This window comes from Micromonospora cabrerizensis, from assembly GCF_022230955.1.
In the GTDB taxonomy this organism is placed as follows: Bacteria; Actinomycetota; Actinomycetes; order Mycobacteriales; family Micromonosporaceae; genus Micromonospora; species Micromonospora cabrerizensis.
Genome location: NZ_JAKKFI010000098.1, coordinates 1 through 112,922, shown reverse-complemented (window position 1 = coordinate 112,922; position 112,922 = coordinate 1). Strand labels below are relative to the sequence as shown.

The following is a 112,922-nucleotide window of genomic DNA, read 5'->3' as shown; positions in this document are numbered from 1 at the left end:
CGGTACGCCTCGTCGATCACCACGAGCACGTCGTCCGGCACCGCGTCGAGGAACCGGTCCAGCTCGGCCCGGCGCACCGCCGTACCCGTGGGGTTGTTCGGGTTGCAGACGAAGATCACCCGGGTCCGGTCGGTCACGGCCGCGGCCAACGCCGTCAGGTCGTGCCCGTGCCCGGCGTCGTTGGGCACCCGCACGCTGGTCGCGCCGCTGGTCGCCACGATGATCGGGTACGCCTCGAACGACCGCCACGCGTAGAGCACCTCGTCGCCCGGCAGGCAGGTGGCCCGGACCAGGTGCTCGGCCAGCGCCACCGACCCGCAGCCGGTGGCGATCCGGTCGGCGGCCACGCCGTACCGCTCGGCCAGCGCGTCGCGCAGCGCGACCACGCCCATGTCCGGGTAACGGTGTGAGGCGGTGATCGCCTCGGTGACGGCCTCCACCACACCGGGCAGCGGCCCGTAGGGAACCTCGTTGCTGGCCAGCTTGATGGCCTCCGGCAGGCCCAATTCCCGAGCCAGGTCGGCAGGGCTGCGCCCCGGCACGTAGTTGGGCAACGCGTCCAGGTCGGCGCGGGTCAGCCGCAGCGCCGGCTGGTGACGTCCGGAGTCGGTCATGGGGTGTCTCCCGGGGGCTGGTCGCGGTCGTTCGAGGGGGCGGAAGCGGGGCGGTAGGGGACCTCCACGACCACCGTCTGCGCGCGCTTGTCGTGCAGCGCCTGCCGCAGGGGGTGGTCCCAGAGGGGGGAGAGAGCGTCGACGAATTGCAGCACCAGGCCGATCCCGGCGCAGTACCAGAGCAGCGTCGGCAGGCCCAGCGTGCTCCACCGGCTCAGCGCCCGGCCGAAGCCCAACGGCTGGTCAGCGGCCATCGGCACCGCCCGGATCCGCATCATCCGCTTGCCGATCGTCTGCCCACCGGCTGCCATCGCGGGCACCTCGAACGCCAGCCACAGCGCGGTGGCGATCAGCAGGATCACCACGAGGAGCGACCCTGCCTGCTCGCCAGGAACGGGCAGACCCTCGGCGGAGGTGTCGCCCCGCGCGGCGCGCCGGAACAACTCCTGCCAGTACGGTGCCCACTCCTGCGCCCAGCGCCAGACGAACCAGCCGTTGACCACCACGTTCAGTGCGAGGAGGAGACCGAGGTCGATCAGGCGCGCGGTGAGTCGGCGACCGTAACCGGCCAGCCTGAAGCCGTGCGGCCGTGGCTCGGGTGGTCGTACCGCCCAGCCGGGGTGACCAGCCGGAGGCGCCCAACCGGGAGGACCGCCCTGCGGACCCCAACCGGGCGGGCCGGCCTGCGGTCCCCAGCCCGGGCCGTTACCCGGCTGCGGGCCGTACCCCGGGCCGTACCCCGGTTGTGGTCCGGGCCCGGGTTGCGGGCCGTGCCCCGGGTGTGGGCCGGGCCCCGGCTGTGGGCCCTGGTGTGGCGGCCAGCCAGGTGCGACGGGCCCCGGGGTGGTCGGGCCGGAGGTTGGGGGCGTGGCCGGGCTGACCGGCGCGGGCGGCTCGGGCGGCGGCGGGCCGTCCGGCGGGGTGGCGTCGACGGGAATGGGCGCGCCGAGCCAACCCTCGCCGTCCCAGTAACGCCGGGTCTCGGTGTCGGCGGGATCGACGTACCAGCCGGGTTGCACACTCACGCCGTCGCTCCGCTTCGTCGCGCGACGGCGCGAGACGCCACACTGCTGGTCCGCTCCCTGTGCTCGCTCACGAGGACACCTTAACGACGACCGTTTCGGCGAACTTGTCGTGGAGGCACTGCTGCCACGGCTTGTCCCAGAGCTGCCACAGCCCGTCGAGATAGCTGGCTCCGGGGATCAGAGAACCCGCCAGGTACTGCACCACCCACCGTCGGCCGGCCATCTGGCGGTTGAGCGTGCGGGTCGGGTCGAGCGGCACCACCCGCAGCTTCAGCGCCTTCTTGCCGAGCGTCTGACCGCCGCGCTTGAGGTATTCCACGTGGTAGAGCCAGTAGAGCCCAAGCATCACCACGAGAAGCCCGAGCTGAAGCAACATGATCGGCAGGAAGAAGTCCACGAGGAAGATGCCCGGGTCGGGTTCCACGAAGGTCCCGTCCGGGTTGGTCCGGGTCATCTCGTTGAACATCCGCACCCACAGGATGACGAAGAAGGGGCTGAACAACGCCAGCGACACGACGGTCGCCAGCGCCGTGTCGACCAGCCAGGCCAGCAGCCGGTCGGCGAAGTTGGCCAGCGGCTGACCACCCGGGCTCAGCGGCGGGGGCGGCGGGCCGGGTGGTCCGGCGTGCCACTGCGGCGGGGCGTACCCGGATGGGGCGTACTGCGGCGGCGCGGCGTACACCTGCGGGTGTGGTCCGGGCGGCGGCGCGACGCCGCCGGCGGCGGGCTGAGGCCCACCGACCGGCGGTGTCGGGTACGACGGAGGCTGCGTCACGCTCGCAAGTGTTACAGGTTGCCGCGGGCTTCCTGCTCCCGCTCGATCGCCTGGAAGAGCGCCTTGAAGTTGCCCTTGCCGAAGCCCAGCGAGCCGTGCCGCTCGATCAGCTCGAAGAAGACCGTGGGGCGGTCCTGCACCGGCTTCGTGAAGATCTGGAGCAGGTAGCCGTCCTCGTCCCGGTCGACCAGGATCTTGCGGGCCTTCAGCTCCTCGATCGGCACCCGCACGTTGCCGATGCGCTCGCGCAGCTCCGGGTCGTCGTAGTACGAGTCCGGGGTCTCCAGGAACTCCAGGCCGGCCGCGCGCATGGCGTCGACGCTGGCCAGGATGTCGTTGGTGGCGACGGCGATGTGCTGGGCACCGGGGCCCTGGTAGAACTCCAGGTACTCGTCGATCTGGGACTTCTTGCGGGCGATCGCCGGCTCGTTGAGCGGGAACTTCACCTTGCGGGTGCCGTTCGCCACGACCTTGCTCATGAGCGCCGAGTAGTCGGTGGCGATGTCGTCGCCGACGAACTCCGCCATGTTCGAGAAGCCCATCACCCGCTTGTAGAACTCGACCCACTCGTCCATCCGGCCCAGCTCCACGTTGCCGACCACGTGGTCGACGGCCTGGAAGAAGCGCTTCGGCTGGATGCCGGCGTCGATCATCGGCTGCCGGTTGACGATCGGGCCGCGGGCCACGAAGCCGGGCAGGAACGGGCCGGTGTAGCGGGACCGGTCGACCAGGGTGTGCCGGGTGTCGCCGTACGCGGCGATGGCGGCCATCCGGACCGTGCCGTGCTCGTCGGTCACCTCGTGCGGCTCGACGACGCTGGCGGCACCCTGCGCGACGGCGTGCGCGTACGCGGCGTCGACGTCCGGGACCTCCAGCGCGATGTCGCTGATCCCGTCGCTGTGCCGGGCCACGTGGTCGGCGCCGTCGGCGTCCGGGCGCACCGCGCCGGTCAGCACGAACCGGGCCGAGCCGCTGGTCAGCACGTACTGGGCGTGGTCCCGGTAGCCCTGCTCGGGGCCGCGGTACGCCACGCAGGTCATGCCGAACGCGGTGGAGTAGTAGTGGGCGGCCTGCTTGGCGTTGCCGACCAGGAAGTGCACGTGGTCGAGGCCCCGGACCGGGAACGGGTCGTGGCTGATGTCGTGGTCGACAGCGCCGACGAGCCGGTCGACGTCGACGTCCTCGGTCGACTGGGGTCGGTCGATCGCCTGGGTCATGGTGGGCTCCCTCGCGTACCGGCCGGCCTTGTGGGCCGCCGTGGTCGGTTCTTGTGGCGAGGATCGCTGGCCCGGCACCAGGTGGGCAACTGTTGGCAGAAATGCTGGTCAGGTTGCGCATTCGGTATGGTTGGCACCCATGAATGGTGAGCAGAATGTACAGCTCGACGGGCTCGATGTGCGCTTGATCGAACTGCTCGCCGAGGAACCGCGGATCGGGGTGCTGGAGTGCTCCCGCCGGCTCGGGGTGGCCCGGGGCACGGTGCAGGCCCGGCTGGACAAGCTGGTCGAGCGGCGGGTCATCGAGGGCTTCGGGCCGGAGATCTCACCGGCCGCGATCGGGTTCGGGGTGACCAGCTTCGTCACCCTGGAGATCACTCAGCGGCACGGCCACGACCCGGTCACCGCCCACCTCGCCGCCATCCCCGAGGTGCTGGAGGCGCACACCATCACCGGCTCCAGCGACCTGCTCTGCCGGATCGTGGCCCGCTCCAACACCGACCTGCAACGGGTCATCGACCAGATCGTCTCGTCCGCCGGCATCACCCGCGCGTCGACGATCATCGCGTTGGCCGAGCAGATCCCGTACCGCACGCTTCCGTTGGTGCGGAGCGCCGTCCGGGCCGAGGGAAGGGTGCTCTAACACCTCCGGGCTCAGAAAGCGTGGCGACACGGCGGCGCGGGCGTACGGAAGATCCGTGATCGTGGCTACGGTGTGCGGTGTGGCGAAGGGGAGCGTGCGCGGTGGGCTGCTGCTCGGCCTCGCCGTGGTCGTCGCCCTCGCCGCCACCGGCGTGTGGAACCCCTTCCCCGGCCTGTGGGACTGGGTGGACCGCAGCGAACCCATCTCCGAGCCCGACGTGGTCTGGCAGCAACGGGTCGGCGGCACCCCGCGCAGCGTGACCATCGCCGGCGACGCCGTCGTGGTCGAGCAGCGCACCCGGGTGGAGGCCCGCAGCCTGGCCACCGGCACGCAGCTCTGGGAGCGCAAGGCGGACTGGTCGGCCGTCGCGGGCGGCGACCGTGACCCGGTCGTCGCCGTGGGCAAGCTCCTGGTCAAGGGGTACGAGCTGCTCGACCCTTCCACCGGGGTGACCCGGCGACGCGACGACGACGCGGTGGCCGTGTGGACGTACCGCAACCTGCTCCTCGACGCCCGCTGCACGGACGCCACCGACTGCACCCTGAGCGCCTGGGACCCGCGCGGCACCACACCGATCTGGACGGCGTTCCTGCCCGGGGTGCACAGCGGCCTGCTGGCCGACAACCCTGGCCTGCGCGGCACCCGCCGGCTCACCGCCACCCGGATCGACGACGGGGTGGCCGGGGCCGAGCCCGCGCCACCGCTGCTCGGCTTCCCGGTGGACGGCCGGGTGCACGTGGTCGACACCGCCACCGGTCGCGTGTTGCAGAACGTCGAGCCCGGCCGCGACGAGCGGCTGTCCGTGGTGGGCGGCCGGATGCTGCGGATCGCCGCCCGATCCCAGGACGGCGCCTGCTACTTCGCCATCTCCGCCCGGGACCCGGCGACCGGGCAGGAGGCCTGGCAGCGGGCCGGGATCAACCTGCGTACCGCCGACTCCGCCGGCTGCGTGCAGCGCGAAGACCCGCAGGGCGCGCGGAACGTGCTGATCGGCGTCGGCCCGGACGGCCGGGAGGCGGTCATCGACGGGTACGACGGGCGGCTGCTCTGGGTCGGCGACTCGGGCACCAAGCTGATCGCGGTCGACGACCGTCTGGCGGTGTTCCGGGCGGCCGACAAGCGGTCGGTGGTCGCCCGTGAGCTGGGCACCGAGAAGGTGGTGTGGACCCGACCGGCCAGTGGCAAGGCCGGTGCCGCGCTCACCCCGTACGCGGCGGTCGTCGCCGACGAGAAGCCGTCCCGGTTGGCCGCTCTGGACCCGCGCACCGGCCGCGAACTGGCCGTCCTGCGCACCTCGGCGAACGCCCTCGCGGTCGGGTCACAGGGCATGATCGTCGGCGAGGGTCGGGAGATCGGGTACGTCCGCTTCGGCGCGGCCGGGGGCTCGCCCGCCCGCCCACCCGGCGACGGCGGGAATCCCGCGCCGGGTGGCACCGGGCCGGGCGGGTCGAACAACGGCGACTGCGGGCCGAAGGGGGAACTCTGCCCCGAGCCGGACGGCGGCAAGGACGGCTGAGCGGGCGAGTCGCCAGCTGATCCGCACTGCGGGGAGGCGTGGCGGGCCCGAGGCGATGAGAGCGGCGTCCCAGGACCCGCCCGGCGGGTGGGAGTGATCGACCGGTCTGCCCTAGGCTTGCCGCTCATGAGCAGTGCCGCCGCATTCTCGTACGCCCCTCTGCTGCCAACCGGCCCCGACCAGACGGACTATCGCCTGGTCACCGACGAGGGCGTGGACGTCGTACACGGCCCGGGAGGCCGCCGGTTCCTCACCGTGGAGCCGGCCGCCCTCACCGCGCTGACCGCCGAGGCGATGCACGACATCGCGCACTTCCTGCGCCCCGCGCACCTGGCCCAGCTCCGGGCGATCATCGACGACCCGGCCGCCTCGCCGAACGACCGGTTCGTCGCACTGGACCTGCTGCGCAACGCCAACATCGCCGCTGGCGGGGTGTTGCCGATGTGCCAGGACACCGGCACCGCGATCGTCATGGGCAAACGCGGCCGGCACGTGCTGACCGACGGCGCCGACGCCGAGGCCATCTCCCGGGGCGTCTACCAGGCCTACACCAAGCTCAACCTGCGCTACTCCCAGCTCGCCCCGCTGACCATGTGGGACGAGCGGAACACCGGCAGCAACCTGCCGGCCCAGGTGGAGCTGTACGCCGAGGACCCGGACGGGCACCCCGACGCGTACAAGTTCCTGTTCATGGCCAAGGGCGGTGGCTCGGCCAACAAGTCGTACCTCTACCAGGAGACCAAGGCGCTGCTCAACCCGACGCGGATGATGCAGTTCCTGGAGGAGAAGCTGCGGCTCATCGGCACGGCCGCCTGCCCGCCGTACCACCTGGCCATCGTCATCGGCGGCACCTCCGCCGAGTACGCCCTGAAGACCGCGAAGTACGCCAGCGCCAAGTACCTCGACGCGCTGCCCACCTCGGGTTCGATGAGCGCGCACGGCTTCCGTGACCTGGAGCTGGAGGCGGAGGTGCTGGAGCTGACCCGCAACTTCGGCATCGGCGCGCAGTTCGGCGGCCGGTACTTCTGCCACGACGTGCGGGTGGTCCGGTTGCCCCGGCACGGTGCGTCCTGCCCGGTGGCGATCGCCGTCTCGTGTTCGGCCGACCGGCAGGCCGTCGCCAAGATCACCCCGTCGGGTGTGTGGCTGGAACGACTGGAGACCGACCCCGCCCGGTTCCTGCCCGACGTGACCGACGATTCGCTCGACGCCGAGCTGGTCGTACGGGTCGACCTGAACCGGCCGATGGACGAGATCCGCGCCGAGCTGTCCAAGTACCCGGTGAAGACGCGGCTGTCGCTGTCCGGCCCGCTCGTGGTGGCCCGGGACATCGCCCACGCCAAGATCGCGGAGCGGTTGGACGCGGGCGAGCCGATGCCGCAGTACCTGCGCGACCACGCGGTCTACTACGCCGGGCCGGCGAAGACCCCCGAGGGCTACGCCTCCGGCTCCTTCGGCCCGACCACCGCCGGCCGCATGGACGCGTACGTGGAGAAGTTCCAGGCCGCGGGCGGCTCACAGGTGATGCTGGCCAAGGGCAACCGCTCCGGTCAGGTGACCCGCTCCTGCCAGCAGCACGGTGGCTTCTACCTCGGCTCGATCGGTGGCCCCGCCGCCCGCCTCGCCCAGGACTGCATCAAGCACGTCGAGGTCCTCGAATACGCGGAGCTGGGCATGGAGGCGGTCTGGAAGATCGAGGTGGAGGACTTCCCGGCCTTCATCGTCGTCGACGACAAGGGCAACGACTTCTTCGCCGAGGTCACCAAACCGGTGCTCACCGTCGGCCGCCGCTGACCGACACGTACGCGAGGGGTGCCGGGCGAGTTCGCCCGGCACCCCTCTGTCGTCCGTGCTCTGCCGACATCGGTGCGCCCGCCCCGTTGGGGTGGGACGGGCGCACCGCCCCCGTCGGATGCCGTCACCGACAACCCGGTGTGAGTCTGGTGCGCACCGCACTCGATCCGCTCTCACATCGCTATCACCGGACTGCGGCATTGAGTGATCGCCGGGCTACGCTGCTGCGAGTTGCACGATCACAGCGGGGGAGCAGATGCGGTTCGGGATCCTGGGGCCTCTGCGTGTCGGCGGTGGCGAGTCCACTGTCACCGCCGGCCGGGACCGGATCGTGCTCGCCATGCTGCTGCTGCGCTCCGGCCGGCTGGTGCCTGTCGAGGAACTGGTGGACGCGGTCTGGGAGGAGCGCCCCCCGGCCACCGCCCGAGCCCAGTTGCAGACCTGCGTGTCGCGGCTGCGGCGACGGTTCGCCGACCTGGGGCTGGCACCGGAGATCATCGTCACCGACCCGGCCGGGTACGGCGTCCGTATCGCCCCGAGCGACCTGGACGCCGATGCCTTCGCCCGGGGCGTCGACGAGGCCCGGGCCGCCGTCGCGGCCGGCCGGCTCGCCGAGGCGGGTGAGCGGTTCCACGAGGCCCTGGCACTCTGGCGCGGGCCGGCGCTCAGCGGCATCCCCAGCCGCAGCGTCCGTCGTCGGGCACAGACGCTCGACGAACAACGCCTCACCGCGCTGGAGGAGCGCGTCGACGTCGAGCTGCGCCTCGGGCGGGCCGCCGAGCTGATCGAGGAACTCGCCGAGAGCGTAGACCAGCATCCGCTGCGGGAGCGTCTGCGTGGCCAGCTGATGCTCGCCCTGTCCTCGGTCGGCCGGCAGGCCGACGCGCTCGCGGTCTACCGGGAGGGCCGGCGGTTCTACGCCGACGAGCTGGGCATCGAACCGGGTGCCGAGTTGCAGGAGCTGCACCAGCGGGTGCTCGCCGGAGACCTGGCACTCACCGGTTCGGAGGAGCGGGCCTTCACCCCGGTCCGGGCGCTGCCCCGGGCGATCAACGATTTCACCGGACGGCAGGAGACGCTCGCCCGGCTGGTCAAGGAGATCGAGGAGGACGACGCCCGAATCCAGCTCGTCGACGGCATGGCGGGCAGCGGGAAGACCACACTGGCCGTGCACGTCGCCACGGCGCTCGCGGACCGTTACCCCGACGCGCACCTCTTCATCGACCTGCACGGGCACAGCGAACGGGAGCCACTGCCGCCCGCCGCCGCCCTTGCCGCGCTGCTCCGCCAGCTCGGTGTCCCGGGGGACCGGATCCCCGCCGACACCGACGAACGCGCCGCCCTGTGGCGCAGCAAACTGTCCGGACGGCGGGCGATCGTGGTGCTCGACAACGCCGCCAGCGCCGCTCAGGTCGCACCGCTGCTGCCCAGTGGCCGGGACAGCCTCACCCTGATCACGAGCCGTCGGAGGCTCGCCGGTCTGGACGGCGGAAAGCCGTCGTCGCTGGCCGTGCTGGACCCGGAGGAGGCGGTGGAGCTGCTCGGACGGGTGGTCGGCGCCGACCGGGTCGCCGCCGAGCCGGAGGCGGCCGTCGAGGTGACCACCCGTTGCGGGCACCTGCCGCTGGCGATCCGGCTGGCGGGGGCCCGGCTCGCCCACCGGCCCCGGTGGCGGGTCCGCGACCTGGCGGACCGGCTTGCCGCCGGACGGGACACGCTGACCGAGCTGTCGGCCGGCGAACGCTCCGTCGGGCAGGCCTTCGCTCTGTCGTACGCGCAGCTCGACCTCGACCAGCAGCGGATGTTCCGGCTGCTGGCGTTGCACCCCGGCGGCTTCTTCGACGATCGGGTGGCGGCGGCGGTCGCCGACCTGCCGTTGCCGGACGCCCAGGACCTGCTGGACAGCCTCGTCGACGCGCACCTCGTCGACGAGCCGGAAGCCGGCCGTTTCCGCTTTCACGATCTGATGCGCGAGTACGCCCGCCAGCTGCTGGAGACCGGCGAGACCGCTTCGGGGCGGAGCGCCGCCACGGTCCGGCTGCTCGATCATCACCTGCATACGGCCCACGCCATCGCCAGCCGGATGGAACCGGTGGCCAGTCGGTCCGTCCTGGTGCTGCCGGAACCTCCCCGAGCCGACCTGGTGCGCGCGTCCGTCTCGGATGGTGCTGCCTGGTTCGACGCCAACCGCGCGGCGCTTCCGGCGCTGGTGCGGCTGGCCGCCGCCGAGGGGCACCTGGAACGCTGCTGGCAACTGGCCCGCACATCCTGGTTCTATCTGTTCAGGTACGGCCACCTGGACGAGCTGGTGGACACCCACACCGTCGCGCTGCGCGCCGCCGAGCAGCTCGACGACGCGGGGGCCATCGCCACCGTCCGGAACTACCTCTCCTCGGCTTACTTCCGGCTCGGGCGGTTCCCGGAGGCCATCGAGCTGATGGAGGTCGCGCTCCGGCTGCGTCAACGGCTCGGCGACCGGCGTGGTGAGGCGACGGTCCGTCGGAACCTGACCGTGGCGTACGGGGCGAACTGGCAACTGGCTCCCGCCATGGCCCACTCCGCCGCGGCACTGGCGCTCGTCTCCGCCGGCGATCAGCCGGTGGAGGTCATCGCGATACTCAACAACCAGGCGTTGTTGCTGTTGGCGTGGGGCCGCTACCCGGAGGCGCGGCTGGCCTCGCGGCGGCAGATGCGCCTGGCCCGCGACATCGGCGACATGAACAGCCTGTACAACGCCCTCGGTCACCTCGGGGCGGTGCGGGCCCGGCTTGGCGACTACCCGGGAGCGCGCCGGATACTGCGGCTCGCCTTGAAGTTCAAGCGCCGGGAGGGCAACCGCTTCGGGGAGGGCGAGGTCCTCAACGAACTGGGCAGCATCGAGCGGATCCTGGGCCGGCCGGAGGCCGCCGCGACACTGCACCGTGAGGCGCTCGCCGCGGTGACGAAGGCCGGGGACCGCACCGCCGCCAGCATGTCGCGCAACCTGCTGGCCCGTGCGCTGCTCGACCAGGGCGACGTGGCCAGCGCGGTGGACCTGCACCGGCGGGTGCTCGCCGACGCCATCCGGATGAACGCCCCGCACGAACAGGCCGGGGCGCTGGACGGCATTGCCCGCTGCCTGCGGGACACCGACCCGGCTGCGGCCCGGTCGCACTGGTTCCGGGCGCTGTCCCTGTTCCGCCAGATCGACTCGCCGGAGCAGTACGAGGTGGAACGGCTGCTGGCCGAGTTGGGCTGACGGATCATCTGCGAGTCGGCCACGGGCGCGGCAGGATGGTACGCGTGACGACTCCAGAGGCGACCGGTTACCGGATCGAACGCGACTCGATGGGCGAGGTGGAGGTGCCCGCCGAGGCGTTGTGGCGGGCACAGACCCAACGCGCGGTGCAGAATTTCCCGATCTCCGGCCGGGGCATCGAACCGGCCCAGATCAAGGCGCTCGCGCAGATCAAGGGCGCGGCGGCCCAGGTCAACGGCGAGCTGGGCGTGATCGACGCCAACGTCGCCGCCGCGATCGCCGCCGCTGCCGCGCACGTGGCCGACGGCGGTTACGACGACCAGTTCCCGGTGGACGTGTTCCAGACCGGCTCCGGCACGTCGTCGAACATGAACACCAACGAGGTGATCGCCACCCTGGCCAGCCGGGAGCTGGGCTCGCCGGTGCACCCGAACGACCACGTCAACGCCTCCCAGTCGAGCAACGACGTCTTCCCGTCCTCGATCCACCTGGCTGCCACCCAGTTCATCGTCGAGGATCTGCTGCCGTCGCTGGCTCACCTCGCGTCGGCGTTGGAGGCCAAGGCCGCCGAGTTCGAGACGGTGGTCAAGGCCGGGCGTACGCACCTGATGGACGCCACCCCGGTCACGCTCGGCCAGGAGTTCGGCGGGTACGCCGCGCAGGTCCGCTACGGCATCGAGCGGTTGGAGGGCTCGCTGCCCCGACTGGCCGAGCTGCCGCTGGGTGGCACCGCCGTCGGTACCGGGATCAACACCCCGCTCGGCTTCGCCGCCGCGGTGATCGACAAGCTGCGCGAGGCGACCGGGTTGCCGTTGTCCGAGGCGCGCAACCACTTCGAGGCGCAGGGCGCCCGGGACGCGCTGGTCGAGACCTCGGGGCAACTGCGTACCGTGGCGGTCGGCCTCTACAAGATCGCCAATGACATCCGTTGGATGGGCTCCGGCCCTCGTGCCGGCCTCCGTGAGCTGCGCATCCCCGACCTCCAGCCCGGGTCGTCGATCATGCCGGGCAAGGTCAACCCGGTGGTGGCCGAGGCGATGCGGCAGGTCTGCGCACAGGTGATTGGCAATGACGCGACCGTCGGCTTCGCCGGCTCGCAGGGCGACTTCGAGCTGAACGTGATGCTCCCGGTGATGGGCCGCAACCTGCTGGAGTCGATCCGGCTGCTCTCCGCGGTGAGCCGGCTGTTCGCCGACCGGCTGGTGGTCGGCCTGGTCGCGGACGCCGAGGTCTGCCTGGCGTACGCCGAGGGTTCGCCGTCGATCGTCACCCCGCTCAACCGCTACCTCGGGTACGACGAGGCGGCGTCGATCGCCAAGGAGGCGTTGGCCAAGCAGACCTCCATCCGCGAGGTGGTGATCTCCCGGGGGCACGTCGACTCCGGCAAGCTCACCGAGACCCAGCTCGACGAGACCCTGGACCTGCTGCGGATGACCCACCCCTGATCCGGCTGCCTGCCCCGTCCGGCGCTGCTCAGGCCGGCTCAGCGCAGGTGCCGTGGTCTCGCCCAGCCGAGGAAGCGGGTGAAGAGCGCCGCCGGGTCCGGGCCGTCGTGCGGGTTGAGCCGGTACAGGTCGGCGGCTGCCTCGTGCAGCACCGCGCACAGGTAGACGCTCAACCCGACCCGGTCGTGGGCGTACTCCTGGCGGAGGGTGAGCCGCGCGACCGGGCAGGGCCAGGGTGCGGCGCAGACCCGGCACAGCCAGAGCGGGCGCAACGGCAGGTGTGGCCGACCGGGCGTCGTGGCGCGGTTGTCCGGGGCGGTCCGGGACATGCTGTGGCCTTTCGTGTCGCGCTGCGCCGGGCCGGGCTGGGTTGCGCCGGGCCGAGCTGCGCCAAGATCGTGCTCGATCCTGGATCTAGTGGCCTCCGCACCTCGGGACCCCACTGTTTCCGCGATCTTGCGCGATCTTGCGCGGTCGGAGTGGCCGGCGTGGACGGGGTCGAGGTGGCCGGCGTGAACGGGGTCTGGGTGGTGGGCTTCGGGGTCTGGGTGGTGGGCTTGGACGGGGTCTGGGAGGTGGGACCGCCCGGCCGGGGGAGCGGGCGGTCCCGTGTGCACCGACAGACCCGGGGGACGGGGAGCGGTGCCGCACTTCACAGTCTGGTGATCAGGCGACTACGGTCGGAAGGGTTTGGCCGCGTCGTCACAGTCGCCCTGTTTCGGGTGGCGCCGCCGCTGGCGGCCGGCTGGAGTTGATCGTCAGCGGGGTGGAGGGCGGTACGGCATGGCCGATGGACAGATGACGGCGGCGGCGTTCCTGGTCGCGGAGCTGCGCCGGGCCCGGGCTCGGCGGGGCTGGAGTCAGGACGAGCTGGCCAAGGCGGTCAACTACTCGGCGTCGATGGTCAGCGCCGTCGAGCTGGGCCAGCAAGCGCCCACCGCCAAGTACCTGGAACTCGTCGACCGCGCCCTGGACACCGGCGGCCTCTTCGGCCGGATGTCCACCGAGCTGGTCAGCCTGGACCGGGCCCAGCCGTGGTTGCGTGGCTGGCAGGCGATCTTCGAGCAGGCGCGCACGGTCCGGTGGTACGAGCCCCGCTACGTGCCCGGGCTCTTCCAGACGGAGGGATACGCGCGTGCGGTCTTCGAGGCTGGCGGCCTGCTCGCTCCCGAAGAGGTCGAGCGGCGGCTGACCGACCGGATGAACCGCCAGGACGTGTTGCAGAGCGAGCGTGCGCCGCAGATCGTGGCGGTGCTGGACGAGGCGGTGCTGCGACGACGGGTGGGTGGGCGAAAGGTGATGCGCGACCAGACGCTGCACCTGGCCAGCATCGCCACCGGGCACCCGCGGGTCCGGCTGCACGTGGTCCCGCAATCCGCCGAGGAGTATCCGGGGCTCGGTGGGCAGTTCGCGCTCGCCGTCCTGCCCGACAGCACCGAGCTGGCCTATCTGGAGTGCCAGGTTCGCGGCCAGGAGCTGGACCAGCCGCGAGATCTGGCGCGGTTGCAGAGGGTCTGGGAGGCTACCTTGGGCGAAGCCCTGCCACCGCAGGCATCCATCGACTTTCTGAACGAGGTGGCCGAGTCGTGGAGTTGACCGACGCTCGATGGCGCAAGAGCAGCCGCAGCAACCAGGACAACTGGTGTGTCGAGGTGGCGACGAATCTTGGGGACGTGGTCGGGGTGCGAGACAGCAAGGACTCGGACGGGCCCGTGCTGGTGGTCGACGCGTACTCCTGGCGGCTCTTCGTGGTCGCGCCCCCGCGCTGAAACGACCGGCTCGCCCGCGACGGTGGTCGCGGGGTCTCTTGCCCGCAACTTCACCGAAGTTGCTGCTTCGTCGCGGCCTGAAGCAGCAACTTCCCCGATGTTGCGCGGATCTTCCGCGCGGGCGGCGCGGGCGGCGCGGGTAAACGGGTCGACGGTGGTGTGGGGCGGCGGGATGATCCCGTTATGAGTGACCTGCCCTGCACCGAGCGGCTGCGGTTTCGGCGGTTGACCATGGCTGACGTGGACGCGCTGGTCGACCTGGACAGCGATCCCGAGGTGATGCGGTTCCTCAGCGGTGGTGTCGCCACGCCGCTGGCCACGGTTCGCGACGAGCAGTTGCCGAGGCTGCTGGCCCAGTACGAGCGGTATCCCGGGCTGGGTCGTTGGGCGGCGCTCGACCGGGAGGCCGGCGACTTCCTGGGTTGGTGCGCGCTCGACCCGTCGGCGGACGGCACCGAGGCCGAGTTGGGCTACCGGCTGCGGCGCTCGACGTGGGGGCGGGGGCTGGCCACGGAGGGGTCGCGGGCGTTGGTGCGGTACGCGTTCGACACCGTCGGGGTGCGTCGGGTCTGGGCGGAGACGATGACGGTCAACGAGCGGTCCCGGCGGGTGATGGCGAAGGCGGGGCTGCGCTATCTGCGGACGTTCCACCTGCAGTGGGACGACCCGATCCCGGGCACCGAGCACGGCGAGGTGGAGTACGAGTTGCGGGCCGAGGAGTGGGCCGCCACCGCTCAGGAGCGACCGGCCGCCCGGCGGGCGCGGTAGGCGGTCACCGCGGCGCGGTTGCCGCAGCCGGCCTCGCAGAATCGCCGCGACCGGTTGCGGGACAGGTCGACGACCACGTTGTCGCAGTCCGGGTACTCGCAGATCCGCAGCCGGCTCAGCTCGCCAGCGCGAACCAGGTCGGCCATCGCCATCGCCGCCTCCACCGCGATCCGGGTGGCCAGGGGCGCGTCCCGGGGTACGGCGTGCAGGTGGTAGGGCTCGTCGTCGTGCTCGATGAGCTGGGGCAGCGCCTTGTGTTCCAGCAGCAGGCCGTTGACCAGCGCGACGATCTCGGGTGGCTCGGCGTACCAGATGCGGCGTAGCTGGGGCCGCAACTCCCGGACGGCCCGCAACTCGGCGTCGGTGTGCTCGTGTCGCCCGCTGTAGGAGTAGCGGACGAAGAACGCGTCCAACGCGGCGACGTCGGGCAGCAGCTCGCCGTCGCGACCCGTGGTGTTGACCAGCGCGGCGGCGGCGATCAGGGAACATTCAGTGTCATGAGCAAATAGCATCTTGACTCCTGTCATGGCTTCCGCCTAACGTCATCAGCACAAGGATAGTTTGCTCATGACACGGTGCCGTCCCGAGGAGCGCGACATGCACTCACGACCTGCTGCCGGCGCCGCGTTGGCGTTGCTCTCCGCAGTCACCTTCGCCACCTCCGGCACCTTCGCGCGGTCGCTCATCGAGGCCGGCTGGTCAGCCGAGTCCGCAGTGATCGCCCGGGTCGGCATCGCCGCCCTGGTGCTGGCGATCCCCGCCCTGCTGTCGCTGCGGGGCAGGTGGAACGTGCTGCGGAGCAACGCCACGGCCGTCGGGCTGTTCGGCCTCCTCGGGGTGGCGCTGGCCCAGGTCTGCTTCTTCAACGCCGTGCGCTACCTGCCGGTCGGTGTCGCGCTGCTGCTGGAATACCTCGGCATCATCCTCGTCGTCGGCTGGATGTGGCTGCGGCACGGGCAGCGGCCCCGCCGACTCACCGTGGCCGGCTCGGTGGCCGCCCTGGCCGGACTGGCGTTCGTGCTCGACCTCGCCGGCACCGCCGACTTCCACCCGGTGGGTGTGCTCTGGGGACTCGGCGCGGCATTCGGCCTGGCCGGATACTTCGTGCTCGCCGGGCGGGTCGACCCCCGACTGCCCTCGGTCGCCATGGCCAGCGGCGGAATGGCAGTAGGCGCCGCCGTCCTGCTCCTCGTCGGGCTGACCGGTCTGCTGCCGTTGCACGCCACCTTCGGCGAGGTCACCTTCGCCGGGCAGCCCACCAGTTGGCTGCTGCCCATCGCCGGGCTCTCGCTGGTGGCCGCCGTCATCGCGTACCTCGCCGGTATCGCCGGCACCCGGATCCTCGGCCCCCGGCTGTCGTCGTTCGTTGGGCTGACCGAGGTGCTCTTCGCGGTGCTGATCGCCTGGCTGTTCCTGAACGAGCTGCCCACCGGCTGGCAGCTCTTCGGAGGCGCGATGATCGTCGCCGGGGTCGCGCTGGTGCGCCTCGACGAACTGCGCGGGACGCCGGCTGCGTCCGCGCCGGTCTCGCCCGAGCCGGAGCTGGTGCTCGACGCTCGGTGACCTTGCTGGCGTGCCGGTGCCCGTGCCGGTGCCGGTGGTCGGAGGTCGTGCGGGTGCCGGTGCCGGTGCCGGTGGTCGTGTTGGTGCTCGGCGGTCGATGAGACAGTGGGCAGCGTGCTGACCACTGTGGTGTTCGATGCCGACGAGACCCTGCTGGATCTGCGGCCGGCGGTGACCGGCGGGCTGGTGGCCGTCCTGGACGAGATGCGGCGGCTCGCTCCGGCGGCGGCGGCCAAGGTGTCGCTTGCCGAACTGGAGTCGGACTGGGGCGCGGTCTTCGGCGAGTTGAAGGCCGCACCGGTGGCGGAGATCCGCCGGGCCGCGCTCGCCCGGTCGCTGGCCCGCGCCGGACTGGACGACCACCTGGACGATGCCGCAGCCCTCTTCTTCGCCCGCCGGTTCGCCCTCACCCGACCGTTCTCGGACGTGCCGCCGGCACTGGCCGCGCTGCGCGGTCGGTACACCCTGGGCTTCGCCACCAACGGCAACAGCCGCACCGAACGGTGCGGGCTCGCCGGTGAGTTCGCCTTCGAGGTGTACGCGCACGAGAACGGACTGCCCAAGAAGCCGGCCCCGGAGTTCTTCGCAGCGGTGGTTGCGGCGGCCGGAGTGCCGGCCGAGCAGATCGTGTACGTCGGAGACTCGTGGGAACACGACGTGGTGGCACCCCAGCGGGCTGGTCTGCGGTCGGTGTGGTTGAACCGGCAGGGGCTGCCTCGCCCCGTCGGGTGCACACCCGATGCCGAAGTGTCCAGTTTGGCCGAACTGTCGATCGCGCTCGCTGATCTGCATGTCGGAGTGGGTGGTCTTCGCGTCGGTGCGGGTGGTGTCGGCACTGACGAGGCCGGTGCCAGCGGTGTCGGCGTCGGCGCTGGCGTGGGTGATGTCCGCAGCGTTGGCGTGGGCGGTGTTGGGGTGGGTGGCGTTGGCGTTGGCTTGGGCGGTGTTGGGGTGGGTGGCGCTGGCGTGGGCGGCGCTGCCGTCGAACTGGGTGGATGAAGGAGAGATTCAACGCCATAACGGGCGTTCACCTGGCGTAAACCCGAACGTTGTTGTGTGATGGCTGCCACGTCCCTCAACGAGAGGATCTGATGTGGTGAGCAAGCGCTTCACCGTCGGCACGGTCGCAACTGCGGCAGTGCTGGCACTTACGGCTTCGGGGCTGGGTGTACCGGCCAGTGCCGCGCCAAGCAACGCCCGCACCTTCACCGTCGTCGCCGAGGACGGCGTCGCCGCCGACACGGCGGTCGCCGCGATCCGGGCAGCCGGCGGCACTGTGGTCTCGCGGTCCGACGAGGTCGGAATGTTCCAGGTCACCAGCGACCGGGCCGACTTCGCGGCCAGGGCGAACGCCGCCCCGACGCTGCTCGGTGCCGCCGAGCAGAAGGCCATCGGCCGCAAGCCGAAGCTGGACCGCGTCGAGCAGGAGCACCTCACGGCCGCTACCGCTAACGGTGCTGCTCGTGCCGCAGCCAAGAAGGGCACCAAGCTCGACCCGCTCGACGACAAGCTCTGGGGCCTGAACATGATCCGGGCCGACCAGGCCCGCAAGATCGAGCCGGGCGACCGTCGCGTGACCGTCGGCGTGCTGGACACGGGCGTCGACGCCAGCAACCCGGACATCGCGCCGAACTTCAACTGGTCGCTGTCGCGCAACTTCGCGCCGGACCTGACCGACGTGGACGGCCCCTGTGAGGTGCCGAGCTGCCTCGACCCGGTCGGCACCGACGACGGCGGGCACGGCACCCACGTGGCCGGCACCATCGGCGCCGCGGCCAACGGCTTCGGCCTCTCCGGCGTTGCCCCGAACGTCTCGCTGGTCGAGCTCAAGGGTGGCCAGGACTCCGGCTACTTCTTCCTCGACCCGGTCGTCAACGCCCTCGTCTACGCCGGCCGCTCCGGGATCGACGTGGTCAACATGTCGTTCTACGTCGACCCGTGGCTCTACAACTGCACCGCCAACCCTGCCGACTCGCCCGAGGACCAGGCCGAACAGCGCGCCATCATCAAGGCGATGAAGCGGGCGCTGATCTTCGCCCACAACAAGGGCGTCACCCTCGTCGGTGCGCTCGGCAACAACAACGAGGACCTGGGCGCACCCCGGACGGACGTCACGAGCCCGGACTACGGTGCCGACCCGTACCCCCGACCAATCGACAACAACAGCTGCTGGGACATGCCCACCGAGGGCCCGCACGTGATCGGTGTGTCGTCGGTCGGCCCGTCCGGCAAGAAGTCGGACTTCTCCAACTACGGCACCGAGCAGATCTCGGTCGCCGCCCCGGGCGGATGGTTCCGGGACGGCTTCGGCACCGACACGTTCCGTACCGACGCCAACATGATCCTCTCCACGTACCCGAAGCACGTGCTTCAGGAAGAGGAGTCGGTCGACGCCGACGGCAACATCGTCGCCGGCTTCGAGGAGTCGGTCTTCAAGCAGTGCAAGGCCAACGGTGAGTGTGGCTACTACACCTACCTGCAGGGCACCTCGATGGCGTCCCCGCACGCCGCCGGCGTCGCCGCGCTGATCGTCAGCCGGTACGGCAAGCCGGAGCGCCGGGGCGGCTTCGGGATGTCGCCGGACCTGGTCGAGCAGCACCTGTACCGGACGGCAGCCGAGCACGCCTGCCCGGAGCCGCGCCTCCAGCAGTACCGCAACGAGGGCCGGGACGAGACCTACGACGCCTACTGCGCCGGTGGAGTCAACTTCAACGGCTTCTACGGCTACGGGATCGTCGACGCCTACGCGGCGGTGAAGACCCCGCTCAAGCCGAACGCCCGCCCGTAAAGCACCGCCTCGGGGCCCGGTCGACAATCGTCGGCCGGGCCCTGTCGGTGTGCCCGGCAGTGTCGGTGTGCCCGGCTCCGTCGGTGTGCCCGGCTCCGCTTCCCGCCTTGATCGACTCGGGTTTCTTGAAGGCGGGGTGTCGGGGGTCGGTGGATGCCACGGGTTTCCAGGAAGCCGAGTCGATCAAGGGCAGGTCCGGGGTCACCGTCGCCATCCGCGACTGACCAGCGCGGCGCGCACCTCGTTGAGCACCGCCGGAAACTCGGCGTGCAGCCGTCGACTCGTCACATGTAGGACCAGCCAACCCGCCCCGACCAGCAGGTTCAGCCGATGGCGGTCGCGGTGTAGCTGATCAGCGTCGGAGTGCCACTTGCCGTCGTACTCGACTGCGACCCGATACTCCGGCCACGCCAGGTCGGGGTGCAGGACAACGCCGCTGACCAGGCGTATCGGATGTTGAACGACCGGACGTGGCAACCCACCGAGCATCAGCCGTACGCGCAGGTGCGACTCCGGTGGGGACTGGGCTCCGCCGTCCGCCAGGTCGAAGACCCACCGTGCCCGCCGTCCACCAGGTCGGTCGGCGTTGCGGGCAGCCAGTGCGGCCAGTGTGTCGCGACTGGTCAGCCCCTGCCCAAGCAGCGAGTCGACGACGGCGACCGCACGGATCGGGTCGAGCCACACCGCCGTTTCCCAGGCGGCCCGTCCCGGGTCGGAACGGGGGATCGGGCCGTTCGGGTCCCAGTTGGGCTGGAGCGTGACACCCCCTTCACGCCCGTCGCTCGGTCTGGCGGCCGCGATGCTGCCCCTTGTGGTGATCGCCATGTGGCCCGTTCTGGCCGTCACCGCTGCCGGTCGAGCAAGTTGCCGATTGGGCCGTGGCGGTGCTCCCACGGTCGGCGGGCGCCCTGCCCCCACGGGGAGCCCTGTTGGTGATGGGCGCGCTACGTCACGTGATCGACCTCCATGCGGCGAGCGCGCTGCGTCTGGCGGTTGTTCTGCGTCCGGCGGACGCCGTGTTCCTGCTGAACGCTCCGTTCCTGGTGGGCGCTCCGTTCCTGGTGCGCGCTCCGTTTCTGGTGGAAGCCTCGTTCCTGCTGAACGTTCCGTTCCAGATGGATGCTCAACACCGGGTGGATGCCCCAGGCCTGGTGGGCGTCCTGCTTCCAGTGGATGCGCTGCGCTTGGTGGAGGCGCTGCGCTTGGTGGAGGCGCCGCGTTTGGTGGAGGCGCCGCGTTTGGTGGAGGCGCCGCGTTTGGTGGAGGCCCTGCACTCGGTGGATGCGCTGCGTTTGGTGGAGGCCCTGCACTCGGTGGAGGCCCCGCGCTTGGTGGACGCCTTGAGGCTGGCGGACGGCGCGAGCCCGGTGGCGGCGCGGCCAGAGCTGGCAGTTCGTCATCTAGGAGCGGGGAGATGGCGTTGACGTGCACGCGGAGGCCGCGCTGCGGGCCGATCCGCATCTGCCGGGGCGCGAGGATGTGCACGTCGTCGGTGAAGGCTGCGGCGTGTTCGACACCGAGCAGGTAGGCGGCTGACGGGCCTCCGATCACCACCCCGGACGGGAGTCGGAGGAGTGCGGCGCGACAGGCCAGGGTGTGGTCCCGGTCGAGCCGAGCGTCGGCATAGATGTCGTGGCGCAGCCGCACCCAGGCGGCACTGCGCAGCTGATGTTCGGTGAGCAGGCCGTCCCGGACAGCGTCGGAGCCGCGGAAGACCCGCCACGTCAGGGCGTCGGGGCGGTGCGGACGTGGTGGCATGCCGAGCAGCCTGCCGACCACCCGTGGACCGCCGAAACCCCTGTGGACAACCTGCCCCGGCGGGCCGCCCGGCCCTGTGGACAACCGAAAGCCCGCGCGACAATCGTGGTATGACGTGACCGCGCCGCCGACCGGTACTCCGCCCGTACTTCCGCCGGCCGCGCCTGCGGATCGCGGGTCCAGACGTGCAGGAAATGGCCCTGGAAATCGTGGGCTCCCCAGGTCGCGGCCATCCCGCCCGGCCGGCCCAGCCGGGCTCATACGAGCCGCCACCCGCGCCGGCCCAGCCGGGCTCAGACGACCCGCCACCCGCGAAGCTTGTGACGCAGTTGGTGATCGCGCTGCTGTCACTGGGACCTCGGGGCTCGTGATCCACTCGCGTTCTTGAAAGTCGGGGTGACGTCGGCACTGGGATACCGCGATTTTCAGAAACCCGAGTCGATCAAGACAGGCGCGCGCTGGTCTGCGCTGGTCCGCGCTGGTCCGCGTTGCTTCGTGCTGGTTCGCGCCAGGGGGCGAGTAGGTGGATGGCTCGTTCGTCAGCGGAGGGCGCTGGTGATGGCCGTGGCGGCGGCCAGTACCTGGGGACCGATCTTGTCGACGTCCAGCGGGGCGAGCGCGACTACGCCGACGCTGGCCTCCAAACCAGGGACGCCGAGCACCGGCGCAGCCACCCCGTACGCCCCGGCCTGCAACTCCCCGCTACTGCTCACCGGCGCTGCGTCCCCGGCTCGACCAGCCAGGATGGCCCGTCCGGCCGCCCCCCGGTCCAGGGGATGCCGTGCTCCGGCCCGGTATGCGACGTGGAACGACGTCCAGCTCGGCTCGACCACGGCCAGGGCCACACCCTCGCCACCCTCGACGACGGTCAGATGCGCGGTCGCGCCGGCCTGCTCGGCGAGGCGGCGTAGCGCGGGTAGCGCACCCTCGGCGAGCAGTGGCTGGGCGCGTCGGGCCAGGTGCAGCAACCCGGCCCCGAGACGCAGCCTGCCGTCGCCGTCGCGGCGCAGCATGCCGTGCCCGATCAACGGACTGACCAGCCGGTAGACAGCCGCCCGACCGATGTTGAGCTGGTTGGCGGCCTCGGTGACGGTCAGGCCGCCCGAGGCGTCGGCGACCAGGTGCAGCAGCCGCAGACCCCGGTCGAGAGTTTGCGACGTTTCAGCGGCCCGTCCCGCAACGGCGTCAGCCCGCCCGACAACCGCGCCGACCTGTCCGGCCGCGCCGACCTGTCCGGCCGCGCCGACCTGTCCGGCCGCGCCGACCTGTCCGGCCGCGCCGACCTGCCCGGCCGCGCCGACCTGGCCAGGGACGGCGTCAGCGGGCGCACCGGGGTTGGCCGGAGTCTCACCCGAGCGTGCGGTCGCATCCACGCCTGGCAGCGTACGACCCGGCACCGGCGGACCCGGACAGGCACGGACAGCTACCCTTGTGCGGTGACGCTACGCCTGTATGACACCGCCACCCGATCGGTGCGGGACTTCGTCCCGCGGGAAGCCGGCAAGGTGGGGGTCTACCTGTGTGGTCTCACTCTTCAGGCGCCGCCGCACATCGGTCACCTTCGTTCCGGCGTCAACTACGACGTGCTGCGCCGTTGGCTGTTGGCCGCCGGCTACGAGGTCACCTTCATCCGCAACCTGACCGACATCGACGACAAGCTTCTGGTCAAGGCGGGTGAGCAGGGCCGGCCGTTCTGGTCGATCGCGTACGCCAACGAGCTGCTTCTCGCCGAGTCGTACCGGGCGTTGAACGTGCTGCCGCCCACCTACGAGCCGCGCGCCACCGGGCACATCCCGGAGATGCACGAGCTGATCACGAAGCTGATCGCCGACGGGCACGCGTACCCGGCGACTGACGGCTCCGGCGACGTCTACTTCGATGTGGCGTCCTGGCCGGCGTACGGGTCGTTGTCGGGTCAGTCCCCGGACGCGATGCAGTCGGCCGGGGACGCCCCGGACCGGGGCAAGCGGGACCCGCGCGACTTCGCGCTCTGGAAGGGTGCCAAACCGGACGAGCCGGCGGACGCCTACTGGCCGTCGCCGTGGGGGCTCGGTCGTCCGGGCTGGCACATCGAGTGCTCGGCGATGTGCTGGCGGTATCTCGGCCCGGAGTTCGACATCCACGGCGGTGGACTGGACCTGACGTTCCCGCACCACGAGAACGAGATCGCCCAGTCCAAGGCCGCCGGGCTGCCGTTCGCGCGCTACTGGGTGCACCACGGGCTGCTGAGCATCGGCGGGGCCAAGATGGGCAAGTCCGCCGGCAACGCGCTTGACCTGGCGTACGTGGACTCGCTCGGGGTGCGGCCGGTGGAGCTGCGTTACTACTACGCCGCGGCGCACTACCGCTCGTTGATCGACTACTCGGAGGATTCGCTGCGCGACGCGGCCACCACGTACCGCCGGATCGAGGGGTTCGTGCAGCGGGCGGCCGAGCGGGTCGGTGCCGGGCAGCCCGGCGAGCTGCCGGCCGGTTTCGTCGCGGCGATGAACGACGACCTCAACACCTCCGCCGCGCTGGCCGTGCTGCAACAGCACCTCCGGGACGGCAACACCGCGCTGAGCGCCGGTGACGATGTGACCGTCCGCACCACGCTGGCCGTGGTACGGGCAATGCTGGATATCCTCGGGATCGACCCCCTCAACCCGGTGTGGACGGGTGGCGGCCGATCGAGTGATCTGCGTGCCGTGGTGGACTCCCTGATCGCGCTGGCCCTGGAGCAGCGCGCGCAGGCCCGGGGCCGCAAGGACTGGGCTGCCGCCGACGCGGTACGTGACCAGCTCAAGCTGGCCGGCGTGGTGGTCGAGGACACCCCCCAGGGCCCCCGTTGGACTATTGGAGAGCAGGACTGATGGCCGGCAACTCGCAGCGCCGTGGCCGGCGACTGACATCGAAGGCTAGCGCCCCCAAGGGCACCGGTGGCAAGAACAAGGACTCCCTGGCCGGGCGGGGTCGCACCCTGCCCGCGGACGAGCGTCCCTGGCACAAGGGCTACTCGGGCACCGAGAAGCTGCCCCAGCGCACCGCCTGGAAGCAGGACAAGGAGCGCCGGGCGGCTGCCGAGGAGGGGCGCGCCCCGAAGATCGGTCAGCCGGGTAGCAAGGACACCACCTGGGGCAGGGGCGGCGGTCGGGGCGTACCGGTCGGCCGGGGCGCCAGCGGCGGCGGCGGTCGGGGCGGCAAGCCCACCGGCCGGTCCGGCCCCCGGGTCGCGCCGGGGCGCAAGTCCAACCCGTCCAAGGACTCCCCGGAGCTGCTGGTCGGGCGCAACCCGGTGCTGGAGGCGCTGCGCGCCAACGTGCCGGCGACGGCGCTCTACACCGCCCAGGGCATCGACATGGACGACCGGATCAACGAGATCATCCGGACCGCCGCCGACCGGGGCATCGCCAACCTGGAGATCAGCCGGGCCGAGCTGGACCGGATGACCGGTGGGGTGCTGCACCAGGGCGTCGGGCTGCAGGTGCCGGCCTTCGCGTACCAGCCCTTCGAGGACATGGTCGCCGCCGCCCTGGAGCAGCAGGCGCCCCTGCTGGTCGCGCTGGACGGTGTCACCGACCCGCGCAACCTGGGTGCCGTGATCCGGTCGGCCGCCGCGTTCGGCGCGCAGGGTGTCTTCGTACCCGAGCGACGTGCCGCCGGGATCACCGCGACCGCCTGGCGGACCAGCGCCGGCGCGGCCGCGCGGGTGCCCGTGGCGCAGGTGACCAACCTGACCCGGTCGCTGAAGGCGTGCCGGGACGCCGGCTTCATGGTGGTCGGCCTCGACGCCGACGGTGACACCGACCTCTACGACCTGGAGGCCGCGGTCGGTCCGCTGGTGGTGGTCGTCGGCTCCGAGGGGCGCGGGCTGTCCCGCCTCGTCGGCGAGACCTGCGACCTGACCGTCAGCATCCCGATGATCTCCGAGGTGGAGTCGCTCAACGCCAGCGTGGCCGCCGCGGTCACCCTGGCCGAGGTCGCCCGCCGACGATCCGCCGAGCTGTAACCACGTCGACGAGGCCCCCTTCCGCCAGCGCGGAAGGGGGCCTCGTCGTCAGATCTGCCAGGACCACGGATGAAGAGGCCGGAATCAACGAGCCCTGAGCCGCTCATCCACCGCCGGCAACGACGAATGGGGCGGCCCGCCGAAGCGGACCGCCCCATTCGGTACGGCGTTACGTCAGATCCGGCCACCCGTGGCGGCGTGGAAGACGTGGCTGCGACCGGCGACCGGCTTGACGAACACGGTGTCACCCATGTTCGGCATGGTGCGCCGGTCGGTGCGGACGACGAAGCGCTCCGAGTTGCCACCCAGCGCGGCGTGACCGTAGACGTTGGCGTCCGAGCCGAGGTCCTCGACCAGCTCGACCACGACCGGCATGCCGCCCTCGGTCGGGCTGACCAGCTCGCAGTCCTCCGGGCGGAAGCCCACGGTGACCTTGCCGTCGCCACCCTCGGCGCGGGCCGCAGCGACCTGCTCGCGCGTCAGCGGGATCTGCAGCTCGGCGAACTCCGCGCCCTGCTCGTTCAGCGGAACGGTCTTGATGTTCATGGCGGGAGAGCCCATGAAGCCGGCGACGAACACGTTGGCCGGGGTGTCGTAGAGCGCCCGCGGGGTGTCCACCTGCTGGAGGACACCGTCGAGCAGCACGGCGACCCGGTGACCCATGGTCATGGCCTCGACCTGGTCGTGCGTGACGTAGACCGTGGTGACGCCCAGCTTGGCCTGCAGGGACGCGATCTGGGTACGGGTCTGTACACGCAGCTTGGCGTCGAGGTTCGACAGCGGCTCGTCCATGAGGAAGACCTGCGGCTCGCGGACGATCGCCCGGCCCATCGCGACACGCTGACGCTGACCACCGGAGAGCGCCTTCGGCTTACGGCTGAGGTATTCCTCCAGCTGGAGCAGCCCGGCTGCCTCCTTGACCCGCCGGTCGATCTCCGACTTGGAGGTCTTGCGCAGCTTGAGGGCGAACGCCATGTTCTCGTACACCGTCATGTGCGGGTAGAGCGCGTAGTTCTGGAAGACCATCGCGATGTCGCGGGCCTTCGGGGGAAGGTGGGTGACGTCACGCTGGTCGATGTAGATCGAGCCGGCGTCCACGTCCTCCAGACCGGCGAGCATCCGCAGGCTGGTGGACTTGCCACAACCGGAGGGGCCGACCAGGACGAGGAACTCGCCGTCGCCGATCTCGAGGTCCAGCTCGTTGACGGCGGGACGCTCTTGGCCCGGGTAGACCCGGGACGCCTTGGAATAGGTGACCGTAGCCATGGTGAAGCGCTTCCTTTCACCGGCAGGAACGTGCCGGACGATCCGAGTGAAGGAGCAACCGGCGCGTATCCGTGCCGGTCAGCGGACGGCGGCTCGGTCGCGAGGGCGCCGGGCAGTCGTCCGTGTGTGAACCGTAAACGTGTTTCCCCCTGCTGCCAAGGTCGGGGAGCGTCGAACGTGACCTACGGATTACGCATTCCGGTCACTCCGGCACTGTCGGACACCAATCGACACACGGCAAGGCGGCCGCAAGGCGTACCGGCGTCGGGTTGTTGACGTTTCCCGTGCTCGGGAGGCATCGCGAGCGGGATATCCGGACGTCACTCGCTATGCTGACCTCGACGCACGCGCCCCTGTAGCTCAGCTGGCCAGAGCACTCGCCTTGTAAGCGAGATGTCGCCGGTTCGATCCCGGCCGGGGGCTCCAATTTCATCAGGCTTTGCCCGATGGGCACTGCCACGAGTCGACCTGTTGACAGCAACGGCTCTCACGAGAGCTTGCCGAGAGCCTGACGCATCGCGTCGAGGTTGGCGTGGGCGTAGACCTTGAGCGTGATCTTCACGTCGGCGTGCCGAGCGACGGCCTGAACGACGTGCGAGGCGGTGACGACGTGGACGCAGGGGAGCCCCCGACGGCGGGCGAGTTTGGCGAGCCAGCCGGGCCCTGCGGGCCGCCCTTGACCCCGGAGCCTCTGCGACCCCTCGGGCCGGTGTTGCCGCCAGGCGGGGCTGCCCGAGGTGCACGCGCCGCATCCCCACCCCGGCTTCGCCGAGCGGTACCCGTGTCAACGCGACCTTGACAAGGAACCGCACGTACCTGGAGAACACCGTAGAGCATCCGTCACCGGAAGGCTCTGGAGAGCCTGAGCGTCGGTTCACCGTTGTTTCTGTACGGTACTAGTCGTTGTTTTCGCGGGCTACCGTACAGGGAGAAGTCGAGCCTTATTGGCAAGGTTGCCGTAACAAGCCCAGTTGCTCAACTCGATCAACCCGTCGTTTTGGTAAGAATAGTTTCGCGATGGGCTCCACCATCGAAGCGGTCTGCTTCTGCTAGGCGTTCCCCGACCTCGTCGAGATAATACCCTTCGCCACTTCGGCCACGGTTGCGTCCTCCGCCCGCGCCCGAGCAGACAGCCGGTCAAACTCTTGGACCTCTTCACCGGACCAGCTCAGGTGCAGTCGCCGCTCTGGAACGGTTGCGATGTGCAGATACTCCTGCGGTGATCCCCAAAGGCACGTCTCGCATTCAGAAGCAATGCGGCGCTCCCAGTTGGGGCAATTCTCGCATGACCAGGACTTGGCCCTGTTGCACGACGGGCACAGGGGCATGAAGTCCTCGAGTGAAAGCTCTGGCGACTCACCCGAGATTCGGTATGGAATCCGGTGGTCTGCCTGAAGTTCCCTCGTCGTGAACTTGCCATTGCAAACAGCGCAGCGGTGGAACCATTGCGCGCATAAGCCTTCCTTGAAGGCTTTAGGAAGCGCGCGGCGGCCCGTCATGGATCCGTCACTGATTTTAGGAACGAGTTCGTATCTGGCCATTCGGCGGCCTGCCACAAAGACCATGTTCATTTTTATTTCTACGCCAGCATCCTTGATGTCGGCGATCGCACGTGGAGGATGGTCATAGCCCATCTGGTTAAGATCTGCGGTAGTTACATAACCCTGACTGATCATACGCTCGACGGCCCTCTTTGCCCTTAGGCTGAGAGGCAGACTCAGGACCCAAGCCGTAAAGGCCTCCGGGTAAGGGCTTGACATGGATGGAGACTCTAGCCGTTGCGGCAGGCGGGGTCACGCCCATAGTGGCGTGGGTTCCGCCTCGGCCGGGACAAGTCGCGCCATCACTTGTCCGACGCCGCCAAGTCGGGAGACGAGGGCTGGCGACAGGTATAGCGATTCCACGGTATGTGCCGTGTTCCCGTTTAGGGTGGCTTGGGACGACTTGCCGGCATAGAGGTGAAGGTGTGTCAATTTCAGCGATTCCGTCAGGGGCTTCCCGTAGGACTTCGTGCCGGTGGTGCCGTCGTACGAAAGAATGAATGACACGTCGCGGGCGATTGCGTCACTCAGATTTTCGACGAAACGCTCACGAGAGAGGCCCGCCATGTAACGGTGGTCTCGGGTATTCGATACCCCCTCGTAAGGGGGATCCATGTAAACGACATCGGGCAAATCGGCAGATCGTAAAGCATCCGTATAGTCTCGTGTGAGTGCCATTGCGCCAGTGAGGGCTTTCGACGTTGCGGCGAGGCGCGCTCTCATAGTGGCTGGTTTTGCGCCAAGTCGGCGATTGTCGGCGCCTTGGTTGAATGCGCCGTGGCGGTTGTACCGGACTGCCGCCTTGACGCATCGCGCGAGAAGGTACAGGAGGAAATGCGGCTCGTGCGTCGCGTTGAACTTGGAGCGGATATCTTCGAAATAGCTTCGCGGGTCGGAGAGCTGTGCCTGCCACAGCATCTCGTAGTCATCCGCCAGGGCCGCCGGTTCCGCCAGAATTCGCTGCCACAAGGCCATCAGTGGCTCATTTACGTCACTGATTACAGCTGTCTTTGGCACTGAAAGGTAGGAAGCTGCGATCGAGACAGCCGCAGAGCCGGCGAAGGGTTCTATCAACCGTGCGGTGTCTGCGGGTAGCAGTGGAACAATGGCATGAGCCAACTGCCGCTTGCTGCCCTGATAGGGAATTGCATGTGGCACGGCGTCTAGGCTGGGAAGCCTCTGAGGGGCAATCGGGGCCGGCGTCATGGTGAACAGTCTGCCGCACCGGGCAGGGATGCTTAACGCCGGCCGGCGTGGCCTGGTGGTGTGTCGTCTGGCGTAGCACGAGGTATATGGATCTTTTCGAGTCGGCGAGGAGAGGCGGCCCAAGCGTCGAGGCAAACACCGTGTTGGCTAACGCCACAGGGGTGACGCCTAGCACGCACGCCACCCCGCGTCACTGCTCGGGGGCTCCAATTCCACCAGGCTTTGCCCACCGGCGCAGCCCGCTCAGCGCGTTGCCCGAGTGCGCCGCGCGGCGACGTAGCGGCGCATCTTCTCGGCAGTTCCGCAGTCGTCCATGCTGCACCAGCGGCGACTGCGGTTCTTGCTCTCGTCGTTGAAGATGAAGCGACAGCCTCCGCATCCCTTGATCCGGTGCAGTGCCCCCGTGGTGAGCAGTTGGACCGCTGCGTGCACCACCGGCCGTAGAGGCCGGGCGAGCGAGCGGTCATCCCGCCAGACCCACGCGTACGTGCTGTCGCCCTCAAGCTGTGCGTGGCCGAGCGCGTCCGCTTCGTCGTCGCGCAGCCGGGCCAGTGCGGGCGCGCTCGGGGCCCCTCCGGTGGTCAGTGGCCGGAACACCTCGTCGAGGTAGTCGCGGGTGTGCAGCGCTCGTGAGAAGGCAGCGTGGGCGCCGTCCGGATCGTTGCGGGACAGCCGGCGCAGTGCTGTCGCCTCTGTCTGGGTGAGGGCGCCCGCGTGCACCCCCCAGGCGACCAGCTCCGGATAGCCGGTCAGCACGTCGTCGTCCGGGAGCCCGACGGGTGGGCCGGAGCGGGTGTTGACGAAGTCCAGGGCGAGGTTGCCGCCCACCAGGTGCATCCGCGTGACGTCCTCGGCTGTTTCCATCAAAACCAACTTTACCAGTTGACCGTCGACAAGGGTGATCGCTAGCTTGTTTCTGGCGTAGCTGATTTAGCTGGAAACAATGGGAGGGTCGCATGGGCCAGAGGCGGGCAGTGGGAGCACTGATCGGCTTGTCCGGAGGGACGTTCCTCTACACAACGGCCGAGGCGCTGCCGATCGGGCTGCTGCTCCCGATGGCGGCCGACCTTGCCGTCTCGCCGTCGCAGGTGGGCATGCTCGTCACCGCGTACGGCGCGGTGGTGGTCGTCGCCTCGATCCCGTTGACGGCGCTGGCCCGGAGAATCCCCCGTCGGCGACTGCTGTCCGCGCTCCTGGCCGGCTTCGTGGTGAGCACCGCGATCACGGTGTTCGCGAGCTCGTTCGCGTTGCTGCTGGCAGCCCGGATGGCGACGGCGGCGACCCATGCGTTGTTCTGGGCGGTGGTGGTGCCGGCCGCGGCCGAGCTGTTCCGACCCGGACTACGCGGTCGGGTGGTCGCGATCGTGTTCGCCGGCGGCAGCGTCGCTCTGGTCCTGGGTGTGCCCGCGGGCACCTGGCTGGGCGAACGCGCCGGCTGGAGGGTGTCGTTCCTGGCGGTGGCCGGGCTCGGCGCGATCGTGCTCGTCGCGGTGGCCTCGCTCCTGCCGTCGACGCCACCCAACGAGGGGCACGCCGCCCGGGGCGCGACACCCGACGTCTACCGCTTCTGGCTGCTGGTCGCGGTGGCCATCCTGGCGACCGCCGGTGCCATCGCCGGCTACACCTACGTCGCCCTCTTCGTCACCGAGGTCAGCGGCTTCGCCGCCTCGGCGGTCGGGGTCATCCTGCTGGTGCGCGGCGTTGCCAGCGTGCTCGGGATCTTCGCCGTCGGAGTGGTGGTGGACCGCAGCCCGTGGCTCGCCCTGGCCGCGACCGTCACGCTCCAGTCGGTGGCACTGCTCGGGCTGTACGCGGTCGGCCACCGTCCGGCGGTGGCCGTGGGCCTGCTCGCCCTGGCCGGGCTGGCGTTCGCGGCGTTCACCGCGGTGCTCGGTGGCATTGTGCTCGAGGTTGCGCCCGGGCGCTCCGACCTCGCCGCCGCCACCGTCTCTGCCGCGGTCAACGTCGGCATCACCGGCGGCGCCCTGGTCGCCGGTCTCGCGCTACCGAGCCACGGCGTGCGCAGTACGGTGCTGCTCGGCGCACTGCTCGGCGTGGTCGCTCTGCTGGTGGTCGCCGCTGCCTTCGCCGGCCGGCGTGCCACCCGACCCGGCGACGGGGTGCCCGGCGGTAGCCTGGGGCCGGGCAACGAGCAGGGCGGGACGGGGGCCGATGAGCCGCGCGGTGGAGGAGTCGAACCGGGCGATGCTGCGTGCCCGGGACGCGATGGACCGGGCGTACGCGGAGCCGCTGGACATCCCCGCGTTGGCCCGGATCGCGCTCGTCTCTGAGGCGCACTTCATCCGGACCTTCCGGGCCACGTTCGGTGAGACTCCACACCGCTACCTGCAACGCCGCCGGGTGGAGCGGGCGATGGCACTGCTGGTGGAGACGAACCGTGACGTGACGGACATCTGCTACGCCGTCGGCTTCGGCAGCCTGGGCACGTTCAGCCGGACGTTCCGGCAGATCGTCGGGGAGTCTCCCTCGGATTTCCGGCGGCACCGCGTCGCGGCGGCCAACGTGCCGTCGTGCTTCGCCAAAGCGTGGACCCGACCCAGCAGTTTTGGATAAGCCGCAGGTCACGGTCTGCCTCTAGCGTCATGGGCATGACGATGAACGCGATCAGCCGCTCCCAGATCTACGTCCTCGACCAGGACGCCGCGCTTGACTTCTACGTCAACAAACTCGGCATGGAGGTCAACACCGACCAGGACCTCGGTTTCATGCGGTGGTTGACGGTCAACCTGCCCGGCGACCCGGAGCGCGAGATCCTGCTGGAGAAGCCGGGCCCGCCCGCACTGGACCCGGCCACCGCCGAGCAGGTCCGGGAGCTGCTCACCAAGGGTGCCCTCGGCGGGTACCTCTTCATGACCACCGACGACGCCCGCAAGACGCACGAGGATCTCGTGGCGAAGGGTGTCGAGATCACCGACGAGCCGACCGAACGCCCGTACGGGATCGACTTCGGCATCCGGGACCCGTTCGGCAACCGGATCCGCATCGGCCAGATGTTCCCGCGGGCGTAGGGGAGTCGGCGATGAGCCAGGCCGCACCCTTTCCGCTGGTACGACCGGCCGCCGTCGGTCGGGACCGCGTACTGCTGATCGGCGGCGTGCTGGCCGGCCCGATCTTCGTCGGCTCGGCCATCGTGCAGGCGTCGACCCGGGAGGGCTTCGACTTCCGCCGGCACCCGGTCAGCGTGCTGAGCACCGGCGAGCTGGGCTGGATCCAGATCGTCACGTTCCTGGTCAGCGGAGTGCTCTGTGCGCTGGCCGCCGACGCGCTGCGACGCCGTACCGGCGAAGGCGGCGGGTCGGTCTGGCTTCCCCGGCTGCTCGCGTTGTACGGGCTGGGCCTGATCGGGGCGGCGATCTTCAGCGCCGACCCGGCCGACGGGTTCCCGGTCGGCACGCCCCGGGGTGCCGGTCAGATCAGCTGGCACGGCGGCCTGCACTTCCTGGTGGCGGCGGTCGCCTTCGTGTCGCTGATCGCGGCGACGGTGGTGGCCAGCCGTCGGTCCGCACGGCAGGGGGCAGGCGGCCGAGCCGCGTACAGCCTGGGAGTTGGCATCTTCTTCGCGGTGGCCTGGGTCGCCCTGATCGTCCGACCGGCACCGGCAGTGATGGTGGCATTCGGTCTGGCGGTGACGGCCGGTTGGCTGTGGGTGTCGGTGACCTTCGCCCGGGCGGCGTCCGGCCAGACCGACTGACCTGACGGCCGCAGGCCCGGGAGGTGCGGGGTGGAGCCCGCACCTCCCGGTGTGTTGAGGTGGGCGGCATGGTGCCCCGGCTGCTGTACCTCGCCCGACACGCCTAGCAGGACCGGACCGGGATGCCGGAGTCGGATGCCGGTGAACCGGACACCGGCCTGACGGAGCGCGGCCGGCAGCAGGCCACGCTGCTCGGCGAGCGCCTGCGGGGCCGCCGGTTCGCCGCCGTCCACCACGGGCCGCTGCGCCGGGCCGCGCAGACCGCCGAGCTGGTCACCGGGTCGCCGCCCGAGGTTCCGGTGTACGCGACGGAGCTGGCCGGCGACCACCTTCCACACGACACGGACCCGACCGGCCTGCCGCCCGCGTACGCCGCATTCCTGGCGCGGTTCTCCGCAGCCGAGCGGGCCGACGGGCCGCGGGTGACGGCGGAGGCCGTGCGGCGGTTCACCGGCCCGTTCCCCGGGGAGGCTCCGGACGGCGGGCCGGTCCGTGAGCTGGTCGTGACGCACACCTTCCTGATCGCCTGGCTGGTGCGGCACGCCCTCGACGCGCCGGAGCGGCGATGGCTGGGCTTGAACCTGCACAACGCGGGATTGACCGTGATCCGGTACAGCCCCGGTGGCCCACCGAACCTGCTGGCCGTCAACGACGTGGCCCACCTGCCGCTGGAGCTGCGGGGCACCGGCCTGCCCCCGGACTACCTGGTGTGAGTGCCGGTGGCCCGTAGCAGCAGCTTGACCACGTCCTGTGTGACCGGCGGCGGGGTCGCCTCGGACGGGCAGTCGACGTACCCGGTCTCGATCGTGCCGACGGTGACCCGGTAGGTGAAGACGTCCGCGCAGCCGGTCGGGCTGGCCGTCTGGCGCGCCTCGGCGGGGAGCCGGGGGTCGGCGGCCAGAGCAGTCAGCCGGCCGAGGTCGGCGGGGGCGAGCCGACCGGTACGTCGGCTGCCGGCCCGGTCCACAGCGGTCCACCGACCGTCCGGCTCGACCGTCACGACGTCACCACGGCCGGCGAAGCCGCCGGAGGTACGCAACATCACCCGGGCGGCCGCGCCACTGGTCCCGGGGCCGCCGGTGGTGGGGGCGATGGTCGGAAGCGGGGTGCCGGTCGGGCCGGGAGCCGTGGTGCCCGGGGGCTGGCTCGGGGTGGCCGAGGGCTGACTCGGGGCGGTGGGGGTGCGGTCGACGCCGGTGCAGCCGGCTAGGAGGGCGACCAGCAGCGCGATCGTGACGCCGACTGTGGAGGTGGGTCTCATGGTCGTCGGACGCAGGGTGCGCAGCATTGGTTCCCTTGTCAAGGGCCTCGTCCGTTCGGTCACTGTCGATGTCTGGAAGCGGTCCGAGACGCCCTTCCTGCCCTCAGGTAGCTGAATGTACATGCGTGACTACCCCCGTCACACTCTTCTCCTTCCAGGAGGGCACGTGAAAAGAGCTCTTGCCGCCGTCAGCGCAGTGCTGCTCACCAGCGGCCTGCTGACCTGCGTCGTCACCACGGCGCACGCGGCCCCGCCCACCTCGCCCGCGCCGGACGCCTCCGCCGCGGCCCGAGCGGCAACCGTCCTACGGACGAACCCCGGCGCCGTCCAGGGTTCGAACGCCGAGTCCTACCAGGTGCACAGCACCAAGGTGGACAGCAGCGGCGCCGCCCACACCCGCTACACAAGGACCTACCAGGGCCTGCGGGTGTACGGCGGTGACTTCGTCATCCACACCGCTCCGAACGGCACGTACGCCGGCAGTTCGGTCGGGCTGGCCGCGCCGCTGACCCTCGCCACCTCGGCCAGGACCACCGCGGCGGCCGCGAAGAAGGCCGCCAAGGCCCGGTTCGCCGGTAGGGCCGAAGCGGTGGGCACGCCGGAGCTCTTCGTCGACGCCAGTTCCGGGCAGGGTCGACTGGCCTGGGAGACCGTTGTCAGCGGGTGGCAGCCCGACGGGCAGACCCCGTCCCGGCTGCATGTGATCACCGATGCCACCACCGGTGCGGCCGTCGGCGCGTACGACGAGATCGAGTCGGTGACCGGCACGGGCAACAGCCTCTACTCGGGCCCGGTCAGCATCGACACGACGCTCTCCGGCAGCACCTACCAGCTGATCGACCCCTCCCACGGCAACGGGTCGACCTGCGACATGAACAACGGCACGTCGAGCTGCACCACGTTCACCGACGCGGACAACACCTGGGGCACCGGTGCCACCTCCAACCGGCAGTCCGCCGGCGTGGACGCGCACTTCGGCGCCGCCAAGACGTTCGACTACTTCAAGAACACCCACGCCCGCAACGGCATCTTCGGCAACGGCACCGGCGTGCCGAGCCGGGTGCACTACGGCAACAACTACGTCAACGCCTTCTGGGACGGCTCCCGGATGACGTACGGCGACGGCTCGGGCAACTCCCGTCCGCTGGTCGCGCTCGACGTGGCAGCCCACGAGATGAGCCACGGCGTGACCGAGAACGTGGTCCCCGGCGGCCTGACCTACTCCGGTGAGTCCGGTGGCCTGAACGAGGCGACCAGCGACATCTTCGGAAACATGGTCGAGTTCTACGCCAACACCTCGGCCGACCCCGGCGACTACCAGGTCGGCGAGAAGATCAACATCAATGGCAACGGTACGCCGCTGCGCTACATGTACAACCCGTCGCTGGACGGCTCGTCCGACAGTTGCTGGTCCAGCAGCACGAAGAACAAGGACGTGCACTACTCGTCCGGCGTCGCCAACCACTTTTACTTCAGCCTGGCCGAGGGCACCGGCGCCACCGCGTACGGCACCTCACCGGTCTGCGGTTCCGCCCCCGCGGTGACCGGCATCGGTCGGGCCAAGGCCGAGAAGATCTGGTTCCGGGCACTGGACGTCTACTTCACCTCCAACACGTCGTACGTCAACACCGGCAACCCGGCGAACACCGCCCGCGCCTACAGCCTGCGGGCGGCCACCGACCTGCACGGCAGCTGCTCCACCGAGTACAAGGCCGTGCAGGCCGCCTGGACCGCGGTGAACGTCGCCGGTAACGACGCGCCCTGCTCGACCGGCAACGACTTCTCCGTGGCGCTGTCGCCGACCGCCGGCTCGGTCAACCCGGGCAGCTCGGCCGCCACCACCGTGTCGACCGCCACCACCAGTGGCTCGGCGCAGACGGTCACGTTCTCCGCGTCCGGCCTGCCCAGCGGGGCGAGCGCCGCGTTCAGCCCCGCCTCGGTGACCTCGGGTGGCTCGTCCACCCTCACCATCAGCACCTCGGCGAGCACCCCGCCGGGCACCTACTCGATCACCGTGAACGGCGCCGGCTCGGTCACCCGCAGCGCCACCTACCGACTCACCGTGAACGGCACCGGCGGCGGCTGCACCGCGCCGGGGCAGAAGCTGGCCAACCCGGGCTTCGAGTCCGGTGCGACCGGCTGGTCGGCCAGCTCCGGCGTGATCACCAGCGCCAGCAGCCAGCCGGCCCGCACCGGCACGTACAAGGCGTGGCTGAGCGGGTACGGCAGCAGCCACACCGACACCCTCGCCCAGTCGGTGAGCCTGCCGGCCGGCTGCTCGTCGTACACGGTCAGCTTCTGGCTGCACATCGACTCGGCCGAGACCACCACCAGCGTCGCGTACGACACGCTGCGCGTGCAGGTGCTGAACTCGGGCGGCACGGTGCTGGCCACGCTGGCGACCTACTCGAACCTGAACAAGGCGACCGGCTACAGCCAGAAGTCCTTCTCGCTGGCGGCGTACGCCGGCCAGACCGTCAACCTGAGGTTCACCGGCACCGAGGACTCGTCACTCCAGACGTCCTTCGTGGTCGACGACACCGCGGTCACCGTCTCCTGACCTGACCTGACCTGACCTGACCTGACCCGACCCGGCGTGTGGGCCCGGCGGCCACCCCTCACGGTGGTCGCCGGGCTCACCTGTGCGGTCTGTCGGCAATCTTGGACACTTTCCGTCAGCGCCGAACGGAAACTGTCCAAGATTGCTGCGGCGGTCCGCGTGACCGGACCGGTCGCCGCGCCGTTAGGGTCGCCGCACGGGGTGCACGGCGTCGGCGCGCCAGATCGGCGTCGTCGGACCGGTGCAGCGGAGAGGGGCGGACGTGTCGGACGCGGAGTTGACCGTCGAGGTGACCGGACCGGTCGCAACCGTGGTGATCCACAACCCGGCCCGGCGCAACGCGATGACCGCCGCCATGTGGCGTCAGCTTCCCGAACTGCTCGACCGGCTGGAGCCCGACCCGGGCGTACGGGCCCTGGTGCTCACCGGCGCGGGCGACGCGTTCTGCGCAGGTGCCGACCTCGGCGACCTGGCCGAGCTGTTGGACGCCGGCGACACCAGCATCGCGGTGGCCGCCGAGGAACGCCTGGCCAGCTTCGCCAAGCCGACCGTCGCGGCCATCCGAGGCGCCTGCGTCGGAGGCGGGGCTCAGCTTGCGGTCGCCTGCGACCTGCGCATCGCTGCGGACGACGCCCGCTTCGGCGTACCGCCGGCCCGGCTCGGTCTGGTCTATCCGGCACCGACGACGCGCCGGCTGGCCCGGCTGGTCGGCCCGTCCGCCGCCAAGCATCTGCTGTTCACCGCCGAGCTGATCGACGCCGAGCGCGCCCTGCGGGTCGGCCTGGTCGACGAGGTGCTTCCGGCCGACCGGCTCGCCGCGCGGGTGGACGAGCTGACGACGACCATCGCCCAGCGGTCCCCACTGAGCGTGGCCGCCGCCAAGGAGATCATCGACGACCGTGCCGGGCCCGCGCGGATCGCCTGGTGGCACCGGAAGGTGGCGACCACCGGCGAGGCCCGGGAGGGGGTCGCGGCGATGACCGAGCGGCGTACGCCCCGCTTCGCCTGGCGGGCACCGGCCGACGACTGACCGGTTTGAACCGTCGTCGTCGATGGGTAGTTCCCGCGTCACGAGTGATCGGGGGACCACTATGGACATGGCGGCAACGGATCCGGGCCGGACCGCGCGGGGGCAACGGAGACTGCGTCTGATTCTCTTCCTGCTGCTGACCGCCGTGGTCGGCGGGCTCGCGGTCGGTGTCGCGATGGGTGGTGAGAACACCGGCATCTTCGACGGTGACCCACCGGGCTGGGCGACCAACCTCGGACGTGTGCTGGTGGTTCTCGGCATCGTCCTCGAGGTGGCCGCGATCGTCTGGGCCGTACGCACCGGGCGTCACCGGGCCGCTCGACGGTCCCCGTTGCTGTCGGTGAGCTGGTCGCACCGTCGTCGGCTGGGGCGGCAGGTTCGACGCGGCACACCCGAGGTCGGCGAGGACCCGGCCCTCCTCGCGGAGACCGCCCGACAGTATTCCGGCCAGCGCTGGTTCGTGCCGCTGGTCGCCGGTCTCGCGATGACGAGCGTCGGTCAGGCGCTTCTGGGGTTCGCGCCGTTCTTCGTGGTGATCGGCGGGCTGCTGGTGCTGATCTGGGTGGTGCTGATCGTGTCGGTCCTCCGCAACGCCCGCCGGGGCGAGGCTTTCCTCCGTAACCACCCGGATCTCAGCCAGCAGCGGTAGCCGCTTCCCCGCCCCACTCATCGCAACACCTCGATCCGGGGTGGCCCGCTGCCGGTCCGTACGGCAGGCTGTCGGTCGTGCAGCGTGATCAGTTGCTTGCGGGCCGCTACCGGCTCCTGGAACGCCTCGGCAGTGGTGGCATGTCGGCGGTGCACCGGGCGTACGACGAGGTGCTCGAACGGGACGTCGCGGTGAAGGTGCTCGTCGCCACGGACCACAACGCGCGGCAGCGGATCCGGGGTGAGGCCAAGGCCGCGGCCCGTCTCTCGCACCCGCATGTCACCAGCGTCTACGACTTTGGCGAGTCCTTGGTCGACGGGGCTCAGGTCCCGTTCGTGGTGATGGAGATGCTCGACGGCCACACCCTCGAACAACGGTTGGCGGCCGGGCCGTTGCCGCCCCGCGCGGGTCTGCGGGTCTGCGCCGAGGTGGCCTCCGCGCTCGCCGCCGCGCACAGCCAGGATCTCGTGCACCGCGACATCAAGCCGGGCAACGTGATGCTCACGCCCACCGGCGCGAAGGTGCTCGACTTCGGCATCGCGGCGGCCGCCGGTGAGTCGGAGATCGACTTCGAGGGGCGGCTGCTGGGCACACCGGCCTACCTGGCCCCGGAGCGACTGGAGGCCGGCGAGGTGCTGCCGGCCTGCGACGTGTACGCCCTCGGCCTGCTGCTGCACCGGGTGCTCACCGGCCGGCTGCCGTGGCCCGCCGAGGCTCAGACCGGGATGCTGCGCGCGCACACGCACGTCGAGCCGGACCCACTGCCCCCGGTCGACGGCGTACCGCCCGAGGTGCACCGGCTCTACCGCTGGTGCCTGGCCCGCGACCCCGCCGATCGGCCGCCGGCCGTCGAGGCGGCCCGCATCCTGCTCGCCGCCGCCGCCAGCCCAGCGGCTGCCGTGGCCGAGGCTTCTGCCGGCACTACCGGCCTGGCGGCTGACGGGACCGCGCAGCCCGGCGACACGCTCGCCGGGTCGACCGGGTCGATCGGGTCGACCGGGACGACCGGGTCGACGGGCGAGACGGCCGTCGGGTCCACGTCCCGGCGAGGGGCGTGGCGTCGGGGGCGGGCCGTGCTGGCGGTCAGCGGCGCGGTGATCGCCGCGGTGGCGATGGCCGGGTCGCTCGGTGACTCGCACAACCGCCGACAGGGGCAGAAGGGGCCCTCGACCGGGATCGGCCCGGGCACCACCACGGTGGGGATGCCGAGCAGTGAGGAGCCACTCGTCGCATCCGGCACGGGACCGGCGGCCGTCCCGCCGGGCCGGACCACCGGGCCCGCTTCCCGGTCGGCTTCTCCGACCGGGCCGAGCCCGATCGCCACCACCGCAGGGCCGACCCCGACACGGGCCGTGCCGACGCCGACGCCCACCCCTGGCTCGGGTGCGTCCGCGGACGCACGGGGCGGGACGGTGACCTTCCGCTGCGTCGACAGGTCCGTCCAGGTGCTCGCGGTGACGCTCGCGCCCGGGTTTCGGGCTGAGGCGTACGACCCGGGTCCCGCGAAGCAGATCCAGGTCGAGCTGGTCTCCCCCGAGCACCGCAGCGAGATCCGGGTGCACTGCCCCAGCGGCAGCCCGAAGTCGAAGGTCAAGGAACGCGCCGCCTGAACGGGGGCCGGCGGGTGCCGCGCCCGGGACGTACCCGGGACGCGGCCCCCCGTTCCCGCCGGCCGGTCCGTCACCGCCCGGCCAGCGCCCCCCACCCCGGGTTGACCGGCTCCCGGCGCAGCGCCATGCCCGCCTCCGCCGGAGTCCGGTCGCCCTTGCGCTGGTTGCAGGCGTAACAGGCGGCGGTGGTGTTCCGCCAGGTGTTCCGGCCGCCGCGCGAGCGGGGCAGGATGTGGTCGATCGTGGAGGCAGGTCCACCGCAGTACGCACAGCATCTGTCGTCGCGGCGCAGCACCCCGGCCCGGGACCAGGCCGGCCCGGCGTTGAACCTCCACCGGGTGACCACGAAGCGGACCAGCCGCACCACCCGGGGCATCGGGAAGATCCCGATCACCCGGTCGGGCTCGGCCTCGTGGATCTCGGCCACCCGACGGCAGAGCATCCGTACGGCGTGTTGGACGGTGACCCGGTGCAGCGGGCCGAGGTCGGCGTTGATGACGAGGACGGCGTCCACCGGGACTCCTTTCCAGATGGCGACGGACAGCGAAGAGCCGCCCGGTCCGGTTGTCGGACGGGGCGGCTCAGCGCGTACGGATACGCGTCAGTCGGGCCGGCCCGCCCGGGGACCTTGCGCTCGGCAACCGCCGCCCGACAGCGTCGACGGCACGGTGGTGACGTGCGACATCGTCATGAGCTGCTCCCGCGGTGGTGGTTGACCTTGCGCGATCACGGTAGGCCGGGACGGGACAGGCGGGCAACGGATTTCGATCGGTTGGCCTCGTCGGAACGGCGCTGGCGGCGGGTGGGGGTGGCGACGTCCGCCGAGACGTGGGCGGTGGTCAGTGGTCGGTTCAGCCGCAGGGCCATCCGCACGGTGAGTTCGCTGTCCAGCAGGGGTCGGTTGACCTCACCGGCGACCGCCAGCGCCGGGCCCGAGACGGACCGCCAGATCGCGGCCAGCCCGGCGCCGAGGCCCACCAGGGCGACGGTGGCCCGGGTGGTCGGTGAGCCGGCGGCCGCGGCGGCGCTCACCCCGACGACTGCGAAGAGCACCAACAGCACGGGTACGAGCACCGGCCAGAAGATGCCCCGTGCCGCCTGCGCCACCAGCCGCCGGTCCCGGATCATCAGGTTCCTGGCGATCACCGCGTAGTCCTCCTCGTCGAGCAGGTCACGCGGGTGCAGGCCGCCGGTGAGCACGTCACGCCAGAGGTCACCCTGGCCACGCAGGGCCCGGCTCAGTTCGGCGGGCGTCGGCACGGCCGGGTCCCCGTGGCCGGCCCGGTCGACCGCGCTCGACCAGGCGGCGAGCGACCGGCGCACCACCGCGGCCGAGTACGGCGGCAGGACGGTGGCCAGCTCGTCCAACCACCGGCGGATCTGGATCTGCCGCCCACCGAACTGCCTCAGCAACTGGGCGGCGTCGCCGGCTCGGACGGTGTCGGCCACCGATCGACCCAGCCGGTAGGCCAGGCCGACCCTGTGGTTGGTGGCCATCGTCCAGCGGAGCACGTCAACGTTGAGGTCGTCGAGGGCGAGCAGCAGGGGCACCGGGTCTGCGGGGTCGGGCCGTTCCAGGTCGGGGAGCAGGGCCCGGGCGGCAGCCGTGTCGGGCACCGGCCCGTTGTGCCGGGTGAGGTCGGCGATCTGGGCCAGAGCGACGTCCACCCCGTCGAGGTACATCCGCATCCGTCGGTGGGCGGACATCTCGGTGAGGTTGGAGAGCTTGGCCGGTGGTACGGCCGGGCGGGCCTCGACGGGAGCGCCAAGCTCCACGTGCTGCCCGTGGTGGTAGGCGTCCGCCATCCACCAGCCCAGCCGCAGCGCGGTGACGATGCACGCCCGTTCGTCGCGGATCAGGGGGTACGCGTCGTCGCGGCCGATCTCGTCGTTCGGCGGGCCGCTCTCCGCGCCGACGCGGTGCAGTGGTGACATCTGCCGCTGCCCTCCCGCCCGGTCGATCGACGGTTGATCATTCTGAGCGTACGGCAGCAGGCCGGTGCTTATGTCGCTTTTTGTCGCTTTGGTCCGCTGCGGCCGGCGAGCAGTCCACGCGGTCGGATCGAGCGCACCGGCTCGGCCGAGGCGCCCTCGGCGCGCAGGATGTGGTTCGCGGCGATGATCCCGGTCGCCGCGGAGCGTTCCATCAACGCACTCGGGAAGTCCGTGGCGATGCCGTCCCCGGCCAGGTAGACGCCGCTCGCGTCGGTGCGTACCCCCGGTCGCCAGGCGTGGCTGCCCGGCGTGAACGCCGGGGCCTGCGCCTCGACCCGGGCCCGCAGCTCGCGGACCCGCAGGTCGCCGGCCTCCGGCCAGAGCGCGACCAGCTCGCGGCGCATCCGCTCGGCCAGCTCCTCGGCCGGCACGCCGGGCTCGCAGGCGTACGCGTGCAGCTCGATGACCGACCCGCCGGTCTGCCGTGCCCAGCGCCGCGGCTCGTTCTCCAACCGGTGGTAGAGCGTCACCGAGTCCAGAGTGGGCTGCCGGGACACCCCGCTGAACACCGCCCGCTCGGCGGCCACGTCCCCGTCACACCAGAACCGTGCCACCGCGTACGGCGGGCCGGGCCGGCCGAAGGCGGGCATCCGCGCCGCCAGCTCCGGTGCCTGCCCGGTCAGGTCGGGGGAGGCCGCGACCAGCGCGGCGAGCGCCGGCGGGTCGACGGCAAGCACGACGTGACCGGCCGGGTGGCTGCCGCCGTCGGTGGTCGTCACCCGCCAGCCGTCGCCGTCGTGGTGCACACCGGTCGCGGCGGAGCTGGTCAGCACCCGGCCGCCGTGTTTTTCGACGTGTCGGGTCAGGGGCTCCCAGATCGCCGTGGCGTAGTCCTCGTCGGGGCAGTCGAACGCCAACCCTTCCGGGTTGCCGAGCAGGTAGAAGTGGAACTGGGCGACCATCTCGGCAGCCGACATCTCCGCCTCGTGGTTGAAGAACGAGTGCGAGAAGACCTCGAACAGCATCGCCCGCGCCCGGTCCGGCAGTCGCAGCGAGGCCAGCAGCTCGTCGGCGGTGGTGGCGTCCAACTCGGCGTAGGTGCGTACCGGGTCGTAGCTGAGCAGCGGCAGCGCGGCGTCCCGATCCATCAGACGCAGGTCGGCCAGGCGCAGGCTGGGGCTGCGCAACAGCAACGCGAGGAGGTTCGCCGGCGGTGCCGGCGGCAGCTTGCCGAACTCCTCGGTCGGCCACTGCTGGCTGAGGATCGGGTAGCCCGGGATGGGCTTGAGGAAACCCAGGTCACTGTCGACCCGCCGGAGAATCGACCGCCAGTTGTAGTACTGCCGGAAGAACGCGTGGAAACCGTGCTCGTTCTGCTGGCTGCCGTCGGCGAGCGCCTCCGGCCAGGCACCCAGTCGGCCACCGAGCGTCGGCGCCGCCTCCAGCACCGTCACCGCCACACCCCGCTCGGCCAGCACCACCGCCGCCGACATGCCGGCGATGCCGCCCCCGACCACCACCGCCGTCGTCGGTCCCGGCACGCGGTCCGCGCCACCGCCGCCCGGGTCCACCACGTGCTGGCGTACGCCGATGAGCCGACCCACCACTTGCGACAACGCCATGGGCACCTGCCTCTCTCGGCCCAGTCTCCCCTACTCCAGGCAGCGGCGCGCGCGGTCGGAGGCGGGCCAGACGTACTCCAGATCCGCTGGGACGTCGTCACCGAAGAGGGGCCGGTAGTGCCCGGGGTCCTTGCGCACGAGCGACGAGCGGTGGCTCAGGTGCAGGTCGTCGCGACCCAGCCACGGTGGCAGCTCGCCGTCCCGGGCCAGCTCGTCCTGGGTCCGTACGACGCCCGCCCCGCAGGCGGCGGCGAGGTCGACGGTCATCGTGGTGGCGCAGGTGTCCGCCCGGCCCGGTTCGGTCCACACCGCGCACATGTCCAGCCCGTAGCGGGTGAGCGCCTCCTCATACCCGGCCCACATCTTCACCGCCGGATGGTTGCGCCAGCCGTACCCGGGTCGGGTGAGCCCGCGCAGCACCTGGATGGCCTCCACCCGTTGCTTGCCCAACCGCTTCTGGTCCAGCGTGCGGGCGCTGGCCAGAAAGTCCGGGTACGGGAGGAACGTCTGCATGTCGCTGCTCTACCCGTCGCCGGGGCGGGCATTCCTGGACGCGGGATGATCCGGACGGGGTCGCCCACCGTGGCAGTGCTGATTACGATCCGGGCATGGCGGAGCCGTGGCGGGACCGGGCGCGACGGGCGGTCGAGTGGAACTGGCGGCTGCGCTCCGCTGGTGATCCACGCCCCCACTACGTGATCTGTGGGAAGGACGCCCTCGCCTACTACGTGGCCCGGGCGATGCTCGAGTCCGAGCTGCCGGCGGGTGGCGCCCGGGTGACCGTCGTGGTGCCGGAGCGTTACCGCAGCAACGGCCCGGACGTGGCGGCGCTGCGGGGGGTCCGGGTGGTCCGTTCGGATCGGTTGGACGTGGCCACCTTCGAGACAGCCGGCCTGGCCGGTGCGGCCGGGCTGGCCCTGCTGCACCAGGACGACGTGGGCAACCTGCACGCCGCGCTCTGTGCCCAGGCCGTCGACCAGCGGGTTCGTCAGGTGCTGCGGATGTTCAACGGCACCCTCGCCGACGGCGTGCGCAAGCTGCTCAAGGCATCGGTCGAGGTGCTCTCCGACGCCGAGATGGCCGCGCCGGCGTTCGTCGCCGCCGCGCTCGGCGAGGTCGACGCCAGCACCTTCCAGCACCGGGACAAGACCCTGCGGGTGGCCCGCCGGGCTGACGTCCGACCGCAGGACGTGGTCTGCGCACTGGCTCACCTCACCGAGGCGCAGGGGGTGGAGCTGCTTCCGGCCGAGCAGGCTGGCGCGGACCTGGTGCTCGCCGAGGCGACGGGGCAGCCACCCGGCACCGAGGTCGCCGCCCGTCGACTGGTCCGGGCCCGTCGGCGACGCCGTCCGGTCGCGGTGCTGCTGGGCGCGGTCCGCGGCTTCGCGACCCGCAAGATCGGTGTCGCCGTGATGTTGGTGCTCGCGGTGATCGCGGTGCTGGGGGCGCTGATCTCCCGCACCGAGGGGGCCTCCCCGCTGGAGGCTCTGTACCTGACGCTGGTGACCACGCTCAGCGGCGCCGATCCGGACACCACCAAGCCAGCGGGCGCGCAGATCATGCAGGTGGTGCTCAACCTGGCCGGGTTGGCGCTGATTCCGCTGATCACCGCCGTCGTGGTGGACGGCATCGTCAACGCCCGGCTGGCCCTGCACACGGGCCGGTTGCAACCTGCGCGGGTCGGGCACGTCGTGCTGATCGGCCTGGGCAATGTCGGTACCCGGGTGATGGCCCAGCTCCGCGAGTACGACGTCGAGGTGGTGGCGATCGACAAGGACCCGGAGCCGCGTGGCGCCGCCCTGGCCCGTCAGCTGGAGGTGCCGCTGATCGTCGGTGACGCCGCGCTGCCGGAGACGCTGGTCGCCGCTTCGGTGGCCGACTGCCAGGCGCTGGTGGTGGCGTCCACCGACGACGTGGCCAACCTGGAGGCGGCGCTCGCGGCCCGCGATCTTCGTGGCGACCTGCGGGTGGTGCTGCGGTTCTTCGACGGTGACTTCGCCGAGCGGGTGGAGGAGACCTTCGCCCTCGGCGTCTCCCGGTCGGTCTCCTACCTGGCTGCCCCGGCCTTCATCGGTGCCCTCACCGAACGGGCGGTGATCACCACCATTCCGGTCGACCGGCACGCGCTGCCGGTCGCCGAGGTGCCGGTCGCCGCCGGCTCCGAGTTGGACGGCCGACCCCTGGACATGGTCAACCGGGACGGGCAGGTCCGGCTGATCGCCCGGACTCCGGCCGGCGGCGGCAGGACGATCTGGTGGAAGGACCTCGACCCACGCCAGGTGATCTTCGCGGGCGACCGGTTGACCGTCGTCGCGCGCCGACGCGGGTTGGACTGGCTGACCAGTCAGTGCGCCCCACCCGCCCCCGGAAGGACGCCGGTGTCGCACGGTCACCCCGGCTCGACGCCCCGGCCCGTGCCGATCCCGGCCGCCCCCACCCGGCCGGCCGGGCCGCCCTCCGCCCCTGCCAGGCCTGCTGGGCCGCCACCCGCACCCGCCCGATCGGCCGGGCCGTCGTCCGCACCTGGCGGGCCGTCCGTAACTACCGGGCCGCACACCGCGCCGCCCGGGCCGAGCGATCAGGAGGTCGCCGCCTCGGCCCCCGGCGCGGCCCACCCGGTGTCGCCTCCCCGGTCGCCCGCCGTCGGTGCCGTGCCGCCTCCGCCCAGCGCGGACGACGGGCACTGGCCGGTGGCGCCGGACGACGCTGGAGTCCGGGACGAGCCGGACGCCAGCGCGGCACGCTCCGGGTGACGGTCCGCCGACGTGCACCGGTGCCGTCAGCCAGGCGGACCGGTTCGCCGGGTCGGCACTGAGTGACAATCAGTGCCATGCGTTTCCGCGTCCTGGGGCCGACCCAGGTGTTGCTGGCCGACGGGCGTGAGATCGCCGTGGGCGGTCCGCGGCTGCGCGCGCTGCTGGCGTTGCTGCTGCTCGACGCGGGCCGGGTGGTGTCCGCCGAGCGGCTGATCGACGGACTGTACGGCGAGCACCCGCCGCGGGGCGCCGCCAACGCGCTTCAGTCCCTCGTGTCGCGACTGCGTCAGGTCCTGCCCGCCGAGCACAACCCGGTCGAGTTCCACCCGGCCGGTTACCGCCTCGCCGTCGATCCCGCGGACGTCGACGCGTACCGGTTCGAGCAGCTCGCCGAGGCCGGGCGCCGGGCGCTCGCCGGCGGTGACCGGCCCCGCGCGGCGGCGGTGTTGCGCGAGGCGCTGGAGCTGTGGCGTGGTCCCGCCCTGGCCGACGTCGCCGACGTGGCCGGCGTGCCAGCGCAGGCGGCCCGGCTCGACGAGCTGCGGCTGGCCGCCGTCGAGGATCGGATCGAGGCGGACCTGGCGCTGGGCGGGCACGCGGACCTGGTCCCGGAGCTGCGGCAACTGGTCGTGGCGCATCCGCTGCGGGAGCGGCCGCGAGGCCAGCTCATGCGCGCCCTGTCCGCGCAGGGCAGGCCGGCCGAGGCGCTGGCCGAGTTCGAGGACGCCCGGCGCAGCCTGGCCGAGCAGCTCGGCGTCGACCCGTCGGCGGCGCTGGCCGCGATCCACCTGGCCGTGCTGCGCGGCGACGACAGCTCGGCCGTGCTGCTGCGGGGCGACGACAACTCGACCGTGCTGCTGCGCGTTGACGACAGCTCGGCCGTCCGCCCGTCGACCGAGCAGGCGCTGCCGAGCCAGCTCACCACGTTCGTCGGGCGGGAGGAGGAGCTCAAACGTGTTCTGGCCCTGCTCGAAGAACGCAGGCTGGTCACCCTCACCGGCCCCGGGGGAGCGGGCAAGACCCGGTTGGCCATCGAGGCGGCGGGCCGGGTCGACGGCGAGGTCCACTTCGTCGAGCTGGCCGGGCTGGCCGACGGGTCGGACGTACCGCAGGCGGTGCTGAGCGCGCTCGGCCTGCGGGACGCGGGTCTGCGGGCTCCGGCCGAGCCGGGCCGGCAGTCCACCGACCGACTGGTCGAGGCGCTGGCCGAGCGGCCGCTGCTGCTCGTGCTCGACAACTGCGAACACGTCATCGCCGACGCGGCCCGGCTCGCCGCACGACTGCTGGGCGCGTGCCCGGCGCTGCGGGTGCTGGCCACGAGTCGCGAGCCGCTCGGGCTGGCCGGCGAGGCGTTGTGCCCGTTGTCCGGGCTCACCCTGCCGCCGTCGACCGTGTCGACGGAGAACGCCGACGACTACGCCGCGGTCAGCCTCTTCGCCCAACGGGCCGCTGACGTCGCACCCGACTTCACCGTCACGGCGGCCAACGTCGACGTGGTGCTGCGGATCTGCCGTACCCTCGACGGCCTGCCGTTGGCGATCGAGCTGGCCGCCGCGCGGTTGCGGGCGTTGCCCGTCGCGGAGGTGGCCGCCCGTCTCGACGACCGGTTCCGGCTGCTGTCCATGGGCAGCCGGGCCGCGTCGCCCCGACACCGCACGCTCCGGGCCGTGGTCGAGTGGAGCTGGGATCTGCTCGACGATGCCGAACGCAGACTGGCCCGCCGGCTGACCGTCTTCGCCGGGGGCGCGACGCTGGAGGCCGCCGGGCGGGTCTCCGGCCTGCCCCCGGCCGAGTTCGTCGACGCGCTCAGCGGTCTGGCCGACAAGTCCTTCGTGGAGCTGACCGGCGGGCGTTACCGGATGCTGGAGACGGTGCGTGCCTTCTGCGCGGAGCGTCTCGCCCAGGCCGGCGAGGCCGACGAGCTGCGTCGTGCGCACACCGCGTACTTCCTGGAGTTGGCCTGGACCGCCAGCGACCACCTCCGGCGAGCCGAGCAGTTGCAGTGGCTGCGGCGGCTCGATGCCGAGCGGGACAACCTGCATGCCGCCCTGCGCCGTGCCACCGCGGCCGGTGACGCGCCCGACGCGGCCGGGTTGGTCGCGGCCCTGTCGTTCTACTGGTGGCTGCGGGGTATGCGCGGGGAAGCGGCCCGGTTGGCCGCGAACGTCCTCGACCTGCTGGGGGCGGAAGCGCCGCCCGGGCTCAGCGAGGAGTTCGTCCTCTGCGTCTACAACACCTCGCTCGCCGGTGCCGGCCACCTGCCGTCGCTCGGAACGCAGCGGGCCGTGATCCGCAGCCTCGACCGGCCACCCCGACAACCGTTCCTGCTGTACCTGTCGGGGATCTCGACCGGGCCGCCGTCCGGCGGTGCCGAGCACGTCGAGGAGCTGATGGGGGAGCTGCGGCGGCTGGTCGGCCCGGACCCGTGGATCAACGCGCTCGGCGCGATGGGTAGCGGCTCGGCGCTGATGTGGAGTGGCGAGTGGGACCGGGCCAGGACCGCGCTGAACACCGCGCTCGACGGCTTCCGGAGCACCGGGGACCGGTGGGGCTGCATGATCACGCTCGGTGCGCTCGGCGAGCTGGCCGCCTGGCAGGGTGACCCGGAGACGGCGGGGGCACACATGGACGAGGCGATGGGAATGGTCGAGGCGCTCGGTTCGGCCGTCGACCAGGCCGACATGCTGCGGACCAGGGGCGAGATCCGGCTGCGCGCCGGTGACCTCGGTGCGGCGAGGGACGACTTCGCCGGTGCGCTGCTCCTGGCGCAGCGCAGCGGAGCGCCCGAGTTCGTGGCCAGCGCCCGCCTCGGCCTCGCCCAGGTGGCGCGGCTGCACGGTGATCTGGTCGAGGCGAGACGGCTCTGCGGGGAGGCGCTGGTCGGCGGGTTGACCGGCTGGTACGTCGGCGAGGCCACCCGTTCGGAGATCCTCCACGTGCTCGACGAGATCACCGAGGCGGAGAAGGCCGGAGCCCCGAACGGGCCCGGTGCGGTGCCGTCAGCGGACGGTGCGTGACCCGTCAGCGCCTGACCGCACCGTGGGGGCATGACGACATACGAGGTGGTCGCCGAGGGTCTGGGCAAACGGTACGGCCCCACCCGCGCGCTCGACAGATTCGACCTGGCCGTGCCGACCGGCACGGTCTACGGGCTGCTGGGGCCCAACGGCGCGGGAAAGACGACGGCGGTACGGATCCTCACGACGCTCCTGCGCTTCGACGCGGGCAGGGCCACGGTGGCCGGGTTCGACGTGCTGCGCCAGCCGGACGAGGTGCGTGCGCGGATCGGGTTGACCGGGCAGTACGCCGCAGTCGACGAGACCCTCAGTGGCCGGCAGAACCTGGAGCTGTTCGGCCGCCTGTTCCGGCTCGGCCGACGGGAGGCCCGGCAACGCGCCACCGAACTCCTGGAACGGTTCGGGCTCGCCGAGGCGGCGGGCCGCTCCGCCGGTGAGTACTCGGGTGGGATGCGCCGTCGGCTGGACCTCGCCGCCAGCCTGATCCGTACGCCGCGCGTGCTCTTCCTCGACGAGCCGACGACCGGCCTGGACCCGCGCAGCCGCAACCAGGTGTGGGACCTGGTCCGCGCTCTGGTCGCCGAGGGGACCACGGTGCTGCTCACCACGCAGTACCTGGAGGAGGCCGACCAGCTCGCCCACCGGATCTCGGTGATCGACGCCGGTCGGGTGGTGGCGGAGGGCTCACCCGACGAGCTGAAGTCGATGACCGGCGGCGACCGGATCGAGGTGGTGGTGCGTGACGCGGCCGACCTGGACCTGGCCGCCCGCATCGTCGCGCCGATCTGCGGCGCGGAGCCCGAGCGTGACCCGGAGATCCGGCACCTCAGCGTGCCGGTGACCGACCGGGTCGCCGGGCTGGTCGACGTGGTGCGGGCGTTGGACGACGCGGGGGTCGCGGTCGAGGACATCGGCCTGCGGCGCGCCACGTTGGACGAGGCGTTCCTGCACCTGACCGGGCATCGGCCCGACGAGACGCGCGAACCTGTCGGGGCCGGACGAAAGGCGGACGTGGGATGACCACCGCAGTGGCCGACGGTTGGACGATGACCAGGCGCAACATGATCCACGTGGTCCGCCAGCCGGAGGAGGTGATCCTCTACTTCTCACTGCCGATCATGTTCGTGCTGGTCTTCGGGTACGTGTTCGGCAGCGGCATGCAGGTGCCCGGTGGTGGCAACTACCGCGAGTTCCTGCTGCCGGGGGTCTTCGTGATGACGATGCTCTACGGGCTGGGGGCCACCGCGACCGGCGTGGCGCTGGACCTCAGCCGGGGTGTCGTCGACCGGTTCCGGTCGATGCCGATGGCACGGTCCGCCCTGATGACCGGTCGCAGTGCCGCCGACCTGCTGCGCGCCATGCTGGAGATGTCCACCCTGCTGGTCTGCGGCCTGCTCGTCGGCTGGCAGTGGCGACTCGGGGTGGGCAAGGCCCTGCTCGCGGTCGGGCTCCTCCTGCTGCTGCGGGTCGCGATCACCTGGGTGGGGATCTACCTGGCGCTGCTGGTCCGCAACCCGGACACGGTCGGCGTGATCGTCTTCCCGGCGGCGTTCCCGTTCACCGCGGTCTCCAACGTCTTCGTGTCACCCGAGCTGATGCCGTCGGTGATCGGGACGATCTCGGAGTGGAACCCGTTGTCGGCCACCGTCGCGGCGATCCGCGAGCTGTTCGGCAACCCGGGCCTGGGTGGCGACTCCTGGCCGGCGGAGCACGCGCTGTTGCTGGCGGTGCTGTGGCCGGTGCTGCTGATCGCGACGTTCGCACCGCTGGCGGTGCGCCGCTATCGACGCCTGAGCCGCTGACCCCCGCGCGCCGGTGGCCGCCTCAGGTCACCGGCGCGCGAGGCGCAGCGCGTACCAGGCGGCACCGGCGGCGAGCACACCGAAGCCCGCGAGGACGCTGGCCACGGGCAGGTTGACCGCCAGCAACAGACATCCGACCAGCCCCAGGCCGGCGAGCACCCGCACCGGCAGCCGTCGACCGGGCTCCCGCCCCAGCGTGAGCGCCGCCGCGTTGGTGATCGCGTAGTAGACGAGCACCGTGCAGCTGGAGAAGCCGATGGCCCCGCGTACGTCGCCGACCAGCACGACCACGATGACCACGGCGGCGACCGCCAGTTCGGCGCGGTGCGGTACCCGGCGCACGGGGTGCACGGCGGCCAGCGCGCCGGGCAGGTCACGGCGGCGGGCCATCGCGAGGGTGGTCCGGCCCACCCCGGCGACCAGGGACAGCAGCACCCCGACGACCGCGATCGTGGCCCCGGCGCGGACCAGCCAGGCCAGCCCGGGCAGCCCGGCGGTGGTCACCACGTCGACTAGGGGCGCGGCGGAATCGGCCAGCCGGTCGGCACCGAGCACGCCGAGCGTGACCACGGCCAGCACCAGGTAGATCACGAGCACCGCCCCGAGCGCCAGCGGCACCGCGCGGGGGATGGTCCGTCGCGGGTCGCGGACCTCCTCGCCGAGCGTGGCGATCCGGGCGTACCCGGCGAAGGCGAAGAAGAGCAGCCCGGCGGCGGTGAGCACACCCCGGGCGGAGCCGCCGGGCTCGCCGAGCCGATCCAGGTGCACCGGACCGCCCGCCACCCCGACGACCGTGACCAGGGCCAGCACCGCGAGCACCAGCGCCACCAGCAGTCTCGTGACGGTGGCCGTCTTCCCGATGCCGCGCAGGTTCACCCCGGTCACCGCGAGCACCGCGCCGACCGCGACCAACCGGGCCTGCCCCGGCCACAGGTACGCCCCGATGGTCAACGCCATCGCCGCGCAACTCGCCGTCTTGCCGACCACGAAGCCCCAGCCGGCCAGGAACCCGGCGAACGGCCCGAGGCGCTCCCGACCGTAGACGTAGGTGCCGCCGGACTCCGGGTAGCGGGCCGCCAGTCGCGCCGAGCTGGTCGCGTTGCAGAAGGCGACGAAGCCGGCCAGCACCAGCGCGGGCAGCAACCCGGCGCCGCCGGCCGCCGCCGCGGCCGGGCCGAAGACCACGAAGACGCCCGCGCCGAGCATCGAGCCCAACCCGATGACAACCGCGTCGGGTACGCCGAGCCGCCGCGACAGTTGGTCCACGGGCCGGAACCCTAGGGGTACGAGGTGAACGGCCGGTCCCACTCACGTAGCCGGCCGGGGAGCGGGATGTCGTCCCAGGGCACCCGGTGCAGCAGCCGGTCCAGGAAGATCCCGAGCAGCAGGGCCGCCACGCCGTCGGTGAGCCAGTGGAAGTTCAGGTAGGTCGTGGTGACCAGCAGGATCGCCGGGGGAGCGAATCGGATCAGCCGGTGCACGGTCGGGTGCAGTCGCCCCGCCGTCAGCGCGGTCAGCAGCACGGCGATCACCCCGTACCAGACGATCGCGTTGGCGACGTGCCCAGACGGGTAGGAAAGGTCGTACTCGGTGGGCGGCAGGTCGTTGAAGATCCGAACCGACCGGGTCGGCGGCAGATCGGAGCTGGGCGCGGCCCGGTCGGTCAGGATCTTGAGCGGCCCGACCGTCAGATACAGGAGGACGAACGCGCCCGCCAGCAGCAGCAGTGGTCGGACCGTGCGGCTCCGCCAGGCCACCGCCAGGCCGAGCGCCCCGGCGATCGGCATCAGCAGCCAACCACCCTGGCCGAGGAAGTTGAACACCCGGGCCGTCCAGTAGATCGGCGCCGGGTGGTGGGCGTAGGCCCATTCCCGGACCGCGAGGTCCAGACCGAGCAACGCACCTCCGGCGAGGGCGAGGGTCAACGCGCCGAACCCGACCAGCAGCAGCGCGTCGAACCACCAACCGGCCGGGCGGACAGGCCGTAGCCGCAGGTCACGTCGTACCGCCGTGGGTTTGAGCACGCGACCACGCTACCGGCCCGGCGCGAGGCCGGGGTGTTCGGCGCTGTGGGCCCAACCACGATGTGAGGCGATGCGGGGGGCGAGGCGTCATGCTTGTGCCCGTGCGGATCACGTCTGCCCTCGTGGACCCGGCGCTGCTCGACCTGCCCTGGTCGACACCGCTGGAGGAGTGGCCTGCCCAACACCTGGTGGCCCTGCCGCAGGGCATCTCCCGACACATCGTCCGGTTCGTCCGGCTCGGTGACTTCGTGTACGCGTTCAAGGAGACCCGCGAGCGGATCGCCGAGCGGGAGTACGACCTGCTCAGGGCCCTGGAACGGATCGACTTTCCCTCGGTCGAGGCGGTGGCGGTCGTCGCCGACCGGCAGACCGAGGACGGGGAACCCCTCGAATCGGTGCTGATCACCCGGCACCTCCAGTTCTCCCTGCCGTATCGGGCGCTGTTCTCGCACACCCTGCGGCCGGAGACGATGAGCCGGCTGCTCGACGCGCTCGCCGCCCTGATCGTGCGGATGCACCTCACCGGCTTCTTCTGGGGCGACTGCTCGCTGTCGAACACGCTGTTCCGCCGGGACGCGGGCGCGTTCGCCGCCTACCTGGTGGACGCGGAGACGGGGGCGTTGCACAACTCACTCTCCAACGGTCAGCGCGGTGAGGACCTGGAGATCGCCCGGGTGAACATCTTCGGTGAGGCGCTGGATCTCCAGGCCGCCGGCCTGCTGCACGAGTCCATCGACCCCGAGGTGGTCTGCGAGGAGGTCGTGCAGCGCTACGAGCGACTGTGGCACGAGATCACCTACGAGCAGGCCGTCGAGCGGGAGGCCCGGCACGACATCGAGGGCCGGATCCGCCGCCTCAACGAGCTGGGCTTCGACGTGGCCGAGGTGGCCATGTCGTCCATCGACGACGGGCGTTACCTGGTGCGGCCGAAGGTCGTCGACGCCGGCTACCACACCCGGCGGCTGCTGCGGCTGACCGGTCTGGACGCCGAGGAGAACCAGGCGCGCAAGCTGCTCAACGACCTGGACGCCTATCGGGCGGAGAGCGACCTGACCGACGAGCAGCAGGCCGCGCACCGCTGGCTCACCGAGGTCTTCGAGCCGGTGGTCCGGGCCGTTCCCGCGCACCTGCGCCGCAAGCTGGAGCCGCAGGAGCTGTTCGCGCAGATCATCGAGCACAAGTGGCTGCTCTCCGAGCAGGCCGGCCGGGACGTCGGGATGCGCCACGCAGTCCAGTCGTACCTGGCCGACGTGCTGGTGCACCGCCCCGACGAGCAGGCCATCCTCGGCGTCGAAGTCCCCAGCCTCAACTGACCTTCGCCCCACGAACGGCCCGACCTGCGCTCGCTCCGGCAGCGCCAGAGTCGGCAGCGTGGTGTTGACGCCCTGTAGAGCTGCCCCACGGGTGGGGCAGGGTTGATGCGTCATGCGCCGACATCGATCGTCCGCGCGGTCCGCGCGGACGGTTCTCGGCGATCGCCGGGACTTCCGGCGCCCCCTGCCCCATATCCGGGGCAGCTCTACAGGCTGCGCACCAGGCGCCCGCACCAGAGCGGCCCGGTCACCACCCGACGACTACGAGCGAGTTCCGACGACTACGAGCGAGTTCGAACGCTACGGCGTCAGTCCACCCAGGAGCCCCCACGCAGCACCCGGACCACGTTCAGGTCGGCGTCCAGCACCACCAGGTCGGCGCGAAGGCCCACCTGGAGGGCGCCCACCCGGTCGCCCAGCCCGATGGCCCGTGCGGGGGTGGTGGCCACCATCCGGGTGGCGTCGGAGATCGGGATCCCGGCGTCCACGGCGTGCCGCAGCGCGGCGTCCATGGTCAGGGTGCTGCCGGCGATCGCGCCGTCGCGGGCGAGCCGGGCCACCCCGTCGGACACGGTGACGGCCTGACCGCCCAGTTCGTACTCGCCGTCGGCCATCCCCGCGGCGGCCATCGCGTCCGTGATCAGCGCGGCCCGGTCCGGCCCGGCGGTCGCGGCGGCGAAGGTCAGCATCCCGTCGTGCAGGTGCACCCCGTCGGCGACCAGTTCGCAGATCACGGTGGGTGCGTCGAGCAGGGCCACCACCGGGCCTGGTTCCCGGTGGTGCACGGGACGCATACCGTTGAACAAATGGGTGCCGACGCTGGCGCCAGCGGCGACCGCCGCGCGGGTCTGCTCGTACGTCGCGTCCGTGTGGCCGACCGCCGCCACCACCCGCTGCGCGGTGAGGAGCTTGATCGCCTCCAGTGCGCCGTCGCGTTCCGGGGCGAGGGTGACCATCCGGACCGCGCCCCGGCCCAGCTCGATCAGCTCGGTCAGCTCGTCTGTCGACGGGTCGCGCAGGTACTCCGGGTTCTGCGCGCCACACCGAGCCGCGGAGAGGTAGGGCCCTTCGAAGTGGACGCCCGCCAGCACACCCTCGTCGACCAGGGGAGCGAACGCCTCGGTGGCCGCGCGCATCAGCGGGAAGGGCGCGCTGACCAGGCTCGCCAGCAGCGTGGTCGTGCCGTGCGCGAGGTGGAAGTCGGCCGCTGCCCGTGCCTCGGCGGCGTCTCCCGTGGTGAAGGTGTGCCCGCCACCGCCGTGGGTGTGCATGTCGACGAAGCCCGGCAGGATCCAGTGCCCGTCGCGGACCGACGGGTACTCGGCCACCGCGGTGATCCGATCCCCGTCCCACTCGACGCAGCCCTGCCGGATGACACCGGTCGGGGTCACCACGCGGCCGTTCACCCGTGCGGTCATCGTTTCTCCTGGTGGTCACGGACGCCCAGGGCGTCCAGGGCGAGCAGGGCGGCACCGAGGCAGCCGGCCTCGTCGCCGAGGGCCGCCGCGACCAGTCGCGGCTCCCGGTGGAAGGTCATCCGCTCGTGCAGAGCTGCCCGCAGGGGAATCAACAGCCGGTCCCCGGCCTGGGCCAGGCCGCCGCCCAGCACGATCGTCGCCACGTCGAACAGCGCCTGCCCGGTGGCCAGCCCGTCGGCGAGCGCCTCGACGGCCTCCTGCCAGACCTCGCTGGCGAGTGGCTCGCCGGCGGCGGCCCGCTCGGCCACCTCGGCGGCGGTCACCGGAGCGTCGGCTGTCGCACCGGCCAGTTCGGCTGTCCCACCGGCGAGTTCGGCGTAGCGGCGTCCGATCGCGGCGGCTGAGGCGACCGCCTCCAGGCAGCCGGGTCGACCGCAGCCGCAGCGCGGGCCGTCGGGCCGGACCAGGATGTGGCCGATCTCCCCGGCGGCGCCGTGGGCGCCCACGGCGGCCCTGCCGTCGACGACGTGCGCGGCGGCGATGCCGGTGCCGATCGCCACGAACAGCACGTGCCCGGTGCCGCGCCCGGCGCCGAGCCGGGCCTCGGCGAGACCACCGACGCGCACGTCGTGGCCGAGCGCCGTCGGCAGGCCGAGCCGCCGGACCGCCAGGTCCCGCAGGGGTACGTCCCGGAAGCCCACGTTCGCCGACCAGACCGCGACGCCGCGTGCCTCGTCCACCACCCCGGGCACGGCGATGCCGACCGCGATGGGGGTGAGGCCGTCGGCGCGGGCCTTGTCGGCGAGCCCGACGGCTACGTCGAGGATCGTGCCGACCACGGCCGTCGGGCCGCGGGAGGCGTCGGTGGGGTGCCGCTCGGTGCGTACCGCGACGCCGTCCGGCCGGACCAGGGCGCACTTCATGCCGGTGCCGCCGACGTCCAGCGCGACGACCACGCGGTCCGCGTCCACGGCGTGGCTCACGGTGCCGGCTCGGTTCGCGACTGCGGGGCTCGCGAACCCGGCTCACTCCTCGCGCTCACGCCAGCACCACCGACCGGCTCAGGTGCCGGGGCGCGTCCGGGTCGAGACCCCGGCTGGTGGCGAGCGCGACCGCGAAGCGTTGCGCCAGGATCAGGTCGGCCATCGGGTCGACCGGGGTACGACCGGCGGACCAACTGCCCAGCACCGTGCGCCAACCGTGGGTGCGGCTGTGCACGAAGGCCGCGCCGGTGGCGGCCACGTCCTCGGGCAGACCCTCGGGCAGCTCCCCGAAAGCCCAGACCAGCCGGCCGGGCGCGGCGACCGAGATGGGACCGTGCCGGTAGTCCATCGCCGGGTATGCCTCGGCCCAGAAGGTGGCCGTCTCACGACACTTCAGCGCTGCCTCCTGGGCCAGCCCGACCGTCCACCCCCGACCGAGGAAGGTGACCTGCCCGATGGTGGCCGGGTCGATCGGCAGCGGGGAGCGCACCGCCACCTCGGCGTCGGCGGCGAGGGCGGTCACCGGGTCGCCGAGGTGGGCCCGCAGCAGGGCCAGCGCGGTGGTCGCGAAGCGGGTCTGCACCACCGACCGCTCGTCGGCGAAGGGCATGGCCACCGTTGCGGTGGCCAGGTCGACCGCCGGGGACGCCGGGTCGCCGACGATGACGGTGGTGGGTGTGCGCCCGCGCAGCGCGGCGAGCAGGTCCAGCACCTCGGTGGTGCAACCGGAGCGGGTGATCGCGATCAGCCGGTCGTAGTGGCGGCCGGCGGGGAACTCGGATGCCTGGAACGCGTCGGTCTCGCCCTGGCCGGCCTGCTCGCGGCGGGCCGCGTACGCCATCGCCATGAACCACGACGTGCCGCAACCGACGACGGCGACCCGCTCACCGGGGCGCGGCAGGTCACCGCGTACGACGTCGGCCAGCTCCGCGGCCTCCCGCCAGCAGTCGGGTTGGCTCGCGATCTCCGCGTCCACGTACGCCATGGGAAACTCCTTGCAGGGGCGACCGGTGCGCAATACGGCTCGTTAGGCCCGCATTTCGCGCGTTATTCTGCGCGAACGCGGGTGGCCATGGCAACCGACCAGCCGATCGCGCAGGTCGGTCTTTTGCGCCAGCCTAGTTTCGCGCACTAGTGTGCACGCAATCAATCACCGTCCGTGCAGTTTGCTGGGAGGGCCGCCGCGGTGGACCGGTACGCCAGATGGAACGCCCTGCTCGAGATGCTGACCGACAACGGCCGGGTCAGCGTGGAGGCGGCAGCCGAGCGGCTGGACGTCTCCCAGGCCACCATCCGGCGTGACTTCGACCAGCTCGCGCAGCAGCAGATGATCACGAGGACCCGGGGCGGCGCGGTCGCCAACGGCGTCTCGTACGACCTGCCCCTGCGCTACAAGACGGCCAAGCACTCGGCGGAGAAGCAGCGGATCGGCGCAGCCGCCGCCGCGCTCGTCACGCCGGGCACCGTGGTCGGCCTGAACGGCGGCACCACCAGCACCGAGGTCGCGAGGGCTCTCGCCGTCCGGCCGGATCTCAACACCAACGCCGAGGGCGCCCAGCTCACCGTGGTGACCAACGCGCTGAACATCGCCAACGAGTTGCTGGTGCGGTCCCGGATGAAGGTTGTGGTGGCCGGCGGAGTGGTGCGCCCGAAGTCGTTCGAACTCGTCGGCCCGCTGGGCGGGGCGCTGCTGCGTGAGGTCACCCTCGACGTCGCGTTGCTCGGTGTGGACGCGATCGACCCGCAGCTCGGCGCCGCAGCCCACCACGAGGGCGAGGCGGCAATGAACAACCTGATGGTGGCCCGGGCCAAGCGCGTGGTCATCATCGCGGACTCGTCCAAACTGGGCGGGCACGCCTTCGCCCGGATCTGCCCGGTCGAACGGGTGGAGACGCTGGTGACCGACTCCGGTGCCGACCCGACGGTGGTGGAGGCGTTCCGCGCCGCCGGCGTACAGGTCATCTGCGCCTGAGCGGTCACGCTCCGTCGATGAAACAGCCGGATCGGCGCGTCGATGCATACCAAGTATTGCGGCCTTCTGCATACCGCGTATGGTGTCGCCTGTCACGCCCACCCATCGGGGGAGGTGCAGCTTGCCAGCTGTCCTGGAGATCGAAGGTCTACGTAAGACGTACAAGAGTCGTCGACGCGGCACCCGCAACGCGCTCGACGGCTTCGACATGCGGGTCGACGCGGGGCAGGTGCACGGCTTCCTCGGCCCGAACGGGTCCGGCAAGACGACGACGCTGCGTACCCTGCTCGGCCTGATCCGGCCCGACGGCGGGCGGATGTCGCTGCTCGGGCACGAGGTGCCCGACGCGCTGCCCGCCGTCGCCGGCCAGGTCGGCGCGATCGTGGAGAGCCCGCAGTTCTTCCCGCACTTCACGGCACGGGACACGCTGTCCCTGCTGGCCGGTGCCGGTGAGGTGCCGGCCACGCGGGTAGACGAGGTGCTGGAACTCGTCGGGCTGCGCGACCGGTCCGGTGAGCGGGTCAAGACGTACTCGTTGGGCATGAAGCAGCGGCTCGCCGTGGCCTCGGCCCTGCTGAAGAACCCGAAGCTGCTCATCCTGGACGAGCCGGCCAACGGCCTCGACCCGGGCGGCATCCGGGAGATGCGCACGCTGATGCGTACCCTCGCCGAATCCGGCATGACCGTGGTCCTGTCCAGCCACATCCTCGGCGAGATCCAGCTGATCTGCGACTCGGTCACCATCATCTCGCTGGGTCGGCGGGTCGCCTTCGGCCCGGTTGACGAGGTGCTCGCGCAGCACTCGTCCAGTGCGGTCCGGATCCGGCTGGAAGCGGTCAGCGACCTGCCGGCGGCCATCGAGACGCTCACCCGGGCGGGGATCCAGGTCACCGGGCACCCCGACCACCTGATGCTGGCCGGCGTCGACAAGCCGGCCTCGGTGACGCGGCTGCTCGCCGAGCAGAACCTCTATGTCAGCGAGTTGGCGCCGATCGCCGTCGATCTCGAGAGCGTCTTCCTCGAACTGACCGCCACCGCGCCGGTCCCCGGTCAGCACCGGCAGGTCGACGAGTCCATGAAGGTCGGCGGGACGGGTCAGCCCGGCCCCGCCGGGGGAGGGTGGGGCGCGTGAGCCTCTTTCGGACGGAGCTGCGCCGGCTCACCAAGCGGCGTTTCACCCGGTACATGACCCTGCTCGGCCTGCTGGTGCTGGCCGCGGTCGTGATCGGGGTGTTCTTCAGCAACCAGAAAATCGGCGCGGAGCAGCTCGCGCGGGCCGAGGTTCAGGCCGACCAGCAGTACCAGGAGCAGGTGCGCTACATCGAGCAGGAGCGCGTCGCGTGCGAGCAGGCCAAGAAGGCCGGCACGCCCAACGACGGCCGCTACCCGGACGATTGCTCGATGATCACGCCGCCGTCGCGGGACCAGATCGAGGCGAAGTGGTTCCTGCCCTCGACGTTCGACTTCCGGGAGACGTTCGACGAGACGCTGATCCCGTTCGCGGCGATCCTCGCCCTCGTCGGGTTCGTGGTCGGTGCGTCCTTCGTCGGTGCCGAGTGGAGCACCGGCGGCATGATGAACCTGCTGCTCTGGCGGCCCAAGCGGCTCACCGTGCTGCTCACCAAGCTGGCCGCGCTGCTGACCGGCATCCTGGCGGTGACGCTGCCCGCCGCGGTGCTCTGGTTCGCCGGGTTCTGGGCGGTCGCGTCCTTCCGGGGCAGCACCGAGAAGATGACCTCCGGTGTCTGGCAGTCGTTCATGCTGACCGGGGTGCGCGGTGTGGTGTTGGTGCTGGCCCTCACCACCATCGGGTTCGCCCTGGCGTCGCTGGGCCGGCACACCGCGATGGCACTCGGCGGCGTCGTGGCCTTGATGGTGGTCGGCCAGTTCGGCCTGGGCATCCTGCTGTCGATGGCGAACGTCCGCTGGGCCGAGGCCTTCCTGCTGCCCACGTACGCGCTGGCCTGGATGACGAAGACCGTCACCTTGCAGGACTGGAACTCCTGCAACGCGACCTACTACGGAGAGTGCAAGCCGGACACTCTGGACATCACCTGGCAGCAGTCGTCCGTACTGCTCTCGGTCGGGGTGGTGGTGATCCTCGGGGCGGCGCTCTGGGCGATGCGTCGCCGCGACATCTCCTGACCTGACCGAAGTGACGTGACGCGGCCGGCCCGGCCGTCGGGGTTCCCGACGGCGCGGGGCCGGCCGCGCCGCCTGCTGCGTCCCTGGTCGCCCCTGGCTAGGCTGAGCGACATGTCCGCCGACACCACCCCGGCCGCCCCCGAGCCGTCCACCGACGCTCGTCCGGGTGACGCGGCGGGTGGCGCCGGGCCGACCGTCCCGACTCCCCGGCCGGCACCGCCCATCGAGACCACCGACGCGTCGGCGTTGCCCGTCGAGGCCGACGACGATTTGGCGTTTTCCGTCGAGGCCGACGACGAGCCGGCGCCGCCCGCTGACCCCACTGATCCGCCGCCCGGGTTGACCGAGCGGGAGCGGGCCATCCTCGCCTTCGAGCAGCAGTGGTGGCGGCACGCCGGTGCCAAGGAGCAGGCCGTGCGGGACACCTTCGGGGTCTCCTCGACCCGTTACTACCAACTGCTCAACGGGCTGCTGGACAACCCGGCCGCCCTCGCCGCCGAGCCGTTGCTGATCGGCCGGCTGCGCCGCCTGCGCTCGTCGCGCGCCCGCAACCGGCGCCGCTGACCGCGTTATTCCCCGCACGGCTGACTCGTCCCTTTTCTCCCGCCGTTGCCTCGGTGGCGGTCGTCGCGCCGGACGGCTGAACCGCATGTCGGCTGGCCAGGCGGGTAGGCGGCAGGCGTTCCGAGGTCGCCACGCGACCCGGGACTCAGGAGGGGAGCGGGGGATGACGGCTACATCAACGCCCCGGACCCAGCCGAAGCGGGCACGTGCGGTTCTGCCCCGGACGAAGCAGACTGCCCGGGAGTTGCCGGACGCCCTGCGGGGTCGGTGAAGGAGTCGGGAGGGAGCAGGTCATGTCCAGCGATCCGGATCGGATCTGGCGGGAGATCGAAACCACCCGCACCGAGTTGAGCAACGACGTCGACGCGCTGACCGAGAAGGTCAACCCGCGTCGGGCTGCCCGTCAGGTGCAGGGAGAGGCGCATGCAGCCGCCGACGACCTTCGACAGCGCTGACCCGATGGGCGCGTCGGGGCAGGGGCGGATGATGCGGGTTCGCTCCGCGTCCGCGCCGGCTCCGGCCCGGCCGGTCAACGAGGACCTGGTCTTCCGGTTCGGTCCGCTGGTCGGCGTCCTGGACGGCGCGACAGTGCCGGACGGCTTCGACACCGGCTGTGTGCACGGGCCGGAGTGGTACGTCCGGCACCTGGCCGCCCGGATCGGGGTGGCGGAAGCGGTCCGTCCGGCGGCCCGGCTGACCAGCAACCTTGCTGCGGCCATCCTCGCGGTACGCGCCGACCACGGCGGGCAGTGCGACCTCGACCATCCCGGCACCCCGTCGAGCACGGTCTGCCTGCTGCGTGACTGCGGCGACCAGGTGGACTACCTGGTCCTCTGCGACAGCCCCCTGGTCCTGGACACCGGCGGCCAGGTCAGCGTGGTGACCGACAACCGGTTGGACGGGGCCATGGCGGAGCTGCGGGAGACGGTCGCGACCGTGCCGGCCGGCGCGGCGGACCCGGTCACCCGGTTCCGGCACGCCGTGACTCTCCAGCGGGAGCGGATGAACCGCACCCACGGCTACTGGGTCGCAGCCGCCGACCCCGACGCGGCCTTCCACGCGGTGACCGGAAACCTGCCCCGGCACGGCCCGGCGGCGCTACGCCGGGCGGCGCTGCTCAGTGACGGCGCGTCCAGCATGGTCGAGCAGTTCGGGTTGACCGACTGGGCGGGTCTGCTGGACCTGCTGAGCACCGACGGGCCGGGCGCGTTGATCGACCGGGTCCGGGCCGCCGAGCGCGACCACCCCGATCGGCTGCGCCGGCACAAGCCCACCGACGACGCCTCGGTGGTGTTCTGCGAGTTCGAGTAGGCGGATCACGGATTTTCTACCCCCACGGGTGACAACAGAGCGTGAGGAGGAACACCCACGCCGCCCGACCGGCCGGTACGGCTGACCGGACCGCCACTGGATGCCCAATGGGGTGGACTTCAGCCAATGAGGCCGGCAGACTGCGGCACGTGGCGGGTGCGGTCCGGCTGGAGCCGGTGGACGAGCAGAACCTGGAGCCGTTGCTCTCCGTAGCGGCTGCCGAGGCCGAACCGGATGACGTGATGCCTCCGGTCGAGGCGCCCGCCGGTTGGTCGCTCGCCCGCCGGGAGGCGTTCCGGGAGTTTCACCGGGCGAGCTTCGGTGGCCTGGACGGCCCGACCGGTTCCCAGATGTACGCGATCCTCGTCGGCGGCGAGGTCATGGGCATGGTCCGGATGACGCGCTGTGACGAGCCCGGCACGGTGGAGACCGGCATGTGGCTCGGGCGCTCGGCCCGGGGGCAGGGAATCGGCGCTGTCGCCCTGCGCGAGCTGTTGAACGCGGCGGCGCGGGCCGGCATGAGGGCCGTCGTCGCGGAGACGACCCGGGACAATTTCGGCGCGGTCGCCGTACTCGAGAAATGCGGCGCGAAACTGCGCGAGGACGGCGGAAAGGTGCGCGCCGAAATCTGCCTCGATTCGACGCCGCCCGCGCTCTAGGGGTCCTTTCGCGCTTTCGGCTTCTCTGTCGTTCTCCCTGCTCTTGACCGCTGCGATGTCCGGTCTGGGCCCCGTTGTGCCGCCTTTCCGAATGCTCTTCCTCGGCATACCCGAAAATTGTCGTAGCGGTTTCGGAGTAGTACGGCCGGGTACTGCCCGCCGGGTCCGCAGATACGGGACGTCTGATCGAGGGCATGGTTCACGCTGTTCCCCGGTAACCCTGCTCCGACCCGCACCGGGCAGACGTCCGGATCGACCGGGGAGCGTAGGGAGACCTCATGAAGGCCGGAACACGAATCGGACTGGCGGTGGGCTTCGGCTACCTGCTGGGCCGCCGCCGCAAGCTGCGTACGGCGCTCACCCTGGCTGCGGCGGTCGCCGCCGGCCGAGCGAGCCGGGACCCGGGCGGCCTGCTGAAGCGGGGCACGGACGCGTTGCACTCGTCCCCCCAACTGAGCAATCTGGGCCGGCTCGGAGTGCCGCTGGTCAACGCCGGTCGGGCAGCCGCGACCGCCGCTGCCGGCAGCGGCGTCGACGCGCTCACCGGGCGGCTGCGCGGCTCGGCTGACGCCCTGCGCCGCCGCTCCGGTACGCAGAGCGGCTCCGCCGACAACAGCTCCGCCGACAACAGCTCCGACGGCAACGGCTCCGACGGCAACGGCGGCGGCGGCGCGACGAACGACCGCGGTGACTCGACCGCCGGTCAGCGGCGGGGGCGGTGACCATGGCGCAGAACAACCCGGCGGGACTTGGCGACAAACTGCGCGGCCAGTTGGTCGGCGAGGTGCGCAACCTGGCCGGCGCGATCGGTGACCGCGCCGTGAGTGTGGTGACCGAACGGATCACCGGTGCGACCGGTCGGCTGAGCGAGTACGCGCGTCAGGGCGGCGGGCCCGGCCTGATCGCCACAGCCACGGGTGCGCAGAAGTTGGCCGAGGGCGGCTCACCGGTGAAGGCGATGGTGCACGCCGGTGTGGCCGGCGGTAAGGAGAAGCTGATGTCGGCTCTCGGCCGCGCGGGCGGCAAGGGTGGTAAGGGCGGCGCCAAGAAGAAGGTCACCAACATCGTCGAGACGATCGAGGTCGGTGTGCCGGTACGGGCCGCGTACAACCAGTGGACGCAGTTCGGCGACTTTCCGAGCTTCATGAAGAAGGTCGAGCAGGCCGAGAACGACTCGGACGAGAAGATGACCTGGAAGGCGCAGGTCTTCTGGTCGCACCGGACCTGGGAGTCGACCATCGTCCGGCAGGTGCCGGACAAGCTCATCCACTGGCGATCCAAGGGCGAGAAGGGCTCGGTCGACGGCACCGTCACCTTCCATGAGATCACCCCGGACCTGACCCGCATCCTCGTGGTGCTGGAGTACCACCCGCAGGGTCTCTTCGAACACACCGGCAACCTGTGGCGCGCCCAGGGCCGGCGGGTGCGGCTGGAGCTGAAGCACTTCGTCCGGCACGTGATGACCGAGGTGGCGCTCGACCCGGACCAGGTCGAGGGCTGGCGCGGCGAGATCCGCGACTCCCAGGTGGTCAAGGACCACGAGACCGGCCTGCGCGAAGAGCAGGAGCAGCGTGAGCCGGCCCGGGAGCGGCGCGGCGGGGCGCCGGCCGACACCGGGGCCGACGAGTACGCGGAGGAGGAGCAGGCCCAGGAGGAGCCGCGCCGCCGACCGGGCGGGCGACTGCGCCAACGGCCACCTCGACGACCGGCCGAGCCGGAGTACGACGAGGAGTACGAGGCCTACGAGGACGGCTACGACGAGGGCTACGCGGACGAGCCCGACGAGGAACCTCCGCCGCCACCGCGCCGTCGCTTGGCGGACCGCGCTCGACGTCCGGAGCCCCGCGAGGAGCCGCAGCGGCCCCGGCCGCCCGTCCGACGTGGACCGGAGCCGCCGCGCCGACCCGTGGTGCGCCGCCGCCGGGAGGAAGAGGAGTGACGGTGCTGCCCGGTGATGAGGCCGCCGGCGGTGCCCTGGAACGGGTGGGTTCTGCCGGCGGGCTCGCCGACGTGGTGGAGACGGTGCTCGACAAGGGTGTCGTGATCGACGCGCAGGTGACGGTCGGGGTCGTCGGCATCCCCCTGTTGGAGATCAACGCTCGGGTGGTGGTCGCGAGCATCGAGACGTACCTGCGGTTCGCCGAGGCGGTCGACCGGCTGGACATCTCCCCGGACGAGGGCGAAGGGCTGGCCGGCCTCCTCGGAGGTGTCACCGGTGCGGTCCGTGACGTCACCGGGTCGGTGCGGGACGTCACCGGCGCGGTCGGGGACGCCACCGGCAACGTGCGCGACCTCGGGAGGAGCTGAGATGGCGGACGAGACAGGGCTGTTCGTCTACGGGCTGGTGCCGGCCGACGTGGAGGCGACGCCCGACGCCGCCGGGGTCGGCGACCCGCCCGGCGAGGTGACGGTGATCCGGCACGGAGATGTCGCCGCCCTGGTCAGCGCGGTGCCGCTGGACGCGCCGCTCGGCCGGTCGGCCGACCTGCGGGCGTACCAGGAGTTGCTGGACGGGACGGCCGCCGTGGCGCCGGTGCTGCCGGTACGGTTCGGCACCGTGGTCACCGGCTCGGACGCGGTGCTCGACCTGCTCCGACCGCACCACGACCGGTTCGCCGCCGCGCTGGCCGAGTTCGAGGGCAGGGTGCAGTACGTCGTGCACGGGCGCTTCGACGAGCGGGCGTTGCTGCGCGGCATTCTCGACGAGAACCCGGCGGCCGCCAGGCTCGCCGAGCAGGTGCGTGGTCGGGCCGAGGCGGCCACCCGTGAGCCGCGCATCCGGCTCGGGGAGTTGATCAGTCAGGCGGTGGAACTGCGCCGCGAGTCGGAGAACCGGAGGGTGCTCGACACCTCCGCCGAGTTCGTCGTCTCCACGCAACTGCGCCCGCCCAGTCACGAGATGGACGCGGCCCACGTGGCCCTGCTGGTGGACACCGACCGGGAGGCCGCGCTGGTGGACGCGCTGGAGGAGTACGCGCAGGACCGCAGGGGTCTGCTGCGGCTGCGGCTGCTCGGGCCGCTCGCCCCGTACGACTTCGTCGGCGCGCACCAGCTGGCGGGCTGACGGGTGGACCTGCTCTGGGCGCTCCTGACCCTGCCGTACGCGCCGGTGCGGGGCCTGACGGCGGTGGTCAACGTGGTGGCCCGGGAGGCCGAGTCGCGACAGCGGAACCCGGTCAACGTCCGGCGCGAGCTGGAGGAGTTGGACGCCGCCGTGGCGGCCGGTGAACTCAGCGCCGAGGAACGCGACCGGGCCGAGCAGCGGGTGCTGGACCGGCTGACCGGGGGCTCCAGCGGGGCCGGTGAGAGGCGGCGTCCGGCCCGGCGTCGCCCGGCACGCGAGGAAGGAGTGCGCCATGACCGACGACGCCCAGGCCCGGCGGCGTGACCCGACCGCCCAGGGTTATCCCGACGACGAGTACGTGGAGCCCGTCTCGGCGGCCGAGGCGGCCCGGGCGGGTCTGCGGCAACTGGTCGAGCTGACCGGCCGCGAGCCGTCCGTCACCACGTCCCTGGAGGCCACCGAGGACGGCTGGCTGGTCGGGGTGGAGGTCGTGGAGGCACGCCGGATCCCCAATTCCACCGACCTTCTTGGTCTGTACGAAGTGGAGCTGGACATCGAGGGCAGCCTGCTCGGTTATCGGCGGGTGCGGCGTTACCAACGCGGGAAGAGTGAGGTGGGCTGAGATGACCGCTGCGCAGCCGCCGTCGGTGGTACAGAACTCCGGCCAGGTCCTACCCGCCGGTCACGAGCCGGCCAATCTGGGCGACATCCTGGAGCGGGTGCTCGACCGGGGCATCGTCATCGCTGGTGACATCCGGGTCAGCCTGCTCGACATCGAACTGCTGACGCTGAAGTTGCGGCTGGTCATCGCGTCGGTCGACACCGCACGCCAGATCGGCATCGACTGGTGGGAGCACGACCCGTGGCTCAGCTCACGTGCTCGTTTCCCGGTCGAGCCGGGGCCGCGCGACCCGCAGGAGGTCGAAGCGGAGCGACGGCGCCGGGCGCGACGCCGGGATGCCGAACTGGAGGAGTGGGATGGTTGAGGTAGCCGCCGATCTGCGCGTCCCGGCCGCCGGTGCCTGGTTGCACGCTGTGGTCCGCGACACCGAGCCGGCGACGCTGGCGGCGATCCGCGGGATGGAGGGCGGCCCGGTCCGCGCGGTGCCTGCCGCCGGACTTGTCGCCGTGGTCAGCACCGCCTCGCTGGACGAGTACGGCGAGGAGCCACTACGCCGTAACCTGGAGGATCTGGCCTGGCTGGAGCGGGCGGCCCGAGCGCACCACGCGGTGGTCGAGGCGCTGGCCCGTCGGGGGCCGGTGGTGCCGGCGCGGCTCGCCACGGTGCACAGCGACGACGAGCGGGTGGTTGGTTCCCTCGCCGACCGCCGGGCCGAACTTGTCGCCACGCTGGACCGGCTGACCGGGCGCGACGAGTGGGGCGTCAAGGGTTACCTGGTGGCGGGGGCGGCCACCGTGGGCGCGGAGACGACCGGCGCGGGTGGGGTGGGCACGGCGTACCTGCGGCGTCGACGTGCGCAGTTGACCGCCCGGGAGGAACGTCAACAGGTGGCGGGTGCCGCAGCGGACGCGGTGCACGATGCCCTGTGCGAGGTGGCCGTGGCGGGCCGGCGGCACTCCCCGCAGGATCGGCGGCTCTCCGGGGCGTCCGCCCCGATGGTGCTCAACGGGGCATACCTGGTCGACGCCGCGATCCTGCCCAGTTTCACCGAGATGGTCGGTTCGTTGGGTGGTCGACACCCGGGGCTCCACCTGGAGCTGACCGGCCCGTGGCCGGCTTACTCCTTCGTCGTGGAACGACCGGAACCCGCGCTCACCGTACGGGAGTCGGGGTGACCACTGCGCTCGCGCCGAACAGCGCCGACGATCCGCTGGCGTACCGGCCGGTCGCACTGGTCGACCTGCTTGACCGGGTCCTCGCCACGGGCGTGGTGATCAGCGGTGACATCACCCTGGCGATCGCCGACGTGGACCTGGTCCGGATCTCGCTGCGCGCGCTCGTCGCGTCGGTCGGCTCGCTGACGCAGACGGAGGACACCGCATGACCGGGCGGGACGAGGCCACGGAGCTGGCCGCCGCGCTGGGTGCGGATTCGTGGCGGCAGCCCCGGGTGACCCCGCTGGACCGCCGGATCTCCGTCGACCGGGAGTCGGTCGAGCGGGGGCTGGCGAGCCTCGTGCTCACCGTCGTGGAGCTGCTGCGGCAGCTGATGGAGCGGCAGGCCCTGCGCCGGGTGGACCTCGGAGACCTCACCGAGGAGCAGGTCGAACGCATCGGAGTGACGTTGATGGCCCTGGAGGAGCAGATGGTCGGGCTGCGCGAACACTTCGGGCTGGCTCCGGAGGACCTGAACCTGGACCTTGGGCCGCTCGGTCCGCTCCTCCCCACGGACTGACCCCGAGCCGGCCGGCGGTGACCGCAGTGGGCCACCGCCGACCGTCTGGATCAGGCTGGCACGCGGACGATGTCGTAGTCGGTGCTCGGCGTCGACTCCACGTCGAACCGGCCGTTGACCACGTACAACGCTGAGCCGAGCAGATCACCGGTAGCCGGCGACCGCAGTTGCGGGCCGGTGATCTCCCGCTGGACCACCCCGCCGGTGTACCCGGCGTTCATCCGAACCACGGCGATGACGTTGGTCAGGTTGCGGATCACGTAGAGGGTGCGCCCCCGCAGCACCAGCCCGTCGGCCCGTTCCACCGAGTAGCCGCCGAGGTCGACAAGGCGGCTGCCGCCGGTACGCGGGTCGACCCGTACGAGCTGGCCGCTGAGCATCTGCGCGACCAGCAGATCCCCGTCCGGCAGCGCCACGATCCCGTTGTGATAGACGTCCGGCGTCGCGGCCGGGCCGGTGAGCTGGAGGACCCGGAACGCGGTGGGGGCCGGCAGGCGACCACCCGGACCCAGCGGTACGACGTACAGGACCTGCCGTACCGAGTCGGTGAAGTAGACCGCCCGGTTGGTGATCACCAGGTCGTTGACGTAGCTGCCGGGCTCGTCGGTGAACTGGTAGTGGGCCAGCTTGGCGCCGGTGCCCGCGTCGTACACGCTGGCGCCGCCTCCGGAGAAGTCGGCGGTCCAGAGTCGGCCCTGCGGGTCGAGCTTGAGGCCCGCCTTGTCTGTGCCCGGGATGCCGGGAATCAGCACCGAGCCGCGACCGGTGCGTAAGTCGCCCCGCCACACCGCTCCGTCCAGAATAGATCCCACGAAAACGGTCGTCCCGTGACCGATCGTCAACCCTTCGGGGGTGAAACCGTTCGGCAGGGCGATCCGGGCCGGGAACGGCTTCGCCGGATGAGCGGTCGCCGCCGCACCGACCGAGACCAGGGTCGCCGCCGCCACGAGGGGGACGAGGAGGAGAGAGGACAGCTTGCGCAAGGAACACCGCCTGACGTCGCAGTGGACGACTCCACTGAGGAATGTGACGTCGTAGGAACGCCCGGGGTGCGACGAAAGGTTGTCCTTCTCTGATCACTCCCGGTTGGCGGCGTACGCGGCCAACCAGGCGACCTGGGCCGGGTCGAGTGACGGGCGTACCCGCGCTCGCGCGGTCGCGACGTGCTCGGCGGTGACCGTGGCGGCGGCGAGCGACTCACGCATCGCGGCGAGCGCCGCCTCCCGGACCAGCGCCGCGCAGTCCGCAGCGGAGAAGCCGGTCAGCTCGTCGCCCAGGGCGGACAGGTCGACGTCCGGGGCCAGCGGCACCTGCCGGGACGCGGCCCGCAGGATCTCCGAGCGGGCCGGCCCGTCCGGCGGTGGCACGTAGACCAGCCGCCCCAACCGGCCCGGCCGCAGCAGCGCCGGGTCGACCAGGTCCGGCCGGTTCGTCGCGCCGACCACCACCACGTTGCGCAGCGTCTCCACCCCGTCCAGTTCGGTGAGCAGCGCGGCGACCACCCGGTCCGTGGTGCCACCGTCGGTGGCCTGGCCGCGTACCGGCGCCAGCGCGTCCACCTCGTCCAGGAAGATCAGCGTGGGGGCCGCTTCCCGGGCCCGACGGAACAGCTCGCGAACCGCGCGTTCGCTCTCACCGACCCACTTGGAGAGCAGTTCCGCCCCCTTGACCGACAGCACGTTGGCCCGCCCCGACCCGGCCAGCGCGGTGACCAGGTAGGTCTTGCCGCAGCCCGGCGGCCCGTAGAGCAGCACGCCGCGCGGCGGCTGCACCCCGAGCCGGGCGAACGTGTCCGGGTAGGTCAGCGGCCACAGCACCGACTCGGTCAGGGTCTGCTTGACCTCGTCCAGACCGCCCACGTCGTCGAGGGTCACCGAGGCCAGATCCAGGGTGGAGGCCGCCATCGTGGTCGGCCGGACCACCTCCAGGGCAGCGGTGAAATCGGCCATCGCCACCGTCGGCGTCTCGGCGGACTTCTGGCGCAGCGCCGCGCGTACCCCGGCCTCCCGGACCAGCGCGGCCAGGTCGGCCGCGACGAACCCGGGGGTACGGCCGGCCACCTCGTCCAGCCGCACGTCATCGGCCAGCGGCACCTGCCGGGTCAGCGCGGTGAGCTGTTCGCGGCGCAGCGCCTGATCGGGGAGCGGGATGCTGATCCGTAGCGACAGCAGGTCGGGCGCGCGCAGTGCGGGATCGGCGGCCTCCGGCCGGCTGGTGGTGCAGACGACGGCGACACCGGCCCGAATGCTCTCGGTGAGCACCTGGCGGAACACCGTCGCCACCGGGCCGGGGCTCTCCGCCGGTGCGAGCGCCTCGACGTCGCTGACCAGCAGGACCGCCGGCCCGCCGGTTCGGGCCGTCGTCGCCGCGCTGCGCAACCGGTCGGCGGCGGCCTGGTTGGTCAACGCGGCCACCTCGGGTGCCCAGAGCGGGTGGACGCGGGCACCGACCCGGGCGGCAACGGCCCGGACCAGCGCCGACTTCCCCGAGCCCGCCGGGCCGACGAGCAGCACGCCCAACGAGATGGTGGTGCCCAGCCGGCCCAGCACCTCCCGGTGGTGGAAGCCGAGGTCGAGCAGTTCGGTCAGCTCCTCGGCCTGGGCCCGTAGCCCGGGCAGCTCGTCCACGTCCGGAGCGTCGTTGGGTGCGTCGGCCGCCGGGGCCGCGTCACCGGTTCCGCGCGGCCGGGCCGGCGTGCTGTCGACCGGGGTGGGCCCGCCGTGGGTGGTCGCGCCATGCTCCCAGGCGACCACCGTGTTCATGGTGACCAGAGCGCCGGCCGACGGTTCGATGGAGACCACGGTGAGCAGGGTGCTGGTCCAGGCGAAGCCGACCGTGTTGGCCAGGCTGCGTCGAGCCGCCTCGACCAGGCTGCGCACCGACGCGTCCGGCAGCACGTCCTGCGGCAAGAGGGACACGTCGTCGCCGGCGGTGAGCACCTTGCCGAGCAGGGCGAGCCGGAGCATCTCCGGGCTGACCGCCGCGACCACCTCCACCGGCCCGGCCAGGACGACCCGAGCCGCCGGGGTCAGCGGCACCGGGGTGAGGAGCACCTGACCGCCGTCGCGCAGGCCCAGGTTGCCCAGGATCAGGTCGTCGGCGTACAGCAGGGCGCTGCTCGATCCCGGCGCAGCCGCCGCCACGATCCCGGCTGTCTCCCGGCGGCCGACAAGCCGGACCGGGTCGCCGGGGCGCAGCCCCAGCGCGGTCAGCGCCTCCGGGTGCAGCCGAACGATGCCCCGTCGGGCGTCCAGCGCGGCCGGTCGAAGGCTCGCCGTCAAGGTCAGGTCGGGTTGCGCCACCGCCCGACCGTAGCCGCCGACAGCCAGCCTCGCCGGTCAGCGCCGCGGATCCAGCTCGTCCAACAACGACGGGTCCCGCCGGATCAGCTCGGCCAGCCGGGCCGCCGGGTCCGGGGTCAGCCCGTTCGGGCCGGGCGCCCAGGCGGGCACCGTCCGGCCGGACAACGGCCAGGTCGGCGGAGGTGCCACCGGTGCCACCGGGGGCACCGGCCCGACCGTCACGTCCGGCCCGTCCCAGGAGACCCGCATCGGGTACGTCCGCCCGGCGTGCTCCACGTGCACGGTCACCGTCAACCCCGGGTGGGCGCCGACGACCTGCCGTATCGCCTCGGCCACCTCCTCGACCGGGCCCCAGCCGGCCACGTCGCCCTCGGGATCCGCCCCCGCGTGGCGGGGGTCGTGCCGGCCCGCCCCGGCGTTGCGGGCGTCGCCGCGCTCGGGCCCGGGCTGGGCCGGCGGCGGTGTGCTGTCGTCACGGTCGTTGACGCGTCGGCGTAGCGCATCCTCGCGCCGGGCCAGTCGGGCCAGCGTCTCGTCCAGGTCACCCCGCACCTTCGCACTCCTTCCCGCCACGGCCGGAGCCGGTCAGCTCAGGCCCTCCTGTCCCGCGTCGCCCGGTCCAGCGCACGGTCCAGGACGACCAGCAGGGCGTCCCGCACCGACAGCCGGTCCCGGGCGTCGAACTGCACCAGGGGAACGTGGTCGCCGATGGCCAGCGCCCAACGGATCTCGCCGAGTTCCAGGGCCAGCCGCCCGTCGAAGGCGTTGACCCCGACCACGAACGGCAGCCCGGCCCGCTCGAAGAAGTCGATCGCCGGGAAACAGTCGTCCAGCCGGGCGCTGTCCACCACCACCAGGGCGCCGAGCGCCCCCCGGGCGAGGTCGTCCCACATGAAGCCGAACCGGGACTGCCCCGGTGTGCCGAACAGGTAGAGCTTGAGGCTGCGGTCGATGGTCACGCAGCCGAAGTCCATCGCCACCGTGGTGGTGGTCTTGGAGGACCGGGCACCCGGGTCGTCCACGCCGATCCCGGCGGTGGTCATCTCCGCCTCGGTGGTCAGCGGCGCGATCTCGGAGATCGCACCCACGGTGGTGGTCTTGCCCACCCCGAAGCCGCCGGCAACCAGGATCTTGACCGGGATCGGCGGCGCGGCGGGTCTTCCGACCGGTGGCGATGACGCCCTCGTACCGGACGGAGGCTGGTACGGCGGCGGCGGTGCGCTCGACGGCGGTACGGCCCGACCGACGACCGGCCCGGTGCCCGGTGTCGTGCCGTACCGGGCGGCGGCGCTGTTCGCGGCGACCCCGCCGAGCGGGGCGACCGGCCATTCAGGAGATCGCACGGAGTCCATCAATCACTCGCAGGATGAGGTTGGGGTCGAGAGCGTCGTCGGTGTCGGTGACGTGCACGTCCAGGTGCCCGGCCGCCCGGAGGTCGCCGACCAGGACCCGCGTCACGCCGAAGTGCAGCCGGGTCCGGGCCGAGATCTCGGCCACCGAGATCGGCTCGGCGCAGAGCGCGATGATCGCCTGGATCTCCGGTGCCATCAGGACCCCGGGAGGGCTGCTCCACCAGCCGCTGTCCGGGCGGATGGTCACCTGCGTCTCCAGCCCGATCGCCGGGTCGGCACCCGCCACCCGCCCGGAGGTGAGCACGAATGGACGCGGACCGGCCGGCGCACCACCACCCTCCTCCGGTTCGGGCAGCGCCGGTGCCACCGCGCTCTCCGCGGCCGGGGACGGCGTGCGCAGGTACGGGCGGATCCGAACCCGGGGGTCCGGGTCCGGATCCTCGCCGGCGACCTCGGGGGTCACTGCTGGACGGCGTTCTTCAGCTCGACGATCAAGCGCGGGGTCAGGGCGCCACCGGCCCGCCCGGCGAAGAGCGTCATCTCGTACGCGACGGTGCCCAGGTTGGCCGACCGGTCCGCGACGACCCCGAGCACGGAACCGCTGCTGATCGCGCTGATCAGCAGGTAGCCGTCGGCCATGTCGACGATGACCCGGTTCAGGCCGCCGAGCGCGTACCAGCTGGCCGCCCCACCGGCGAGGCTGGTCATCCCGGAGACCACCGCTGCCAACCGCTCCGCGTTGGACCGATCCTTGATCGACGACATGGCCATCAGCAGGCCGTCCGAGGAGACCGCGATCGCCTCCAGGACCCCGGCGGTGCTGGAGGTGAAGGAATCCAGCAGCCAGTTGAACGTACGAGCCTCGGGGCTGAGGTCCCCGACGGCGCCGGTCGGGTTCTGGTCGACGTTGTCGTGCAGGAAGGGGCTGGTCACCGTGATGATCCCTCTTCGTTCCGGTGGTCTGGGCTGATCTCGCGGAGAGCGCGGGCGACGCCCTCCTCGAACTCGCTGATCTGATCTCGGACCTCGGCCGGGTCACCGAGGTGCGTGCTGGGCGGCTGGCAGGCCGGAATGGCGGTCAGGTTCGCCCCCGGCACCCGTCGGCTCAGCCGGGGCCGACCCGCCAGGCCGTCCGACGGGTCGGCGTTGTCGGTCACCGTCGGGCCGGCGCCGCCGGGTGTGCTCGGCAGGTCCACGGTGACGCTCGGGTCCACCAGGGTCGACCTGACACCGGCCGACTCGGCCCGGCGTACCCCGGCCTGGAACGCCTCGACCAGCGCGCGGGCGGCGGCGGGGTCCGCGCCGGTGGCGTCCACCGGCCGGGTCGGCGCGGCGGTGGCGTGCAGGCTGGCCCCGGGCACCCGCTGCCGGACCCGCGGCCCGGCGGGCGTGCCCGACGGTTCGGGCGCCTGGGGCGGGGCAGGGGCCTGCTCGGTCTGGCCGGGGCCGAACGCGTTCCAGGACGGGCCGGCTTCCAGGCTGCGGGTCGCTCGACTGAGCAGGTCCGAGTCGAAGCGGGCCGGAGCGGCGACGGCCGCCGCGAGGGCCCGTGCGTCCTGGGCGGCAACCGCCGCGCTGGCCGTACGCCGGTCTCGTTCCGGCACGGCGGCCCGGGCCACGGCGGCACCGGCCCGGTCGGCGCGGCGCAGCACCAGAGACGCCGACGGGATCTCCAGGTGTGCGGTCACCCCACCGCCGCCGGTGGCGGTCAGGCCCACCTCCCAGCCGTGGCGACGGGCCAACCGGCCCACCACGAACAGGCCCAGCACCTCGGTCGGTGCCAGGTCGAGCCGTTCCCGGCGGGTGAGTCGGGCGTTCTCCTCGACCAGCCGCTGCTCGCCCATGCCGATGCCGTGGTCCACCACGGTGATCCGCGCGCCGAGGCCGGACGTTTCGGCGGACACCAGGACCCGGGTGTGCGGCGGGGAGAAGGCGGTGGCGTTCTCCATCAACTCGGCCAGCGCCAGGATGAGGTCACCGACCACCGCGGGCGCGGCCGAGATGCCCGCCGGCACCCGTACCTCCACCCGGGTGTAGTCCTCGATCTCGCCGAGCGCCAACCGGACCACGTCGGCCAGCGGCACCGGCGCGGTGTGCGCGTCGGCCCCGGCCGCGCCGGAGAGCACCACCAGGCTGCCGGCGTTGCGCCGCAGCCGGCTGGAGATGTGGTCGAGGCGGTACAGGTGCTCCAGCCGACCGGGGTCGACCTCCTGCTGCTCCAGCCGGTCGATCAGGGCGATCTGCCGGCCCACCAGGTTCTGGGTGCGCCGCCCGACGTGACCGAACATCTGCGCGACGTTGCGTCGGCCGGCGACCTGCCGCTCGACCAGCAGCGCCGCGGTGCTCTGCACCCGGTCGAAGGCTCGCGCCAGGTCGCCGATCTCGTCGTTGGCCCGGATGTCCACCGGCTCCAACCGGACCGGTTGGGGGCTCTCCGTCTCGTCGTCGCTGACCCGGACCAGCTCGGCCTCGGCGACTCGGGCGACCCGGTCGGCGGAGCGGGTGAGGCGGGTCAGCGGTCGGGCCACCGTCCGCGCGACCGCCGCACTGAGCATCACCACCAGCATCAGGATCAGCACCGCCGCGGCACCGACCAGGTACGCGGCGGTCAGCGCCCGCCGCTGCTCGGCGGTCACCTCGGTGAGCACGTCGGCGACCAGTTTCTTCTCGACGAACTGGCCGAGTCGGATCATCGTGCGGACGGCCGGGAAGAGCGCCTCGATCGGCACGTCGCGGACCGCGCCGGCCGGGTCCCGGGCGCTGGTGACCAGGAAGTCGGGGCTGGTACGTGCGGCCACCGCCGCGTCGTTGAGCTGGGCCACCGCGAGCTGCTCGGGCGTGATCAGGACGCGGAAGCGCCGACTGTCGACCTGGAGCGCGGCGATGCACGCCACGTACGCGGCGCTGGTGTCCGGGCTGCCGATGACCTTGACCAGCACGCTCAGGGTGGCGCAGGCGCCCAGGCCCTCGTCGGCGCGGAGCAGCCCGTCGAGGGCGAGCACCTGACGGCCGGCCTGCGTCTCGGTGTCCACACCGAACGCCAGCCGCAGCGAGTCGATCAAGCCGACGTTGACCGGACCGAACGCCTCCATCACCTGCCCCGGGTTCGCGGCCCGGGCCAGCACGGCCGTCCGCAGGTCGCTGAGGCCGGACACACCGTCCAGGGCGCGGTCGACGCGGTCGGTCAGCGCGTCGCTCCTGTCGGCCCGCAGGTCGGCGACCCGGTCGTCCACGTCGGCGGACTTGCGGATCAACTCGCTCCGCTCGACCCGGCCGAGCAGGAGACCGACCGAGAGGATGCGTTCCTGCTGGAGGTCCTGGACCAGGCTGCCGACCCGGCTGGCCAGTCGTACCCGGTCGGCGGTGTCGCCGGCCCGCTGAGCCGCGGCCACCCGGTCGAGCATCACGGGCACGGCCAGGCCGACCATGCTGAGCAGCGGGATCACCACGAGCAGCGCGAGCTTGCCGCGGATGCGGAGCCTACCGAGCAGCATCGAAGGCCCCCCACTGCGCGGTCTCCGGGCCCTGGAGCGCGCCGGCCGGTTGCAGCTCTCGTGAATCGGGAGCGGCCGGTTGCCAGGAATCGCCCCGGGACGGAGTGTCGGGGGCTTCCGTGTGAGTCGCGGCCAGGGCGGCCCGGCGTCGGGCTCGGCGGCCCGCGCTGATCAGCAGCGCGGCGAGCCAGCCCAGCAACAGCACGGCGACGACCCCCGCCGCGACGGTCAACCAGCGGTCCCGGTCGAGCGAGTCGATGCGCTCCACCAGCAGGGCGTCCAGCTCGGCGAGGATGACCGGCTGGAGTTGGCGCGCAGCCCGGTGCGTGTTGAGCCCGGCGGCAGCCAACTGAGCCTCGTCCACGGCCCCGGTGCCAGCGGCCGGGGTGGAGAACGCGGCGAGCGCCTCCACCGAACGCTGGTAGGTGTCGAGCGGGGTCAGCACATTGGCGCCGAGGTCGGTGCTCTCCGAGCCGTCCACGGCGGAGCGCAGGTTGTCGACGACGTCGTTGGCGGGTGCCAGGGCGGTCACCCGCAGGCCGGTCAGCTCCATCAGGCCACGGGTTCGCTCGGCGGCGGGCCGACGGGCGATCAGCGTGCCCAGGTCGGCGAGCCGGCCGGCGGCCACCACCGCCTCGGGCAACTCCTGGCCGGCGCTGTCCTGGAGGAAGAAGGAGTCGGCGGCGGGGTCGCGTACCAGCCCGGAGCTTTCCCGGACCTTGCGGTGCAGGGCCAGCAACAGGTCGGCCGCCTCGCTGTACGCGGTGTAGGCGGACTCCGGGTCGGCGGGGCTGCGACCGCGCAGCGCCTCCAGCTTGGCGCGTACCCCGGCCCAGCGTTCCTGGCTGAGCAACTCGACACCGATCCGGGCGTCCACCGCGGCGGCCTTCTCGACCGCCTGGTCCAACGCCTCCCGGGCAACGGGTCGACCGTTGACCGCGGCGGTCTGAGCCTCGACGAGGGCGTCGGTGACCCCGGCCAGGGCACCGAGGTACTGCACGCCGAGTCGTTCGCGGGTGGCCAGGGCCCGGTCGTCGCTGGTCTGCTGCCAGGCGGACGTGACGAGCACACCCACGGGTGCCAGTAGTGCCCCGACGAGCAGCAGCGGCAGCAGTCGGCCCAGCGTGGACGGCCGTCGACGGGCCCGCGGCGCGGGGACTGTCATGTGTGTCTCCTCCGGCGGGGAAGCGCGAATTGGCGCGGTCTCGGGTCAGCCGAAAAGTCCCGTGTACCGGACCGGAAAACTAATCGAACCTCCACTGGTCAGACCTCGGCCAGCGAGTCAGGTTCGCGTCAGTTCGAGCAATGTCAGCATTTGTCCACGCTCTCAGCCCGCTCTGTTTCGTCGGCGGGGTGTGACATGGAGGGATCGAGGTGGATATCCGGTAAAGATCGGAATTCACGGAATCCGAAGTCAACTCACTGGGCCGCGTCGGACGTTGCGCGCTCGCACCCGTCCGGACACCGATCGGGGCAACCGGACGGACGTACGGCGGATCTCAGCCAACGCTCAGGCTGCGGGCCGTACCGTGTGCCGCATGACATCGCCGTCGCCGGCCGCGTGGTTCCGGCGTGCCCTGCCCACCCGCCGTCGCGCGATCGCCGCAGCGGCGGTCGTCGTGCTCCTGGCCACCGCCGTGACCTGGGCGGTGTGGCCCCAAGGGCCGGGCGTACGCACCGAGAACGCGATGCTCACCGTCCGCTCCGGACCGTCCGGCGACCAACCGGTCGAGCTGGACACCACGTTCTATCTGCCGGACGACGCGTCGTCCGGACGCAAGGTGCCGGCGGTGCTGTTGGCACACGGGTTCGGCGGCACGAAGGAGTCGGTGCGCTCCGACGCGGAGGAGTTCGCCGGGCGCGGCTACGCGGTGCTCACCTGGACGGCCCGGGGCTTCGGCCGCAGCGGCGGTGAGATCCACCTGGACAGCCCGGACCACGAGGTGCGCGACGCCCAGCGGCTGCTGGACTGGTTGGCCGCCCGGCCGGAGGTGCGCACCAACGCCGCCGGTGACCCGCAGGTCGGTGTGGTCGGCGGCTCGTACGGCGGCGGGCTGGCACTGCTGCTGGCCGCCCAGGACCCTCGGGTCGACGCGATCGTCCCCATGATCACCTGGAACGACCTGTCCCGCGCCTTCCTGCCGGAGAGCACCGGTGGTGCGCCGACCGAGGGCGTGTTCAAGAAGGGCTGGGCCGGCCTGTTCTTCGGTGGCGGCGGCAACGTGGGTTCCGGGCCGGCCGGGCTCTCCGGCGCGACCGCCGCCCAGCCGCAGGGCGCACCGGCCTCCGCCGGCCCGCCCAGCCCCGGGCCGGGCGCCGGCCCAGGCACTGGTCCCGGTGGCGTCCCGGCCGGTGCCGCCGACCCGTCCTGCGGTCGGTTCGCTGCGGACGTGTGCGCCGCGTACCTGCGGATCGCCACCACCGGGCGGGCCGACCAGGCCGCCGTGGACCTGCTGCGCCGCTCCAGCCCAGCGGGCGTCCTGGACCGGATCAAGGCACCCACCCTGCTGGTGCAGGGCGAGGCGGACACTCTCTTCCCGCTCGGCGAGGCGGACGCCAACGCCCGCGGCATCGCCGCCGCAGGCACCCCGGTCCGGGTCGCCTGGTTCACCGGCGGGCACGACGGTGGCAGTGGTCCCCGCTCTGACGAGGACCGGGTGAAGTTCCTGACCGTCCAGTGGCTCGACCACTACGTCAAGGGCGAGGGCGACACGCCCGGCGACGACTTCACCTGGTCGCGGATCGCGGGCTTCGACGCGCTCGACCGGGGCCTCGTCGCCACCGGTTTCCGCCGCGCCGACTACCCGGGCCTGACCGGCAACGCCCGCCGGGAGATCCCGGTCGCCGGGCCGGCCCAGCCGATCGCCAACCCGCCCAACGGCAACCCGGCCGCGATCTCCTCGATCCCGTTCGCCGGCGGGCTCGCCTCGCTGCTCGACGGTGTGGCCGGTGACGTGCCCGGCCAGCACGCCCGGTTCGAGTCGACGCCGCTGACCGAGGCGGTGGACGTGGCCGGTGCGCCAACCGTCACCGTGCGGGCCGCGTCGCCGACCGGCGAGGCCGTGCTCTTCGTCAAGCTCTACGACGTCGACCCGGACGGCGCGGCCACCCTGCCGAACGGGTTGGTCGCCCCGATCCGGCTCACCGGCCTGCCGCAGCAGGTGCAGGACGCCCGCCCGGTCACCGTGACGCTGCCCGGGATCGTCCGACGGGTGGAGGCCGGCCACCGGCTGCGCCTCGTCGTGGCGACCTCCGACCAGGCGTACACCACGCCCGCCCAGCCGACCGTCTACACGGTGGCGGTGGACGGCGCGGTCACCCTGCCCACGGTCAGCGGCGAGCCGATCCCCACCGCCGCGACGCTCTGGCGCTGGGTGCTCGCCGGGCTGCTCGCCGCCATCGCGGTCGGGCTCGTCGTGGTCGTCGCCGTGGTCCGCCGCCGGCACCGCCGCCAGGACCGCTCGGTGCATCCGGAGTACGCGGACACCCCGCTGGCCGTGCGGGCACTGCGCAAGGAGTACGCGGACGGCTTCGTCGCGGTGTCGAACGTGGACTTCGAGGTGCACCCGGGTCAGGTGGTGGGTCTGCTCGGGCCGAACGGCGCCGGCAAGACCACCACCCTCCGGGTGCTGATGGGTCTGACCCAGCCGACCGCCGGTGAGATCTACGTCTTCGGTCGTCGGCTGGTGCCCGGCTCACCGGTGCTGTCCCGGATCGGCGCGCTGGTGGAAGGCCCCGGGTTCCTGCCCCACCTGTCGGGCCTGGACAACCTGAAGGCGTACTGGCGGGCCACCGGACGACCGTGGGAGGACGCGCAGTTCGACGCGGCGCTGGAGATCGCCGGGCTGGGCGACTCGGTGCACCGGAAGATCAAGAATTACAGCCACGGGATGCGTCAGCGCCTCGCCATCGCCCAGGCCATGCTCGGTCTTCCGGAGCTGCTGGTGTTGGACGAGCCCACCGACGGGCTCGACCCGCCGCAGATCGCCGAGATGCGCCGGGTGCTCCAGCGCTACGCCACGGACGGGCGGGCGGTGCTGGTCTCCAGCCACCTGCTGGCCGAGGTGGAGCAGACCTGCACGCACGCGGTGGTGGTCAACAAGGGCCGGATCGTGGCGTCCGGGCCGGTGGAGGAGATCGTGGGCGAGTCGCCGAGCGTGCTGTTCGACGTCACCGACCCGGTGGCGGCACGCGCGGTGCTGGACCGGCTGCACGGGGTCCGGGTGCTGCCGGAGAGCGACGGTCAGTTGGTGGTCGACACCAACGGCACGGCCCGCAGCGAGGTGGTGGCCGAGCTGGTGCGTGCCGGCATCGGAGTGGACCGGGTGGTGCCCCGGCGGCGCCTGGAGGACGCGTTCCTCGCCCTGGTGGGCGAGAACTCTCGGGGAAGCGGTGACCGGTGATGGCAGGCTCTTCCGTCGAGACGCCGCTGGGCGTCACCGACCCGGCCGGCGCGGCCCGCGGCTACCGGCCGTCGGCCACCATGCCCTTCGCGGCGGAGTTCCGGCGGCAGGCGTCCCGGCGGCGTACCCAGCTGGCGCTCGGGTTCATGGTGCTGCTGCCGCTGATCATCCTGATCGCGTTCCAGTTCGACTCGGGCGGCGACGACGACAACGGTCGCAACGAGTTCTCCAGCCTGGTCGAGCTGGCCACCTCGGGTGGCCTCAACTTCACCCTCTTCTCGATCTTCGTGTCGGCGTCGTTCCTGCTGGTGGTGGTCGTCGCGCTGTTCTGCGGCGACACGGTGGCCAGTGAGGCGAGCTGGGGCAGCCTGCGCTACCTGCTGGCGGTTCCGGTGCCCCGGGCCCGGCTGCTGGCGGTGAAACTGGTGGTCGCGCTCGCGTACTCGGGGCTGGCCCTGATCCTGTTGGCCGGCACGGCGCTGCTGGCCGGGACCCTGCGCTACGGCTGGTCGCCGCTGCGCAGCACGGTCGCCGCCGAGCTGGAACCCACCGAGGGGCTGCTCCGGTTGCTGGCGGTGCTCGGCTACCTGGCGGTCGTACTCCTGGTGGTGGCCGGGCTGGCGTTTCTGCTGTCGGTGACCACGGACGCCGCGTTGGGCGCGGTGGGTGGTGCGGTGCTGCTGTGGATCCTGTCCAGCATCCTGGACCAGATCACCGCCCTGGGCGCGGTGCGCGACTTCCTGCCCACCCACTTCAGCACCGCCTGGCTGGGGTTGCTCTCGACCCCTGTGCAGACCGACGACGTGGTCCGCGGCTGCATCTCGGCGATCAGCTACGCGACGCTGTTCTGGGGGTTGGCGTTCTGGCGCTTCACCCGCAAGGACATCACCTCCTGACGGCGGGGCTCACCTCCTGACGGGTCGGGCTCACAGCCTGACGGGCGGGGTTCACAGCCGGCTGTCGGGTGGGCTGACCGACGACGGCACCGCGCTCGGCGCCGGCGGCCGTGCCGGGCGGGTCGGCACCGGCGTGGACGGGTCGGCCTTCTTCCAGGCGCTGACGCCGATCCGGCCGGTGTTGCCCAGGTCGACCGGACCGTCCGGGTCGACCTCGTGGGCCGGCTGCCCGGCGGCGGGTGCCACGGTCAGGAACTCCCCGTTGCTGGCCACCACGGTCGAGTCGGTGACCAGGTTGCGCCAGAGCACCACGGCGGTGGCCCGCTCGTCCGGGGCGAGGGTGACCTGCCGGGGCGGCTGGTCGAAACCCGAGGTGATCTCCTTCGCGCCGTTGACGATGCGCAGCATGATCGGCTCGCGCTGCTCGTCGTAGACGTGCAGCATCGGGTACCCGTTGAGCTGGTAGGGGCGGTCGCCGCAGTTGACCAGCTCCAGGCCGAGGGCGCGAAGGCCCATCGCGGCGTCCGACCCGGTCGACCGGATCCGGACGCCGGAGGCCGGGCACTCGGCCAGCGGGTCGGTGCTCGCCGACGGGCTGGGCGCGGTCGGCGGCGGGAGCGGGCCGTCCCCGCCCTGGCCGCGATGATCGTCGGTAACGCAGGCGCCGAGCGCGAGCGCCGTCGCGACCGTCGCGAACGCCGTGCTGGTCAGGCGTCGTGCTGCCGTCCCCCGAGAGATCATCCGCCGATCCTCGCGCACAGAGACGTCCCGCCGCTGCCCGTCCCCGGCCGCCCGGCTCGCCCCGGCTCGGCCGGGCTCACCCCGGCTCGCCCCGGCTCGGCCGGCTCACCCCGGCCGCCCTCGGGTGCTTGATCGACTCGGTTCTCCTGAAATTCGGGGCATCCTGGCCAGGGGATACCGCGATTTCAAGGAAACCGAGTCGATCATCGGGGTCGGCCGGCGGTCCGCACCGGGTGGCAGGGTGGGCAGGGTCGGCAGGCGTCGGCAAGCTGTACGCGCCGGAATCCAGGCTGTACCGACATTCGGGAGCGCTCCCATAGGGTGGCAAGCGCAGTGCCGAGGTCGACTTCCTGCGTAGCAGCAGCTCAGAGCGCCGGCACGACGCATTCGCCGATCGGTCTGCTCGTCACCGCGGGCCCGGCGCCGACATGTTTCGGTCGGGGACTTTCCCACCAGCAAAGAACTTATGAACTTCGATGTCTTTATCCGTCACGATTGACGGGATCCATCCATCCTCTTCAATGGAGGTTCCATGAACGTCTCTCGGCTCGGCGGGCCGACCCTGTCCCTGTTCCGCATCGTGATCGGTCTGCTGTTCACGTTGCACGGCCTGACCTCGGTCTTCGGGTTGTTCGGCGGCAACCCCATGACCGGCAAGGCGGTACCGCTCGGCACCTGGCCGGGCTGGTGGGCCGCACTGATCCAGTTGGTCTGCGGCGCGCTGGTGCTGGCCGGGCTCTTCACCCGACCCGCCGCTCTCCTGGCATCCGGCTCGATGGCGTACGCCTATTTCGTGGTGCACCAGCCGGACCACCTGCTGCCCCTGAAGAACGGGGGTGAGCTGTCCGCCCTCTTCTGCTGGTCGTTCCTGCTGATCGCAGCCCTCGGCCCGGGTGCCTGGGCGCTCGACACGCTGCTTGCCCGGCGTGGCACCGACCGCCCGTCGGCGCCAGCGCCCGCCTCGGTGGCCGCACCCAGCTCGGTGGTCGTCTGACCGCACGCGTACCGCGCGTCGCCGGGCCTCGACGAGGCGGCTCCGGCGGCGCGCGCTCGACGGCAGTGAGGGTCAGGCCGGCGGGCGAGGGGTGAGGACCGCGTCCAGGAGGCCGGGATAGAGCTTGTTCAGCTCGTCGCGGCGGAGGCGGACCAGTCGGCTGGTGCCGGCGGCGCGGGTGCGGGTCAGGCCGGCCTCGCGCAGCACTCTGAGGTGGTGGCTGCGGGTCGCCTTGGAGACGCCGAAGTCGAAGCTGCCGCAGGCTGCCTCGCCGCCCTCGGCGAGCGCCCGGACGATCTGCAACCGCACGTCGTCGGCGAGTGCGGCCAGCACGCTGGTGACCGGTACGGCGGTCAGGTCGGGTTCGTGCGGCTCCATGTGACCAGTGTAACCCTTGTTCGACAATTGTCGAACAAGCTCCTAGGGTCGGTCTCGTTGGTTCGACGATACTCGAACATTGGAGCTGACGATGCGATCCCGCGCCACCGCATACCCGCTGCTCGCCGTGCTCGCCTGGGGGGTGATGTTCCCGGTCCTGGCCAGCGCGCTGACCCGGGTCGACCCGCTCAACCTGACCACCGCCCGCTACCTTCTCGCCGCCGTCATCCTGGTCGCCATCCTGCTGCTCCGCGAGGGTGCCGGCGCACTGCGGCCAGGCGGCCGGGCGGGCGAGGTGGTGGTGCTCGGAGTGGTCGGCTTCGCCGGCTTCAACGTGCTCACCAACCTGGCGCTCGAACACGCCGCCCCGCAGCAGGTCGCGCTCTTCGTGGCCACCACCCCGGTGATCACCCAACTGGTCCGTTGGGCCCGGGACGGCGTACGCCCGAAGCCGCTCCTGCTGGGCCTCTCCCTGGTGGCGCTCCTCGGTGTCGGCCTGGTGATCACCCGCGGGAGCCTGACCGGCCTTGGTCAGTTCGGTCTCGGCGGGCTCATGATGATCGGCGCGGTGCTCGGCTGGGGCATCTACACCCACGGTGCCAGCCGCTTCGGCGAGTGGTCGCCGCTGCGCTTCACCACGCTGACCGCACTCGCCGGCACAGCCGCCATGCTGGCCGCGAGCATCGGCGCCGACGCCGTCGGCTGGCAGCACGTCCCGGCCGCCGCCGACCTCGTGGCGGTCACCCCGCAACTGGCGTACGCGGTAATCCTGGGCGCCGTGATCGCGGTCCTGGCCTGGAACACCGGCGTGCAGCGACTCGGTGCCGCCAACGCCGCGCTGTTCATGAACCTGGTCCCGGTGACGACGTTCGCGGTGCAGATCACCCGCGGCTACCGCCCGGAGCCCGTCGAGCTGGTCGGGGCCGCCATCACGATCGCCGCCCTGGTCGCCGCGAACCTGGCCACCCGCCCCCGGACCCGAGCCTCGGCGCTGCCCCGGACCACCGCTGTCACGGACCCGATCGCGGTGATCGACCCCGCTGCGGTGAGCGTCCGCTGACCCACTACCTGGGATCCGCCCTGGAGGCCGCGACCGGCTTTGCCTAGACTCGACGGCACAACTGCATACCTCATCCAGAGGGGCTGAGGGATACGGCCCGACGACGCCCCGGCAACCACCCCGCGCGCTCACCGCTGAGCGACCCGCGGGGCAGGTGCCAATTCCGTCCCCGCCGCACCGTGCGATGCGGGGAAAGATGAGAGGACTCTCGACATGACGTCGACGCTCGCCGCCTCCGGCATCGACACCTCCGCCAGCCCCGCCCGCGCCCTGGTCTGCCGCGCCTGTTCGGCGCGCTACCCGCTCGCCGCCCAGCACGCCTGCTACGAGTGTTTCGGCCCGCTGGAGGTCGACTACGACACCGCCGCCCTGGCGACGGTCACCCGCCAGCAGATCGAGGCCGGGCCGAAGAACATCTGGCGGTACGCCGCACTGCTCCCCGCCGGCCAGGACCCGGCCAGCCGGGTCACCCTCGACCCGGGGCTGACCCCGCTGGTGGCGGCCCCGCACCTCGCCGCCGAGCTGGGCATCACCGCGCAGCTCTGGGTCAAGGACGACAGCGCCAACCCCACCCACTCGTTCAAGGACCGGGTTGTCTCGGTGGCGCTCACCGCCGCCAAGGCGCTCGGCTTCACCCGGTTCGCCTGCGCGTCGACCGGCAACCTGGCCAACTCGGTGGCCGCGCACGCCGCCCGCGCCGGGGTGCCCTCGGTGGTCTTCATCCCCAGCGACCTGGAGCAGGGCAAGGTCATCACGACTGCCGTCTACGGGGGCGAGCTGGTCGCCATCGACGGCTCGTACGACGACGTCAACCGGCTCTGTGGCGAGCTGGTGGAGACCGACGAGTTCGAGGACACCGCGTTCGTCAACGTGAACGTCCGCCCGTACTACGCGGAGGGCTCCAAGACGCTCGGCTACGAGGTGGCCGAGCAGCTCGGCTGGCGGATCCCGGCGCAGGTGGTGATCCCGATGGCCAGCGGTGAGCTGCTCACCAAGATTGACAAGGCGTTCTCCGAGCTGGTGGAGATCGGTCTGGTCGAGGCGCCGGCCGGCGGCTGGAAGGTCTTCGGCGCGCAGTCCGCCGGCTGCAACCCGATCGCCGTCGCCCTGCACGGCGAGACCGACACGATCATTCCGGTCAAGCCCACCGGCATCGCCAAGTCGCTCAACATCGGCGACCCCGCCGCCGGCCTCTACGCCCTGGAGGCGGTCCGCCGCACCGGCGGCTGGATGGAGTACGCCGACGACGACGAGATCCGCGCGGGCATCCGCGACCTCGCCCGCACCACCGGTGTCTTCGCGGAGACCGCCGGTGGGGTGACCGTGGCGGTGCTGCGCAAGCTGGTCGAGTCCGGCCGGCTCGACCCGACGGCGGAGACCGTCGTGTTCAACACCGGCGAAGGCCTGAAGACCATCGACGCGGTGGCCGGTCAGGTCGGGCCGACCCACCACATCAAGCCCTCGTTGCGCGCCGCCCGCGACGCCGGCCTCCTGGGCTGACCCGCCGCCCGACCCGCGTCCGGCTCTGCGGCTCTGCGGTCGGCCTCGGCCGGTCTCGGCCGCCTTGATCCACTCGGGTTCAAGGAAGTCGGGGTATCTGGGCCGCCTGGACACCCCGACTTCAATGAACCCGAGTGGATCAAGCGCCGGCCCGGCGTCGGGCCGCCCGGACCCGGGTCAGAGTGGATCAGTCGGTAACTGGGTTTTCGCTGTGAGTGTGGAAAACCCGCCGCTACGGACTTGACGGCAGGAACCGGACGGCGCAAGATGCTCCGTGCGGGAGGGCATTTCGCCGAAGACTTTTGAAGTTCTTGCGACCCAACGCCGGAGGCGTTGTGCGAGTGTCCCTCCCGACCACGTTCGATCGGGCCAGCGAGTAATTCGCTGGCCCGATCGCTTTTGTCCGGTGCACCCTCAGCGGCATGAGCATCACCATCGCGTCGTTCGACGGCGCCGACCGGACTTCCGTCGACGAGGCGTACCGGATCGGGGTGGCGGTCAACGACGCGGATCTGCCGGACCTACCGCCCTTCTGCCGGCGCCGGTTCGACGCGCTGTTCCACACGCCGCTGCCCGGCACCCGGACGCTCTGGGCGTTGGCCCGACTGGACGGCGTCCCGGCCGGCTTCCTGCAACTGGACCTGCCGCAGCTCGACAACACCGACAACGCCACCGTCGAGCTGAAGGTGCGTCCGGAGCTGCGGCGCCGGGGCGTCGGTCGGGCACTGCACGAGTACGGCGTACGGCTGCTGCGCGAGCACGGCCGCAAGCGGGTCGTCGGGCTGACCGTCTCCGCGTTGCCCGACGGGCCGGCCCGGAGCGTGGCGGGCGCCGCGTTCGCTGCGTCGACCGGCGCCCAGGCCGCGTTGGTCGAGGTGCGTCGCCGGCTGGAGATCGCCGAGATCGACCGGGTCGGGCTCCGCGCGGCACTCGTCGAGGCCCAGCCGCGAGCCGAGGGATACCGGTCGGTGTGCTGGCAGGGCGCCACCCCGGAGGAGTACCTGACGGACGTCGCCTACCTGGACGGCCGGCTGATGATGGACGCGCCCCTCGGTGACATGCAGTGGGAGCCGGAGCAGGTGGACGCCGAGCGCATCCGCGGCACCGATCGGGCCCTGGAGGCCAAGGGGCGCCGGCGGTACCACCTGGGGATGCGACACGAGGCGTCCGGCCGGCTGGTCGCCTGGACGCTGCTGGAGGTTGGCGCGTCCGCCGACTGGCACGCGTTCCAGCAGATCACCATCGTCGACCCCGCCCACCGTGGGCACCGACTCGGCCTCATCGCGAAGGCGGAGAACCTGCACCACCTGCTCACCCGGGAGCCGGCGGTGCGGAGCATCGACACCGTCAACGCCGCCAGCAACAGCTACATGGTGGCGATCAACGAGCAGCTCGGCTTCCGCCCGGTGGACGCCTGGACCGACTGGCAGCTCACCCTCTGACCCGGGCGGTCAGTCGCCCGTGCGTCCCAGCCGCCCGACCAACTCGCGGATCGCGTCGTGGAAGTCGTCGTCCGGGGTGAACCGGTGGCCCTGCACCGGTGGGGGGACGGTGTCGGTCGGTGGGATGAGCAGTCCCTTCGGGTCCCGTACCCGACGGTCGACCCGGGCGGCCGGGTCGTCGGGTCCGTCGACGAGCGGGACGAAAACCGGGCCGCCGACCGCGTCCGTGTACCGCCACAGGTTGATCCACCGCCAGGCCAACCGGCTGCCGACCTCGCGCAACATCTCGTCGCTGACGTACGCCGGGAAGAACCGCCGGTAGCGGTTTCCGAGCGGGGCGCCGTAGGTCAGCAGGGCCACTCGCCGCCGGCAGTGGTCGGGCAGTTGGAGGATCGTCGCCGCCGCGAGCACGCTGCCGTGACTCTGCCCGGACAGCACCACCGCGTTGCCGTCGGCGGTGAGCTGCCCGATCCGGCGGGTCAACTCGGGGACCGCCCGCTCGACGTAGCACGGCGGGGCGAGCGGGTGCGCGGCACGCGGCCAGAAGGTGGCCAGCTCCCAGAGCACCCCGACCAGCCGGATCGCGCCGGACCGGTAAGCGACCAAGCCCATCACCGCCAGCACCGTGGCGAACAGCCCGATCAGCAGGGCGCCCAGGTCGGTCACGAAGATCACCGGACGGGCCAGCGGCTCGCCGCCCAGTCGCAGAGCGAGCGCACCCGGGCCGGGCGAGCCCGTAGGTCAGGCCCGAGGAGTAGGCGACGCCCAGCCCGATCGCGACGGTGATCAGCACCGGCGCGCCCAACCCGGCCAGCAGGAAGAGGGGACGGGGAAGGGATCGGCGCTGCACCACGACCACCAGGCCGAGCATCGCCAGCAGCGCCACCTGCCCGGCGAACAGCCCGGCGACCAGCATCCCGTACCCCGGCAACATCCCCTCGGCCGCCCACGGCGGCCGTGGCATCAGGGCGTACCCCAGGGTCAGTGCGGTGAGCGCGACGGCGGCCCAGCGGATCGTCCGAGAACGTCGCTGGTGATGTTCTGCGCGCCGCTCGATCGCCGGCCGGCAGAGCAGCACCACCGCGCCGGCGAGCAGCGCCACGTCGGCGGCCAGCAGCAGCCAGCCGGGCACTGTGGCGTCGTGCGGCGCCAGAGCCAGCAGCAGGGTGAGGTCGAGCGTGCCCAGCGCCACCGCGACGTGCACCGAGCGCAGGCGGCGCAGCAGCGAGCGGGTGTCCCAGAAGGCGGGCGCGTCGAGCCGGTCCGCACCCACCCCGGGCGCGTGGTCGTCGTCCTCGGGGAGCTGCCAGGTCCGGGCACCGAGTCGCCAGATCAGGACGATCGCGATGATCGGCGGTACGGCCAGCAGCGCGAGCCGCTGCCCGGGCGGCACGCCGCCCAGCCAGGACAGCTCCCGCCGCCCCTCCAGGCACCTCGGGTAGGCCGCGCACTGCCAGGCGATCAGGTCGAGGGACACCCCGACGGTGGAGAGCACGTACATCGCGGTCATCGTCGCGGCCAGCAGTCGGCACAGCGCCCGCGCGGCACGGCCGCCGCGACCGGTGACCGGCAGCATCCAGACCGCGATGTTGCTGAGCATGAACGGTAGGAGCAGGACCAGGGAGAACGTCCGGGTGGCGGTGCCGCCGGTCAACCGGCTCCAGCGGTACGCCTCAAGCGTCACCCCGTCGCGGTCCGCGGGGGCGCCGTAGCCGGCCCTTGGCCGGTAGAAGCCGGCGTTGTCGTCGCCCGCGACCCGCGCGACGATCGGTCGGTCGAGGATTGCCTCAGGCCCCTTGTCGGCGACACCGTGCAACCGGATCTCGGTGATCCTCACGCGCCGCCCTCCCGTGGCCGGCGTTCCTGGCCGGAGGCCCGCGGTTACCCGCTGCCGCCGCGGGCAACCGCGGTGCCGTCGGTCATTGGCGCTACTGCTCGCGGACGGGACTCAGGCATGATGGCGGGCATGACGGAGACCCCGCATCCCCTGTACGACAGGCACGCCGACACCCTCAACCGTGCGCTGACCGCGATCACGGAGCGGGGCTACTGGTCCGCCTATCCCGAATCCCCCAGCCCCCGGGTGTACGGCGAGACCGCCGCCGCCGACGGCAAGGCCGCCTTCGAGGCGTACCTCGGTGGTGACTTCCCGCTCGACCAGCCGGGCGCCGGCGACCGGGTCGCCACCGAGACGAGCCCCTTCGGGGTGCAGCTCGCGGTGCGTTACCCGCACCCCGGCCCCGGCGAGCTGGTGAGCGCCGCCTCCGCCGCGCTGCCGGCGTGGCGTGACGCCGGCCCGCAGGCCCGGGTGGGTGTCTGCCTGGAGATCCTCGACCGGCTGCACAAGCACATCTTCGAGCTGGCCAACGCGGTGCAGTTCACCAGCGGGCAGGCGTTCGTGATGGCCTTCCAGGCCGGCGGCGCGCACGCACTGGACCGGGCCCTGGAGGCGCTGGCGTACGCGTACGCCGAGATGACCCGGCACCCGGGCACGGCAGGCTGGGAGAAGGCCGCCGGCAAGGGTGACCCGCTGCGGATGACCAAGACGTTCCACGTGGTGCCGCGTGGGGTGGCGCTGGTGATCGGCTGCAACACCTTCCCGACCTGGAACTCGTACCCCGGGCTGTTCGCCTCGCTGGTCACCGGCAACCCGGTGATCGTCAAGCCGCACCCGCGCGCGGTGCTGCCGCTGGCCATCACCGTGAAGTACGCCCGGGAGGTGCTCGCCGAGGCCGGGTTCGACCCGAACCTGATCATGCTGGCGGCCGAGGCGCCCGGTGAGAAGCTCGCCAGCGACCTGGCCCTGCACCGCTCCGTGAAGATCGTCGACTTCACCGGCTCCACCGAGTACGGCGACTGGCTGGAGACGCACGCCCGGCAGGCGTCGGTCTACACCGAGAAGGCCGGTCTGAACACCGTCGTCATCGACTCCACCGACGACTTCGCCGGCATGTGCCGCAACCTCGGTTTCACGCTGACCCTCTACAGCGGTCAGATGTGCACCACCTCGCAGAACATCCTCATCCCGGCCGGCGGCATCGAGACCGACCAGGGGCACAAGAGCTTCGACGAGGTGGCCGGCGGCATCGCCGCGGCGGTCGGCAAGCTCACCGCCGACCCGGCCCGAGGCGTGGAGCTGACCGGCGCCATCGTCAACGACGGGGTGCTGGAACGACTGGCCGAGGTGACCAAGGTCGGCGAGCCGGTGCTGGAGTCGCGGGCCGTGACGCACCCGGCGTACACCGACGCGGTGGTGCGCACCCCGACGATCGTGAAGCTGGCGGCGGACGACGCGGAGACGTACGGCCGGGAGTGGTTCGGGCCGATCTCGTTCGCCATCGCCACCGACTCCACCGCGCACAGCCTGGACCTGCTGCGCCGGACGGTCGGCGAGAAGGGCGCGCTCACCGCCGGGGTCTACTCCACCGACGAGGCGGTGCTGGACGCCACCGAGGCGGTCGCGGTCGAGGTCGGGGTGCACCTGTCCTGCAACCTCACCGGCGGGGTCTTCGTGAACCAGTCGGCGGCGTTCTCCGACTTCCACGGCAGCGGGGCCAACGCGGCGGCGAACTCGGCGTTGACCGACGGGGCTTACGTGGCGAATCGGTTCCGGATCGTGCAGTCTCGGCGTCACGTGTAGGTGGTTGCGGTGGGGGGTTTCCGGGGCAGCCCGACCCGCTCCGGGCGGTCAGGCTTGATCCCTGCGCGGGTCGGGCTGCCCCGGAAACCCTTTCCCGGACACGGTTCGCGGCATCGCTGTCGGCTTTTTCAGGGGCATCAGAGTGGCTCTGCCCTGGGAAGGTTCTCTGTTTAGGCTGGTCTGCGCATCTGTAGCTCGTTCAGGGCGGGGATCGTGGGGTGGGGGACCCGTACGCCGGTGTCCTTGAAGCCCAGCCGCTGGTACGCCCGGTAGGCGCGGTCGTTGCCGACCACGACCTCCAGCATCAGTTCCGGTCGGCCGCAGGCCCGTGACCAGTCGGCCACCCCCTCGACCAGGTCGCCGAGAAGGCCGCTGCCCCGCCAGGTCGGTGTGACGTACACGGCGTAGATCACGGTCAGCCCTGGTTCGTCCGGGGTGACCGTGCCGCCGGCGTGCCCGACCAGTCGGCCACCGGGGTCCGCGACGAACTGCGCGTTGTTCGGGCCGGCGGAGGTGTACGCGACCCGTGCGGCGAACTCGGTGTGCGGTCGGGCGGCCGCATCCGCCAGGGTCTCCAGGAAGGCCAACGGTGCGTCGGCGAGCATCTCCAGGCGCAGCGCCCGCATCCTGGCGGCGTCCTCCGGTCGGCCCCGGCGGATCTGCGCCCGACGAACGGCGGTCGAACCCGTGTCGGTGGTCATCCCGCATGCCTATCACAGCGGGTGTACGCCATTTTCCGGGTCGCCGTACGCCCTCGTCGCCTTCCTTGCTGGCACTCACGTCCATGAATCTGCCGGGTCGCCGAACCCGGCGGGCCGGCGCGCCTGAAGCTGGCGCCGAACCGACCAGAACCCTGCCCGATTTGTGGTCGTGCGCGGCTGTCAGTCCTCGTGTAGCGTGCGATTTCGGTCACCTGCTTCAGTGGCGGTCATCGATTGCCGGGGCGGTGGTCCGAGGGTGCCCGGCCGCTTGGTGCGCCGGGTCAGGCAGCGCCGCGCACAGTGAGGGAAGTGGCACCGTGGCACAGGGCAGCGTGAAGTGGTTCAACGCCGAAAAGGGCTACGGCTTCATCGCCGTCGACGGCGGTCAGGACGTGTTCGTTCACTTCTCCGCGATCGAGATGGACGGCTACAAGGCGTTGGACGACGGCCAGCGCGTCGAGTTCGAGATCACCCAGGGTCAGAAGGGTCCCCAGGCGGAGCACGTACGCGTCATCGCCTGACCGTTTCGCACCGCTCGGCCGCCGCCTTGGGGGCTGGCGGCACGGGCGCGCAGCCGGGAAGATCGTGAACCGTTCCAGCCGATGCTGAGGAGCGTTCATGACCGACCAGCCACCCTCGTCCACCCCACCCTCCGGGCCGGGGGAGCCGGGCCCGTCCGACCCGACGCAGGGCCAGCCTGGCCCGGCTGGTCCGCCGCCCGGCTCCGAGCCGAGCGTCCCGCCGGCTGGTCCGCCGCCTGGTTGGGAGTCCGCGCAGGGTGCCGGGGGCGCGGCTGGTCCGCCGCCCGGTTGGGATCCTGCGCAGGGTGCCTGGGGCCCGGCCGGTCAACCGCCACAGGGGTGGGTGTTCCCGCCCACCGGGGGCTACCCACCCGGAGCGGGGCCCTACGGCCCGCAGCCGTGGCATCCGGGGCCGCCGGTCAACTGGTACCCGCCGGGTTACGGGTACGACCCGAACGACCCCCTGGTCACTCCGCCCGGTGCCGGCCTCGCCGGCTGGTTCAGCCGGTGCGGGGGAGCGCTGCGCCGAGGCTGGCGGCAACTGGTGCCGATCATGCTGCTCACCCAGGTGCTGCCCGCGGCGGTGCTCTCGGTGATCTCTCTCGGGGTGGACCCCTCGGCCAACTGGGCCGCCGAGGCCGAGACCAGCGCGACCACCGCCCTGCCGGACAACTTCGCAGCCGAGCTGGTGGGCCTCCTGGTCGTGCTGATCGGCGGCAGCGTGTTGGTCGGGTTGTTGCAGGCCGTCGGGTGGGCCGCCGGCAGTTGGGTGATCACGCAGCAGGCGAACGGTCAGCCGGGCAACCTGGATACCGCGCTGCGCTACGGGCTCCGTCGGGCCCTCGGGCTGTGGGGGTGGACCCTGCTGGTCAGCCTGCTCATCTTCATCGGTGTCTGCTTCTGCGTCCTGCCGGGCATCTACCTGGCATTCGCGCTGAGCATGGCTGGCCCGGTCTACCTCTTCGAACGGCACAACCCGATCGGCCGGTCGTTCCGGATGTTCCACGACCGGCTCGGCCTGCTGCTCGGTCGGGTGGCCCTGGTGGCCCTCGCGGTGATCGTCGGCACCATGATCCCCGGCGTGCTGGAGAGCGTGGGCATCACCGCCTTCGGTACGGATCCCCTCGCGTCGCCGGGTAGCGCGGTCGGAGCGGTGGTGGTGATCGGGATCACCGCGGTGCTGGCCCTGCCGGCCCACCTCGCCCAGATGATCGGTCTGCTGGTGACGTACGCGGAGCAGCGCGCCCATGAGGCGCCGGTGAACACTCCCGGACTGGCCGCGGAACTCGGCTGAGCGGCCCCATCGTGCTTGCACTCGGCAGGGGAGAGTGCTAAACAAGTCATTGGCACTCGCATACCGTGAGTGCCAACGGTCGGGACGGTGGGGCCAGGTTGTGCCGGTGTGGAGACACCGGGGCAGCACATGGCCGGTCGTCGCGGGCTATCCGGCCCGGCCGAAGGACGTCGTCGTCGCCAGGTGGCGACGTCCCTAGGTGCGCACACCAGGCGGCCCATCCGGGGCACACATCTCGGGTGGCCCGTGAGTGTCCAGGAGGACAACGCCGTATGGCCAAGATGATCGCGTTCGACGAAGAGGCGCGCCGCGGCCTCGAGCGGGGCATGAACCAGCTCGCCGACGCCGTAAAGGTGACCCTCGGCCCCAAGGGCCGCAACGTCGTGCTCGAGAAGAAGTGGGGTGCCCCCACCATCACCAACGATGGTGTGAGCATCGCCAAGGAGATCGAGCTCGAGGACCCGTACGAGAAGATCGGCGCTGAGCTGGTCAAGGAGGTCGCCAAGAAGACCGACGACGTTGCCGGTGACGGCACGACGACGGCGACCGTCCTGGCCCAGGCCCTGGTTCGCGAGGGCCTGCGCAACGTGGCCGCTGGCGCCAACCCGATGGCCCTGAAGCGGGGCATCGAGGCCGCGGTCGCGAGCGTCTCGGAGGAGCTGTCCAAGCTCGCCAAGGACGTCGAGACCAAGGAGCAGATCGCCTCCACCGCCTCCATCTCCGCTGGCGACAGCACCGTCGGCGAGATCATCGCCGAGGCGATGGACAAGGTCGGCAAGGAAGGCGTCATCACCGTCGAGGAGAGCAACACCTTCGGGCTGGAGCTGGAGCTCACCGAGGGTATGCGCTTCGACAAGGGCTACATCTCGGCCTACTTCATGACCGACCCGGAGCGTATGGAGGCCGTCTTCGACGACCCGTACATCCTGATCGCCAACAGCAAGATCTCGTCGGTGAAGGACCTGCTCCCGATCCTGGAGAAGGTCATGCAGTCGGGCAAGCCGCTGCTGATCATCGCCGAGGACCTGGAGGGCGAGGCCCTCGCCACCCTGGTGGTCAACAAGGTCCGTGGGACCTTCAAGTCGGTCGCCGTCAAGGCGCCGGGCTTCGGTGACCGCCGCAAGGCCATGCTGACCGATATCGCCATCCTCGCCGGTGGCCAGGTCATCAGCGAGGAGGTCGGCCTCAAGCTCGACGCCGCCAGCCTCGACATGCTGGGCCGCGCCCGCAAGGTCGTGGTGACCAAGGACGAGACCACCATCGTCGACGGTGCCGGTGACGCCGAGCAGATCCAGGGCCGGGTCAACCAGATCCGGGCCGAGATCGACAAGAGCGACTCCGACTACGACCGTGAGAAGCTGCAGGAGCGGCTGGCTAAGCTGGCCGGCGGCGTTGCGGTCATCAAGGTCGGCGCGGCCACCGAGGTCGAGCTCAAGGAGCGCAAGCACCGCATCGAGGACGCCGTTCGCAACGCGAAGGCGGCCGTCGAGGAGGGCATCGTCCCGGGTGGTGGCGTCGCGCTGGTTCAGGCCGGCAAGACCGCCTTCGACAAGCTCGACCTGGTCGGCGACGAGGCGACCGGTGCGAACATCGTCAAGGTCGCGCTGGACGCCCCGCTGCGGCAGATCGCCGTCAACGCCGGCCTCGAGGGCGGCGTCGTGGTGGAGAAGGTCCGTAACCTCGAAGCGGGTCACGGCCTCAACGCCGCCAACGGCGAGTACGTCGACCTGCTGGCCGCGGGCATCATCGACCCGGCCAAGGTGACGCGCTCGGCGCTGCAGAACGCCGCGTCCATCGCGGCGCTGTTCCTCACCACCGAGGCCGTTGTCGCGGACAAGCCGGAGAAGTCCCCGGCTGCCCCGGCTGGCCCGGGTGGCGGGGACATGGACTTCTGAGTCCAGTTCCGACACAGAACGGGGCGGGCCGCTGACGCGGTCCGCCCCGTTCGTCGTCAGGTCGGCAGTGGGCGCTGGTTGCGCCGCTTCTGTGCCCGGTCGTACGGCGGAAGCAGTTTGATCGGCTCGTCCACCATCTCCCGTGGCTCCTCGACGACCGCCGACTCACCGTCGGTGGTCATCTCGGCCAGTTGCTCGGCGTCGCCGTAGTCGAGCCGGTCGAACGGCAGTTGGCCGGGGAGTTCGCCCACCGGTTTCCAGGTGATCGGCGGGCCGTCCTCGGTCTGGTCGTCATCCGTGGTCATGGCTGCCTCCTCTACCGAAACGGTAGGGGGCGTCGAGGACCGACGCGGGCGAATGGATCAATATCCCCTTTGCCCCGGTCAGTCCGTTGACAGGCTTCGTCGGTACAGGAAGAAGACCCGCTCGATCCGGGCACCCGCGCTGCCCGAGTAGAACGGCACCGGCCCCACCCAGCCGATCTCCGCCCGGGTCAGCCCCGCCGCCTGCTGGTCCCGCAGGCAGCGCCGCAGCAGCACGCCACCGATGCCCGACCCCTCGGCTGCCGGCGCGGTGCCCATCGGCCCGAACCAGCTCGGCCGCGACGACCCGTACGCGGCGAAGCCGAGCACCTCGCCGTCCCGCTCCGCCAGGTGGCAGCCGGCGCCGTCACGACCCACCGACCCGGCCAGCTCGCCGTCCCAGGTGCCGCCGAAGGTGGAGCGCGCGAACGCGGTCAGCGCCGGCAGGTCCGCCAGCTCCGCCCGGCGTACGGTCACGCCCTGGTCGGCCAGTCGACGCTCGGCCGCCTCGGTGGACCGCAGTGCCGGCGACCCGTCGTACGACAGGTCCGCGGTCATGTTCCAGGCGGTCCGGTCCTGCTGGTAGCCCAGCGCGAGGGCGGTGCAGACCGCCGGGGTGTAGCGGACGTCGATGCCCGGCCACGCGTAGTACGGCGGGTTCCCGGCCAGCAGCACCTCGGTCACTCCGCGCTCGGCCAGCACCTGCTCGGCCCGCCGCAACAGCGCCCGGCCGACGCCCCGACGCCGCTGATCCGGGAGGACCGCGACCAGGTCGACGTGCCCGAGGCCCGGCTCGGTCGAGGACACCGAGCAGAGCAGCACCCCGACCAGGTCCGCACCCCGGTACGCGCCCAGCCCGACCACCGGCCGGTCGGCGGCGACGGCCCGGGGCCAGAGCACGTCCACGATGGCGGCGGCCTCGCTGGCGTCCTCGGGCAGGTCGAGAGCCTGTTCGCAGAGCCGCACCACGGTGTCGGCCAGGTCGGGAGTCAGCTCGGTGACGGTGATGTCGGCGTCCATGGTCGCCGACCCTAGATCACCGTGTGGCGACCCGCGCTCCCGCCCGTCGTATCAGATAGGAAACCTGCCTATTGCCGGGCGGCGCGGACGGCGGCGAAAGCGTCGACCTGGCCGGCACCGGTGACGTTCGACGGGGCGCCGCAGGTGTCGGACGGGTCGTCGGAACGGTAGGTGGGCGTCGCCGCCGTGGCGGTGTCCCGCAGGATCTGCCGGGTCCGGGTCACGTCGCCGACCAGCGCCGGGTTCGCCGACCACATCAGCGCGACCACCCCGGCCACCTGTGGCGTCGCCATCGAGGTGCCGTCCAACGCGGCGTACGTGCCGCCCGGCATGGCCGACACCACACCCACACCCGGCGCCAACACGTCCGGCTTACCCGTGCCGCCCGACACCGGCCCGCGCGAGGAGAACTCGGCGACCCGGCGCTGCTCGTCCACCGCCCCCACGGTCAGCACGTCCGCGTACGGCGCCGGCGGGTCGTCGATCGACGCGCACCACGGCCCGGTGTTACCGGCGGCGGCGACCACGAAGATCCCGGCGGCGTCCAGCGCGGCGGTGGCCGGCCGCAGCACGCGCTGGTCGCAACCCTCGATGGGCGGGCAGCCCCACGAGTTGGTCAGCACCTGCGGGGCGCGCTCCGGACGGCCGTCGGTGAACGGGTCGCCGCCGGTCGGGAAGGGCGCCAGCATGAACTGGAGGCAGTCCAGGTAGTGCGCGGGGCTGCCGAGGTTGCGGTCCAGGTTGACGCAGCCCACCCACTGCGCGTCCGGTGCCACCCCGATGCCGTCGCGCCCCACCGCGCTGCCCACCGTGTGGGTGCCGTGCCCGCCCTGATCGGTGGGGCTGCGGGTGTCGTCCCACGGGTCGTACCAGGAGTCGTCTCCGCCCCGGAACCCGGCGCGCAGCGCGGGATGGGAACCGTCCACCCCCGAATCCGAGCTGCCCACCACGATGCCGCTGCCGGTCACCCCGAGCTGGGACCACACCCGGTCCGCGCCGATCTGGCGGATGTTCCACTCCGGGCCGGTGGGCGTGGGGGCGGTGCCCCGGGTCTGCCCCGCCGGGGCCGGCAGTGGCCGCAGACGTTGGCTGACCAGCACCCGGGCCACCTCCGGCTGCCGGGCGAGCCAGGCCCGCACCGCCGGGCCGCCGTCGACCTCGACCGCGTTCACCAGGTAGTACGACACCGGGTCGAGCCGGAGTCGCTTCAACCCCCGCAGCAGGTCGGCCTGGCTCTGCTCGGCGGTCGTCACCAGCCGCCGGTAGACCTCCGCCGCGCGGGCGTCCCGCCCGGCTCGACCCGCCACGCCGGCCGGCAGACCACTCAGGTCGGCCTGCGCCCGCAGCACCACGAACAGCCGCTCGCCGTACAGGCCCGGTTGGCCCGGACCCAGGTCGACCACGCCGAACGCCACCAACAGCACCACGGCCGCCACCGCGGCGGACCGGCGACTCGGGGTACGTGCCGACGGACGGGCGAGCAGCACCCCGTACCCGAAGGCGACCAGGACCGCGACGGCGAGCCCGGCGCCGGCGGCGGCCGCCACCCAGAACGGGACGTCCCGGGTGGCGACCAGCAGCAGGGTGATCTCTTCCGGGTCGGTGAAGGCCAGCGGGCCGAGTGCGGCCAGGCCGACGAGCCAGGCGGTCGCCGTCCGGCCGGCGCGTGCGGCGTCGGCCGGGTCGGTGGTGGGTCGCCAGGCCGCCGCCCACAGCGCGGCCAGCGCGAAACCCACCGGAGGCAGGGTCAGCAGCGCGGGCAACTGCGCGCCGGACTGGCCGGCGCCGGCCGCGAGCAGCAGCAGCGCCACCCCGGCGACCAGGCCTCCGAGCAGGACCAGCCGGGCCGGCCGGGGCGGTCGGCCAACCGCGAACCGGGACCAAAAGGTGGCGTCCAACAGCGTCGCGGCCAGCACCCCCAACGCGGCTGCCGCCACCAGCGCGAGCACGGTCTCCAGGAGCCCGCCGAGCGCACCCAGCCAGGCCCACGGCAGCAGCAGCGCCAACCCGGCGGCGACCGCAAGCAGCGGCACCGGCCCGGGCCGACGTGATCCACGCTGGCGTCCGACCGGGTTCGGGCTCCCGGCGGTATCGACGCTCGACCCCGGGCTTGCGACGTCCTCGGCTCGGGCGGCGTCGTCGTCGTTCAGCGCCGCACCACCGGTGCCGACACCGGGCGACGGCGCGGTCGCGTCGCGTTGCTCCGTGCGCTCGCTGGCCCAGGGTGCGGCGGCGGCGGGCGCGGTGGCGTCGCCGGCCGACGGCGCGGTGGCGTCGCGTTGCTCCGTGCGCTCGCTGGCCCACGGTGTGGCGGCGGGTGCGGTGCCGACATCCGGGCCGGACGATCGTCGCGCCGACCAGCGCGCGGCGAGCGCGCTGAGCAACGCGACGGCGGCCAGCCCGGCGAGGTACGCCTCGTGGTGCACCGGCGGCACGACCCGCAGCAGCGTGAGCACGCCGAGGGCGAGTGCCCCGACGAGCCAGGCCCGCCCGGTGGCCCGGACGGCAGCCGACCGGGGCAGCACGGCCAGCAGCAGGGTGGGCGTACCCACCAGCACGACGGTGGTCAGGCCGAGCACCGGCCAGAGCCAGCCGACGCGGTCCCGCCCGAAGCCCAGCAGCACCTGATCGGTGACCCAGCCGCCGGTCTGGGTGGCCGCGGTGACCGCGACCGTCCAGCAGCCGACCAGCACGGCCGCGACCACCGGCCAGGGGGAGCTGCGGTCACTGAAACCGGGTTGCGCAGGTTGACCGTGCATCCGAGAACCTTACGACCACGCCGAGCGGTTTCCACCCGACCGTCGTGTTGCGGGTCTACCGGAGAACCGTGCCGATCGTGGACACCTTCCGTCAGCCGCTGACGGAAACTGTCCAAGATCTCCGATCGGTCGGCGTGGAGCCAGGATGAACCGGCCGTTGACCACGGGCGCGACCCGACCGGGGGCGCGGCAGCGGGACGTGTCGTGCACGCGACGCAGCAGTGCCGGGGCGGGCGGCGAATGTCGGCACGTTGGCCCGGCGGTTACCGTGGACGGGTGCGTGACCCCAACATCTCCCGATCCGTCGCCGGCCAGCTCTCGCCGGTTCGCCGTGCGTCCGACCTGCGTCGACTGCGCGCCGAGCGCTTCGACGTCCTGGTCATCGGGGGCGGGGTGACCGGTGCCGGTGCCGCTCTGGACGCGGCGTCCCGAGGCCTGAAGGTGGCCCTCGTCGAGGCGCGCGACCTCGCGGCGGGCACCTCCAGCCGGTCGAGCAAACTCATCCACGGTGGCCTGCGTTACCTGGAGCAGTTGGAGTTCCACCTGGTGCACGAGGCGCTCACCGAGCGCGGCCTGCTCGCCACCCGGCTCGCGCCGCACCTGGTGCGTCCGGTGCCGATCCTGGTGCCCCTGCCCGCCGGGCGGGGGCTGCGGGACCTGCCGGCCCGCATCTTCCGTCGCTCCTACTACGGCGCGGGTGTGGCCGCCTACGACGCCTTCGCCGGGATCTTCGGCGGTGGCCGGGGCATGCCACTGCACCGGCACCTGACCCGGGAGGGGGCCCGGCGGGTCTTCCCGAGTCTGCGGCCCGACACGTTGGCCGGGGCGATCCGCTACTACGACGGGCAGGTCGACGACGCCCGCCTGGTGGTGACCCTCGCCCGTACCGCCGCCAGCCTCGGTGCCACGGTCGTGAGCAGCGCCCGCGCCGTGGGGCTGATCCGGCAGGCGCGTGAGGTGACCGGTGTCCGCGTCCGTGACCTGGAGGCGCCAGCGGGTTCACCGGACGCGGAGTTCGAGGTGCACGCCCGTACCGTCATCGCCGCCACCGGTGTCTGGAGCGACGACATGTCGCGGATGCTCAACGACGTCGGCCTGCGGCCCGGCGTCCGGGTGCGCGCCTCCAAGGGGGTGCACCTGGTGGTGCCCCGCTCGGCGATCACCGGCGAGGCGGGGCTCATCCTGCGGACGGCGAGTTCGGTGCTCTTCGTCATCCCGTGGGGCGGGCACTGGATCATCGGCACGACGGACACCGACTGGCGGCTGGACCGGTCCCACCCGGCCGCCTCGGCTCGCGACATCGACTACCTGTTGCAGCAGGTCAACACCGTGCTGGACCGGCCGTTGACCACCGCCGACATCGAGGGGGTGTACGCGGGGCTGCGGCCGTTGCTGGCCGGCGAGGCCGACTCGACCTCGAAACTGTCCCGCGAGCACGCCGTCTTCGAGCCCATGCTCGGGCTGCTGCTGGTCGCCGGCGGCAAGTACACGACGTACCGGGTGATGGCCTCCGACGTGGTCGACCGGGCGGCCCGCCGGCTCGGCGGAGCACGCCCGTCGCGTACCGCCGACCTGCCGCTTCTGGGTGCGGACGGTTACCCGGCGATGTGGCGGGACCGGGCCGACCTGGCCCGCCGGCACGGCGTGCCGGTGGGCGTGGTGGAGCACCTGCTGGAGCGGTACGGCACCCTCACCCTGGACCTGCTGGCGCTGGTCGACGCCGATCCGTTGCTGGCGTCTCCGCTGGCGGGTGCTCCGGAGTATCTGGCGGCCGAGGTCGCGTACGCGGCGCGGGCCGAGGGTGCGCTGCACCTGGAGGACGTGCTGACCCGGCGGACCCGGATCTCGTTCGAGACCAGCCACCGGGGGTTGGAGTCGGCCGAGCACACGGCCGAGCTGATGGGCGCGGTGCTCGGCTGGGACGAGGCCACCCGGGTCCGCGAGGTGGAGCACTACCGCGCCCGGGTGGAGGCGGAGCGGCAGTCCCAGTTGATGCCGGACGACGCCGCGGCGGATGCCGCCCGGCTCGGCGCTCCGGACGTGCGGGGTTATGCGGCCGACCGGGGCGGCGACGACGATCAGGCGAAGGTCCGTCCGTCCGCTCGATGACGAATTGCGACGTTACCGATGGGTAACCATCGATACCGGCCCGGATGGTGGTTTCGGACGCTACCTACGGTGGGGTAGGTTTCCGCGCGTGCTACGCCGCGCGCACCCTCGTCTGCTCTCACCCCTTCTCGCCGTCGCGCTCGTCGGTGCCCTGACCGGGTGCTCGCTGTTCGACGGGGACAAGCCGGGCACGCCGCAGGCACAACCGTCCGCCCCGGCGGCGGGGGGCGGATCGCAGCGGGAGATCCCCACCACCGTCGCCGCCGGTCAGGTCAGCCTGCTCCAGCGGCTCGGCGCCGACGGGCCGCTGCGCACCCTGAGCGTCGAGCGCGACGGCGCGTGGCAGTGCCTGGACTGCGCCGGCGACGGGGTCACCTCCCGGGGCACCCTCGCACCCGAGCTGACCGAACGGCTCCAGGTGCTGCTGGCCAACCCGGGGTTGGCCGCCGAGACCGACCAGGCCCGGAAGTACCGCAGCACCTGCATCGACGCGCTGACGTCCAGCCTGCTCACCTCGTCCGGGCTCATCACCTCCCAGGACTGCCCCGGTGAGGAGCGCACGCCGGTCGCCGGGGAGATCCTGCTGCTGCTCACCCAGGCGACGCCCGCCGAGGTCAAGGGCTGACCCTGCACCCCGGCCGAGGCCAAGGGCTGACGCCGAGCCAGGTCAGAGCACCTTGCCCGGGTTGAGCAGGCCAGCCGGGTCGAGCGCCGACTTGATCGCCTGGTGCACCCGGACGCCGACCGGCCCGATCTCGCGGGCCAACCAGTCGCGCTTGAGCAGCCCCACCCCGTGCTCCCCGGTGCACGTGCCGCCGAGGTCCAGGCCGAGCCGCATGATCTCGTCGAACGCCCGCCGGCCCCGCTCCACGCTCGCCGGGTCGGCCCGGTCGACCACGATGTTCGGGTGCATGTTGCCGTCCCCGGCGTGCCCCACCACACCGATCGGCACCTCGCACTCCGCCGCGATCCGGGCCACCCCGTCCAGCAGCGCGGCAAGCGAACCGCGCGGCACCGCCACGTCGTCGATCACCAGACCGCCGTTGCCTCCCGGGTAGGCGTCGGCGGCGAACTTCTCCATGGCCGGGTGGGCCAGTCGGCGGGCCTGGAGCAGCGCCGCCGCCTCCACCGCGTCGGTGGCCGCGTAGACCTCGTCGGCGCCGGCCGCCTCACACACCTCGGCCAGGTCGGCCAGGTCGTCGGCGGCCCGGCTGCCGGTGTCCGCGGCGGCCAGCAACAGGGCCTGCGCGTCGGTCCTCAACCCCATTGGCTGGTACGCCTCGATCGCCCGCAGGTGGGTCTGGTCGAGCAGTTCCAACAGGCTGGGCGTGAGCCCCCGGGCCGCGATCTCGGCCACCGCGGCGCCGGCCGCCGCCGTGGACGGAAAGACCGCCACCAGGGTCAGCGACCCGGCCGGCGCGGGCCGCAACGCCACGGTCACCTCGGTGATCACCCCGAGGGTGCCCTCCGAGCCGACGAACAGCCGGGTCAGGTCGTACCCGGCCACCCCCTTGGCCGTACGCCGGCCGGTGCGCAGCACCTCACCGGAGGCGAGCACCACCTCCAGGCCGAGGACGTACTCGGTGGTCACGCCGTACTTCACGCAGCACATGCCACCGGCGTTGGTGGCCACGTTGCCGCCGATCGTGGACGACTCCCAGGAGCCGGGATCCGGCGGATACCAGAGGCCCTGCTTCGCCACCGCCCCGGCCAGCGCCGCGTTGACCACCCCGGGTTGGACCACCGCGATCCGGCTGACCGGGTCGATCTCCCGGATCTCGTCCATCGCCACGGTGCTGAGCACCACCGCGCCGTCCACCGCGTTCGCCGCGCCGGCCAGCCCGGTCCGCGCGCCCTGCGGCACCACGGGTACGCCGTGCCGCGCCGCTGCCCGCACCACGGCGACCACCTGTTCGGTGCTGCGCGGGCGGGTCACCACGAGCGGCATGCCCGCGGCGCACAGGTCGGCCTCGTCCCGCTGGTGCATCCGCAGCAGGTCCGGGTCGGTGAGCACGGCGTCGCCACCGAGCGCGTCGCGCAGGTCGTCGAGAAGAGTGGTGGGGGCCATGCAGCCGAGGCTAGGTCGCCAGCGGGCGATCATCAACATGATCAACTGTGCGGGATAGCTTGTGCACCATGCTCTACCTGGACCGGCCTGCCTGGCCGTGGCGCGGTCGGCTCTGGTCGCACCTGATCAGCGACGTCTCGTACGCCGAGCTGCACGCCTTCGCCGAGACACTCGGCGCGCCCCGGCGCGGCTTCGACCGGGACCACTACGACATCCCGGCCGACCGGTTCGCGGCGGCGGTGTGGCTCGGTGCCCAGGTGGTGCCGAGCCGGGAGCTGGTCCGGTTGCTCCGCTCCTCGGGCCTGCGTCGCCCGAAGCACCTGGTCAACCCGCGCCCGCCGACCCCTCGTTGAGAGCGGCCAGCTCGCGGCGCACGTTGTCCCGGGCCGGCTCCTCCCAGCGGGCCGCCAGCGGCGGCAGCCGGAACAGCGCGGGCAGCGCCAGCAGGCCGTTCAACACCGAAGCCCGCCCGGCCCGGAAGGCCGGCTCCGGCACGTGCGCGTACTCCCGTCGGATGGCCGCCGCGTACCGGTCGAAGTCGGCGGGCGGCGCGGCCAGCACGGCGAGGTCCGCGTCGCAGAGCAGGGCGCCGTCCGGGTCGCCCGGCGTCACCGCGTGCCCGGCCGTGAGCAGCACCAGCCGGCGCACCTCGGCCACCGCCGGCGCCGGAAGCCCGAGCCCGGTGAGCACGCTCTCGGCCAGCGCTGCGCTGTCGCGTTCGTTGGCGTCGCCGGCGGCCCGCGGGTCGTAGACGGTGTCGTGGAACCAGGCCGCCAACCGGACCACGTCGGGCCTGACGGCCAGGTCGGCGTGCTCGTCCACCACGTCGAGCACCGCCGTCAGGTGGGCCACCGTGTGATAGTGCCGGTGCGGCTCCCGCCACCGCGCGAGCACCTGCTCCCCGGCCCTGGTCGACGTCGGGGCCGAACCCGCACCGGCACCCCGGGCCGCGATGAGCCAGCGATCCAACAGATCAACCACCGCCCGAGTCTGCCGCATCCGCCCACGACGCGCGAGAAGGGAGGATTCAGCGGGCCCACCACGGGTAGTCGCGCCCATGGCCGTGGCCCGGGACAAGCGACCTCCGATGGTGCGGCGTGCCCCGCTGCGCGATGGGCTGGTGGACGTCGACGGTGCCCGGATCGCCGAGGCCACCGAGGAGCTGCGCCATCGCGGCCGGGCCACCCTGCACGACCGGCTGCACCGGGTGCGGATGGCCGGCGGGCTCGCCGTGCAGGCCGGGTTGGCGGCCGGGTTGGCGTACTTCGTCTCGCACCGGCTGCTCGGCAACCCGCAACCGGTGTTCGCGCCGATCTCCGCGGTCGGCACCCTGGCCGCGTCGGTCGGCCAACGGTTCCGCCGGACCGTGGAGCTGATCGTCGGGGTGGGGGTCGGGGTGGCCGTCGGCGACCTGCTGATCTACCTGCTCGGCACCGGGGCCTGGCAGCTCGGCCTGGTGGTGACGGTGGCGATCCTGCTCACGATCTTCGCCGGGGCGAGCGTCGCCATCGTCATCCAGGCGGCGGCCACGGCGGTGCTGATCGTCACGCTGAGCCCGTCGACCCAGAACCTGGAGATCCCCCGCTTCGTCGACGCGTTCCTGGGCGGCGGGGTCGCGCTCCTGGTCACTGCGGTGCTGCTGCCACTGAACCCGCTCCGGGTGATCAACCGGGCTGCCCGGCCGGCGCTGGACCTGCTCGCCGCCCAACTCGACGCCACCGCCGACGGGCTGCGCGGCCGGAACCGCGCCGGCATCCAGCGGGCACTGGACCGACTGCGCAACAACAAGGACGAGCTGGCCACCCTGGCCGAGGCGATCGAGGGCGCGAAGGAGACAGCCACCCTCTCCCCGGCCCGTTGGCACCGCCGCAGCGAGCTGATCCACTACGCGGAGGCGGCCGACCCGATCGACCGGGCAATGCGCAACAGCGGCACGCTGATCCGCAGGTCCGTCACGCTGATCGAGGACGAGGAGCCGGTCCCCGATCCGATGCCGGACGCGATCGGCCACCTCGCCGAGTCGGTCCGGCTGCTCAAACACGAGTTCGCCGCCGGTGAGGAACCGGAGAAGGCCCGCGAACGGTCGCTGCGGGCCGTCAGCGAGGCCGGTCGGGCGTACGGCGCCGGGGTCGGCTTCTCGGGCAGTGTGGTGGTCGCCCAGATCCGAACCACCGCCAGCGACCTGCTGGTGGCCTCCGGCATCGAACAGGAGGAGGCGAACCGGTGGATCCGCACCGCCTTCGGTGAGCAGGAGCGCCCGGTCGGAGAGCCCGCCGAGCCGGGCGAGGCGCCGAAACCACCCACCGCCCCGCCGGTCGGCTGAGCGAGGGCGGCCTCAGCCCAGCTCGGCGAGCGCGGCGAGCAGCCGGTCCACCTGGGCCGCCGTGCTGCCCAGGCCGATGCTGGCGCGCAGCGCGGTGGGCGGCAGGTCCCGTCGACCGGTACGCCCCGCCGCCTCGGCGAGCAGCCGCCGGGCCAGCGGGTGAGCGCAGAACAACCCGTCCCGTACGCCGATGCGGTGCTCGGCCGCCAGCCGCGCGGCCACGTCGCTGGACTCCCAGCCGACGACCACGAACGAGACGATCCCGACGCGGGGCGCGTCCGGGCCGAAGGTGCGCAGCTCCACGACGTGCGGCAGGGCGGCGATGCCGATCCGCAGCCGGGCCAGCAGCGCCTGCTCGTCGGCGGCCAGTGCGGCCCGGTCGGCGTCGTCGAGAGCCGCACACACGGCTGCCAGCGCCACCGCGCCGAGCAGGTTCGGGGTGCCGCCCTCGTGTCGGGCCGGCCCGGTCACCCAGGTCACGTCGTGGGTCGCCGGCCCGACGTGGCCGGTGGCACCGCCTCCGGCCAGGTACGGCGGGGCGTCGTCCAGCCAGTCCGCCCGGCCGACCAGCACACCCGCACCGAACGGCGCGTACAGCTTGTGACCGGACACGGCCAGGTAGTCGACGTCGAGCGCGAGCAGGTCGACCGGGGCGTGCGGGGCGAGTTGCGCGGCGTCCAGCACGATCCGGGCGCCGTGCCGGTGTGCCACCCGGGCCAGTTCGGCGACCGGCCACCGCTCACCGGTCACGTTGCTGGCGCCGGTCACCGCGACCAGCACCGGCAGCGCCGGGTTGCTGCCCCGGCGCAGCTCGGTGAGGGCGGCGGCGAGGTCGCGTACCGCCGAGTCGGGGTCGCTGGGCACCGGCAGCCGCACCGAGCCGCGCGGCCAGGGCAGAAGATTGGCGTGGTGTTCGCCGGCGAAGGTGACCACCGTCGTGCCCGCCGGCAGGGCCCGCGCCAGCAGGTTGAGCGCGTCGGTCGTGTTGCGGGTGAAGATCACGTGGTCGTCGGCGCGGCCGCCGAAGAAGTCACCCACCGTCTGCCGAGCCTGTTCGTAGGCGAGGGTGCAGCGCCGGGACAACGCTCCCGCCCCACGGTGCACGCTCGCGTACCAGGGCAGCAGCTCGGCCACCGCGTCGGCGGCGGCCCGCGCGCACGGCGCGCTGGCCGCGTAGTCCAGGTTGATCTCACCCGGTACGCCGAGGACGTCCAGCGGCCGCGACGAGGCCGGCCGGGGCGCGGCGTCGACGCGGTGGGGCAGCGAGGGGACAAGGGTGACGGACACGCCGGAACCTCCGGGGTCAGGGACCCCGGGTGCGGCATCGGGACGGGGTCCGCGCTTGCCCAGCACACCGATCGGGCTGGGCCCGGTCATCACCCGGGGCACCCCACCGCGAACTCGACGAGGGTTGCCGGCCAGCAAGCCGGGGCTTGACGCTGGCGCTCGTGACCTGCCGGCAGCATAGCGGCCACCGAGGCGACCGGACCAGCCGGCGACGGATCGCTACGCTGACCGCATGGCCGACACCCCGCCCGGTTCACCCCTGCCGTCGTCGCCCGCGCCAGCGACCCCGCCCGTCGGCGAGGCACCCCGGATGCCGCTGCGCCGCCTGGGCTGGCGACGGGTCCTGGCGCTGGCCGGGGTGGTGCTGCTCATCGCCGCCTGCGCGGTGTTCATGGTCTTGAGGCTCGGCCAGTCGCTCGGTGTGCAGGCCCTGTTGATCGGGGTGGCCGCCGCCGTCCTGCCGGTGCCGGTGCTCGTCGCCTGCTTCCTCTGGCTGGACCGGTACGAACCGGAGCCGTTGAAATATCTGATCTTCTGCTTCGCCTGGGGAGCGTTCGTCTCCACCGCCGCCTCGCTCACCGTGAACGAATTCGCCGCCAACCGGTTCGCCGACTGGGGGCTGCCGGACGCGCTCACCGGAGTGCTGGTGGCGCCGTTCATCGAGGAGTTGACCAAGGCGCTCGGCCCGATCCTGCTGCTGGTGTTCCGCCGCCGGGAGTGGTCCGGGATCACCGACGGCCTGGTCTACTGCGGGCTGTCCGCGGTCGGCTTCGCCATGGTGGAGAACATCCTCTACCTGGGCGGGTTGGGCTACGCGTCCGGCGCCGACCGTTACGGCCCGGCAACCGGCATCCAGCAGGTCATCGCGATCTTCATCCTGCGGATCCTGCTGTTCGGGTTCGCCCACCCGCTCTTCACCTCGATGACCGGTGTGGGGCTGGGCATCGCGGCGCGGACGGCCGACCGGCGGGTGCGGGTGCTCGCCCCGATCGGCGGCCTGCTGCTGGCGATGATGTTGCACGGCACGTGGAACCTGCTGCCCACGCTGACCCAGGCCACCGGCGAAGCGTTGATCATGCTGTACGGCTTCCTGGGCCTGATGGTGCCGGTCTTCTTCGGCATGGTGGGGCTGGCGGTGTGGCTACGCGCCTGGGAGGGGCGGCTCACCGAGCGGACCCTGCCGGACTACGTACGCGCCGGCTGGCTGAGCCCGCCGGAGGTGGCCGCGCTGAGCAGCCTCGGCCGACGGCACGCGGCCCGCAGGTGGGCCCGGAGGGTCGCCGGCGACGCCGGGGTGCGGGCCATGCGCGGCTACCAGTCCGCCGCCACCCGCCTGGCCCTGCTGCGCGACGGCACGCTGCGTGGTCTGGACCGCAAGCCCGCCGACCAGGAGCGAAGCGCCCGTGAGGAGCGGGAGTTGCTGGACGCCATCAGCGCGTACCGGTCGTTCTTCGTCGGTCGGGACCCGCAGGCCCCGGCCGGGGTCTGGGACGGCAGCCGCTACCACCTGCGCTTCCCGGACGGCACCCAGCGCCCGGTGGACGCGCCGGACGAGCCGGTGGTGCCAATTCCGGTGGTGCTGGCCCCCGCCGCGCCTCCGGTGGGATACGCCCCGCCCGGTTGGCCCGCCCTGCGACCCCCCGCACCCTGGCCGCCGCATCACCCCTGACGGCCGACGGCCCCCGGCCGGCGCTCCAGATCATGCCGGCGGCTCAGGTCATCAGGGTGGTGAGGAAGTCGCCGAAGCCCTGGAACATCGCGATCAGGGCCGCCCCGATCGCCTTGAACATCTGTGCGGCGCCGTCCGGCCGGAAGGCCACGAAGTAGATCAGGAACGCGACGCTGCCCCAGGTCAACAACTTCTTAACGAATACCGGCATCGTCCCTCCCCAGGGCCACGGTCGCCGGATGGCTTCCCGTCGTGCGGCCGGGCAAACGGCGCGCGTCGGGGCGTGGTGGCCCGGGGGAGGTGCGTCAGAGGTAGAGGCCGGTGGGGTCGTTCTCGATCCGCTCGGCGGCCACGGCGTGCACGTCCCGCTCGCGCAGCAGCACGTACCCGCGGCCGTGCAGCTCGACCTCCGAGCGGTCGTCCGGGTCGAAGAGCACCCGGTCGCCGGTGACGATGGCGCGGACGTTCGGGCCCACCCCCACGGCGGTGGCCCAGGCGAGGCGCTTGCCGACCTGGGCGGTCGCGGGGATGACGATGCCAGCGGTGGAGCGACGTTCGCCCTCGCTGCCCTCCATCCGCACCAGCACACGGTCGTGCAGCAGGCGGATCGGCAGGCCGGCGTCGAGATCGTTGTCGACGGTCACGCCGCAGACGCTACCGTGTGACCGGCGGTGGGCCGCCGGTGGTTACGCCGGTGGTGATGGGGGCACTGTGTGGCGGAACTGCCCTACGGTGTCGGGAACGGACGTATGCTGTCCGACCTGTCGCCGTGGGCGGGCCGGTTTCTCTGCCAGGAGGTGCGCTTGAGCCGCTTCGAGCGGGTACGCGGGCGGCTCCGCCGCGCCTACCAGTCACGACAGGAGTCGGCGCGCGCTGACGAGGGCATTTCGAACGACGAGTTGAGCGACGTGTCGGACGCCGCCCGGGTGGCGTCGCCGGCCGTGCCGGGGCCGACCGCGCCGTCGCACGCCTCGGTCTTCGGCGCGGAACCTCCGGTGGACCTGCACAGCTCGACCTCCAGCCGGGACGACGCTGACGTCCCGCACGGGCTGCGGATCGCCGCCGCGTGGTGCTGGCGCCTGATCGTGATCGGTGTGGTGGCCTGGGCCCTGCTCCGGATCGTCGGCACGGTCAAGATCGTGATCATCCCGCTGGCCATCGCTCTGCTGCTCTCCGCGCTCCTCGCGCCGGCGGTGGGCTGGCTGCTGCGGGCCCGACTGCCCCGGTCGCTGGCGACGGCGGTGGTGCTGGTCGGCGGCCTCGCCGCGGTGATCGGCACGCTGACGCTGGTGGTCAACGAGTTCATCCGCGGTGTGCCGGAGCTGAGCGAGAAGTCCTCGGAGGGCGTCCGACAGATCCAGAACTGGCTGAAGACAGGCCCGCTGCACCTCTCCGACACCCAGCTCGACCGCTACATCGACGAGGCCCAGGCCTGGATCAACAACAACACCTCCAGGTTCACCAGCGGCGCGCTGAGCACGGCCGCGACCCTGGCGGAGGTGCTGACCGGCACGCTGCTGGTGCTCTTCGCGACGTTCTTCTTCCTGCGCGACGGCAACCGGATCTGGCGTTTCCTGGTCCGGCTGCTGCCGGTGGCCGCCCGGTGGAAGGTCGACGACGCGGGTCGCGCCTCCTGGCAGACGCTCGTCGCCTACGTCCGGGCAACCGTCCTGGTGGCCTTCATCGACGCCGTTGGTATCGGCATCTTCCTGGTCATCTTCGACGTGCCGTTCGCCTTCCCGCTGGCCGCGCTGGTCTTCCTCGGCGCGTTCATCCCGATCGTCGGTGCCGCGCTCTCCGGTGGTGTGGCGGTGTTGGTGGCGCTGGTCGACAGTGGCCCGGTCACCGCGTTGATCATCCTGGGTGCGGTGATCGGTGTGCAGCAGATCGAGGGGCACGTGCTCCAGCCGCTGATCATGGGCCGGGCGGTCGCCCTCCACCCGCTCGCCGTGATCATCGGTATCGCCGCCGGTGTCGTCCTCGCGGGCATCACCGGCGCCCTGGTCTCCGTGCCGCTCATCGCGGTGCTGAACACCGCGGTCCGCCGGCTCGCCGCCCGAAGGGTCCCGGACACCCCACCCGACGCCGTGGTCGTCGCCTCCCAGGCCCCCTGACCCCTGGGGGCGCGGCCCCCGGGCCTCACTGCCCGTGCCGCTTGCTTCAAGATCACGCACGATCGTGGAAACAGTGGCCTCCCCACTCCGGGAGGCCACTGTTTCCTTGTTGTAGCGCGATCTTGGTGGGGCGGGCGCGGGCAGCGCGCGGCGCGCGGTGGCGTGGCGCGCGGTGGTGCGGCGGTGCGTGGCGTGGGCGGCGCGTGGCGCGCGGGTGGCGGCGGGTCAGGACTTGGCGAGGCGTTCCAGGGCACCGCGGGCCACCTCGGGGCGGGTCGTGTACCAGAAAGGCGGCAGCGAGCGACGCAGGAACGGCCCGTAGCCGCGGGCCGTCTCCAGCCGGGAGTCGAGCACCGCGACGACGCCCCGGTCACCGGTCGCCCGGATCAGCCGGCCCACCCCCTGTGCCAGCCGGACCGCCGCGATCGGCACGCTGACGGCGGAGAAGCCGGAGCCACCGCCGGCGTCGACAGCCGCGGCGCGGGCGGCGGCCAGCGGCTCGTCCGGACGGGGGAAGGGCAGCCGGTCGATGACGACGAGCTGGCACGCGTCACCGGGCACGTCCACCCCCTGCCACAGCGACATCACCCCGAACAGGCAGCTCGCACGCTCCTCCCGGAACCGGCGGACGAGCAGCGGCAGCGCCTCCTCGCCCTGGAGCAGCACGGGCAGGTCGGTCCGCGCGCGCAGCAGCTCCGCGGCCTGCTGCGCGGCCCGTCGCGAGGAGAAGAGCCCGAGAGTACGACCACCGAGTGCCTCGACCAGCCCGAGCAGCTCCTCTCCGGCGGCGTCGGGCAGCCCGGAGACGCTGGGGCGGGGCAGGTGCGCGGCGACGTACAGGATGCCCTGCCGGGCGTAGTCGAACGGCGACCCGACGTCGAGGGACCGCCAACCGGGGCCCTCGGTCGCCGGGACGACGGCGTTCGGGGCGGCGTCGCCGGCGAGGCGACGGCCCGGCGCCTCGGCGGCCGGGCGGCCCGG

104 protein-coding genes, 1 tRNA gene, 1 pseudogene and 2 riboswitches (1 of these 108 running past the window's edge) are annotated in these 112,922 nt (G+C 72.1%); of the genes and pseudogenes, 63 read left to right on the top strand and 43 right to left on the bottom strand.

Translation table 11 applies throughout. The annotated features are described in order from the left end of the window. The 4 genes from hisC to hppD all read right to left on the bottom strand — a co-directional run. Positions 1-614, bottom strand: partial view of a histidinol-phosphate transaminase gene (gene hisC, locus LADH09A_RS26400; protein ID WP_238648285.1) — the 5' portion only. Its footprint begins 490 nt before the window's first position; only the first 614 of its 1,104 coding nucleotides appear in the window; it begins with the start codon at positions 612-614; its stop codon lies off the left edge, out of view. After that, the gene (locus tag LADH09A_RS26395; RefSeq protein ID WP_238648284.1) at positions 611-1,639 is read right to left on the bottom strand and encodes an RDD family protein; all 1,029 of its coding nucleotides are present in this window, start codon (positions 1,637-1,639) and stop codon (positions 611-613) included. Before LADH09A_RS26395 ends, hisC begins: the two co-directional genes overlap by 4 nt. A gap of 67 nt (positions 1,640-1,706) precedes the next feature. Next, positions 1,707-2,414 (bottom strand): RDD family protein, encoded by a 708-nt coding sequence (locus tag LADH09A_RS26390; protein WP_238648283.1) that lies wholly within the window; start codon positions 2,412-2,414, stop codon positions 1,707-1,709. 11 nt (positions 2,415-2,425) lie between these two features. Beyond that, positions 2,426-3,631 carry a 4-hydroxyphenylpyruvate dioxygenase gene (gene hppD / locus LADH09A_RS26385; protein WP_238648282.1) on the bottom strand — a complete coding sequence of 402 codons (1,206 nt, stop codon included), beginning with the start codon at positions 3,629-3,631 and terminating at the stop codon, positions 2,426-2,428. A 139-nt stretch (positions 3,632-3,770) separates the two neighbouring features. On the opposite strand from hppD, the gene LADH09A_RS26380 reads away from it, so the two are divergent. The 5 genes from LADH09A_RS26380 (at position 3,771) to LADH09A_RS26360 (ending at position 12,267) form a co-directional block, all read left to right on the top strand. Further along, positions 3,771-4,274: an Lrp/AsnC family transcriptional regulator gene (locus LADH09A_RS26380; RefSeq protein WP_238648281.1), complete on the top strand. Its 504-nt coding sequence runs from the start codon at positions 3,771-3,773 to the stop codon at positions 4,272-4,274. 70 nt (positions 4,275-4,344) lie between these two features. Continuing rightward, positions 4,345-5,790, top strand: coding sequence for an outer membrane protein assembly factor BamB family protein (locus LADH09A_RS26375; protein WP_372492352.1), 1,446 nt, complete (start codon positions 4,345-4,347; stop codon positions 5,788-5,790). A 126-nt stretch (positions 5,791-5,916) separates the two neighbouring features. Then, positions 5,917-7,584: a fumarate hydratase gene (locus LADH09A_RS26370; RefSeq protein ID WP_238648277.1), complete on the top strand. Its 1,668-nt coding sequence runs from the start codon at positions 5,917-5,919 to the stop codon at positions 7,582-7,584. Positions 7,585-7,840: 256 nt separating this feature from the next. After that, positions 7,841-10,822 (top strand): AfsR/SARP family transcriptional regulator, encoded by a 2,982-nt coding sequence (locus LADH09A_RS26365; protein ID WP_238648275.1) that lies wholly within the window; start codon positions 7,841-7,843, stop codon positions 10,820-10,822. A gap of 35 nt (positions 10,823-10,857) precedes the next feature. Continuing rightward, the gene (locus LADH09A_RS26360; RefSeq protein WP_238648274.1) at positions 10,858-12,267 is read left to right on the top strand and encodes a class II fumarate hydratase; all 1,410 of its coding nucleotides are present in this window, start codon (positions 10,858-10,860) and stop codon (positions 12,265-12,267) included. A gap of 38 nt (positions 12,268-12,305) precedes the next feature. Here LADH09A_RS26360 and LADH09A_RS26355 read toward each other — a convergent pair whose 3' ends face one another. After that, positions 12,306-12,596: a hypothetical protein gene (locus tag LADH09A_RS26355; protein ID WP_238648273.1), complete on the bottom strand. Its 291-nt coding sequence runs from the start codon at positions 12,594-12,596 to the stop codon at positions 12,306-12,308. 454 nt (positions 12,597-13,050) lie between these two features. Between LADH09A_RS26355 and LADH09A_RS26350 the strand changes: the two genes are divergently transcribed. The 3 genes from LADH09A_RS26350 to LADH09A_RS26340 all read left to right on the top strand — a co-directional run bounded on the left by LADH09A_RS26350 (position 13,051) and on the right by LADH09A_RS26340 (position 14,804). Then, positions 13,051-13,863 (top strand): helix-turn-helix domain-containing protein, encoded by an 813-nt coding sequence (locus tag LADH09A_RS26350; RefSeq protein ID WP_238648271.1) that lies wholly within the window; start codon positions 13,051-13,053, stop codon positions 13,861-13,863. After that, positions 13,854-14,036, top strand: a complete 183-nt coding sequence (locus tag LADH09A_RS26345; RefSeq protein ID WP_238648269.1) for a DUF397 domain-containing protein — start codon at positions 13,854-13,856, stop codon at positions 14,034-14,036. Before LADH09A_RS26350 ends, LADH09A_RS26345 begins: the two co-directional genes overlap by 10 nt. A gap of 183 nt (positions 14,037-14,219) precedes the next feature. Then, the gene (locus tag LADH09A_RS26340; protein ID WP_238648266.1) at positions 14,220-14,804 is read left to right on the top strand and encodes a GNAT family N-acetyltransferase; all 585 of its coding nucleotides are present in this window, start codon (positions 14,220-14,222) and stop codon (positions 14,802-14,804) included. Here LADH09A_RS26340 and LADH09A_RS26335 read toward each other — a convergent pair. After that, positions 14,771-15,316 carry a CGNR zinc finger domain-containing protein gene (locus LADH09A_RS26335; RefSeq protein WP_238648264.1) on the bottom strand — a complete coding sequence of 182 codons (546 nt, stop codon included), beginning with the start codon at positions 15,314-15,316 and terminating at the stop codon, positions 14,771-14,773. The two genes, LADH09A_RS26340 and LADH09A_RS26335, sit on opposite strands and share 34 nt — an antisense overlap. 85 nt (positions 15,317-15,401) lie before the next feature. Here LADH09A_RS26335 and LADH09A_RS26330 point away from each other — a divergent pair, with 85 nt between their 5' ends. From LADH09A_RS26330 to LADH09A_RS26320, 3 genes and pseudogenes are all read left to right on the top strand, one after another. Then, positions 15,402-16,367, top strand: a complete 966-nt coding sequence (locus tag LADH09A_RS26330; RefSeq protein ID WP_238648262.1) for an EamA family transporter — start codon at positions 15,402-15,404, stop codon at positions 16,365-16,367. Between the two features lie 114 nt (positions 16,368-16,481). Then, positions 16,482-17,156 (top strand): annotated as a pseudogene (locus tag LADH09A_RS26325) (HAD family hydrolase); the annotation flags it as partial. A gap of 307 nt (positions 17,157-17,463) precedes the next feature. Further along, entirely contained in the window at positions 17,464-19,155 is a 1,692-nt protein-coding gene (locus LADH09A_RS26320; protein WP_238648261.1) for a S8 family serine peptidase, read from the top strand. 201 nt (positions 19,156-19,356) lie between these two features. Here the strand turns inward: LADH09A_RS26320 and LADH09A_RS26315 are convergent, their stop codons facing one another. Then, positions 19,357-19,980: an endonuclease domain-containing protein gene (locus LADH09A_RS26315; protein WP_238648259.1), complete on the bottom strand. Its 624-nt coding sequence runs from the start codon at positions 19,978-19,980 to the stop codon at positions 19,357-19,359. Positions 19,981-20,084: 104 nt separating this feature from the next. Here LADH09A_RS26315 and LADH09A_RS26310 point away from each other — a divergent pair, with 104 nt between their 5' ends. Then, entirely contained in the window at positions 20,085-20,579 is a 495-nt protein-coding gene (locus LADH09A_RS26310) for a hypothetical protein (RefSeq protein WP_238648257.1), read from the top strand. A gap of 873 nt (positions 20,580-21,452) precedes the next feature. Here the strand turns inward: LADH09A_RS26310 and LADH09A_RS26305 are convergent. Next, positions 21,453-22,286 (bottom strand): IclR family transcriptional regulator, encoded by an 834-nt coding sequence (locus LADH09A_RS26305; RefSeq protein WP_372492351.1) that lies wholly within the window; start codon positions 22,284-22,286, stop codon positions 21,453-21,455. A 63-nt stretch (positions 22,287-22,349) separates the two neighbouring features. Here LADH09A_RS26305 and cysS point away from each other — a divergent pair, with 63 nt between their 5' ends. After that, positions 22,350-23,765, top strand: a complete 1,416-nt coding sequence (gene cysS / locus LADH09A_RS26300) for a cysteine--tRNA ligase (RefSeq protein WP_238648255.1) — start codon at positions 22,350-22,352, stop codon at positions 23,763-23,765. Further along, complete coding sequence (gene rlmB, locus LADH09A_RS26295; protein ID WP_238648254.1) at positions 23,765-24,901, top strand: 23S rRNA (guanosine(2251)-2'-O)-methyltransferase RlmB; 1,137 nt, start codon at positions 23,765-23,767, stop codon at positions 24,899-24,901. The genes cysS and rlmB overlap by 1 nt, the downstream gene beginning before the upstream one ends. Positions 24,902-25,075: 174 nt before the next feature. Here rlmB and LADH09A_RS26290 read toward each other — a convergent pair whose 3' ends face one another. Then, positions 25,076-26,167, bottom strand: coding sequence for an ABC transporter ATP-binding protein (locus LADH09A_RS26290; RefSeq protein ID WP_238648252.1), 1,092 nt, complete (start codon positions 26,165-26,167; stop codon positions 25,076-25,078). A gap of 349 nt (positions 26,168-26,516) precedes the next feature. Between LADH09A_RS26290 and LADH09A_RS26285 the strand changes: the two genes are divergently transcribed. Further along, positions 26,517-26,593 (top strand) — tRNA-Thr (locus LADH09A_RS26285). 623 nt (positions 26,594-27,216) lie between these two features. Here the strand turns inward: LADH09A_RS26285 and LADH09A_RS26280 are convergent. The 3 genes from LADH09A_RS26280 to LADH09A_RS26270 all read right to left on the bottom strand — a co-directional run bounded on the left by LADH09A_RS26280 (position 27,217) and on the right by LADH09A_RS26270 (position 29,778). After that, entirely contained in the window at positions 27,217-27,801 is a 585-nt protein-coding gene (locus tag LADH09A_RS26280) for an HNH endonuclease (protein WP_238648250.1), read from the bottom strand. Positions 27,802-27,960: 159 nt separating this feature from the next. Beyond that, positions 27,961-28,914, bottom strand: a complete 954-nt coding sequence (locus LADH09A_RS26275) for a DNA adenine methylase (RefSeq protein ID WP_238648248.1) — start codon at positions 28,912-28,914, stop codon at positions 27,961-27,963. A gap of 243 nt (positions 28,915-29,157) precedes the next feature. Further along, positions 29,158-29,778, bottom strand: coding sequence for a CGNR zinc finger domain-containing protein (locus LADH09A_RS26270; protein WP_238648247.1), 621 nt, complete (start codon positions 29,776-29,778; stop codon positions 29,158-29,160). Between the two features lie 128 nt (positions 29,779-29,906). Here LADH09A_RS26270 and LADH09A_RS26265 point away from each other — a divergent pair, with 128 nt between their 5' ends. From LADH09A_RS26265 to LADH09A_RS26245, 5 genes are all read left to right on the top strand, one after another. After that, positions 29,907-31,205 carry an MFS transporter gene (locus tag LADH09A_RS26265; RefSeq protein WP_238648246.1) on the top strand — a complete coding sequence of 433 codons (1,299 nt, stop codon included), beginning with the start codon at positions 29,907-29,909 and terminating at the stop codon, positions 31,203-31,205. Beyond that, complete coding sequence (locus LADH09A_RS26260; RefSeq protein ID WP_238648244.1) at positions 31,087-31,488, top strand: helix-turn-helix domain-containing protein; 402 nt, start codon at positions 31,087-31,089, stop codon at positions 31,486-31,488. The genes LADH09A_RS26265 and LADH09A_RS26260 overlap by 119 nt, the downstream gene beginning before the upstream one ends. Positions 31,489-31,523: 35 nt before the next feature. After that, positions 31,524-31,943 (top strand): VOC family protein, encoded by a 420-nt coding sequence (locus LADH09A_RS26255; RefSeq protein ID WP_088952055.1) that lies wholly within the window; start codon positions 31,524-31,526, stop codon positions 31,941-31,943. An 11-nt stretch (positions 31,944-31,954) separates the two neighbouring features. After that, on the top strand, positions 31,955-32,626 hold the full coding sequence (locus LADH09A_RS26250) for a DUF998 domain-containing protein (RefSeq protein ID WP_238648242.1): 672 nt from the start codon (positions 31,955-31,957) through the stop codon (positions 32,624-32,626). A gap of 122 nt (positions 32,627-32,748) precedes the next feature. Then, positions 32,749-33,339, top strand: coding sequence for a histidine phosphatase family protein (locus tag LADH09A_RS26245; RefSeq protein WP_238648240.1), 591 nt, complete (start codon positions 32,749-32,751; stop codon positions 33,337-33,339). Here the strand turns inward: LADH09A_RS26245 and LADH09A_RS26240 are convergent. Further along, positions 33,327-33,887, bottom strand: coding sequence for a hypothetical protein (locus LADH09A_RS26240; RefSeq protein ID WP_238648238.1), 561 nt, complete (start codon positions 33,885-33,887; stop codon positions 33,327-33,329). The two genes, LADH09A_RS26245 and LADH09A_RS26240, sit on opposite strands and share 13 nt — an antisense overlap. Positions 33,888-34,053: 166 nt before the next feature. Between LADH09A_RS26240 and LADH09A_RS26235 the strand changes: the two genes are divergently transcribed. From LADH09A_RS26235 to LADH09A_RS26220, 4 genes are all read left to right on the top strand, one after another. Then, positions 34,054-36,447, top strand: a complete 2,394-nt coding sequence (locus tag LADH09A_RS26235; protein ID WP_238648237.1) for a M4 family metallopeptidase — start codon at positions 34,054-34,056, stop codon at positions 36,445-36,447. Between the two features lie 262 nt (positions 36,448-36,709). Further along, positions 36,710-37,477 carry an enoyl-CoA hydratase/isomerase family protein gene (locus LADH09A_RS26230; protein ID WP_238648236.1) on the top strand — a complete coding sequence of 256 codons (768 nt, stop codon included), beginning with the start codon at positions 36,710-36,712 and terminating at the stop codon, positions 37,475-37,477. Positions 37,478-37,544: 67 nt separating this feature from the next. Then, positions 37,545-38,126, top strand: a complete 582-nt coding sequence (locus LADH09A_RS26225) for a hypothetical protein (RefSeq protein ID WP_238648235.1) — start codon at positions 37,545-37,547, stop codon at positions 38,124-38,126. A 77-nt stretch (positions 38,127-38,203) separates the two neighbouring features. Further along, complete coding sequence (locus LADH09A_RS26220; protein WP_238648234.1) at positions 38,204-39,736, top strand: serine/threonine-protein kinase; 1,533 nt, start codon at positions 38,204-38,206, stop codon at positions 39,734-39,736. Positions 39,737-39,806: 70 nt separating this feature from the next. Here the strand turns inward: LADH09A_RS26220 and LADH09A_RS26215 are convergent, their stop codons facing one another. The 4 genes from LADH09A_RS26215 to LADH09A_RS26200 form a co-directional block, all read right to left on the bottom strand. Then, positions 39,807-40,250, bottom strand: a complete 444-nt coding sequence (locus tag LADH09A_RS26215) for an HNH endonuclease (protein WP_238648233.1) — start codon at positions 40,248-40,250, stop codon at positions 39,807-39,809. Between the two features lie 212 nt (positions 40,251-40,462). Continuing rightward, a complete protein-coding gene (locus LADH09A_RS26210; RefSeq protein ID WP_238648232.1) occupies positions 40,463-41,671 on the bottom strand; it encodes a hypothetical protein in 1,209 nt (402 codons plus the stop codon). 68 nt (positions 41,672-41,739) lie between these two features. Beyond that, on the bottom strand, positions 41,740-43,293 hold the full coding sequence (locus tag LADH09A_RS26205; protein WP_238648231.1) for an FAD-dependent oxidoreductase: 1,554 nt from the start codon (positions 43,291-43,293) through the stop codon (positions 41,740-41,742). Between the two features lie 30 nt (positions 43,294-43,323). Next, positions 43,324-43,806 (bottom strand): MSMEG_6728 family protein, encoded by a 483-nt coding sequence (locus LADH09A_RS26200; RefSeq protein ID WP_238648230.1) that lies wholly within the window; start codon positions 43,804-43,806, stop codon positions 43,324-43,326. Positions 43,807-43,901: 95 nt separating this feature from the next. Here LADH09A_RS26200 and LADH09A_RS26195 point away from each other — a divergent pair, with 95 nt between their 5' ends. The 4 genes from LADH09A_RS26195 to LADH09A_RS26180 all read left to right on the top strand — a co-directional run bounded on the left by LADH09A_RS26195 (position 43,902) and on the right by LADH09A_RS26180 (position 50,868). Further along, positions 43,902-46,046 carry a potassium channel family protein gene (locus LADH09A_RS26195; protein WP_238648227.1) on the top strand — a complete coding sequence of 715 codons (2,145 nt, stop codon included), beginning with the start codon at positions 43,902-43,904 and terminating at the stop codon, positions 46,044-46,046. 77 nt (positions 46,047-46,123) lie between these two features. Beyond that, positions 46,124-49,066, top strand: a complete 2,943-nt coding sequence (locus tag LADH09A_RS26190) for an AfsR/SARP family transcriptional regulator (protein ID WP_238648225.1) — start codon at positions 46,124-46,126, stop codon at positions 49,064-49,066. A 30-nt stretch (positions 49,067-49,096) separates the two neighbouring features. Then, a complete protein-coding gene (locus tag LADH09A_RS26185; RefSeq protein WP_238648223.1) occupies positions 49,097-50,086 on the top strand; it encodes an ATP-binding cassette domain-containing protein in 990 nt (329 codons plus the stop codon). Then, complete coding sequence (locus LADH09A_RS26180; protein WP_238648221.1) at positions 50,083-50,868, top strand: ABC transporter permease; 786 nt, start codon at positions 50,083-50,085, stop codon at positions 50,866-50,868. The genes LADH09A_RS26185 and LADH09A_RS26180 overlap by 4 nt, the downstream gene beginning before the upstream one ends. A gap of 27 nt (positions 50,869-50,895) precedes the next feature. On the opposite strand, the gene LADH09A_RS26175 is transcribed toward LADH09A_RS26180, so the two are convergent. Both LADH09A_RS26175 and LADH09A_RS26170 read right to left on the bottom strand, forming a co-directional pair. Next, positions 50,896-52,134, bottom strand: coding sequence for an APC family permease (locus LADH09A_RS26175; RefSeq protein WP_238648220.1), 1,239 nt, complete (start codon positions 52,132-52,134; stop codon positions 50,896-50,898). An 11-nt stretch (positions 52,135-52,145) separates the two neighbouring features. Next, positions 52,146-52,892 (bottom strand): phosphatase PAP2 family protein, encoded by a 747-nt coding sequence (locus LADH09A_RS26170; RefSeq protein WP_238648219.1) that lies wholly within the window; start codon positions 52,890-52,892, stop codon positions 52,146-52,148. Positions 52,893-52,981: 89 nt separating this feature from the next. Here LADH09A_RS26170 and LADH09A_RS26165 point away from each other — a divergent pair, with 89 nt between their 5' ends. Beyond that, positions 52,982-54,205, top strand: a complete 1,224-nt coding sequence (locus LADH09A_RS26165; protein ID WP_238648218.1) for a DUF4032 domain-containing protein — start codon at positions 52,982-52,984, stop codon at positions 54,203-54,205. Positions 54,206-54,513: 308 nt separating this feature from the next. Here the strand turns inward: LADH09A_RS26165 and nagA are convergent, their stop codons facing one another. From nagA to LADH09A_RS26150, 3 genes are read right to left on the bottom strand one after another with little or no spacing between them, the layout of a single operon-like run. Continuing rightward, on the bottom strand, positions 54,514-55,623 hold the full coding sequence (gene nagA, locus LADH09A_RS26160; RefSeq protein ID WP_238648217.1) for an N-acetylglucosamine-6-phosphate deacetylase: 1,110 nt from the start codon (positions 55,621-55,623) through the stop codon (positions 54,514-54,516). After that, positions 55,620-56,606 (bottom strand): ROK family protein, encoded by a 987-nt coding sequence (locus LADH09A_RS26155; RefSeq protein ID WP_308194692.1) that lies wholly within the window; start codon positions 56,604-56,606, stop codon positions 55,620-55,622. Before LADH09A_RS26155 ends, nagA begins: the two co-directional genes overlap by 4 nt. Before the next feature lie 55 nt (positions 56,607-56,661). After that, positions 56,662-57,591, bottom strand: a complete 930-nt coding sequence (locus tag LADH09A_RS26150) for an SIS domain-containing protein (RefSeq protein ID WP_238648215.1) — start codon at positions 57,589-57,591, stop codon at positions 56,662-56,664. Positions 57,592-57,792: 201 nt separating this feature from the next. Between LADH09A_RS26150 and LADH09A_RS26145 the strand changes: the two genes are divergently transcribed. The 17 genes from LADH09A_RS26145 to LADH09A_RS26065 all read left to right on the top strand — a co-directional run bounded on the left by LADH09A_RS26145 (position 57,793) and on the right by LADH09A_RS26065 (position 68,677). Further along, positions 57,793-58,578 carry a DeoR/GlpR family DNA-binding transcription regulator gene (locus LADH09A_RS26145; RefSeq protein ID WP_238648319.1) on the top strand — a complete coding sequence of 262 codons (786 nt, stop codon included), beginning with the start codon at positions 57,793-57,795 and terminating at the stop codon, positions 58,576-58,578. A 121-nt stretch (positions 58,579-58,699) separates the two neighbouring features. Continuing rightward, complete coding sequence (locus LADH09A_RS26140; protein WP_274530165.1) at positions 58,700-59,710, top strand: ABC transporter ATP-binding protein; 1,011 nt, start codon at positions 58,700-58,702, stop codon at positions 59,708-59,710. Next, positions 59,707-60,723, top strand: a complete 1,017-nt coding sequence (locus tag LADH09A_RS26135; protein WP_238648213.1) for a DUF2705 family protein — start codon at positions 59,707-59,709, stop codon at positions 60,721-60,723. The genes LADH09A_RS26140 and LADH09A_RS26135 overlap by 4 nt, the downstream gene beginning before the upstream one ends. A gap of 111 nt (positions 60,724-60,834) precedes the next feature. Beyond that, entirely contained in the window at positions 60,835-61,287 is a 453-nt protein-coding gene (locus LADH09A_RS26130) for a DUF3263 domain-containing protein (protein WP_238648211.1), read from the top strand. Positions 61,288-61,580: 293 nt separating this feature from the next. After that, positions 61,581-61,742 (top strand): DUF3618 domain-containing protein, encoded by a 162-nt coding sequence (locus tag LADH09A_RS26125; RefSeq protein WP_238648209.1) that lies wholly within the window; start codon positions 61,581-61,583, stop codon positions 61,740-61,742. Then, positions 61,711-62,598: a hypothetical protein gene (locus LADH09A_RS26120; RefSeq protein ID WP_238648208.1), complete on the top strand. Its 888-nt coding sequence runs from the start codon at positions 61,711-61,713 to the stop codon at positions 62,596-62,598. Before LADH09A_RS26125 ends, LADH09A_RS26120 begins: the two co-directional genes overlap by 32 nt. Positions 62,599-62,747: 149 nt before the next feature. Next, positions 62,748-63,257, top strand: coding sequence for a GNAT family N-acetyltransferase (locus tag LADH09A_RS26115; protein WP_238648207.1), 510 nt, complete (start codon positions 62,748-62,750; stop codon positions 63,255-63,257). A gap of 278 nt (positions 63,258-63,535) precedes the next feature. Next, positions 63,536-63,979, top strand: coding sequence for a hypothetical protein (locus tag LADH09A_RS26110; RefSeq protein WP_238648206.1), 444 nt, complete (start codon positions 63,536-63,538; stop codon positions 63,977-63,979). Between the two features lie 2 nt (positions 63,980-63,981). Continuing rightward, the gene (locus tag LADH09A_RS26105) at positions 63,982-65,196 is read left to right on the top strand and encodes an SRPBCC family protein (RefSeq protein WP_238648317.1); all 1,215 of its coding nucleotides are present in this window, start codon (positions 63,982-63,984) and stop codon (positions 65,194-65,196) included. 2 nt (positions 65,197-65,198) lie between these two features. Further along, positions 65,199-65,564, top strand: coding sequence for a gas vesicle protein GvpJ (gvpJ, locus tag LADH09A_RS32210; RefSeq protein WP_238648205.1), 366 nt, complete (start codon positions 65,199-65,201; stop codon positions 65,562-65,564). A 1-nt stretch (position 65,565) separates the two neighbouring features. Beyond that, entirely contained in the window at positions 65,566-66,321 is a 756-nt protein-coding gene (locus LADH09A_RS26095; RefSeq protein ID WP_238648204.1) for a GvpL/GvpF family gas vesicle protein, read from the top strand. 3 nt (positions 66,322-66,324) lie between these two features. Further along, positions 66,325-66,645 carry a gas vesicle protein GvpG gene (locus tag LADH09A_RS26090; RefSeq protein ID WP_238648203.1) on the top strand — a complete coding sequence of 107 codons (321 nt, stop codon included), beginning with the start codon at positions 66,325-66,327 and terminating at the stop codon, positions 66,643-66,645. Continuing rightward, positions 66,614-66,943 (top strand): gas vesicle protein GvpO, encoded by a 330-nt coding sequence (locus LADH09A_RS26085; RefSeq protein ID WP_238648201.1) that lies wholly within the window; start codon positions 66,614-66,616, stop codon positions 66,941-66,943. Before LADH09A_RS26090 ends, LADH09A_RS26085 begins: the two co-directional genes overlap by 32 nt. Position 66,944: 1 nt before the next feature. Further along, entirely contained in the window at positions 66,945-67,307 is a 363-nt protein-coding gene (gvpJ, locus tag LADH09A_RS32205; protein ID WP_238648200.1) for a gas vesicle protein GvpJ, read from the top strand. Beyond that, positions 67,300-68,118: a GvpL/GvpF family gas vesicle protein gene (locus tag LADH09A_RS26075; protein WP_238648199.1), complete on the top strand. Its 819-nt coding sequence runs from the start codon at positions 67,300-67,302 to the stop codon at positions 68,116-68,118. Before gvpJ (LADH09A_RS32205) ends, LADH09A_RS26075 begins: the two co-directional genes overlap by 8 nt. Next, positions 68,115-68,327 (top strand): gas vesicle protein, encoded by a 213-nt coding sequence (locus LADH09A_RS26070; RefSeq protein WP_238648198.1) that lies wholly within the window; start codon positions 68,115-68,117, stop codon positions 68,325-68,327. Before LADH09A_RS26075 ends, LADH09A_RS26070 begins: the two co-directional genes overlap by 4 nt. Beyond that, complete coding sequence (locus LADH09A_RS26065; protein WP_238648197.1) at positions 68,324-68,677, top strand: gas vesicle protein K; 354 nt, start codon at positions 68,324-68,326, stop codon at positions 68,675-68,677. The genes LADH09A_RS26070 and LADH09A_RS26065 overlap by 4 nt, the downstream gene beginning before the upstream one ends. A 50-nt stretch (positions 68,678-68,727) precedes the next feature. Here LADH09A_RS26065 and LADH09A_RS26060 read toward each other — a convergent pair whose 3' ends face one another. The 8 genes from LADH09A_RS26060 to LADH09A_RS26025 form a co-directional block, all read right to left on the bottom strand. Further along, on the bottom strand, positions 68,728-69,624 hold the full coding sequence (locus LADH09A_RS26060) for an SMP-30/gluconolactonase/LRE family protein (RefSeq protein WP_238648196.1): 897 nt from the start codon (positions 69,622-69,624) through the stop codon (positions 68,728-68,730). Between the two features lie 129 nt (positions 69,625-69,753). Continuing rightward, positions 69,754-71,979, bottom strand: coding sequence for an AAA family ATPase (locus LADH09A_RS26055; RefSeq protein WP_238648194.1), 2,226 nt, complete (start codon positions 71,977-71,979; stop codon positions 69,754-69,756). Between the two features lie 36 nt (positions 71,980-72,015). Continuing rightward, the gene (locus LADH09A_RS26050) at positions 72,016-72,531 is read right to left on the bottom strand and encodes a hypothetical protein (RefSeq protein WP_238648193.1); all 516 of its coding nucleotides are present in this window, start codon (positions 72,529-72,531) and stop codon (positions 72,016-72,018) included. Positions 72,532-72,569: 38 nt separating this feature from the next. Next, a complete protein-coding gene (locus tag LADH09A_RS26045; RefSeq protein ID WP_238648191.1) occupies positions 72,570-73,331 on the bottom strand; it encodes a GTP-binding protein in 762 nt (253 codons plus the stop codon). After that, positions 73,309-73,794, bottom strand: a complete 486-nt coding sequence (locus LADH09A_RS26040) for a DUF742 domain-containing protein (RefSeq protein WP_238648189.1) — start codon at positions 73,792-73,794, stop codon at positions 73,309-73,311. Before LADH09A_RS26040 ends, LADH09A_RS26045 begins: the two co-directional genes overlap by 23 nt. After that, complete coding sequence (locus LADH09A_RS26035; RefSeq protein ID WP_238648187.1) at positions 73,791-74,264, bottom strand: roadblock/LC7 domain-containing protein; 474 nt, start codon at positions 74,262-74,264, stop codon at positions 73,791-73,793. Before LADH09A_RS26035 ends, LADH09A_RS26040 begins: the two co-directional genes overlap by 4 nt. Then, on the bottom strand, positions 74,261-76,825 hold the full coding sequence (locus LADH09A_RS26030; protein ID WP_238648184.1) for a sensor histidine kinase: 2,565 nt from the start codon (positions 76,823-76,825) through the stop codon (positions 74,261-74,263). Before LADH09A_RS26030 ends, LADH09A_RS26035 begins: the two co-directional genes overlap by 4 nt. Then, on the bottom strand, positions 76,812-77,990 hold the full coding sequence (locus LADH09A_RS26025) for a hypothetical protein (protein ID WP_238648182.1): 1,179 nt from the start codon (positions 77,988-77,990) through the stop codon (positions 76,812-76,814). The genes LADH09A_RS26030 and LADH09A_RS26025 overlap by 14 nt, the downstream gene beginning before the upstream one ends. 373 nt (positions 77,991-78,363) lie before the next feature. On the opposite strand from LADH09A_RS26025, the gene LADH09A_RS26020 reads away from it, so the two are divergent. Both LADH09A_RS26020 and LADH09A_RS26015 read left to right on the top strand, forming a co-directional pair. Continuing rightward, positions 78,364-81,228, top strand: coding sequence for an alpha/beta fold hydrolase (locus tag LADH09A_RS26020; RefSeq protein ID WP_238648180.1), 2,865 nt, complete (start codon positions 78,364-78,366; stop codon positions 81,226-81,228). After that, positions 81,228-82,124 (top strand): ABC transporter permease, encoded by an 897-nt coding sequence (locus LADH09A_RS26015; protein WP_238648179.1) that lies wholly within the window; start codon positions 81,228-81,230, stop codon positions 82,122-82,124. The genes LADH09A_RS26020 and LADH09A_RS26015 overlap by 1 nt, the downstream gene beginning before the upstream one ends. Positions 82,125-82,175: 51 nt before the next feature. Here the strand turns inward: LADH09A_RS26015 and LADH09A_RS26010 are convergent, their stop codons facing one another. Next, a complete protein-coding gene (locus LADH09A_RS26010; RefSeq protein WP_238648178.1) occupies positions 82,176-82,865 on the bottom strand; it encodes a DUF4232 domain-containing protein in 690 nt (229 codons plus the stop codon). Between the two features lie 532 nt (positions 82,866-83,397). On the opposite strand from LADH09A_RS26010, the gene LADH09A_RS26005 reads away from it, so the two are divergent. Further along, positions 83,398-83,859: a DoxX family protein gene (locus LADH09A_RS26005; RefSeq protein ID WP_238648177.1), complete on the top strand. Its 462-nt coding sequence runs from the start codon at positions 83,398-83,400 to the stop codon at positions 83,857-83,859. Between the two features lie 72 nt (positions 83,860-83,931). Here LADH09A_RS26005 and LADH09A_RS26000 read toward each other — a convergent pair whose 3' ends face one another. Then, positions 83,932-84,237: an ArsR/SmtB family transcription factor gene (locus LADH09A_RS26000; RefSeq protein ID WP_238648175.1), complete on the bottom strand. Its 306-nt coding sequence runs from the start codon at positions 84,235-84,237 to the stop codon at positions 83,932-83,934. A gap of 91 nt (positions 84,238-84,328) precedes the next feature. On the opposite strand from LADH09A_RS26000, the gene LADH09A_RS25995 reads away from it, so the two are divergent. The 3 genes from LADH09A_RS25995 (at position 84,329) to LADH09A_RS25985 (ending at position 88,239) form a co-directional block, all read left to right on the top strand. After that, entirely contained in the window at positions 84,329-85,297 is a 969-nt protein-coding gene (locus LADH09A_RS25995) for a DMT family transporter (protein ID WP_238648173.1), read from the top strand. Positions 85,298-85,364: 67 nt separating this feature from the next. Further along, positions 85,365-85,500, top strand: a riboswitch (SAM riboswitch). Positions 85,501-85,510: 10 nt separating this feature from the next. After that, the gene (gene thrC / locus LADH09A_RS25990) at positions 85,511-86,797 is read left to right on the top strand and encodes a threonine synthase (protein ID WP_238648171.1); all 1,287 of its coding nucleotides are present in this window, start codon (positions 85,511-85,513) and stop codon (positions 86,795-86,797) included. A gap of 422 nt (positions 86,798-87,219) precedes the next feature. Next, positions 87,220-88,239 (top strand): GNAT family N-acetyltransferase, encoded by a 1,020-nt coding sequence (locus LADH09A_RS25985; RefSeq protein WP_238648169.1) that lies wholly within the window; start codon positions 87,220-87,222, stop codon positions 88,237-88,239. Between the two features lie 9 nt (positions 88,240-88,248). On the opposite strand, the gene LADH09A_RS25980 is transcribed toward LADH09A_RS25985, so the two are convergent. Further along, a complete protein-coding gene (locus LADH09A_RS25980) occupies positions 88,249-88,905 on the bottom strand; it encodes a hypothetical protein (RefSeq protein ID WP_238648168.1) in 657 nt (218 codons plus the stop codon). Positions 88,906-89,723: 818 nt separating this feature from the next. On the opposite strand from LADH09A_RS25980, the gene LADH09A_RS25975 reads away from it, so the two are divergent. Further along, positions 89,724-89,951 (top strand): hypothetical protein, encoded by a 228-nt coding sequence (locus LADH09A_RS25975; protein WP_238648167.1) that lies wholly within the window; start codon positions 89,724-89,726, stop codon positions 89,949-89,951. Between the two features lie 254 nt (positions 89,952-90,205). Beyond that, a complete protein-coding gene (gene paaN / locus LADH09A_RS25970) occupies positions 90,206-91,879 on the top strand; it encodes a phenylacetic acid degradation protein PaaN (RefSeq protein WP_238648166.1) in 1,674 nt (557 codons plus the stop codon). Positions 91,880-92,049: 170 nt separating this feature from the next. Here the strand turns inward: paaN and LADH09A_RS25965 are convergent, their stop codons facing one another. Then, the gene (locus LADH09A_RS25965) at positions 92,050-92,580 is read right to left on the bottom strand and encodes a GNAT family N-acetyltransferase (RefSeq protein ID WP_238648165.1); all 531 of its coding nucleotides are present in this window, start codon (positions 92,578-92,580) and stop codon (positions 92,050-92,052) included. 317 nt (positions 92,581-92,897) lie between these two features. Between LADH09A_RS25965 and LADH09A_RS25960 the strand changes: the two genes are divergently transcribed. From LADH09A_RS25960 to groL, 3 genes are all read left to right on the top strand, one after another. Beyond that, positions 92,898-93,101, top strand: coding sequence for a cold-shock protein (locus LADH09A_RS25960; protein ID WP_238648164.1), 204 nt, complete (start codon positions 92,898-92,900; stop codon positions 93,099-93,101). A gap of 97 nt (positions 93,102-93,198) precedes the next feature. After that, positions 93,199-94,395 (top strand): DUF3824 domain-containing protein, encoded by a 1,197-nt coding sequence (locus LADH09A_RS25955; protein ID WP_238648163.1) that lies wholly within the window; start codon positions 93,199-93,201, stop codon positions 94,393-94,395. 272 nt (positions 94,396-94,667) lie between these two features. After that, entirely contained in the window at positions 94,668-96,290 is a 1,623-nt protein-coding gene (groL, locus tag LADH09A_RS25950; RefSeq protein ID WP_238648162.1) for a chaperonin GroEL, read from the top strand. 56 nt (positions 96,291-96,346) lie between these two features. Here the strand turns inward: groL and LADH09A_RS25945 are convergent, their stop codons facing one another. The 3 genes from LADH09A_RS25945 to LADH09A_RS25935 all read right to left on the bottom strand — a co-directional run bounded on the left by LADH09A_RS25945 (position 96,347) and on the right by LADH09A_RS25935 (position 100,371). Beyond that, on the bottom strand, positions 96,347-96,595 hold the full coding sequence (locus LADH09A_RS25945) for a hypothetical protein (protein ID WP_238648161.1): 249 nt from the start codon (positions 96,593-96,595) through the stop codon (positions 96,347-96,349). 78 nt (positions 96,596-96,673) lie between these two features. Then, complete coding sequence (locus LADH09A_RS25940; protein ID WP_238648159.1) at positions 96,674-97,612, bottom strand: GNAT family N-acetyltransferase; 939 nt, start codon at positions 97,610-97,612, stop codon at positions 96,674-96,676. A 68-nt stretch (positions 97,613-97,680) separates the two neighbouring features. Next, positions 97,681-100,371 (bottom strand): S8 family serine peptidase, encoded by a 2,691-nt coding sequence (locus LADH09A_RS25935; protein WP_238648157.1) that lies wholly within the window; start codon positions 100,369-100,371, stop codon positions 97,681-97,683. A 291-nt stretch (positions 100,372-100,662) separates the two neighbouring features. Here LADH09A_RS25935 and LADH09A_RS25930 point away from each other — a divergent pair, with 291 nt between their 5' ends. Together LADH09A_RS25930 and LADH09A_RS25925 are read left to right on the top strand one after the other, a co-directional pair. Further along, the gene (locus LADH09A_RS25930) at positions 100,663-102,480 is read left to right on the top strand and encodes a glycerol-3-phosphate dehydrogenase/oxidase (protein WP_238648316.1); all 1,818 of its coding nucleotides are present in this window, start codon (positions 100,663-100,665) and stop codon (positions 102,478-102,480) included. 88 nt (positions 102,481-102,568) lie between these two features. Further along, on the top strand, positions 102,569-103,105 hold the full coding sequence (locus LADH09A_RS25925) for a hypothetical protein (RefSeq protein WP_238648155.1): 537 nt from the start codon (positions 102,569-102,571) through the stop codon (positions 103,103-103,105). Positions 103,106-103,147: 42 nt separating this feature from the next. Here LADH09A_RS25925 and LADH09A_RS25920 read toward each other — a convergent pair whose 3' ends face one another. Continuing rightward, entirely contained in the window at positions 103,148-104,548 is a 1,401-nt protein-coding gene (locus LADH09A_RS25920; RefSeq protein WP_238648153.1) for an FAD-binding oxidoreductase, read from the bottom strand. A gap of 68 nt (positions 104,549-104,616) precedes the next feature. On the opposite strand from LADH09A_RS25920, the gene LADH09A_RS25915 reads away from it, so the two are divergent. Next, positions 104,617-104,901 carry a DUF4031 domain-containing protein gene (locus LADH09A_RS25915; RefSeq protein ID WP_238648152.1) on the top strand — a complete coding sequence of 95 codons (285 nt, stop codon included), beginning with the start codon at positions 104,617-104,619 and terminating at the stop codon, positions 104,899-104,901. On the opposite strand, the gene LADH09A_RS25910 is transcribed toward LADH09A_RS25915, so the two are convergent. After that, a complete protein-coding gene (locus LADH09A_RS25910) occupies positions 104,873-105,529 on the bottom strand; it encodes an HD domain-containing protein (protein WP_238648151.1) in 657 nt (218 codons plus the stop codon). The genes LADH09A_RS25915 and LADH09A_RS25910 overlap by 29 nt on opposite strands. A gap of 106 nt (positions 105,530-105,635) precedes the next feature. Between LADH09A_RS25910 and LADH09A_RS25905 the strand changes: the two genes are divergently transcribed. Next, complete coding sequence (locus LADH09A_RS25905; RefSeq protein ID WP_238648150.1) at positions 105,636-106,871, top strand: FUSC family protein; 1,236 nt, start codon at positions 105,636-105,638, stop codon at positions 106,869-106,871. Positions 106,872-106,883: 12 nt separating this feature from the next. Here the strand turns inward: LADH09A_RS25905 and LADH09A_RS25900 are convergent, their stop codons facing one another. Then, positions 106,884-108,134, bottom strand: a complete 1,251-nt coding sequence (locus tag LADH09A_RS25900; protein ID WP_238648315.1) for an aminotransferase class V-fold PLP-dependent enzyme — start codon at positions 108,132-108,134, stop codon at positions 106,884-106,886. A gap of 70 nt (positions 108,135-108,204) precedes the next feature. Then, a riboswitch (SAM riboswitch) is annotated at positions 108,205-108,325 on the bottom strand. Positions 108,326-108,390: 65 nt separating this feature from the next. Here LADH09A_RS25900 and LADH09A_RS25895 point away from each other — a divergent pair. After that, positions 108,391-109,827: a PrsW family intramembrane metalloprotease gene (locus LADH09A_RS25895; RefSeq protein ID WP_238648149.1), complete on the top strand. Its 1,437-nt coding sequence runs from the start codon at positions 108,391-108,393 to the stop codon at positions 109,825-109,827. A gap of 43 nt (positions 109,828-109,870) precedes the next feature. Here LADH09A_RS25895 and LADH09A_RS25890 read toward each other — a convergent pair whose 3' ends face one another. Beyond that, on the bottom strand, positions 109,871-110,038 hold the full coding sequence (locus LADH09A_RS25890; RefSeq protein ID WP_172862117.1) for a hypothetical protein: 168 nt from the start codon (positions 110,036-110,038) through the stop codon (positions 109,871-109,873). A 94-nt stretch (positions 110,039-110,132) separates the two neighbouring features. After that, positions 110,133-110,471, bottom strand: coding sequence for a GroES family chaperonin (locus LADH09A_RS25885; RefSeq protein ID WP_238648148.1), 339 nt, complete (start codon positions 110,469-110,471; stop codon positions 110,133-110,135). A gap of 105 nt (positions 110,472-110,576) precedes the next feature. Between LADH09A_RS25885 and LADH09A_RS25880 the strand changes: the two genes are divergently transcribed. Next, a complete protein-coding gene (locus tag LADH09A_RS25880) occupies positions 110,577-111,941 on the top strand; it encodes an AI-2E family transporter (RefSeq protein WP_238648147.1) in 1,365 nt (454 codons plus the stop codon). A 225-nt stretch (positions 111,942-112,166) separates the two neighbouring features. Here the strand turns inward: LADH09A_RS25880 and LADH09A_RS25875 are convergent. Beyond that, positions 112,167-112,922: ATP-dependent DNA helicase (locus LADH09A_RS25875; protein ID WP_238648145.1), on the bottom strand; the 756-nt coding region annotated here is incomplete at its 5' end.

What these genes read in the sequence shown, in the direction of transcription:
- LADH09A_RS26180 (WP_238648221.1), top strand. Translation starts at nt 50,083, where the DNA reads ATGACCACCGCAGTGGCCGACGGTTGGACGATGACCAGGCGCAACATG.
- LADH09A_RS26240 (WP_238648238.1), bottom strand. Translation starts at nt 33,887, where the DNA reads ATGAGACCCACCTCCACAGTCGGCGTCACGATCGCGCTGCTGGTCGCC.
- LADH09A_RS25995 (WP_238648173.1), top strand. Translation starts at nt 84,329, where the DNA reads ATGCGATCCCGCGCCACCGCATACCCGCTGCTCGCCGTGCTCGCCTGG.
- LADH09A_RS26350 (WP_238648271.1), top strand. Translation starts at nt 13,051, where the DNA reads ATGGCCGATGGACAGATGACGGCGGCGGCGTTCCTGGTCGCGGAGCTG.
- LADH09A_RS26205 (WP_238648231.1), bottom strand. Translation starts at nt 43,293, where the DNA reads ATGGCGTTGTCGCAAGTGGTGGGTCGGCTCATCGGCGTACGCCAGCAC.
- LADH09A_RS25895 (WP_238648149.1), top strand. Translation starts at nt 108,391, where the DNA reads ATGGCCGACACCCCGCCCGGTTCACCCCTGCCGTCGTCGCCCGCGCCA.
- LADH09A_RS26025 (WP_238648182.1), bottom strand. Translation starts at nt 77,990, where the DNA reads ATGACAGTCCCCGCGCCGCGGGCCCGTCGACGGCCGTCCACGCTGGGC.
- LADH09A_RS26195 (WP_238648227.1), top strand. Translation starts at nt 43,902, where the DNA reads ATGGCGGAGCCGTGGCGGGACCGGGCGCGACGGGCGGTCGAGTGGAAC.
- LADH09A_RS26015 (WP_238648179.1), top strand. Translation starts at nt 81,228, where the DNA reads ATGGCAGGCTCTTCCGTCGAGACGCCGCTGGGCGTCACCGACCCGGCC.
- LADH09A_RS26200 (WP_238648230.1), bottom strand. Translation starts at nt 43,806, where the DNA reads ATGCAGACGTTCCTCCCGTACCCGGACTTTCTGGCCAGCGCCCGCACG.
- LADH09A_RS25920 (WP_238648153.1), bottom strand. Translation starts at nt 104,548, where the DNA reads ATGGCCCCCACCACTCTTCTCGACGACCTGCGCGACGCGCTCGGTGGC.
- LADH09A_RS26045 (WP_238648191.1), bottom strand. Translation starts at nt 73,331, where the DNA reads ATGGACTCCGTGCGATCTCCTGAATGGCCGGTCGCCCCGCTCGGCGGG.
- LADH09A_RS26210 (WP_238648232.1), bottom strand. Translation starts at nt 41,671, where the DNA reads ATGTCACCACTGCACCGCGTCGGCGCGGAGAGCGGCCCGCCGAACGAC.
- LADH09A_RS26020 (WP_238648180.1), top strand. Translation starts at nt 78,364, where the DNA reads ATGACATCGCCGTCGCCGGCCGCGTGGTTCCGGCGTGCCCTGCCCACC.
- LADH09A_RS26225 (WP_238648235.1), top strand. Translation starts at nt 37,545, where the DNA reads ATGGCGGCAACGGATCCGGGCCGGACCGCGCGGGGGCAACGGAGACTG.
- LADH09A_RS26290 (WP_238648252.1), bottom strand. Translation starts at nt 26,167, where the DNA reads ATGGCTACGGTCACCTATTCCAAGGCGTCCCGGGTCTACCCGGGCCAA.
- LADH09A_RS26315 (WP_238648259.1), bottom strand. Translation starts at nt 19,980, where the DNA reads ATGGCGATCACCACAAGGGGCAGCATCGCGGCCGCCAGACCGAGCGAC.
- LADH09A_RS26065 (WP_238648197.1), top strand. Translation starts at nt 68,324, where the DNA reads ATGACCGGGCGGGACGAGGCCACGGAGCTGGCCGCCGCGCTGGGTGCG.
- LADH09A_RS26190 (WP_238648225.1), top strand. Translation starts at nt 46,124, where the DNA reads ATGCGTTTCCGCGTCCTGGGGCCGACCCAGGTGTTGCTGGCCGACGGG.
- rlmB (WP_238648254.1), top strand. Translation starts at nt 23,765, where the DNA reads ATGGCCGGCAACTCGCAGCGCCGTGGCCGGCGACTGACATCGAAGGCT.
- LADH09A_RS25945 (WP_238648161.1), bottom strand. Translation starts at nt 96,595, where the DNA reads ATGACCACGGATGACGACCAGACCGAGGACGGCCCGCCGATCACCTGG.
- LADH09A_RS25965 (WP_238648165.1), bottom strand. Translation starts at nt 92,580, where the DNA reads ATGACCACCGACACGGGTTCGACCGCCGTTCGTCGGGCGCAGATCCGC.
- nagA (WP_238648217.1), bottom strand. Translation starts at nt 55,623, where the DNA reads ATGACCGCACGGGTGAACGGCCGCGTGGTGACCCCGACCGGTGTCATC.
- thrC (WP_238648171.1), top strand. Translation starts at nt 85,511, where the DNA reads ATGACGTCGACGCTCGCCGCCTCCGGCATCGACACCTCCGCCAGCCCC.
- LADH09A_RS26280 (WP_238648250.1), bottom strand. Translation starts at nt 27,801, where the DNA reads ATGGGCTATGACCATCCTCCACGTGCGATCGCCGACATCAAGGATGCT.
- LADH09A_RS25935 (WP_238648157.1), bottom strand. Translation starts at nt 100,371, where the DNA reads ATGCACGGTCAACCTGCGCAACCCGGTTTCAGTGACCGCAGCTCCCCC.
- LADH09A_RS26105 (WP_238648317.1), top strand. Translation starts at nt 63,982, where the DNA reads ATGGCGCAGAACAACCCGGCGGGACTTGGCGACAAACTGCGCGGCCAG.
- LADH09A_RS26270 (WP_238648247.1), bottom strand. Translation starts at nt 29,778, where the DNA reads ATGGAAACAGCCGAGGACGTCACGCGGATGCACCTGGTGGGCGGCAAC.
- LADH09A_RS26010 (WP_238648178.1), bottom strand. Translation starts at nt 82,865, where the DNA reads ATGATCTCTCGGGGGACGGCAGCACGACGCCTGACCAGCACGGCGTTC.
- LADH09A_RS25940 (WP_238648159.1), bottom strand. Translation starts at nt 97,612, where the DNA reads ATGGACGCCGACATCACCGTCACCGAGCTGACTCCCGACCTGGCCGAC.
- LADH09A_RS25955 (WP_238648163.1), top strand. Translation starts at nt 93,199, where the DNA reads ATGACCGACCAGCCACCCTCGTCCACCCCACCCTCCGGGCCGGGGGAG.
- LADH09A_RS26360 (WP_238648274.1), top strand. Translation starts at nt 10,858, where the DNA reads ATGGTACGCGTGACGACTCCAGAGGCGACCGGTTACCGGATCGAACGC.
- LADH09A_RS26005 (WP_238648177.1), top strand. Translation starts at nt 83,398, where the DNA reads ATGAACGTCTCTCGGCTCGGCGGGCCGACCCTGTCCCTGTTCCGCATC.
- LADH09A_RS26075 (WP_238648199.1), top strand. Translation starts at nt 67,300, where the DNA reads ATGGTTGAGGTAGCCGCCGATCTGCGCGTCCCGGCCGCCGGTGCCTGG.
- LADH09A_RS26120 (WP_238648208.1), top strand. Translation starts at nt 61,711, where the DNA reads ATGCAGCCGCCGACGACCTTCGACAGCGCTGACCCGATGGGCGCGTCG.
- LADH09A_RS26185 (WP_238648223.1), top strand. Translation starts at nt 49,097, where the DNA reads ATGACGACATACGAGGTGGTCGCCGAGGGTCTGGGCAAACGGTACGGC.
- LADH09A_RS26085 (WP_238648201.1), top strand. Translation starts at nt 66,614, where the DNA reads ATGACCGACGACGCCCAGGCCCGGCGGCGTGACCCGACCGCCCAGGGT.
- LADH09A_RS26245 (WP_238648240.1), top strand. Translation starts at nt 32,749, where the DNA reads ATGCCGGAGTCGGATGCCGGTGAACCGGACACCGGCCTGACGGAGCGC.
- LADH09A_RS26000 (WP_238648175.1), bottom strand. Translation starts at nt 84,237, where the DNA reads ATGGAGCCGCACGAACCCGACCTGACCGCCGTACCGGTCACCAGCGTG.
- LADH09A_RS26370 (WP_238648277.1), top strand. Translation starts at nt 5,917, where the DNA reads ATGAGCAGTGCCGCCGCATTCTCGTACGCCCCTCTGCTGCCAACCGGC.
- LADH09A_RS26340 (WP_238648266.1), top strand. Translation starts at nt 14,220, where the DNA reads ATGAGTGACCTGCCCTGCACCGAGCGGCTGCGGTTTCGGCGGTTGACC.
- LADH09A_RS26275 (WP_238648248.1), bottom strand. Translation starts at nt 28,914, where the DNA reads ATGACGCCGGCCCCGATTGCCCCTCAGAGGCTTCCCAGCCTAGACGCC.
- LADH09A_RS26095 (WP_238648204.1), top strand. Translation starts at nt 65,566, where the DNA reads ATGGCGGACGAGACAGGGCTGTTCGTCTACGGGCTGGTGCCGGCCGAC.
- LADH09A_RS26255 (WP_088952055.1), top strand. Translation starts at nt 31,524, where the DNA reads ATGACGATGAACGCGATCAGCCGCTCCCAGATCTACGTCCTCGACCAG.
- LADH09A_RS26335 (WP_238648264.1), bottom strand. Translation starts at nt 15,316, where the DNA reads ATGCTATTTGCTCATGACACTGAATGTTCCCTGATCGCCGCCGCCGCG.
- LADH09A_RS26165 (WP_238648218.1), top strand. Translation starts at nt 52,982, where the DNA reads ATGCTTGTGCCCGTGCGGATCACGTCTGCCCTCGTGGACCCGGCGCTG.
- LADH09A_RS26125 (WP_238648209.1), top strand. Translation starts at nt 61,581, where the DNA reads ATGTCCAGCGATCCGGATCGGATCTGGCGGGAGATCGAAACCACCCGC.
- hppD (WP_238648282.1), bottom strand. Translation starts at nt 3,631, where the DNA reads ATGACCCAGGCGATCGACCGACCCCAGTCGACCGAGGACGTCGACGTC.
- LADH09A_RS26380 (WP_238648281.1), top strand. Translation starts at nt 3,771, where the DNA reads ATGAATGGTGAGCAGAATGTACAGCTCGACGGGCTCGATGTGCGCTTG.
- LADH09A_RS26355 (WP_238648273.1), bottom strand. Translation starts at nt 12,596, where the DNA reads ATGTCCCGGACCGCCCCGGACAACCGCGCCACGACGCCCGGTCGGCCA.
- LADH09A_RS26250 (WP_238648242.1), top strand. Translation starts at nt 31,955, where the DNA reads ATGAGCCAGGCCGCACCCTTTCCGCTGGTACGACCGGCCGCCGTCGGT.
- LADH09A_RS26260 (WP_238648244.1), top strand. Translation starts at nt 31,087, where the DNA reads ATGAGCCGCGCGGTGGAGGAGTCGAACCGGGCGATGCTGCGTGCCCGG.
- LADH09A_RS25915 (WP_238648152.1), top strand. Translation starts at nt 104,617, where the DNA reads ATGCTCTACCTGGACCGGCCTGCCTGGCCGTGGCGCGGTCGGCTCTGG.
- LADH09A_RS26330 (WP_238648262.1), top strand. Translation starts at nt 15,402, where the DNA reads ATGCACTCACGACCTGCTGCCGGCGCCGCGTTGGCGTTGCTCTCCGCA.
- LADH09A_RS25985 (WP_238648169.1), top strand. Translation starts at nt 87,220, where the DNA reads ATGAGCATCACCATCGCGTCGTTCGACGGCGCCGACCGGACTTCCGTC.
- LADH09A_RS26030 (WP_238648184.1), bottom strand. Translation starts at nt 76,825, where the DNA reads ATGCTGCTCGGTAGGCTCCGCATCCGCGGCAAGCTCGCGCTGCTCGTG.
- paaN (WP_238648166.1), top strand. Translation starts at nt 90,206, where the DNA reads ATGACGGAGACCCCGCATCCCCTGTACGACAGGCACGCCGACACCCTC.
- LADH09A_RS25880 (WP_238648147.1), top strand. Translation starts at nt 110,577, where the DNA reads ATGCTGTCCGACCTGTCGCCGTGGGCGGGCCGGTTTCTCTGCCAGGAG.
- LADH09A_RS26365 (WP_238648275.1), top strand. Translation starts at nt 7,841, where the DNA reads ATGCGGTTCGGGATCCTGGGGCCTCTGCGTGTCGGCGGTGGCGAGTCC.
- groL (WP_238648162.1), top strand. Translation starts at nt 94,668, where the DNA reads ATGGCCAAGATGATCGCGTTCGACGAAGAGGCGCGCCGCGGCCTCGAG.
- LADH09A_RS25905 (WP_238648150.1), top strand. Translation starts at nt 105,636, where the DNA reads ATGGTGCGGCGTGCCCCGCTGCGCGATGGGCTGGTGGACGTCGACGGT.
- LADH09A_RS26150 (WP_238648215.1), bottom strand. Translation starts at nt 57,591, where the DNA reads ATGGCGTACGTGGACGCGGAGATCGCGAGCCAACCCGACTGCTGGCGG.
- gvpJ (WP_238648200.1), top strand. Translation starts at nt 66,945, where the DNA reads ATGACCGCTGCGCAGCCGCCGTCGGTGGTACAGAACTCCGGCCAGGTC.
- LADH09A_RS26130 (WP_238648211.1), top strand. Translation starts at nt 60,835, where the DNA reads ATGTCCGCCGACACCACCCCGGCCGCCCCCGAGCCGTCCACCGACGCT.
- LADH09A_RS26110 (WP_238648206.1), top strand. Translation starts at nt 63,536, where the DNA reads ATGAAGGCCGGAACACGAATCGGACTGGCGGTGGGCTTCGGCTACCTG.
- LADH09A_RS25890 (WP_172862117.1), bottom strand. Translation starts at nt 110,038, where the DNA reads ATGCCGGTATTCGTTAAGAAGTTGTTGACCTGGGGCAGCGTCGCGTTC.